The sequence below is a fragment of the Caenimonas koreensis DSM 17982 genome (assembly GCF_009646335.1).
Lineage (GTDB): Bacteria > Pseudomonadota > Gammaproteobacteria > Burkholderiales > Burkholderiaceae_C > Ramlibacter > Ramlibacter koreensis.
The window spans coordinates 1-113,236 of record NZ_WJBU01000015.1; the positions used below are offsets into that span (position 1 = coordinate 1).

The following is a 113,236-nucleotide window of genomic DNA, read 5'->3' on the forward strand; positions in this document are numbered from 1 at the left end:
TTGACGTCGGTGGGCAACTGGAGCACGCCTTCTCTTACGTGAATGCCAACGTCGATGACGTAGCGAGCGTGACCGACGGCGCAGGCCAGACCACCACATTCAGCTACGACACGCGAGGCAACCAGCAGTCGCAGCGCGATGCAGCCGGCAACACCATCGAGCGCACGTACAACGCGAACAACACGCTCAAGACAGAGACTGTCTATCACGTGGCGGCCGTCACGCAGGGTGTCGTGGCACCTGCAGCCGCGCCCGCGACCACCAACTACATCTACAACGCCAGCAAGCCCGCCGAACTGCGCTTCGTCGTCTCTGCGCAGGGGCGCGTGACTGAATACCAGACGGTGAAGATGGCGGGCGCTTTGGGCAGCGTCGGGCCGACGACGATCTTGGTTTACGACCAGTCAACCTATACGGGCGCGCTCACCGAGACGGCACTGGCCGCGTGGGCGCTGACCCAGCCCGCCGAAGGCATCATGCGCACCGACCTGAGCTATGACGCGCGTGGCCAGCTGGAGTCGAAGACGACGTATGTTGGCGTGGATGCACTCCGAGCAGGTCTGGCAGCGGGCAAGACGACCACGAGCTACACGTACACAACACAGGGGCTGGTGTGGACGACCACACAGCCGGGCGGCACTGGATTGACCGCAGGCGTCACGACCAACGTGTACGACGGCATGGGCCGCTTGTTGCAGGTGACGAATGCGCTGGGCGAAGTCACGCTCACCAGCTACGACGACGCGCTGATGCAAACCAAGGTGAAGCTGGCGAACAACCAGACGAGCATCAGCACCACAGATCGCGCAGGCAATGTGCTGAGCGTCTACAACACGAACGCAGCATTGGCGAACCTTGGTACGACGCAGTACGCGTATGACAAGGACGACCGCTTGGTGATGACCACCGATGCGACAGGCGTTCGCACCTTCAAGGTCTATGACACACAAGGTCGACTGGCTGGTGATGTAGATGCCGACGGCACGCTCGTTGAATACATGTACGACGCGGCGGACCGGCTCTCTCGTACCGTCAAGTACACGACGGCAGTGACTCTCACGAAGCTGGTCGATGCGACAGGCGTTGCGCTCGCTCCCGTCATCGACACGATCCGCCCGGTCGCATTGACGCTCACTGACCAAAGCACGTGGCGCGCGTATGACGCAGCCGGTCGCCTCAGTAAAACCGTCAGCGCCGAAGGCTCAGTGGTCGAGTACTTCTACGACGGTGCGTCGCTGCTCCTGTCAACCAAGGAATACGCCACGCGCCTGACGGCCACTCAAATGGCCGCTCTGGGCAACAAGCCCGCACCTGGGGCCATCGCGCCCACGCCGGACACAGCGAGCGACCGCGTCACGCGCAACTTCTACGACGCAGACAATTTACTCATTGGCACGCTCGACGCAGCTGGCTACGTCACGCAGATGACCTACGACGCGGCGGGCCAGCTGGTGCAGACCAAGCGCTCGTTCAACCTGACTCCCAATGCGCAGCGAGCCACAGGCACGCTCGCCGCGCTGGTCACAGGCGCGGGCGCCAGCACCCAAGACGAAACCACGACGTACTTCCGCGACGGCAAGGGCCAGCTCATCGCGCAAGTCGATGCGGCCAAGAATTACACCGAATACGGCTACGACGTCGCAGGCCGTCAAACCTCGACCACGCGCTACGCCAAGAAGGTCACCACGGCGTTCACCTGGTCATCGAAGCTGAGCGACTTCAAGCCTGCCGCCACCGCCGGCCAGGACCAGACGACGAGCCTGAGCTACGACGCGCTGGGCCGCTGTACGCAGGAACTCGATGCAAGCGGCACCAAGACCACGCACACGTACAACACGCTGGGCCTGCTCACGCAAACAAAAACCTCGGTGGGCCTGACGAATGAACGCGTCGCCGTCACGCTCGCCTACGACGACCTGGGCCGCCTCATATCGGAAACCACAGCAGACAACCGCACCCTCACCCACGCCTACGACCTCGCGGGCCGGCGCATCAGCACCACTGATGGCCCGGGCAACAAGACCCTGTTCTTCTATGACGCCGAGAGCCGTCTGGTCTACACCGTGGACGCCACCGGCGGCGTGAGCGAGACCGACTACGACACCCTGGACAACAAGCTCGCCGAGATCCGCTACACCCAAAAGAAACTCACCGCCACCACACTCAACTCGCTCACCGGCGGCCTGATCACTGCAGCCAATGCGGCAACCCTCGTCAGCAGCGTTCAGACTGCAGGGCAAGACGCCCGCATCGACTACAAGTATTTGCGCGACGGCCAGATCTCCTCGATCAAGGACGCCAACGGCAACACGACGTATTACTACTACGACGCGTTCGGTGCATCGCTGGGCTGCGTCGATGGCGCAGGCAATGTGCAGTACAGCGTGTACGACGCCAATGGGCGCGCTGTGCAGACTACGCGCCTTGCCAAAACCATCTCGGGCGTCACCGCAGCAACGACGCTCGCAGAAGTGAGCCAGCGCATCGCCGCTGTGATCGGCGACGCAGGCGACCAGACGATCTACCGCGTGTATGACATGGACGGCCGCCTCACCGCTACGGTGAACGGCCTGAATGAAGCAGAGCGCTTCTGGTACGACGGCAACGGCAACGTGATTGAGCACCGAGCCTATGTAAACCGTGTGGCTGCGGGCTGGACGCCCACCAACCTCGTCACGACTGACCACGTGGACGACCGCCGCACGCGAACGATGTACGACAGCTTCAACCGCGCTGTGTACACGGTCGATGGTGCCGGCTCAGTCACCACGTACCAGTACGACCTGGACGGCAACGTCACGCAGCAGCGCGTGTACGCCAAGCCCATCGACCCGGCGACCTTCAACGGAACAACGCAAGTCATCCCCGGCGCAGCGGCGACGACGCCAGACACGATCACCACCTACACCTACGACTCAGACAACCGCCTGATCTGGAGCGTTGACGGTGCAGGCGGCGTGACACGCCGCTACTACGACAAGGACGGCAACGTCACGCAGCTGGTGCAGTTCGCAGCGGCCGTCACACCGGGCACGAGCATCGCGCTGGCGGCAACAATCAACACGTACGCGAGCACCGGCAAAGACCGCACTACGAACTACACGTATGACGCAGCGGGCCGGCAGATCTACGCCGTCGATTCACTCGGCACCATCACCGGCACCGTGTACGACAAGGCGGGCAACATCACCGCGAGCATCCAGTACGCCAAGCTCGGGACGGCACCCGTAGCGGGCGTGCCGCTTGCGCAGGGCACACCTGTCGCAGATGCGGCCAACGACCGCATCACGCGCATGGCGTACGACGCAGCGAACCGGCTCGTGTTCACGGTGGATGCGACCGGCGCAGTGGCTGAGCGCAGCTATGACGGCGCGGGCAATGTGAAGAGCATCACCCAGTACGCGAACGTGATCGACACTGCGAAGTTCAATGCGTTGAGCAAGACGGCCACGTGCGATGACATCAACGCTGCGCTGGTGAAGGCATCAACTGCCAATCGCGTGCAGGCGCAGAGTTTTGATGCGGCGAACCGGATCGCCACGACAACGGATGGTGTGGGCCACATCACCACGTACGGCTACGACGGCCTGAGCCGCTCGACCAGCGTAACCGACAGCGGCGCAGGCATCACCGCGCGAACAACGACGTACACCTACGACGGCGCGGGCCGCACAAGCAGCGTGACCGACGCGCTCGGCCAAACCGAGCGCTACACCTATGACGGCGTGGGCAACAAACTCACGTTCCAGAATAAACGCAACGCCATCTGGACGTACGAGTACGACGCCGCAGGCCGCCTGACCGACGAGTACACGCCCAGCGTGGACGTCACCAGCGTCACCAGTGGCCTCGTGATGACCACTGCCGCACGCGTGATCCGCACCGCCAACACTTATGACGCTGCGGGCAACCTGCTCTCGCGCACAGAGGCCGTGGGCCGGCCCGAGCAACGCACGACGAGCTATGAGTACGACGCACTGGGCAGGCAGATCCGCACGCGCTTCCCGAACGTGGCCGTGTACGTGGCCGAGACTGACGCAGCGATTGCGGTGAACGGTCAGGGCAACGTAGCCACGCGAACCGACACCACTGTCGCAGGCGGCATCTACACCGAGACCACCTACGACGCATTGGGCAACGCCATCCGCAACCGCGATGTGGGTGGTGCGCTCAGCTACAAGGTGTATGACCAGCTTGGGCGAGTGACGTACGACGTTGACGCGATGCGCTACGTGACCGGTTACACGCTCGATACGTTCGGCGGCACAACGACCCTCACGCGCTATGCGAATGCGATGACGCTCACAGGCACAGAGACGTCGCTTAACACTGCGGACATGACCAGCGCCAAGCTCGTCAAAGACAGCGCCGCAGATCGCGTGCTGCTCACAACCTACGACCGCATGGGCCGCGTGGACCCGGTGACAGAGCCCACCGTCGATGTGTTCGACCCTGAAGCCACAGGCGCTGGGCAGTACTACCAGGCCGGAGCGCTCACCGACAACACCTATAACGCCTTCGGCGAGCTGATCCAGGTCGCGCGCTTCAAGGGCGCAGGCACGGCCAGCACCGCCGCCTACAACCAGTTCAACTACTACGACAACGCGGGCCGCTTGACGGCCACCGTCGATGGCGCGAACTACCTCACGACCAACACGTATGACGTGCTGGGCAACGTGACGCAGACCACCGAATACGCCAAAGCGCTGACGGGCACGATCACAGCGGCGACCAAGCCCACACCGCCGACTGCGAGCACGACGGACCGCACCACCACCTTCGAATACGACAGCCTCAACCGCAAGAAAACAGAAACGCGCCTGAACGTCGAAGTCACGGACCAGGACACGTTCGTCACCAGCAGCACGAGCGTGGTCACGCGCTACGGCTACGACGCGACGGGCAACGTCGTCACGACAGAAACCGCAGACGGCGTCACAGGCAATTACTACGACTTGCTCGGCCGCATCACGGCAGTGACCAAACCTGTGCGTGCGGGTGAAACATCGGGAACGATCACCCCGCTCACCGTCTACAAGCGCGACGTGTACGGCAACGCCGTCGTGCAGATCGACTACGCCGCAGGCACTGCAGCCTTGGGCGCTACGGCGGCGGATGCGAACGACCGCACGAGTTATTCCTTCTTCGACATCGACGGCCATGCGATTCGCACAGTCGATGCGAACGGAGCAGACCGCTACGCGTCTTACGACGTGTACGGCCGCGTCGTCAAACAGTGGCAGACGCTTGGCAGCGGCACAGCCAGCGCCACCATCTTCCACGGCTTCAAATACGACGCCCTCGGCCGCCTCACCCGCGACATCACGCCCACCAACAACAGCGCAGACAGCGCAGTCGTCAGCACAGACATCAAGTACAACGCCTTCGGCGACATCATCGCCAAGGGGGTGAACGGCAGCGCCAGCGAGTACTACGACTACGACAAGGCGGGGCGACTGTGGCGCACGAATGCCGACAATGGCGTCGCCACCATCTACCTCTACGACCGCCTGGGCAACCGCACCGCGCAGATTCAAAGCTCGGGCGCTGCGTACAACGACGCGGACCTCAAGGCCGCAGGCGTCACCGCAGCAAGCGCTGCAGCAGACACTTCACTGCGCCGCACCAACACCCGCTACGACGCGTTGGGCCGTGTCACGCAGCAGTCGCGTATTGCGCCCGGCAGCGTGAGCGCTACCGTCAACCAAACCTACGACCGCTGGGGCAACGTGCTGAGAATCAGCGATGCGCGCAACGCGCAGTGGGTGACGCGCTATGAATACAACGCTAACAACCAGCTCACGCGCCAGTACCTGCCCGATGAGACAGGCGCTGCCCAACTGTCGAGTGTTGCGTACTACGACAAGATGGGCAGGCAAGTGGGCGTGCGCGATTACATCAACGCCACGGCAAGCAACCTCAACCGCATGCGCTATGACACGCAGGGCAACCTGATCGAAGAGCGTCATGCCGATGGCGGCATCGTCGCCAACAGCTACAACGCATTCGGCGAGCGCACGACCCACATCGACGCAGAAGGCAACAAGACCACCTACACGTACAACAAGGCGGGCCTGCAGACATCGACCACGCACTGGGGCAAGTCGCTCGGTGGCGGTGCGTACTCCGGCTTCGCGATCTACACCGCAACAAACAACGCTGCCGGCGACACAGTCACGCTCACACTCACCACAGGCAACATCACCGAGTTGACGACGTGGGACGCAGCCTGCCGCATGACCAGCCAGACCAACGGCGCGGGCAACGTCACGCGCTACACCTACGACCTGCGCGGGAACGTCGCCACCGTCACACTGCCCAATGGCACGAAGCAGTCGACCTCCACTTACGACAGCCGCGACCGCAAGACCAGCGACACCGATGCGCTGGGCAGCACCGCCACCTGGAGCTACGACTACTTCGGCCACGTGCTGAACCACACGGACATTGGCGGCGCGCAATACAAATATTCGTACGACAACGCCGACCAGCTCAAAACCCAGACCAACACCCGTGGCCAGAACCTGCTCTACGGCTACGATGGCGCAGGCCAGATGACGCAGATCGTAGATACGGCCAACGGCATGCAGACGACTGACTACACGTACGACCTGTCGGGCCACAAGCTGAGCGAGCACGTGGCGCTCACGCAAAACGGCGTGCGCATCACCGTGCAAGACAACCACATGAGCTACGACAGCCTGGGCAGGTTGCGCTGGATGGCCGACGACCACATCCAGGCGCGCATGGACTACGACCTGGTGGGCAACCGCACGAGCGTCACCACACACGTCGTGAACACCGTGGGCATGACCGATGTGGTGACCGACACCGCGCGCTACTACCAGTACGACGCGATGAACCGCATGACGGTCGTCGACGGCGTGGATGCGGCGGGCAACATCGGCACGACGCAGGGCCACCAGATCACCTATGACAAGAACGGCAACCGCCTGACGGACAAGTTCGGCGGCAAGAAGGTGGACATGCTGATCGACAAGGTGCTCAGCGACGGCACCATCCTCTACAAGTACCAGGCCTCAGGCGCGAACGGCATCGTGACCGAGCAGTACACGTATGACGGGCTCAATCGCCTTACCACCATCAGCCGCGACGACGGCGAACTGCTCAACGACCCCGGAACCACCTGGCTGCTGATCGACAAACGCCAGTACGACGCCGCCAGCCGCGTCACACGCACGGGCGGGCTGGGCGACCTGCCGGTGGGCTACGTCAGGGCGCTGTATGGCATGGATGCGAACAACAACCCGCTGGCAGGCAATGGCTCGCAGCAGCGCCTGAGCTCCTACAACGCCAACGGCCAGTTGATCGTGCAGCAAGTCACTGGCTACAACAACACGCCCGGCTACAGCACCTTCAACAACGCCATCGACGCGGCGGGCAACGTGACGCACTACAAGGTCAAGTCGGCTGCGGGCACGAATGACTACGACACCACGCTCGCCAAGCTGGAGGGCTATAAGGAATCGGTGGTCAAGGCCACCAGCACCTATCTCATCAACGCCACCACCACCAACACCTACGACACGAATGGCTACCTGAAGTCACTCGATTCGACGGTGGATGTGGACGACCGCACCTTCATCAACGACGTGCGCGGCCAAGTGCTCGCCACGCAGCAAGGCACGCGCCTGCTGCGCGAGTTCATCGTCAACGGTGAAGTGCTCGCGCAGTACGGCCAGGGCGCGGACCGCGTCACGGCGCGAGACAAAGACGGTAACCCAATCTTCGACGACAACATCGCCGACTTCCAGCTGGGCTACCGGTCCATCACACCGAGCTACCCGAATGCATCGCCGGGCACATACACGGTGCAGACGGGCGACACGCTGCGAAGCATTGCGCAGAGCGCCTACGGCGACAGCAAACGCTGGTACCAGATCGCCGAGGCCAACGGTATCGCAAGCGATGCGCAGCTGCGCGTAGGCGTCTCGCTGAACCTGCCGAACCTGGTGGGCACGAGCCACAACGATGCGGGCACCTTCGCGCTGTACGACCCGAGCAAGATCGTGGGCGATACGTCGCCGTACCTTGCGTTGCCGCCGCAGCCGAGCGATAACTTCTTTGCGCAGGTGTTGATGATGGCGGTGGCGATAGTCGCAGCCATGTATCTCGGGCCAAAAGTGCTGTCTGCGGTCCAGACATTGATCGGCAAGACCGTGGCTGCAACGGTCATCGCTGGTGCTGCCACAGGCGCGGCTGCGAACGTAGCGTCGCAAGTGGTGGGCATCGCCACCGGCGTGCAGGACAAATTCAACTGGAAGAGCGTAGGCGCAAGCTTGATCTCGGGCGGTGTGGGCGCCGGGATCAACGGCATCACCGGGCTGGACGGCGGCAACGTCGGCAAGACGGTCGACCTGGGCGATTCGATCTTCAACAACGTGATCGGCAAAGCGGTGCTGGCCAGCGGCATCACGCAGGGCGTGAATGTGGTGATGGGGCTGCAAAGCTCGTTCAACTGGAAGGCAGTGGCGGGGAGCGCAGCGGGTGCAGAGGTGGGCGATTTGGTGAGTGAGTCGTTCAAGGGCAACGCTGGTACGTTTGGTGCGCGGCTAGTGAGTGGGATGGCGGCTGGCGCGACGGCGGCTGCGTTCAGGGGTGGAAGGGTGAGCGTGCAGCAGGTGGCGGTTGACGCGTTTGGGAACAGTATTGGAGCAAGCCTTGTATACGGCTCAAGCAGTGCACAACCGGAACTGACAACGGGTAACTTCGCGCGGCTGGATGGCCCGGGCTATCGCGGCATTCCCTACGACGGTGATCTAAGTGGATCAGGTCCACTTGACGATGTACTTTCGAAGAAGTCAATCCGCGAAGCGCTATATCGACCCGGCGTCAACGATGCCGCCACTGTCCAGGTGCATGAGGTGGGAGGCCACTTCAGCGCGCAGCAATACGTAGGACAAGCATTTGTGGGGGGTTACAGCCCGATACTGGGTCGCAATTTTGTTCAGGCTGACTTGAATCTCATGGTCGCCCATTCTCAGTTTCTTGATCAACTCAAGGATCTGGACGCAAAGGCAGCCGGCGTCCGCTTTGTTGCTGGCGATGCCGACAATATGGGCATGCCCGCACCTCGGCTGGTCGCCGAGGCATTGCATTCGCTTAACAATCTGGGATCCGAAGGAAACGTTGAGCGGATTTTTGATCTGATGCGACGAAACCCCGGGAATCTGGAATTGGCCGGTTCGGCCTCGCATGCATTGGTCGATTCGGACCCGCACGAGTATCGGGATACGTTCCTTGGCCACACTGTGGATAGCCTGACGCTTCGCGATCCCGACCCTCTTACCCCAGCGACAGCGGTCAAGCTCGGGACGAAACTGGTGAAGTTCTATGAGGTTGTGCTGGGCATTAGTGGCGACACCAAACTCGCGGGAGAACCAATAGCGATCCGAGAGCAGGCGAGACAAAACGTAGCCGCCGCAATCAGAAGCGCTCGGGATACTGGTGCCACTGGAGAGGCGTTCGACGAGCAGTTTGGTGCGGCTGGCCGATACTTGCTGCCTCAAGGGGCACTGCGACTGCCGACACTTCCCAGCTACGGGGTAGGAATCCGCTACAACAGCCTGCCCTTTGAGGCATTGGCAACGACGGAAGACTACCTGCAGTCCATCCAACTTCGAATGAGCCCCTACAAGTTCCTCAACAGCGCACTAGACTCCGCCGCTACGATAATGAACCACTACATGGATTACACCGGGCGACGTTCCATGCCGCCCGTGCAAGCAAACCAGCTTTTGGGGCGGACTCTGAACCTGAACGGCAAGCCCGTTACCCGGCCATGAAACTTCTTCGCCGAACTGCACCTCTCGGATTCTCAAGGGGATACCTTTCGTTGGTCCGATTGAGACGAAACTTCCTCGTGTTCGTCTTATCCATCGTCGCTTCGGCGTCTCTTGTCCATGGCGAGAATATTCCCGACACGACTAACCGGCTGGTCATGGCGAAAGATATTGAGCGGAGTTACGTCAACACACTCGGGCTCAGAGGTCAGTCAGCCGCGATGGCGGTCGAGACGATGCTGGCCGAAGGATTTCGTTGTCGTATCGAGACCGCCGAGGAGTATGTGCCCGAAGATCAGTCCATGTGGTACTGCGTCAAACGCCCTTCCGGAAATCCGCCGCCATGCGACGACCTGCGTGTCTCGCTTCGCTTCGCGCCACCGGCCGACATCGAGAAATCGCGCGATGCTTTACTCGCAAATCTGGAGACCATCAAAGTCGCGTCAGCAGGCGCTTCTTGTCCTCCGCCGCGATTTGTTGGACCGGCGTATCTGGCTGCACGAAGTACGGCTGAGAAGTCGCTTGCTTCCGCGATCGATGCACTTGAATTGAAGTCAAGCGGCGAAGCCGCATACCGCAAGCTCCTTCGAGAGGGCTTCTATTGCGGCTTCGCCATACCGGGCAAGAACGCAGGAATTCCTCAAATGGAATGCACCAAGTTGCCCTCGTCCATAGAGTTTTGCTTCGAGGCCAAAGTAACCCTCGAAATGACATGGCCAGATGGGGTTGCGAAACCGAAGCAGCTCTACAAGGCATTGCCTTCGTCACGCGTCACGTCGTTGCGCACAACCTGTGAAATTCCGGCATTGCCACCCGGACGACGACCGCCTATATAGAGTTTTCGTCTGCACGGTTCGCCATTCGGCCATGGGTCGGGGAAGCCTTTCGAATCAGTGTTCGAGCGACGAGCCGGCGTCGCGAACTGGTGACTGCCCTTGCCCACAGGCTGGTTGCTCCATCAACACAGTGACGAAGCTTTTGGAAGAGGTCGGATTCGCATGCAACGTGTACCAGTCGGAGCACATCCGCAACGTGAAGGCATCGCGGGTGCAAGTGGACGAGATTTGGGCCTTCTGCCAGTCCAAGCAAAAGAATGTTGCCCCTGGGAATCAAGGCATCCTTGGTCACGGCGACGTGTGGACGTACACGGCGATTGACGCTGATTCCAAGCTGATGATTTCTTACATGGTCGGCAAGCGTGACGCCGACTACGCATTGGCCTTCATGACCGATGTTTACTCCCGCCTGGCTAACCGCGTGCAGCTCACGACAGACGGTCACGGTGCCTACCTCAACGCAGTTCCCGATGCATTCGGCACGGACGTTGATTTCGCCATGCTGGTTAAGCACAATGGCGTGGGCACCCCGACCGAACAGCAGCGGTATAGCCCGGCGAAGCTTATAGATGCCGAGAAGCGCCCCATCACCGGCAACCCCGACAAGCGCCACATCAGCACAAGCTACGTCGAGCGCTCCAATCTCACGATGCGCATGGGCATGCGCCGCTTCACGCGCCTGACCAATGGTTTTTTAAAGAAGGTGGACAACCTTGAGCACGCTGTGTCGCTGCATTTCATGCATTACAACTACGCTCGCATTCACAAGACGCTGCGCGTGACGCCCGCTATGGAAGCGGGCCTTACTGACCACGTTTGGACGCTGGAAGAAATTGCTGCACTCGCGCAGTGACAACATGGGGGACAATTGATCGATGGCGACCACGTACAACATCTACTGCGACGAATCGTGCCATCTTGAGCACGACGGCCAAAGTGCCATGGTGCTTGGAGCAGTGTGGTGCCCTCAAGAAAAGGCGGGCGAGATTTCGGAGCGCGTCAGGGATATCGTCGCCAAGCACGGGATGGATCGTCACTTTGAAGTGAAGTGGACAAAGGTCTCAGAGTCGAAGGAGCTTCTATACCTCGATCTTGTGGACTACTTTTTTGACGACGATGACTTGCACTTTCGGGCACTGGTTGTTCCGGACAAGAGTGCGCTTGACCATGGCGCGTTCCCTGGACAAGACCACGACACGTGGTACTACAAGATGTACTTCGACATGCTCAAGGCTCTTCTAAGTCCTCGGGACCGATATCGAATCTACATCGACATCAAGGACACCAAAGGAGCGGCCAAGGTGCGAAAGCTCCACGAGGTGCTTTCCAACAACATCTATGACTTTTCTCGTGAAGTGATTGAGCGCGTGCAGCTCGTGCGCTCTCATGAGAGCTCCCTACTCCAGTTGGCCGACCTGATGATGGGGGCTGTGTCATATGTGAATCGCGGCCTGCTGGAGGGCGAGGAAGGCAACGTCGGAAAACGTCATGTAGTCGAGAGAGTTCGTAAGCGCTCGCGCTACACCTTGGATCGCTCTACGCTACTCAAAGAAGGCAAGTTCAATATCTTCCGGTGGCAAGCGCAGGGAGCGGGGCAGTGACCGACTGGCTCCCGGAGTTGATCCACTTTCACGACCACGGGAAGGACTGGGCTACTTACGAAGCTGCTTTGTACGAGGCGTTTAAGGACGACTTTGTGCATGCGAAACCGGTGTATCGCGGCACGGCCCTGTCAATGAAGCGCATTCCGATCTCGAAGGGAAAGGAAGCGACGTTTTGGCACATCATTTCGGACGGGGCAGACGAGGCGAATCGTCTGATTAACTTCCGCCGATGCGAGCGCATTCGATGGGCGCGCGCCTTGGTCGAGAACTCCGAGAAGCCAGAAGTAAAAATGTGGGTGGCGGAAAAGAGCCACGAGAACCGCATCCATCTATGGCTTGAAGAAGACGACTTTGTGGTCGTGATCGCCGACCGTGGGACATACCTGCTCTTTTGGACTGCTTATCACGTGGACCGCGACCACCAGCGCAGGAAATTGCTTCGCGAGTACACCGAATACCAGGCAAAGCAAAAAAAGCAGGCCCCCTGAAAAGGCTGAAGCCGCACGGGGCGGCTTCGTAACTCCTTCTACACATGGTAGATGAGCTGTCTGAATTATGTAGGAGAGAGTCTAAGTATTCAAGTTGTATTTGACAAAACCTTCAAAAAGGCCTTGGAATCACAAAAAAGCCCTAGATGAGTTACCTAACTCGTTGATTCATATGGACTTTAGCAGCTCAAAACATCTAAAAACTACTTATCTGAGCGCATTTTATGTGGGCAAAGAGCTGAGTTTGAACGTCTTAAATGACGGTGGTTATCCGCATTTCCACTGTTTGCGCATACAGCTTTTATGTAAATCACGAAGCCGTAGTGGTTCATTCTGGGGCTGAATTTGTAACAGGCGAACTGAGACACCACCCAGATATTGCGGATCGCCGGCATGAAATGCACCGAGAAATACGTGATGTTGCTCAAGTCCTCACCAGCGCAGGTGCACAGTCCCACCTCACGCCGACACATCCATTCCCAGATGTTCGTGCAGCGACTCCTTCAGCCGCATGAGTCCCTGCCGGTGCAACTGTGAAATCCGGCTGCGGCTCAAGCCCATCAGGTTTGCAACTTCTTCAAAACCCATCGCCTGGAAGTAGTGAGCCTGGATCACACGGCACTCACCGGCTGGCAGTGTCTGCACCAGTTCCACGATGCGTTCGCGCAGTTGCCGCAGCTCCATGCTGCAGTAGGCCGGCATCACGATTGCCTCTTGCGGTGGCTGCACCATGCCCGTGCCGTCGAGCAACCAGGCAATTGCAAAGCCAATGCCTACTTCGGCCACATAGGCCAGCGCCTGCTCGGGGGTGCGACGGCGCGTGGCAGTTTTGCGCGCACCTTGCGAGTCGTCCGCGCCGCGAAGCGACGCGCGCCGCTGTGCTAGCAGCCTGCGCCGCGCCGCAAGCTGCTCATGCTTTTCATTGGCGCGCTGCAGGCCGTCAAGAATGGCGCCGTGCATGTACCGGGCCGCATACGTCTTGAACATGACGCCGACAGCGGGGTCGAACCTCTCCAGCGCTTCGATCAGCGCAAGCGAAGCCATCTGCCGGTAGTCTTCAAACGGCACGTCGTTGTCGATGCGCTTGCCGAAGTACGCCGCCGCCACCACCTTCGCATAAGGCAGGTGCATTGCCAGCAGCGCCTCGCGTGCGGCGCTGTCGCCGTGCTCGCGAAACTGGCGCCAGAGTGCAGACTCGCTCGGCTCCACGCTGCCCGCTAGTGGAACGAGCCGACAAGCGCCTTCAGGATCAGGGCCCAGCCGTCCACCAGGATGAACATCAAAATCTTCAGCGGCAGGGCCACCGTCGTCGGCGGCATCATCATCATGCCCAGCGCCATCAGCACGCTCGACACAATCAGGTCGATCAACAGGAACGGCAGGAACACCACAAAGCCGATCTGGAATGCAGCGCGCAGCTCCGACAGCATGAACGCCGGAATGAGCTGCACGTTGCCCACGTCGGCCATGCTCTCGGGCCGCTTGGCCTTTGACAGCTCCACCATCAGCGCCAGATCCTGTTCGCGCGTTTGCCGCACCATGAATTCACGCAGCGGCGTGCTGCCCTTCTGGTACGCCGCTTCGATGCTCAGGTTGCCCGACATGAAGGGCTGCACCGTTTCGTCGTTCAGTGTCTGCAGCACGGGCGACATCGTGAACAGCGTGAGGAACAGGGCCAGGCCAATGATCACGGTGTTGGGCGGTGTCTCCGGCATGCCGATGGCGTGGCGCAGCATCGACAGCACGATCACGATGCGCATGAACGCCGTCAGGCACACGAGCAACGCGGGCAGGACGGCGAGCGCCGTGAGCCCCACCACCACTCGCACAGCCTGCGATGTTTCAGGGGTGGCCTGCGCGAAGGCAGGCGCGGCCATGAATGACATCGCGGCGATGGCCGCTGGCGCCATGAATCGAAGTGGGCGCTTCATCGCGCTGCCCTCGCTTCACCGGCCAGGGCGCCGGCTTCGCACGGCCTGCGCGCGAGCAACGTGAGCGAACCCGATGCATTGCCCACCAGCAGTTCTTCATTGCCCCACTTCAGCGTGTACACGGTGACATTGCTGGCAAGCGCGGTGCGGCCCGTGACTGCAGGCGCAGCAACGCCCGCAAGCTTGGCCGGTGTTGCATGGCGCTTGCCGCGCGCGACGATCAGCACCACGACCGCGAAGCCACCCAGCAGCACAGCAAGCCAGCCAAATGCCTGCAGCCCGCTTGTGTCTTCTGCTGTGTCGCGGCGCAGTGGCAGGCCGGGAAACTGGGGCGCGTTCGGCATCGCTGCCGAAGAAGCCGCACGCGGTGCGACTGTGCTTGTTGCTTGCGATCGCGCTGGGCCATGCGCGCATAACGCCAGGAACATCGCGCTCGCTGCGGCCGCGCGCCGCCAGTGCGGATAGGCGCTTGTCATGTCACTTCATCCCTAGCGGCGCGGGCAACTCGGTGATGCGCAGCGCAAAGCGGCCATCGACAGCGACGAGCTGGCCGCGCGCGACTACTTTGCCTTCCAGCGTCAGGTCCACCGGCTGCTCGACAGTCCGGTCGAGCACCAGCACCTGGTGTTCAGTGGCCGCGAGCAGGTCGCCCACGGTCATTTGCACTTCGCCCACGCACACCTGAAGTGTCGTGCGCACTGCAAGTAGCGGGTTGCCCTCCAGGACGAGTGGCGCGGGCGAGGCGCCGTGGCCCTCTGTGTTGCGCGCACGAGCGCCCAGGTCGCCCTGCAGTTCGCCAAGGCCGATCACTTGCGCTGTGGGTTGTGTGTAGGTGGTCATGATGTGGAGGAGTCAATGGAATGAGCGCGTTCGGACTGCAGCAGCTCGACGGCTTTGTGCCCGCTGCGCTGGCCCAGAAATGCGTCGCAAAGAATCTCGCCGTGCGCGCTCAGGCGCATCGGCGTGTCCAGGCGATGTGTGAGCGACAGGACGTCGCCTGGCGCAAGTTGCGCGAGCGTGCCCAGGTCGATCTCGCATGCGTCGAGTTCGACGCGCACGGTGATGAAGTGGTGCGCAATCGCATCACTGATGGGGGTCGTGGGCTCGACCGGCCCGGGTGCAATGGGGCGCTGCAAAGGCGCCGCGAGCCCGAGCGTGTCCTCCACGCAGCCCGCGTTCAACAAGATCGGCAGGCGCGCGTTCGCCAGCGGCAGCATGATCACCACGCAGCCAGACCACGGACGCAGGCAAGCTGCATCGACGAAAAGCGGATGGTCTGTTGGCGCGTCGAGAGCGAACTGCGAGCGCAGCCTGGCAAGCAGGTCTTCCATCGCACGTGCGGCGACGCTTTGTGCGATCGATGGCGGCGTTGCTGGCTTAACGTTTGCGTCGTAGTCGTCGAAGAGCGCACGGCCCACGCATTCGGTCGCCCGAGCGGGTGATGCGAGCCAGCCCGCGGCCTCATGCTGCGCGCCCATCGGTGTCCAGTTCCAGTCGCCCGCGTCGTCAACTTCATGCGCGAGGTGGGCCAGGGCGCGGGTGCGATGCGTGTCGCCCAGCCATTCGTCGCACCACGGCAGCCACGCAGCATCGGCGCGCGCTGCGAGGGCGTCGAGTTGCACGGCGGTCCACCACCGAAGCGGCGTTGCGGTTTGCGGCGTCGTGGTCACTTGCTGCTCATCTGGAAGAGCTGCTGCAGCATCTCGTTCGCGGTGGAAATGACTTGCGACGAAGCCTGGTAGCCGCGCTGCATGATCACCAGGTCGCTGAACTCCTGCGACAGATCAACGTTCGACAACTCGACCATGCCTGAGCGCACGGCGCCAAAGCCGTTGGTGCCGGCCGTGCCGATGTGCCAGGCCAGGTTGTTGGTGGCGTCGAACTGGTTGTTGCCGTTGGAGCTGACGGCGTCGAGGCTGTCGAAGCGGCCGAGCAACAGGCGCACGCCCTTGACGGTCTGGCCGTTCGAATAGCTCATGACCATCGTGCCCGTATCGTCGAAGCTCACGCCGGTGAGGCTGCCTGCGCCCCAGCCGTCTTGCGATGTGAAGACCAGCTGCGAGTCAGTGCCCGCACCGAACGAGTACACGTCCTTGCTGAAGTCGAGCTTGAGCGGCAGGCTCGGGTAGCCTGCCCGGCTGTAGGTCATGTTGACGGTCGCGGTACCCGGCGTCGGTGCGCCCGCGCTGAACACCAGCGTGCCCGTACCCACCGACGTGGCGCCGTCCTTGAGCTCTACCGACCAGGTGCCGGGTGTGGTCGTGCTTTGGGTGAGCACCAGCGTCATCGTGTGTTCGATGCCGAGTGTGTCCACCACCTTCACATTCTGGACTGTGTGGTCGGTATCGGTGCTCGACAGGTTGCCCGCGAAATTCAGCGTGGTCGTTGCCTTGCCGGCGATCATCTGGTGGCCCGCGATGGTGATCTCGCCCGGCGCACCCGAGGGGTCCTGCCCCATCACCTTGCTGCCGTCGACACGGCTGACCATCACGCCGTCGCTGTTGAATGTGAACTGGCCCGCGCGCGTGTAGTGCAGTGCTCCGCCCGTGTCGCGCACGGTGAACAGCCCTTGCCCGTCCACTGCGAGGTCCAGGTTGTTGCCGGTCTGGCGCAACTCGCCTTGCTCGAAGTTGAGCATGGTGCCGGCGGTGTTCAGGCCGTAGCCCACCTGCATCGTCTTCGAGCCGTTCGCGCTGTTCGAATAGAACATGTCGGCGAACTGCAGCGTCGAGCTCTTGAAGCCGGGCGTATTCAGGTTGGCGGTGTTGTTGGCGATGACGCGCAGGCCTTGCGAGAAGCCTTGCAGGCCCGTCATGCCGATGTAGATGGAGCTGAGCATGTTGTCCTCTTGCGGTGTTGTGGGTGGTTTCAGCGGACGGCGATGACCTGGCCGAGGCTGATGTTGGGCAGGACATTGCCTGCCGTGGTCGTGATCGACAGAAGCGGCGAGGCGCCACTGAGCGAAATTGCGGTGACGGCGCCGCTGAGCGTGGTGCCGCCGTCAGTTGTGATGTCGACGTTGCGCCCGAGCAGGCCGATCGACTGCAGCGATGCCTGGTTGGCGACGAGCGTCGTCATCTTGTCGTTGAGCTCCTGCGTCTGTTGCAGCGAGGTGAACTGCGCCATCTGCGCCATGAACTGCTGGTTGTCCATGGGCTTGAGCGGGTCCTGGTAGGTCAGCTGGGTGAGCAGCACCTTCAAAAAGTCTTCCATGCCCAGCGGCTTGGCCTGGGTGGAGGCGGTAGGGGAGACGGATGAAATGCTCACGAGCGAGTCCTTTGAACGGTGGGGGGAGAAGGCAGGTCAGGTGCAGGTGCGCCTGCGAGTGCGTGGCCACGCAGGTCTTTCCCATTGCAGGCGAGCGACAGCATCTTCAAGCCCTGCGCATTGACCCACCGCTGCAGTTGCGCCGCGATGGCGTCGAGGTGCGGCAGCATGTCGGCGTGCATGCCGAGCCACAGGCGAATGCCGTCGGCAGACCAGTCGGCATGCAGGCGGATTGGTGTGGGCGCGGCCCTGGTGCCTGAGGCTCGCGATGGTTCGGGCTCGGCGGCGTCGCTGGGTGCGTCGACTGATGCCTGCTGCGGCGACCGCGATAGGAGTTGTGTCTGCGCTTGCGCCTGGGGCTGTGCCTGCGGTTGGGCGGGTAGGGCAGCGGCGATGGGCTGGGCAGACGCAAGCGGTTCGGCAGCGGCAAGCGGCGCCGCAGACGATGGAGCCATCGCTTGCGGTGCAGCCGATTCGCTGACTGGCATGGCCGCCATGTTGGTTGAGGCCGCGGTCGCGCTTGTTGCGGCTACCGCGGCCGTCGTGCTTGCCAATGCCATCGATGAGTGAGTCGCAATCTCGGGCTGTGCAGGCGCGCTTGCTCGCCCGCTCGCTTGTCCGTTCTCCGAAACGAGCTGGATTGCGCCGGCCATGTCTTCGAATGAAGGACGCCCTACGCTGGCGACGACCGGCCCGAATGACCGTAGTTCATCGGCCATCTTCTGTGTACCCACGAGCGCCGCCCGAAAGTGGATGTCGCCTGTCTGTGTGATCGTTGCAGTCGGCCTTGGCGCAGGGCTTTCCTGCAACGACTGATGAGCAGGCGCTGCGAGGCCATATGCGTCATGGCGGGGCGTTGCGGATGCATGCGCTGCCGGTGCATCGGCGCGCGCAGTTGGCGTATCGCTGCGCCGCTGCGCGTGGTGAGCGGCTTGCTTCACGATCGAGCTCGGTGATGCAATGCTCGCCGGCGCTGCGCTGGCTTTGGGTGCCTCTGGCGCGGCAGTCGGCGCAAAGGGCTGGTAGCCGATCACGCCGTGCGCGAACCACAGCGCCATCTGCGCTTGCTCCATCTCGCGCTGCCAGCTCGCTGCATGGCGCTGGTCGCCGCTGGCCGCTGCTGTTGGTGCCGCTGCAGCAGGCAGGGCGGGCCGCAAGCCCGCAGCGGCTTGTGGATTGATAGGCGGGCTACTCATGGTGGCGATCTCCTGGGTGTGACTGGGTTGCGTGTGAGCCAGTCGTCATCGGCTCGCACGCTGTCCTTGCGTTGTTGTTCCTGTATGAAGTGGCCAAGGGCCTCGTCGCGGTGGCGTTGCAGTGATTCGAGCCGCGCCTGCCGCTTCACGCTTTCAGCGCGTGCCGCGCTCTCGTGTTGTTCAAGCTCGGCGATGCGCAGGCGCGCTGCGGCCTGTTCACTGTGGACGCGCGCAAGAAAGTGCAGTGCACGCGTTTGCAGCGAAGGATCGACTCGCGTGCGCCACGCGTTGCCCGCATGAGCGGCTTGTTCGCGCGCGCGCTGTTCCAGTGCCGTGAGCGTGTGGCGTGCAGCGCCCAGCTGCGTGCAAAGCCCCGCCAGCTTCGCCAGCGCTTCGTCCAGCTGCCACTGCGCGCGTTGCCGCACGGGAGCCAGCGTGTCGTTGAAGCCGCGTGGGTCTGCCATCACGCCGATCCCGTCGAGACAATGGCCGTGAGTTGCGCCAGGCCTTCACCGGCTGCTGCGCCGCCGTCGCGCTGGCGCATCCAGGCGTGGAGCGCGGGCTGCAGCGCGAGTGCCTTGTCCAGCTCGCGGTTCGAGCCCGCTTCGTAGGCGCCGATGTCCACCAGCTGGCGGTTGCGCTCGAGCAGTGCGACTGTGCGAAGCGCGCTTGCCGCCGTTTGCAGTTGCGCAGGCTGCACGATGTCCGGCATCACGCGGCTGGCGCTTTGCAGCACGTCGATGGCCGGGTAGTGCCCCGTATGTGCGAGCTGACGCGACAGCACGATGTGCCCGTCGAGGATGGCGCGCATGTTGTCGGACACGGGCTCGTTCAGGTCGTCGCCCTCAACCAGCACCGTCATCAATGCCGTGATCGAGCCGCCCGATGGCGCAGTGCCGCAGCGTTCACACAGCTGCGGCAACTCTGAAAACACCGAAGGCGTGTAGCCGCGTGCCGTGGGCGGCTCGCCGGCGGCCAGGCCCACTTCACGACGCGCCATGGCGAAGCGCGTGATCGAATCCATCGTCAGCAGCACCTGCTGGCCCTGGTCGCGAAAATATTCGGCAATGGCCAGCGCTGCATTGGCGGCGCGCAGTCGCGACAGCGCCGGCTGGTCCGATGCCGCGACCACAACAACCGAGCGCGCGAGCCCGTCGGCGCCCAGCTGCAAGTCGATGAAGTCGCGCACTTCGCGGCCACGCTCGCCGATCAACGCGATCACATTCACGTCGGCCTTCACGTGGCGCGCAATCATCCCCAGCAGCGTGCTCTTGCCGACGCCGCTGCCAGCAAAAATGCCCATGCGCTGGCCCTGGCCGAGCGTGAGCAGCGAGTCGATCACGCGCACACCCGTGTCCAGCCGCTGGTGGATGCGCGGGCGGCCCATCGGGTTGCACGGCGTGGCGCGCAGCGCGCGCCGCTGCGACAGTTGCGGTGCCGGCTGGCCGTCGAGTGGCTCGCCGAAGCCATCGATCACGCGGCCGAGCAGTCCGCCGCCGACGCCGATGTGCGTTTGCGATGGCGCAGCAAGCACTTCGTCACCCGCTGACAAGCCGTGCAGGCCGCCGTAGGGCATCAGCAGCAAGCTGGCCGCCTTCACGGCGACGACTTCCGCGAGCACCGGTGCGGCTGCGCCCTGCGCTGGCGACGACCCGGGTGCGATCGAGAACATGTCGCCAATCGAAGCGCGCAGGCCTTCCACTTCGACAGTCAGGCCGCCGAGTTGCCGCACGTGTCCAACAGGCCGCGCCAGCTGCAGGCCGCGCAGTGATTGACGGTAAGGCGCGAGCAGCGAGCTCATGTCACGCGCGCTCCTGTCGCAGGGCCAGCATCGACTCGCGCCATGCCTGCAATTGCGTGTCGAGCCGCGCGTCGAGGCTGCCTTCGCTTGAGCGCAATTGCACGCCGCCCATTGGCATGTACGAATCCGCCACGATGGTCACGCGCTCACCATCGGGCCCCGGCACACCGGTCTCACGCAGCAAGGCGGCATCGGCAGGATGCAGGTGCAGCGCCAGCGACGACTTGTGGCGGTGGTCGGCCAGCAGTTTCGCGACTTGCGCACTCACGCCTTCGCGCGTGAGCGCCGCCGCACCGATCACTTTGCAAGTGGCTTCGAAGGCCAGCGCGACCAGGTCGTCGTGTGCGGCAGCAATGGCCTGGTTGGCGGCGTTTGCCACCGATGCGAGCAATGCGTCCAGGCGAGCGAGTCGTTGCTGCGCTGCCTGCTGCGTGTGTGCGTGCGCCGTCTCCAGCGCTTTCTGCGCTTCACGTTCAGCTTGCGCGTGGCCGGCGCGCAGGCCTTCGGCGTGGCCCTGTTCGATGGCGGCGGCGCGTGCGCTTTCGACTTGTGCGAGCGCGAGTGCGCGGCCTTGCGCGATGCCGCGTTGCAGGCCTTCAGCCACGCCTTCGTCGAAGCTGCGCACAGGCGCATTTGCCACGGCGGCAGCATCGGCTTTGTGCGAGGGGCGCCGCAACACATGCGGATGCGGTTGCATCGCCAGGCCGCGCACGAGCGACGGGCCAGTGTGGCCGGGCTGCGTGGGCTCGCTCGTGGCTAGCGTCATGACAGCACCCCTGCGATGCGGCGCCAACGCGAACGCCACCGTTGCGCCAGCCGGCCTTTGTGTGAGGGTGCGCGTTCAAGCGTGGGCCGGCGCTTGTCGATTTCGTCGCGCAGCGTTGCGGCGAGTCTGGGCGGCACGCTGGCTGCGGCACTTGCGCTGCGTCTGCGCTGGGCAACCGCGTTGCGCACGGTGGGCGAAAGCCCGGCCAGCAGCTGCTCGACAAAACCGGCGTCGTGTTCGCGCGTCACCAGCGCGATCAGTGACGCTGGCTCGCCAGACACGATGGCGGCGAGCTGCTGCGGGGTGTAGTCGCGTGCTGCGGGCGCCTTTGAACTTGCCGATGTTGCCGTCGCAACGCCGGAAAGTTGCGCGTCCGGCGCAATGCCCAGCGTCTGCAATTCAGCGATCAGGCGCTGCAGCTGGCTGCGGTGCGCGGGCGCAAGCTGCGACAGAACCCAGTCACGATCCTGGGGGTTGAGTGCGTGTAGCGTCAGCGCGCACTGGCGCACGGTGCGATCAGGCGTGGTTGTGTCGAACGTGTTCATTGGCGCGCTCCTGTGTCCAGCCAGTGATGCATCTGCTGCAGTACAGCGGCGCGTTCGGCCGAAGAGAGGGTGCGTGCCGTGGGCGAAGCGCGCGTGGCGCTGGACCGAACCCTCAGCCACACGGCAAGCCCGCACAGCGCTGCAATCAGCATGCATGCGAGCGCGATGACAACGGCTTGAGGACTCGACGCCAACGCGTCCAGCGGTGGCAGTGCTGCCGTTGAAGGCGCGGTGGTTCGCGCGGCAGGGGGGTGCGCTGCAGGAGCGACTGCCAGGGCAGGTGCCGAAGCAGCTGCCGAAGCAGGCGCCGCCGCACCACCTTGCGCAGTTGCAAGTGACTCGAACGCATGCATGCTTTGCACCACCACGGTGTCTGCCCGCTCGCCGCTCGTGCCTACGGCGGCGCCCACGAGCTGGCGCATGCGCTCGATCTGCTCGTCGCTCAAGGGCTGGCGCACGAGTGCCACGACTTGCAAATGCTTGATCGCACCGGGCTGGCTGGCCACCTGTTCGGTGCGCCGGCCCACCTGGTATTCGACTTCGCGCTGGCTGTTGGCCGCGCGCGTTGCCTCGCCCTGCGGGCTGAGCGGCGGGCCAGCATCGCGTGCGTTCTCGCGTTCACGCACGATGACGCCGCTCACGCCCTGACCGCCACGAGCGCCAAGCACTTCTTCCGTGGTCACGCGGACCTGGTCCATGTTCAGCGTGACATCCACGGTGGCGACGGCCTGGCCGGGGCCGAATGCGCTCTCCAGAACTTCCATGGCCTTGCGCGCGAGCATTCGCTCGGTGTCGCGCTTGAGATCAAGGCGCGCCGAGCCGATGTCCTGTTCACCTTCGGCGACAACAGGCCGCGTCAGCGCCACACCTTGCTGATCGACGATCGTCACGTCGTGCATCGTGATGCCGGGCACGGCTGCAGCAACCAGGCGCTGGATGCCGGTGATCTGTTCGGCCTGCAGAGCCATGCCCGGCTTCAGGCTCAACGTGATCGCCGCCTTTGCCTTGGACGTGGCGCGCTTGAACAGGCCCTCTTCGGGCAGCGCGAGGTGAACGCGCGCATCGCGTACCTGCGAGAGCGAAAGAATGGTGCGCGTGATCTCGCCTTGCAGCGCGCGCTGGTAGTTGATCTTCTGCGCGAACTCGGTCATGCCGAAGTCGGCGTTGTTGAACAGCTCAAATCCGGCTGCGCCGTGCAAAGGAATGTCCTTGCCCATCAACTTCATGCGTGTGGTGTGGACGGTCGCGGCGTCAACAAGAATCGTGTTGCCGTCAGCGGCGATGCGGTAGGGCTCCTTCATCCGTTCGAGTTCGGCCGTCATGGCAGCCGCGTCCTGCGGGTTCAGGTCAGCGAACAGCACCTGGTAGTCGGTGCGAAGCAGCCACGCGGCCAGGCCGGCAGTGGCAGCGACGATCAGTACTGCGCCTGCAATCAGGCCGCCGCGCGATCGGGCATTGAGTGAATTCCAGAAGTCGGTGATCACAGCGGTCCCCAGTCATGCCGCCCGGTGGGCGGCAGATGTCTTGTCTTGTCGAATGTGGATGGAGAGGAAGATAAGCGAGAGGCGCAGGCCTCACACCTGCATCTTCATGACGTCCTGATAGGCCTCAAGCAGGCGGTTGCGCACCTGCATCATCAGCTGCAAGGAGATGCGTGACTCCTCCAGGCGGATCATCATTTGATGCAGGTTCTGCGTGTCGCCTGCAGCGAGCCGTTGCATATCGGCCTGGCTGGCCAGCAGCTTCTGGTTGACTTCGCCCAGGCCCTTGGTGATCAGCTCGCCGAAGGGCACGCCGGTGGCGCTGCCAGTTGTGTGCACTGCTGATGGTGCGACTGGCGCGACCATGTCGTTTGGCAGGACGGCGTTGACCGGCATCGCTGCAATCGCTTCGACCGGCACTGTCATGACGCACCTCCGATGTCGAGTGCTTTCAACGCCATGGTGCGAGCCATGTTCATCGCGGCAACGTTTGCTTCATAGGCACGCGTTGCGCTCATCATCGTGACCATCTCGGTGGCGGTGTCGACACCAGGATAGGTGACGAAGCCTTGCGCATCGGCTTGCGGATGGCCGGGCTCGTGCACTTTGCGCGGCGGGACTTGCGCAGGCTCGACGCGGACTGCGGGCAGTTGCGCTGCAACAGGGTTGTCGCTTTCCATCAGTGCGGCAAACGTGTCGCTTGATGCTGCTTGCGCGACGACTCGCATGGGCGTGTAGCCAGCCTGGCCCGCAGCTTGTGTGGTGTGTGCGTTGGCAAGGTTGAGCGCCGCGACTTCAACGCGCGTGCGCTCGAGCTCCATGCCGGCGGCGCTGATTGCAAAGGTGGTTTGGTGAGACATGGTGATTCCTGCAATGTGTCGGTCAGCGCTTGCCGTCGCTCGCCGCCAGCGAGAGCAGCGAGAGGTGACGGCTCAGCGCCCGGGTGAGCGCCTGGTACTGCACGGCGTTGCCCGCCATGTCGGCCATCTGCGCGTCCAGGTGCACCTTCAGGGGTGCGCCGTTGGAGTCGAGCGCCGGCGTGGTTTCGACGCGCACGCCTGCGAGCGAAAAGGCGTCGATGTAGCCTTTGCTGTCGAGCGAGCGGCGCGCTTGCTCCATCTGCGACGCGAAGTCGACTTGCTGCGTCACATACCCCTCGGTGGCGTGATTGGCGATGTTGCTGGCAATGGCCTGGTGGCGCAGGGCCGCCGCGTCGAGCGCGAGCCCGAGTGCTGTGGTGGTGATGGCTTCGAGGCCTTCAGTCATGTGTTGCTCCTGGATTCATGTGCCGCGCTACTGCACGACGAGTTCGGCATGCAGTGCGCCTGCAGCCTTGATGGCACGCAGGATCGAGATCACGTCGCGCGTGCTGGTTTTCAGCCGCGCGAGCGACTGCACAAGGTCAGCGACGGTGGTGCCCGACGCGAGGTAGCCCGGGCCGTTCGGCTCGTCCACATCGACGCGCGTGTTGCGCACGGCCGCTGTTCGCACGCCGGTGCCTGCGCCTGCGACGAAGCTGGGCTGTGAGACGGTGTTTTGCGAGGCGATGGAAATCTTCAGGTCGCCATGTGAGATCGCTACGCGCGCGATGCTCACGTCGCCACCGGCGACCACCGTGCCGGTGCGTTCGTTGATGACGACCTTGGCGCGGCGGTCTGGTTGCACCGCTACGTTTTCAATACGGGCGATGAATCCGACGACTTGCGCGCGCGAGGCCTCGGGCACGGCGATGTCGATGCCCGAAGCGTCACGTGCTTGCGCGATGTCCTGCCCGAACTGGCTGTTGATGGCCGAGGCCACACGGCTTGCCGTCGTGTAGTCAGGATCGGCCAGTACGAAGGTGATGCTTTGCTGTGGTGCTGCTTGCTGCGCGCTGGCAGGTATTTCTACGACTGCGCCTCCCGGCACTGAGCCGACCGTCGGATGGTTCTTCTGCACCACGTTGCCGTTCGAGTCGTAGCGATAGCCGCCGACGGAAAGCGGCCCTTGCGCCAGCGCATGCACGCGGCCATCCGGTCCCTTGAGCGGCGTGAGAAGCAAGCTGCCGCCGACGAGGCTGCGTGCGTCGCCGGCTGAACTCACGGTGATGTCGAGGCCGTCGCCTTCGCGCGCGAAGCTGGGCAGGGCTGCACTGACCATCACCACGGCGGTGTTGCGGCTCTGGATCTGCTCCGCAGGCACGGTGAGGTTGAACTGCGCGAACACATTCGCCAATGCCTGGCGTGTGGTGCGGTTGCCCGGCGAGTCACCCGTGCCTGCAAGGCCGGTCACGATGCCGTAGCCCACCAGCGTGTTGTCGCGCCAGCCCTGCAGCTTGCCCAGGTCTTTGACGCGGATGGGCGCCTGCTGTGCCTCTGCTGTGGCGGAACGCGCATGCGGGTGCGCGGCGATCGTGCACAGCGCGACCAGCACTGCTGCGCTGGCATGCAAGACGTGCTTCATCACAGGCCCACCCAATCGATGAGCTTGCGCCACCACGCGCGCTGCTGCCGCTGCGAGACTTCGCCTTCGCCAAGGTAGGTGATGCGCGCGTCGGCCAGGCGCGTCGAGAGCACAACGTTGCCGTCGGAGATGTCCTGTGGACGCACGCGGCCTTCGAGCGAGACCTTCTGCTGCTCGGCGTTGACGACCAGCAGCTGCTCGCCCGCGACACGCAGGTCGCCATTGGCGAGCACTTCGCGCACGGAGACGCTCAGGGTAATCAACACACGGTTGGCGCGTTGCGTGCTGCCGCCGCCGTCGAAGTCGCCACCTACGCCAAGGCCCGCATCCGCGCGGCGCGAGCCGTGCGTGAGCTCTGCATTGACGGTGTTCTTGCGGCGCGTGCCGGTATCGGTCGACGTGGAGGCGCTGGAGTTCTCGAAGACTTGAACAGTCAGCAAGTCGCCAACGCGAAAGGCTTTGTTATCGGATGCCAGGGGCCGGTAGGTGGCTTCGTCGAAGAGGCTGCCTGCCGTTGCCGCCGTTGTCGTGATGAGGGCCGCGACCACAAGGGATGCGGCGCGAACTGTCGCGCTCATAGCGTGGCCTCCACGCGGCCCGGCGCCGTGACGCGCGCTGCAACCAGCCCGTTTTCTGCGCGCACGTTGACTGTCTCGCCCACGTTGCCGTCCTGCATGGCTTGTGCGCGCCGCTCAAGTTCAACGGGGCCTGATTTCAGTTGCAGCAAAACCCATTGACCGCGTGCCACGCCTGGCACCGCTGCTTCAGGTGCGGCGGCAATCGATGGCTTCGTGCCGGCGAGCACAGCGCCGCTGGGGGAGATGCCGCGAATCACTGATTCATCCGCGCCCGTCCACAGCGTGCGTGAATGCGCAAGCCCCAGCTGCATGCGGATCCATCGTGCGACGACGTCACGCCTGACGACAGCCGTGGCGCCTGGACGCGGCGCATGGCCGACGGGTAGTGCGACGAGTTGCTGGATGGCAGCCAGGTCGCGTGTGCGCACGATCGCGAGATCGCCCAGGCGCAGAGGACCCGGCAGTGCCGATACCTGTGGCCTCAACTCGATCTGCACTTCAGCGGGGCCGGGCTCGCCCGGCTGCGCGTGCACACCGAGCGGTGCCATGGCTGCGATCAGCAGCGAGAGGGTGAGTGGCTTCATGGTCACCATCACTTGCGCAGGTTGTTCGCCATGCCAAGCATTTCGTCAGCCGCTTGCACGACCTTCACGCTCGCTTCATAGGCGCGCTGGGCCAGCATCAGGTTCACCATCTCGTCGACCATCTTCACGTTCGACATTTCGACGAAACCTTGCGCCAGCGTCCCCGCGCTGGTGTCGCCTGGTCGCGCGACGACTGCTTCGCCCGAGGCTTCTGTCGCGCGGTACAGGTTGTCGCCCTGAATCGCGAGCTGCGAAGGACTGGCAAAACGGACGAGCTCGATCTGCCCGGCATCGATGGGCGTCGCGCGGTTGGCGATGCGGATGAGTACGCGGCCGTCTGCGCCGATGCTGATCGACTCTGCGTTGTCCGGCACGGCTATTGAAGGGCGCAGCGCCTGGCCGGCCTGTGTGGCGAGCAGGCCGTCTTTGTTGACCTTGAGCGAGCCGCCACGCGTGTAGCCTGCGCCGCCATCGGGCAGCGTCACTTCGATGAAGCCCTCGCCGCGAATCGCGATATCCAGCGGCGAGTCGGTCTTCTTCAAGTCGCCCGCTTCGAACATGCGCGTCACGCTCGTGGCGGCTACGCCGGCAGCGCTGCGCTGCAGTGGAGTTGCGGCCGTGTTGTCTTCGGCAGACACACCGCGCACGCTTTCGCGCAGCATCAGATCGGAGAACCCGATGCGGCCCTTCTTGAAAGCGACGGTGTTTGCGTTGGCGAGGTTGTGGGCGATCGTCTCGATGCTGGTCTGTTGGGCCTGCATGCCGGTGGCGCCTATGGCGAGTGCTTCGAACATGGGAGTGGTGGGTTCGTGTGGGCTGGGAAATGGAGTCAGTTGTCGCCGAGCTTGCGAATGGCGTTGCCGAGCATGTCGTCCCAGCCCTGCACAACTTTTTGCATGGTTTCGAAGTGGCGCATCGAGGTGACGAGCTGCGTCATCTCGCGGGCGGAATTCACGTTCGAGTTCTCCACATAGCCCTGGCGCAACTGCACTTCGGCGTCGGCCACGGGTTTCATGCCCGTGCCGGGCGCAAAGAGCCCATCGCTCAGGCGCGTCATGGAGGTTGCGTTGTCGAACTCGACGACTTTGATGCGTGCGAGGGTGGTGGCATCAGCAGCGGTTGATGTGCGCACAGCGCCCGTCACATCGATCACCGGGCTGGCAGTGCCAGGTGTGATCTCGCCGCCTGTTCCCATCACGGCATGGCCCTTGTCCGTGACAAGGCGGCCCCGTGCGTCGACATGGAAGGTGCCGTTGCGCGTGTAGGCAGGGCCGTCACCGGTCATGACTTCGAAGAAGCCCTTGCCGGCGAGAGCGAGGTCGAACGGCTGGCCGGTGAACTTCAGTGTGCCGACGCGGCTGTCGCTCGTTGACTCGATGCGCGCGAGCGGCATCGCGATGGTGTCGGCTGCGGTTGCATCCATCGCGCCTAGCTGCGAGGCGAAGCTTGCGACCACTGGCGCTTGCGTCGTGATGCCGCGCTTGTAGCCCGGCGTCAATGTGTTGGCGAGGTTCATCGCCACCTGTTCAACACGCGCCATGTCGCCTTGCATGCTCTGCAGGCTGATGCCAAGAATCTCATTCATGTGATGGCTTTCAAATCGTGACCACGCTGTACGACTTCAGGTCGATGGTCTGGGGGATTTCGGTGAGTGAGAGCACGCGCAAGTGCGGAATCGCGCGCTCGCACAGGGCGCGGATGTGCCGGCGCAAATCGGGTGCGCACAGCACCACGGGCAGCAGGTTGTTCTTCATCATCTGCTCGGCCTGCTGCATCAGCCGGCTCATGAATTGCTCGGCCAGGCGCGGCTCCAGCGCGTAGGCGCGGTTGTCGGATTGCGCCGATTGCAGGCCTTGCAGGAGACGGCTTTCGATCATCGGATCGAGCGTCATGACTTGCAGCGATGTCGCTTCACCCAGCAGGCCCTGACAGATGGCATGGCCCAGGCGCTGGCGAACGAATTCGGTCAACAGGCTGGTGTCTTTGGTGTGGCGTCCGCAGTCGGCGAGCGTTTCCAGAATTGCATCGATGTGGCGGATCGACACCTTCTCGCGCAGCAGGTTCTGCAGCACCTTCTGAACGTCACTCACCGACAGGACCGTGGGGATGAGTTCCTCGACGAGGCCGGGCTGGCTCTGCCGCACGCGCGCGAGCAGGCGGTCGGTTTCGGCGCGCGTGAGCAGCGTCGCGGATTCGCGGCGCAGGATTTCGGTCAGGTGCGTCATGAGCACCGTGGGGCCATCGACGAGCGTGAACTTGGCGGCCGCAGCAGCAAGGCGCTGCTCTTCATCGATCCAGAGCGCGGGCAACCCGTAAGTAGGGTCGCGCGTCACCTCGCCGGGAATGCTGCGCACGTCGCCCGCGGGATGGATCGCGAGCCATTGCGCGATGCGCGCCTCGCCGCGAGCCAGGGCAGCGCCGTCGACATTGATCTCGTATTTGTCTGCCGCCAGACGGGTGGAGTGCTTGAAGCGAACACGCGGAAGCACCAGCCCGAAGTCCAGGGCGTGCTGCTTGCGAAACGCCTTGATGCGGTCCATGAACAGGCCGTCTGTCTGCGTGACCAGCGTGACCCAGTTGCTGCCGACGTGGACTTCAATGGGCTCGACCGGCAGCGTTGCGTAGGGGTCGTCGCCGGTGGCTGATTTGTCTGGATCAGAGTCGGCCTCGCTAGCGGATTCGTCGGCATTCGACTTCTGTGCGCGATGTGCAATGAACGCGACGGCCAGCACACCTGCGAGCAACGTCAGCGTTGGCAACGCCGGGATGCCGGGCAGCAGCAACAGTCCGCACAACGCCCCCGCTACAAGCAGCAAGGTCTTCGGGAATGACGTGATCTGCTTGAGCGCCTGCTTGCTCAGGTTGGCATCCGATGCCGAGCGCGTGACGATGATGCCGGTGCCCACCGCGATGACGAGTGCGGGCACTTGCGTCACGATGCCGTCGCCAATCGTGAGCAGCGTGTACGTCTGCAGCGCCTGCCCCCATGGGATGTGGTGTTGCATCACGCCGATCAGCAAGCCGCCGATGATGTTGATCAAAAGAATGACGATGCCTGCAATCGCGTCGCCCTTGACGAATTTGCTGGCGCCGTCCATCGCGCCATAGAAGCCCGCTTCTTTCTCGATGTTCTTGCGGCGGCGCTGCGCCTCGGCCTGATCGATGAAGCCCATGTTCAAGTCAGCGTCAATGCTCATCTGCTGGCCGGGCATGCTGTCGAGCGTGAAGCGCGCCGCAACTTCCGACACGCGTTGCGCACCACTGGTGACCACGACGTACTGCACCACGATGAGGATCAAAAAGACGATCAGGCCGATGACGTAGTTGCCGCCCACGACATACGCACCCACGGCGCCGATCACTTTGCCTGCGTTGCCGTCGGACAGGATCAGCCGCGTGGCCGCGACGTTGAGTGACAGGCGAAAGAGTGTTGCGATCAGCAGGAGCGACGGAAACGTGGAGAACTCCACCGGCCGCGCCATATAGAACGTCAGCAACAGGATCAGGAAGGCAAAGCAGAAATTCGCAAGGATCAGGAAGTCGAGCAGCGCGCTCGGGATCGGCGCGAAGAGCACCACGAGCACGCCGAGCACCAGCATCACCAACGCGATGTCGCTGTGCTTGCCGAAGAAGGTCTGCAGCGCTTTCACGGCGCCACCTCTGCCAGCGCGTTCCTGCCGTTCGCCATGCGCGCGTCGCGCATGGCGAAGACCCACACCAGGATTCGTGCAACCTGCGAATACAGCTGCGCGGGAACATGCTGGTCGACTTCGAGCGAGCGATAGAGCTCGCGCGCCAGCGGCGGGTTCTGCACGATCGGGATGTTGTGACGCGCGGCAATCGTGCGCATGCTCGCGGCCAGCGTGCCCGCGCCCTTGGCGACCATTTGCGGGGAATGCATTTGCCCGTGCACGTAGCGCAGTGCCACGGCAACGTGCGTCGGGTTGGTCAGCAGCACATCGGCTTGTGCGGTGTGCCGCACGGCCATGCTGCGCTTCAAGGCCTCGCGCCGCAACTCGCGCAGGCGCGCACGGATTCGCGGATCGCCTTCGCGGTGGCGGTTCTCGTCTTTCATCTCGCGCCGGCTCATGCGCATCTTCTGGCTGAATTCGCGGCGCGTGAAGGCGTAGTCGGCCGCGGCGATCAGGCACAGCATGAGCGCGAGCTTCAGCGCGGTGGCTGCGACGTCGTCCATCACGGTGTGGGCGAGCGTTGCAGCCGGCAGGGCCGAGAGGTGAAAGAACTGCGGCACCAGCGCCTTGAGCGCGTGATAGATGACCACCGACAGCAGCAGCAATTTCACGATGGCGCGTGCGCCGTCGAAAAGCGTGCGGGCTGAAAAAACTTTCTTGAAACCGTTGACCGGATTGAGGCGATCGAAATCCGGCTTGACGGGTTCTGCCGAGGCAATCGGGCCTGTCTGTACCAGTGTTGACACGATCGCAGCCAGCATCAAGGCGCCCAGGAACGGGGCAAGCATCGACATGCCCTCGCTGATGACCTTTGAAACAATCCGCCAGAGGTTCGCTGCACTCGGATCGAGACGCGCCGCCTGTGAGAGCAGCTGATGGTCGAAGCGGAATTGCGCCGCCAGGCCGTCCCATCCTTGCCAGTAAAGGTATGCCGCTGCCGTGGTGAAAACGACAGCGGAGACCACTTCGGTGCTCTTGCCGACCTGGCCCTTGTCACGCGCCTTTTGCAGCTTGTAGGGCGTGGCGGCTTCGTTGCGATCGAGGTCTTGCTCGGCCATCAGCGCACCGCCGTTGCCGCCGCAGGTGCGGCTGAAAAGATGCCGTCCCATGTGCGGTAGATCGAGCCATACACGCGGTTCAGGGCTGCGCCCATGCCACCGACCCAGAGCGAAAGCGCGACCAGGCCCACGATGATCTTCACCGGCATGCCTATGACGAACATGTTCATCTGCGGCAGGTTGCGGGCCACGACACCAAGCGCGAGCTCGACGAGCAGCAGGCACACGACGACGGGCGCGGCAAGCGCGAAGCCCAGTGAGAACAGCGCACCCGCCTGCTTGATGATCCACGGCGCGCTGGCGCTGATGGGCCACGCATGGCCGAGGGGAAAGCGTTCGAGGCTGAATGCAATGCCGCGCAGCAGTGCATGAGGTCCATCCGCCAGGAAGAAGACGACGACGCCGAGCTTGTCGAATGCGGATGTCAGCACCGGAATCTGGCGCCGTGTGAGCGGGTCGAATACCTGCGCCATGCCAAAGCCGACCTGCTGGTCGACGAGCCGGCCGGCAAAGCTGATGGCGGCGAATGCCGTGATGATTCCGAGGGCCAGGGTGGCGCCCAGTGAGAGTTCGAAGAAGCAGGCCGCGACAAGCTCGCCTGTTTGCAAAGAGAGCGCAGCCGTCATCGACTCACTCGGGACGCCGAGCGCCAGCGCAGCAGCCAGTGCAACGACGAGCAAAACGCGAACAACGCCCGGAACGCTGAACGCAGCAAGCAGCGGCGTCATTGCGAAGACGGCGGCCAGTCGCAGCGAAAGCAGGAACACCGCGAGGATGTAGCCCTGGTCAGGGATCGCGCTCCAAAGGGCCTGTTGAAGTTCGGCAAACATGTTCGCGGCCGCCTAGAACATCGACGGGATTTGCGTCCACAGGCGCGTGGTGAACTGGGACAGCGTGCGCAGCATCCACGGCCCAAAGACAACGAGGCAAATGCCTGCGGTCACCAGCTTCGGCACGAAGGTCAGGGACATTTCCTGCACCTGCGTGACGACTTGCAAGACACTGATCGCCAGACCCACCAGCATGACCAGCCCCAGCACGGGCAGGCACACGAGCAGGCCAGTCCAGAACAGGTCGGCCATCATCGAGATGGCGAGATCCGAATGCATTGAAGTCTTTCTTGGGGGATTGATGCGAACGCATCCAAAAGCAGCGCGGATTATGAAAAATGAAACCTAAACTTGTAACAAGACTTAGGTATTTGGCCAAATCATGTGACCATTTTTACTAAAAAAATGTCTGAAACTTCATATGTATTGCGTAGCCGCTTTGGCTGCGTGCCTGCCCCAACCTTTGAAAATCGTGTTCATGAATCCAGACTCCGCCACCAGCCGATTGACGCGCCTGGAGCCACTGCTCGCGCAGGATCCCCAAAACCTTCTGCTTCTGGCGGATGCGACGGACGCTGCTATGGCCGCAGGCGCTTTGGCCCGTGCCGAAGAGTTGGTTGCTTGTGGCCTTGAACTGTCCGCAGGCGGTGCGGCATGGCAATTCAGGCGGGCGACGCTTCGCATCGCGCAGCGACAGCTCGACGAAGCGCGCGCCATCCTGGCTTCATTGGCGGCCGCTGACGACGCGGGGCATCCCGCCATCGTCCATAACCTGGCCTACATCGAATTCCTGCAGGGCCACCACGCCGCGAGTGCAGCGGTTCTGCGGCCATGGGTGGATGGCCCGTCCAGCTCGACGGCTTCGGCCACAGCACCCGCGACGCAGGCGCTGTGGTTGCGTTCACTCCACCACATGGGTTCGCTCGAAGAAGCGTGGGCCTGGACGCAAAAGCAGCTGCTGGGCGCAACGCTGAGCGCAAGGGGTGCAGCCGTAGCCAGTCTCATCGCGCTGGAGCGCTCGGATGTCGATGCCGCCAACCGACTGGCGCAGCAGGCGCTTGATGGCGGCGTGCGCGAGATCGAGCCGCTGGTCGCGCGCGCTGGCGCGGCGCTGGCGGCCCGCGACACTGCGCTGGCCAAGGGCCTGTTCAACGAAGCGCTGCTGCTCAATCCTGCAGACGCTCGCAGCTGGTCCGGCCTGGGTCTGGCGGCCATGCTTGACCATGACTTTGCCGCGGCGAAGGCGGCGTTTGAAAAGGCCGTTGCCACGGGTCGGGGCGGAGCCGACTCGCTGCAGGGCCTGGCGTGGGCGCAAGAGCTCCTGCGCCGCGCCGGCCTGCCAACCGGGCCGGTCGACAGGCACTGACGCTAACCCGGCGAGGCGTAGCCGTCCGCATTCGTGGCGTCAGCTGTCTGAAGCAGAAATTTCGCCGCCTGTTGCGCGGCGAGCGCAATCTCGGCGTCGCTGTCCAGCTGATGCTCGACATGGTCGAGCATCACCGCAAAGTTCGGGTCATTGGCGATATCCGGACCAAGCTCGGCCATGACCACGGTCTCCAGAAACATGCGCAGCGCCTTGCTGGCGCGATCCGGGTCGTCGCGCCCGATGGAGCGAATGCGCACAGCCACAGCGGACGAAAGATCGCCGGATGCGTGCGCCACCTGCGGCTTGCGCCGGGTTCGCGCGCCGGACGCAACCTTGCCGCCTGCGCGCCTGGAGCGCGCGAAGCCCACCTGCGCCCGGATGAGCGCGGCGAGCTGGCTGGCTGGATCGACTGCCGTCACTTGAAGTCCTTCTCTTTCTGATCTTGCGCAGTTGATCTTAGGGGAATCGGTGCGCGGTCCGCGGGGCTAAAATTGACGCCGCCCCAGCGCCGTTGTGCTGACCGTGGCGCCCATCAATCCCTCTAGTCTGGACTTCACCATGCCTCTCGTTTCCATGCGCGAACTGCTGGACCATGCCGCCGAGAACGGCTATGGCATTCCGGCCTTCAACGTCAACAACCTCGAACAGGTCCAGGCCGTGATGGAAGCAGCGAAGGAGACCGGTGCGCCGGTCATTCTTCAGGCTTCCGCCGGTGCCCGCAAATATGCGGGCGAGCCGTTTATCAAGCACCTGATCCTGGCCGCGCTTGAGTCGTACCCGGACATTCCACTTGTCATGCACCAGGACCACGGCCAGTCACCCGCTGTATGCGAAGGCGCTATCGGCCTGGGCTTCTCGTCGGTGATGATGGACGGCAGCCTTGAAGCCGACGGCAAGACCATCGCGAGCTACGACTACAACGTGGAGGTCACGCGCAAGGTTGTTGACATGGCTCACAAGTCGGGCGTCACGGTCGAAGGCGAGCTGGGCTGCCTCGGTTCGCTGGAGACGATGAAGGGCGACAAGGAAGACGGCCACGGCACTGATTCGACGATGACCCGCGAGCAACTGCTCACCGACCCCGAGCAAGCCGCCGATTTCGTCAAGCGTACGCAACTCGACGCGCTGGCCATCGCCATCGGCACGAGCCACGGCGCCTACAAGTTCTCGCGCAAGCCCACGGGCGACATCCTTGCCATCGACCGCATCCGCGAAATCAACAAGCGCATTCCCAACACGCACCTGGTGATGCACGGCTCGTCGTCGGTGCCGCAGGAGTTGCTGGCCATGATCAACCAGTACGGCGGCAAGATGAAGGAAACGTACGGTGTGCCGGTCGAGGAAATCCAGGAAGCGATCAAGTTCGGCGTGCGCAAGATCAACATCGACACCGACATTCGCCTGGCCATGACGGGCGCGGTGCGCAAGTTCCTGGCCGAGAACCTCGACAAGTTCGATATGCGCGACTGGATGAAGCCCGCGCGTGAGGCCGCCAAGCAAGTCTGCAAGGCGCGCTACCTGCAGTTCGGCTGCGAAGGCCAGGCCGCGAAGGTCAAGACGCATTCGCTGCAAGTTGTGGCCAAGAAGTATGAGCAAGGCGAGCTCGCGCAGGTTGTTAATTGACCACTGCCGTCCATACCTCCAATATCACCTCACTTGCGTTGTTGGCGCGCGGCAAGGTGCGCGACAACTATGCGGTGGGCGATGACCGCATCCTGATGGTCGCGAGCGACCGGCTCTCGGCCTTCGACGTGATCATGGGCGAGCCGATTCCGGGCAAGGGCGAGCTGCTGACGCAAATGGCGCTGTTCTGGTTCGACAAGCTCGGCCACATCTGCCCCAACCACCTCACGGGCGATTCGCCCGAGAGCGTGGTGAAGGCTGATGAAGTGCCGCAGGTCGCCAATCGCTCGATGCTGGTCAAGCGTCTGAAGCCGATTCCTGTCGAGGCTGTAGTGCGCGGGTACCTCGCGGGCAGCGGCTGGAAGGAATACCAGGAGTCGCAGTCGGTGTGCGGTGTGAAGCTGCCCGCTGGCTTGAAGAACGCGAGCAAATTGCCTGAGCCGATTTTCACGCCGGCAGCGAAGGCCGCCATGGGCGAGCACGACGAAAACATCAGCTACGAGCAAGTCGTGGCGATTGTCGGGCCCGCGCTCGCCGCGCAGATTCGCGACCTGAGCATCCAGATCTACAAGGAAGCGGCGGCCATTGCCCTGACCAAGGGCATGATCATTGCCGACACGAAATTCGAATTCGGCCTGGATGAAAAAGGCACGCTCGTACTGATGGACGAGGTCCTCACGCCCGACTCGTCACGCTACTGGCCGGTCGAAGGTTACGAGGCCGCGTTTCGCGCCGGACAAAATCCGCCGAGCTACGACAAGCAGTTTGTGCGCGACTGGCTTGAGTCTGTGCGTATCGACGGCAAGCCCTGGGACAAGACGCCGCCCGCGCCGCGCCTGCCGCAAGAGGTCGTTGAAAAAACCGCTGCGAAGTACCGGGAGGCACTGCAACGGCTGAAGGCCTGAGCGGGTCTGGGTCGCGTCAGCTCAATACCACGCTCGACAGCCTGCGCCGGTAGGTCGCCACCACCGGATCATCCGGCGGGATCTGCCCCTCGGCGACTTTGGGTTTGGGCGGCTCGATGATGTCGAGCACGGCAATGTAGGTCTTGCGCGCGAGGTCATCGCTCCATGACTTGTCGCGCATCAGGATTTCCAGCAACTCGTCCATCGCGTCGGTCCAGTGCTGCTGTGCCATCAGCACCTGCGCGCGGGCATAGCGCGCATCGAAGTCGCGCTTGTTCGCGGCAATGCGCGCGTCGAACTCGGCAGTGTCCTTGCCGTAAGCGGCGTCCAGGGCGTTCATCCACTTTTGCAGTGAATCGAAGCCACGCACGAGGGATGTCTTGGCGATCACCGGCGCGAACGCAACCTTTGCGTCGTCAGTGCGGCCAGCCAGCAGCAGGGCTTTGACGTAGCCAAAACGCGCTTCGTCGTTCGAGGGGTCGGTGGCGACGGCATGCTGCAGCTTTTCGAGCTGCGCCTCGGGGCCGGCATCTGCCGCGTCGAGTTCGGGCTCGATCTCCTCTTCGGGCATGTCCTCAGCAGGCGGGATGTGCTTGTCGAGGAACTCGCGAATCTTGCCTTCGGGTAGTGCGCCCATGAAGCCATCGACGGGCTGGCCGTTCATCAGCAGGATGACGGTGGGAATGCTGCGGATGCCGAATGCCGAGGCCAGTTGCTGTTCGGCGTCGGAGTCAATCTTGACCAGCTTGAACCGGCCTTCGTAAGCCGTCTCCAGCTTTTCGAGGATCGGCCCGATCACTTTGCAGGGGCCGCACCAGGTGGCCCAGAAGTCCACCAGCACGGGTTGTGTCATCGAGGCCTGGATGACCTCGGCTTCAAAATTCTCAATGGTGACGTCGATCATCGGATGGAAGTTGAGTGCAAATCGTAAAATTCAACCTTTAGGGGCACCAATGAGCTCGATTCAGGTTGGCGTGGTGATGGGTTCCAGCAGCGACTGGGACACCTTGCAGCATGCAGTGGCAATTCTCCAGGAATTCGGTATCTCGCACGAGGCGCGGGTCGTTTCGGCGCATCGCATGCCGGACGACATGTTCGCCTACGCGCAAGACGCCGCCCCTCGCGGCTTGCAGGCGATCATCGCAGGTGCGGGCGGCGCGGCACATCTGCCGGGCATGCTCGCCTCCAAGACCACGGTGCCGGTCCTTGGCGTGCCGGTTGCGAGCAAGCATCTCCATGGTGTCGATTCGCTGCACAGCATCGTGCAGATGCCGCGTGGCATCCCGGTGGCCACCTTCGCGATCGGCGCGGCGGGCGCTGCCAATGCAGCACTATTCGCAGTCGCCATGCTCGCCAACCATGATGCAGCGCTGCGCGCCAGGCTCGACGCCTTCCGCTCGAAGCAGACCGAAGCCGCGCGCGCCATGACGCTGCCGCCCGCTCCATGACGCCTGACGCGATCCTGCCGGGCGCGACGCTCGGCGTGATGGGGGGCGGCCAGCTCGGCCGCATGTTCGTGCATGCAGCGCAGCGCATGGGCTATTTCACGGCCGTGCTCGATCCGGACGCGGCCAGCCCTGCGGGCCTCGTGAGCCATCACCACATCCACACTGACTATCTCGATGCGGATGGGCTCGGCCGCCTTGCCGGCATCAGCGCGGCGATCACGACCGAATTCGAGAACGTGCCTGCTGCAGCGCTGTCGACGCTGGCTTCGACGCGGCCCGTCGCGCCCGGCGCGCACGCTGTTGAAATTGCACAGGACCGCATCAGGGAGAAGGCGCACTTTGTGAGGTGCGGTGTTCCATGCGCGCCGTACGCGGCGATCGAAACCGTCGAAAACCTTGTTGATGTCCCCGCAGAGCTGTTGCCGGGCTTGCTCAAGACAGCGCGCCTGGGCTACGACGGCAAGGGCCAGGCGCGTGTGAACACCCGCGAAGAACTGGCACAGGTCTGGGAGGCCATGGGCCGCGTGCCGTGCGTGCTCGAAAAGCTGTTGCCGCTCTCGTGGGAATGCTCCGTGATCGTCGCGCGTGGGCGCGATGGCCAGATGGTTCACTTGCCTGCGCAACGCAATTTGCATCGTGAAGGCATCCTCGCTGTCACGCAGGTCATGGAAGGCGCCGTCCCTGAGCCGCAGGCGCAGCAAGCCATTGAAGCGACGAAAGCAATCGCCCAGGGCCTCGACTACGTCGGCGTGCTGTGCGTGGAGTTTTTTGCGCTCGCTGATGGCTCACTTGTGGTGAACGAGATGGCGCCGCGCCCGCACAACAGCGGGCACTACAGCATGGACGCGTGCGATGTCTCGCAGTTCGAATTGCAGGTGCGAACGCTGGCCGGATTGCCATTGACCCAGCCGCGCCTGCACAGCCCAGCCATCATGCTGAACCTGCTGGGTGACTTGTGGTTTGCGCAGGGCGAGGCCGAAGCAACGCCGCCGTGGGCGCAAGTGCTGGCGCTGCCTGGCACCAGCTTGCACCTGTACGGCAAGCACAGCGCCCGCAAGGGCCGCAAGATGGGCCACCTGAACATCACGCGGGCCACGCCGCAAGCTGTGCGCGAGACAGCGCTGCAGGCGGCGGCGCTGCTGGGCATCGAGCCTTTCTGATTCGCGGCCGATGATCCTCGACGGCAGCACTGCGTCAGCCATCGACACTGCGGCCCGGCAGCTGGCGGCAGGCGAGCTCGTCGCCTTTCCGACGGAGACGGTCTACGGGCTTGGCGCCGATGCAGCGAGCGAAGAGGCCGTGGCAAAGATCTTCGCTGCCAAGGGCCGCCCAAGCGACCACCCGCTCATCGTGCACGTGCCTGATGAGGCGGCGGTCGATGCGTTCGCGGCGAGCGTGCCGGCCTTCGCCAGGAAGCTGATGCGCGCGTTCTGGCCTGGGCCGCTCACGCTGATTTTTCCGAGGCGCGCTGGCGTGGCCAGTGCAGCGGCAGGTGGCCAGGACTCGATCGGGCTGCGCTGCCCGCAACACCCCATTGCGCACGCGCTGCTGCTGGCCTGCGCCAAAGCCCAGCCGCCCGTGCTCGGCATTGCCGGGCCCAGCGCCAACAAGTTCGGCCGCGTCAGCCCTACCACCGCGCAGCACGTGCTGGCGGAATTTGGCGAGTCGCTCACGATCCTGGACGGCGGCGCGTGCCGCGTCGGCATCGAATCCACCATCGTCGATTGCACACGCGGCGTTCCTGTGTTGTTGCGCCCCGGCATGGTGACGCCGGCGCAATTGCAGGCTGCATGCGGCGAGCGCATCCGCACGCCGCAAGAGCTGGAGGCCGGCACGCCGCGCGCTTCCGGCACGCTGGAGTCGCACTACGCGCCCAACGCCCGCGTGCGCCTGATGGATGCCAAGTCGCTGCAGACCGCGCTCGATCTGCTCGGCGCTGAAGCCGCGGGCATAGCGATCTATTCGCGGGTGATCTTGCGCACGGCCTCCGAGCGCGTCATTCGCCGCCGCATGCCCGATGACGCTGCCGAAACTGCGCGCCAGCTGTTTGCCGTGCTGCGCGACTTCGATGCCCAGGGCGTGCGGCTGATCTGGGTGGAAACGCCGCCACCCCAGCCTGAATGGGACGGCGTGCTCGACCGACTGCAGCGCGCTGCCGCCTGAGCAGCGCGCCGCTCGTTAAACTACCTGTCATTCCCTATGGAGAAATTCATGTCCTATCAATGGATGCGCCGCGCCCTCGTGGCCCTGGCGTCCGTGTCGCTGCTGGCCCTGGCCGGTTGCGGCTCCAGCACAACCGTGTCGCAGTTCAAGCCCACACGCGCCATCGGCTTCGGCGATGCCATGACCGACCAGAACCAGTCCAGCGCGCGATACACCGTCAACGACACATCGCTGAACAACTGGGCCAATTCGTTGTCGTTCGCGTATGGGCTGGCATCCAACCCGGTATCGGCTGGCGGCACCTTCTACGCCGCTGGCAATGCGCGCATCACATTGCACCCCGATGCAGCGGGCAATGCGGCCACGCCGACCATCACGGAGCAAATCACTTCGTTCATGGCCACCAGCTCGTTCACGCAGAACGACCTGATCATCGTGCAAGGCGGTTACTCGGACATCATTGCGCAGGTGGCCGCGTTCAACGCGGGCACGCAGACGCGTGACCAGACCATGGCCAATATCGGGCAGGCCGCGCGCGACCTGGGCGCGCAGGTGCGGCGCATCGTCACGGCTGGCGGCTCGCACGTAGCCATGCTTGGCGTGTATGACCTGGGCCGCTCGCCGTGGTCAACGGCCACCAATCAGGCTGCATTGCTGGGCGAGGCCAGCCAGCGCTTCAATGACGAACTGCTCGTCTCGGTCGTCGATCTCGGCAACAGCGTTCTTTATATCGATACGGCATTCCTGTTCAACCTGATGACCTCGTCGCCGGCCAGCTACGGATTCATCGATGCCATCACGCCGATCTGCACGTCGGTTGATCCAGGTCCCGGCATTGGTATTGGCGCTGGCCAGGTGAACTCGAAGCTGTGCACGCCCACGACCATCGGCACGCTGGCCACCGGCGCCACATACGACTCGTACATCTTTGCCGACAAGGTCTACTTCACGCCGGCGGCCCATCGCAAGCTGGGCGACTATGCGTATTCGCGCATGACGTCGCGTTTCTGAGACTGGCGCGGCCGCGCCAGTCTCACTGGTCCGCGGCCGTCCACTCGATCAGCGTTTCGATCATCGGCCGCAGGCTTGCCGCCTGCGGATGATTGGCGATGGCGACCAGCACATAGCGCCTGCCGCTGACTGCATGGACATAGCCCGCAACGGCCGTCACATCGCGCAGGCTGCCAGTCTTGAGGTGCGCCACGCCCACTGCCTTGCCACGCGCTCGCCGCATCGTGCCGTCCACACCCGACACTGGCAACGACGACATCAGCTCCGGCATCACCGGCGATGCCCATGCCGATTGCAGCAGCAAAGCCAGTTGTTGGGCAGTGATCCGCTCCTCGCGTGACAGGCCCGAGCCGTTGTCCAGCGAGGGTGGCTCGCCGCCGATGCGCTCGCGCCACCATTGCCGCACGATCTCCCGCGAGCCGGCAAAGCTGCCCGTGCCTCGCCGCTTGAGGCTGAGCGTGAGGAACATTTGCTGCGCCATCACGTTGTTGCTGTACTTGTTGACGTCTCGCACCAGCTCCGACAAAGCCGGCGACGTCACTTCGAACGCAGGCGCAAGCGCGGCCGGAACACGCCCGTCGCGAACGCGGCCGGTGAACGAGCCGCCGAGCTGCTGCCACATTCCGGCGACGGCCCGCGCCGCGTAGCCTGCCGGGTCAGCGGCCGCAACGGGCCACATTCTTTCGCCGCAAGTGGCCGGATAGATTCCCGCAAAACGCACGCGCGACGCATCGCTGAAGTCTGCGCGCAGGCCTGCGCGCCAGTCGCCGCAGTCGCCTTTGCCGAGCGGCACGCTAGTGGGCACTTGCACGCCGCTCAAGGGCGGCTCCACATGAACAGACACCTGTGCGTCGCGTGGCGTGAAGGTCATCATGACCGACTTGAAGTTGATCAGCAGCGCGTCGGGCGATGCGTTGTAGGGGCGCAGCGGTTCGCCGTCGAAAGCGCCAGGGTCTTGCGGCGGCACTTCGAACGCCGTGTGGTCCAGCACGATGTCGCCATTGATCGTCCGGATCCCCAGGCCCTGCACACGGCGCAGCAGCAGCCAGAGGTTTTCCACCACGAGCTTCGGGTCGCCCTGGCCCTTGATGTACAGGTCGCCTTGCAGTGTGCCGTCGCGGACGGTGCCGTCAATGAACACGGGTGTTGACCATGTGAAGGCCGGCCCGAGCAGGTCAAGTCCGGCATAGGTCGTCAACAGTTTGGCGACAGACGCCGGGTTCATTGGCTGGCCGGGACGATGGACGAGCCGCGGTGGCGATTTGCCGTCGGCATCGACGACGAGCAACGACACCGCGTCGCGCGGCAGCCGGGTTCGAACGAAGGCCGCCTCGATATCCGGCGGCAGTGTCTGGGCAGAAAGTGACAGCGCAGCAAGCGCCAAAGCAATGGAAACGGCGGCCGGGCGCAAATGCATGCGCGCGATTATCCGGCCCCTCGCGATAATCAGGGGTTGCCCGATTCGCCACGCCCACTTCCCTTGAACCTGCTCGCCTTCGACACCAGCACCGAGACGCTGTCAGTGGCCGTGCTGCGCGCGGGCGCGAGCGCGCCTTTGCAAATCGAAGCACAGGGGGGCGCCAAAGCATCGACAACGCTGATCCCGGCTGTCCATGCCCTGATGGCGCAGGCGCAGCTTCAATGGAGCGAGCTCGATGCCATTGTTTTTGGCCGCGGCCCAGGGTCGTTCACCGGGTTGCGAACCGCCTGCTCGGTTGCGCAGGGCCTGGCGTTCGGCTCGGGTGTGCCGGTGCTCGGCGTCGATACGTTGATGGCCGTGGCTGAAGACGCGCGCGAGCGTGCCGGCTGCGAGCGCGTGGTGTGCGTGCTGGATGCACGCATGGATGAGGTCTATGCAGCGGCTTATGAATTCCGGGCCGGGCGCTGGCATGCAGCCTCGCCGATCACGCTTGGCGCGCCGGAACATGTGGCGGCCGGTGATGGCTGGGCGCTTGCCGGCAATGCCCTGGTCATCCATGAGGCGCGGCTGCCCCAGGGCCATCGCCGCATTGAATCCCTGCCTCACGCGGCCGCCTTGTTGCGCGTGGCGCCAGCGCTGCTCGCCGCTGGTCTGGCGACGGACGCCGCTCATGCCATGCCACTCTATATCCGCGATAAAGTGGCGCAGACTACCGATGAGCGCGCAGCCGTGCGCGCCGCCCGCGAGTTGCCGCCATGAGTGCAGTTTTCAAAGCCGTTGAAGCCTTCTTCGAGCCCATGAGAGAAGACAGGGTGGACGAAGTCGTGGCGATTGAGCGTGTCGCGTACGAACACCCCTGGACACGCGGCAACTTTACCGACTCGCTGCGTTCGGGTTACGAAGCCCAGATCCTCGGCGCTGGCACTACGCTGCTGGGCTACTTCGTCGCCATGAAAGGCGTCGATGAGGTGCACCTGTTGAACATCACGGTGGCGCCGCAACTGCAGGGGCAAGGCTGGGGGCGCACGATGCTCGACGCGCTGGCCATGTGGTCGCGCGGGCAAGGCGCGCAATGGCTCTGGCTGGAAGTGCGCGCGAGCAATGTGCGGGCCCAGCGCATCTACGAGCGCAATGGCTACAAACGTGTCGGCGAACGCAAGGGCTACTATCCCAATACCGGCGGCCGGCGCGAAGATGCAGTCGTCATGAGCCTGAAGCTGTGAAGCCGCAACCATGACCTTGCAACTCGACGCACGCCAGCGCGCCATCCTGGCCGAGATGGGCTTGCCCGTTTTCTTCCCGCTGGCTGAGCCGGCCGGCCAGGTTGCGGCGCAGGTTGAGGCGCAGGTTGGACAGCGCCCTGCAGCAACCAGGGCCGCTGTCGCTGCACCGGTTCATGCGCCGGTTCATGCATCAGTGGCCGCTGCGCCGCGCGCACCGGCCGGCACGTTCAGCGGCACCGGCGATCCGCAGCCCGACTGGCTGTTCATCGGCGATGCGCTGGCCGATGACGCGTCGCAAAGCGAATCGTTTGCGGGTGACGCAGGCATTCTTGTCGACAACATGCTCAAGGCGCTGGGCGTGAGCCGCACCCGCAAGGCACACCTGCTTCACCTCACGCGGCAGGCCCAGGCAGACCCGGCGCTGCGCGCGCGTGTCGAACAGCTGCGGCCCCGAGTCATCGTCACGATGGGGCGCTTCGCGGCGCAGGCGGTCCTGGCCACCGAGGAGCCGAGCGGCAGGCTGCGCGGCCGCGTCCACGAATTTGCCGGTGTACCGCTGGTGGTGACGTATCCACCCGGCTATCTGCTGCGCGCGCCGCAGGACAAGGCCAAGGCCTGGGCCGACCTGTGCCTGGCGCAACAGGCGCTCGCGCAGCGCGCGCCCTGAAGGCTCAGGGCCGTGTGCGCTGCGGCCTGCGTGCGAGCTCGGAAATCGTCCGCGATACGTAGTCGATACCGCTGAAGGCTGCGAAGTCGGCCAGTGAGCGTTGCTTGCCCAGGCTGTAGATGCCCAGGTCCTTGCCCGCGAGTAAATCCGCAAGCCGCTGGCGCGACCGCTCTTCCAGCTTCCACCATTGCTGTGGGCGCTGCTCGTTTTCCTTGGCGTCCCAGTGCATCGGCCGGGGCGGGCCGCCCGAGCCAGGACTGTTGTAGAGGTGATACACGGGCAGGCCGGGCATATGGAAGATGTCCCAGCCATGCGTGTACAGCCGCATCGTGATGGCCTGCTCCTCGCCGTGGAAGTAGAACCACGGGTCGTAGGGCACCGCGTGCACCAGATGGCCCGGCGCGAAGAGACAGCCGGCTCCCAGGTGCATGCCGGGGACGGGCTCGTCGGCGTCCAGGGGGTGCGCCTCGAAGCCCAGCACGGGGTGGCCGGCTTCAAACTCGGCGTTGGGCTTGACGACATGCGCGAGTACTTTGGTGGTGGTCGGTTTGGGAACGGGCCCGCTTTCCTCGAAGATGAACGGATTGGGATAAGAAGAAATGACGATGCCTGTGCGCCCGCGCATCAGCGCTGTTGCCTCCTCGATGAGCTTCTCGTCCCAGTGCTCGTCGAAATCCATGTGCGAGTCGATCTGGAAAAACCAGTCTTCGCCGTCGTAGAGGGACATGGCGATTGCGCGCGCCCAGCAAGGCCCGCGCGCATAGACCGGGTCGATGCGCACGTAACTCATGCGCGCCAGGCCCGCTGAAGGCGCCGATGCGCCTGGGGGCGGGGCAGGGCTCTGGTCGACCACGCCGAAGTGAAGCTTGGCCGGCCACCGGGCTGTACGCACAGCACGCTGGACAGTGAAGGGCAGGACGGGATCGCTGTACGCGGCAATGCTGATGAAGACGCTCATGGGGCCATTTTTTCACGACAAGTTGCCCAGCGCGCAATGGGCGTGGCAATGGCGCTCATGCACCAGCTTTGTGACTTCTGACGCTGGCGCCCGACGCCGGGAAAGCCACAATGCGCAATAGATGTGTTCGGCGTTGCGCCGCGTGTAACGCTGTGCTACTGTGACTTGAACATAGGTGTGTTGCGTCTGTTGTACTCGACGGGAATGGCCACCAGGGCCGGCATCCCGGGAAAGAAGATCTCTCGTGAATTCATCGAACCCGTCCACTTCACATCAGCCCGAGTCCACCCGGCTGCGCAAGTCAACTCGCGTTGCGGCCAGCCCGGCCGCTGCCGGATTCAGGCCCGCCACCCTCGCACTGGCCGTAGCGGCCGCCTTCACGTCCATGGGGGCACTCGCGGGTGGCACTGGCGGTGTCGCTGTCCAGGGCAGCGCCACCATCACCCAGATCGGCGCCAACCAGATCGTTACCACGCGCAATGCGGCAGGCACCAACCAGTCGACCATCAACTGGAACAGCCTGGGTGTCGCGCCCGGCACGTACATGCAGTTCGTGCAGCCGAGCGCGGCGAGCACGTCGTTCAACCGCGTGATCGGCAACAGCCCGTCCGAGATCTACGGCACGCTGTCGTCCAACGGCCGCATCGTGCTGATGAACCAGAACGGCATCACGGTCGGTGCCGGCGCAACCGTCGATACCGCAGGCTTTACTGCTTCCACGCTCAGGATGTCCGAAGCCGACGCACTCGCCGGCAAGCAGCTGTTCGGCTCCGACGGGCTCGGCGGTGGCGCCTTGTCTGTGAATGGCCGCATCGTTGCGCGCAGCGGCGACGTCGTTCTCATTGCGCCGAATGTGTCGATGGGTTCCCAGGCGCTGGTGCAGGCACCGAACGGCGCGGCCGTGCTGGCAGCGGGCCAGAAAGTGGAAGTCACCGGCCGCGGCCTCGAAGGCATCGTGATGCAGGTGCAGGCGCCGGGCAACGCGGCCGTCAACCTGGGCACGTTGCAAGGCGATGCGGTGGGCATCTTCGCAGGCACGCTGCGTCACAGCGGCCTGGTGCAGGCAACGGGCGTTTCAGTTGATGGCGGCAGTGTCGTGCTGAAGGCAGCTGGCAGTGCCGGCGTCGATGGCACTGTGGCGGCCACCAGTGGCAGCGCAGGTGGGCAGATCCGGATCACCGGCGAGTCCGTGAGCCTGGGCTCCACGGCAGTGGTTGATGCAAGCGGCAGCCAGGGTGGCGGCAAGGCGCTCATCGGCGGCGGCTGGCAAGGCGGCGACGCGAGCATCACCAACGCAAAGTCAACCAGCATTGCAGCCGGGGCGGCCGTGCGTGCCGATGCGATCGACAGCGGCAACGGCGGCACGATCGTCGCCTGGTCCGACGGCTCGACGGCCGTGCGCGGCGCCCTGTCTGCGCGTGGCGGCGCCGCCTCCGGCGACGGCGGCAAGGTCGAGACATCCGGCAAGGTGCTCGATGTCGAAGGCATGACGGTCACGACGACCGCCGCCAACGGCAAGCGCGGCAACCTGCTGCTCGACCCGACCAACATGTACCTGGCCGACAGCCAGGCCACTGCCGCAGGCGCAGGCATGGTCGGCTCCAACCAGTCGAACACGGGTCCCAATTTCGTGGCCTCGGGTGCAGTCCAGGATTCATGGGTCAGCACCGGCGCCATCCAGACCTTCCTGGCGGGCAGCGACGTCCAGGTATCGACGGCCAACTTGAGCGGCACCGCGAACTCGGGCAATGGGAACGGCTTCATCCGTGTCGTGAGCCCGATCGCCTGGGACTCCGCCAGCCGGCTCACCCTGACAGCCAACTCCAATGTCCTGATTGACGCAGCGGTCAATGGTCCGCAGGGCGAACTGGTGATGATCGCGAGCACCGGCAGCATCCTGCAGAGCGCGCCGATCGCCGTCACCGGACTTGCCGGCACAGCGGCGGAGTCCATCGTCCTGAACAACAGCGGCAATGCCGTTGCCTCAGCATCCTTCGTGCAGGCACGGGCGACGCCGTTGACCTCCGACGGTCGCATCGAGTTCACCAACACGTCGCCCTTCATCGCCCTGTCGCTCGGCAAGGTCACGCAGGCTGCCCAGAACTCGCACATCCTGATCAAGGACACCACGAACGTCAGCGTCGAAGATCTCGTCAAGACCGCCGGAAACTCCTACATCGACCTGCGGTCCGGAGACCTGGGTGGCATCCTGCAGGGCGAGCTCGGAGCGATCCAGGCCAACGACATCCGCCTGCAGACGGGCTCGGCCGGCGCGATCGGCACGTCGGCCTCTTCACTTTTCACGACCGGTTTGTCCGCCGGCGGTACCGCGGTGATCACGATTCCGGGCACGGGCTCAACCGGGCCGACAGACGTGTATATCGGCCACGGCGGCAATGCGACGGTCAGCGCTGCCACGCTGGGTACCAACCCGAATATCTCGATCGCGGCCGACGGCGACCTGAATGTGAACGCGGCGCTGGCGGGCGGCACGCACAGCGTCGGCCTCGGCGCGACGGGCAAGCTCAACCTCAACGCGCCCTTATCGGGAACCGGCCTGTCGCTTGTCGGGCAGACCGGCATCGCCGTCAACACCAGCCTGAATTCCGGCACCGGCATCAGCGTGGTGAACGCCTCGGCGGGGGGCGACATCCTCTTTAACGGCAATACGTCGCTGCTGGGCAGCGGCGCCACGCTGACTTCGGGCACCGACAACGTTCGCGTGGCAACCGGCACGCTCACGCTCGGCACGAACATCAATTCGACGAGCGTGCTCCATGTGGATGCGGCAACGCTCAATGTGACGAACGCCGTCGCCGTGCCCAAGGTGGCGCTGCTGGCCGGCAGCACGTTGACGGGTGCCGGCGACCTGACCGTGACCAACACGTTCAGCTGGCTGGGCGGCACCGCGAATGGCACAGGCAAACTGAATATCGCCCTCGGCGCAAATGGCTCCGTCGACACGGTGAGCACATCGCGGCCGTGGGTCAATAACGGCGTGGTCAATGTCAACGGCACGATCACCGTCAACGGCTCGGCATTCACGCTGGCCAACGCCGGCACCATGAACCTTGCACCCAGCGGTGGGTTTGCGGGCCACCTGGGCGCCATCTCCAACACGGGCAGCTTCATCAAGACCGCCTCGGAGCCAGCGGGCACGAGCGTCGTCAACACGGCCTCGTTCACCAACACCGGCACGGTGCAAGTCGACGCAGGCACGATGCAGTTCGGCCCGAGCACGTTCACGAGCAACGGTGGTGTCATCCGCCTGGCGGCGAGCAGCTCGCTCGACACGGGCGGCGGAGCTTTCGCCAACGCGTCGGGCGGCACGATCACCGGCAACGGCACGCTGGCTGTGGGTAGCGGCGCCTTCACCAACAGCGGCACGATCAGCCCGGGCACCACCGGCACAGTCGGCGCGCTGACGATCTCGGCCGCGTCCACCACGCTCGACACGGGCACCAACGTCATCGCCGATCTGAATGGCACCAGCAGTTACGACGTCGTGAATGTGGTCGGCCCGGTCACGATCAACAGCGGCGTCACCGTTACACCCAACGCGCTCGCGCCCGTGGCGAACGGCGACTCGTTCGATGTGATCCGCAGCAACGCGAGCGTTGCAGGTGCAAATCCTGCTGCAACTGGCTTCGAAGTGTCGCTGGTGACCGCGCCTGCGCCGGCCGTGCGCCTGACTTCGCCCACACCGACTCCGGCCCCAACGCCGGCGCCCACACCCGCACCGACGCCTGCGCCCACACCGGCGCCGACTCCGGCTCCGACGCCTGCACCCACACCGGCTCCGACCCCGGCACCGACGCCTGCGCCCACACCGGCGCCGACCCCGGCTCCGACGCCTGCGCCCACACCGGCTCCGACTCCGGCTCCGACGCCCGCGCCCACACCGGCTCCGACTCCGGCTCCGACTCCGGCACCGACGCCTGCACCCACACCGGCGCCGACGCCTGCACCTACGCCCGCGCCCACACCGGCACCGACGCCTGCACCGACGCCCGCGCCCACACCGGCACCTACGCCTGCACCCACACCGGCTCCGACTCCGGCGCCGACTCCGGCGCCGACTTCCCCGCCGACAAGTTCGACCGAGCAGATCGAAAAAATTGTCGACGCGCCAAAGGCGGAGGTCGCCGCTTCTGTTGCCGAGCAGAACAACCAGGTCACTGCATTTGTGGCCTTGCTCGAAAAGGCAGAGGAAAAGAAGGAAGACGAAGGCGCCAAGAAGACCATCGTCGTGAGCGACGTGGCCTGCAAGAACTGAAGCGGGTTCGCGCTGCTGCTCAAGAAAGGCGCTGCGGCGCCTTTCTTCTTTTGCACTCGGCTTGCTAGAAGCGCGGCAAGTCCGGGTGCGCGATCTGGCCGCCGCGCACCAGCATCTTTCCGTATTCGGCGCAGCGGTTCAGCGTCGGGATCACCTTGCCTGGGTTGAGCAAGCCCTTGGGGTCGAACGCACGTTTGACGCCCAGCATCTGCTCGCGTTCGCCGGCGCTGAACTGCACACACATCGAGTTCAGCTTCTCGATGCCGACGCCATGCTCGCCCGTCACGGTGCCGCCCATGGCCACACTCGTCTCCAGGATGTCGGCGCCAAAAAGCTCGCAGCGATGCAGCTGGTCGGCATCGTTTGCATCGAACAGGATCAAGGGGTGCAGGTTGCCGTCGCCCGCATGGAAGACGTTGGCGCAGCGCAGGCCGTACTTCTTTTCCATCTGCTGGATTGCGAGCAGGATGTCGGCCAGGCGCTTGCGCGGAATGGTCGAGTCCATGCACATGTAGTCGGGGCTGATGCGGCCCGAGGCGGGAAAGGCGTTCTTGCGCCCGCTCCAGAACTTCAGCCGCTCGGCTTCGTCGCAGCTCACCGCAATGGCCGTGGCGCCCGCTTTGCGCAGCACTGCGCTCATGCGGCCGATTTCTTCTTCGACTTCCTCCGGCGTGCCGTCGCTCTCGCACAGCAGGATCGCTTCGGCGGTGAGGTCGTAGCCGGCGTGCACAAAACCTTCGACGGCCGCTGTCATCGGCTTGTCCATCATCTCCAGGCCCGCCGGGATGATGCCCGCCGCGATCACCGATGCAACCGCATCGCCCGCTTTGCGGATGTCGTCAAAGCTGGCCATGATGCAGCGCGCCAGCAGCGGCTTCGGCACGAGCTTGACGGTAATTTCAGTGGCAATCGCGAGCATGCCTTCGCTGCCGACCATGACGCTCATCAGGTCCAGCCCCGCGCAATCGAGCGCGTCGGCGCCGAAGGTGATGGGCTCGCCCTCGACGGTGAAGCCGCGCACTTTCACGACGTTGTGCAACGTCAGGCCGTACTTCAGGCAGTGCACACCGCCCGAGTTCTCGGCGATGTTGCCGCCGATGGTGCATGCGATCTGGCTCGACGGATCGGGTGCGTAATACAGCCCGTGCGGCGCGGCGGCTTCGCTGATGGCCAGGTTGCGCACGCCGCATTGCACAACGGCAGTGCGGCTGAACTTGTCGATCTTCAGGATGCGGTTGAACTTGGCCAGCGACAGCGTGACGCCCAACGCATGCGGCATCGCGCCGCCGGACAAGCCGGTGCCCGCGCCGCGCGCCACCACAGGCACGTCAAGCGAATGGCACGCTCGCAGCACCGCTTGCACCTGTGCTTCTGTCTCTGGCAGGGCCACAACAAGGGGGCGTTGGCGATAGGCGGTGAGCCCGTCGCATTCGAACGGCGTCGTGTCTTCGTTGTTCCACAGCAGCGCGTGCGAAGGCAGCACGGCCTGCAGCGCCCGCACGATCTGCGATTGCCGCTCGGCGCGATTGAATACCTGCTCGTCAATCTTGGCGTTCATGGGCTGCATCTTTGCACAGCGGACGTCCCGGCGCAGCGCTTTGCAGGTTGAAGTTTTTTCAGCGAACGATGAAAGCTTCAAGCCGCTTCGGGCTGCCTCAGGCCGCTACCGGCGGCTGGCTCGTCTCGCCGGGCCGCGGCTCCAGGTGCTGCACAACCTTCTTCGGGTCATCGACCAGCCGCGCAAGCGCCCAGCTCAGGCGCTGCATCAGGCGTTGCTCGTCCACCGTGCCCTCGGGCGTGAGTTCGATGGCACCGTCCGGTGCGGAGGCTGTGACGACGCGAAACCGCAGCGTCAGGTCAGCGGGCAATTGCGGCATGGGTTCCAGCCCTCGGGCCACCACGTGCTGTGCCAGCAGCCTGCGCGCGTCCACGCCTTGGGCACCTTCCGTCAGGATCACGAAGCGCGTGTCCGCAATGCGGCACACCGTGTCGACATCGCGCACGACATGTGCCAGCCGCGACGCCGCGACGACCAGCGCGCGATCGCCGGCTTCGCGCCCTGCGCGTGACTGGATCTCCGCGTGGTTCACCAGCTCGACCAGCAGCACCGAGCAGCGCTGGCCGGTGCGTTGCGCGCGGCGCAATGCATCGCGCAGCCGCAGCCGGAAAACCGGCGTGCCGGGCAGGCCCGTGAGCGGGTCGGTGCTGTCGAGCGCGCGCATGCGCGCACGGTTTTCGGAGAAGTCCTTTGCTCGCCAGTGCAGGAAGTACAGCAACAGCGGGATCTCAAGCGCCGAGCCGATCAGCACGGCATATTGCGTGGCCCAGCTGTCGGGCAGCAGGCCCGCAGCACGCAGTGCGGGAAACGGATAGCCCAGATGCACCGGCAGGAAGCCCAGGAACAGCCAGCCCGAATAAGTCTCGCCCTTGCGCCATGTCCACAGGCACAGGCCAATGCTCAATACGACCGATATGAGGCCATAGACATTGAGCACCGCGTAGGCCCATGTGCTGTTTGACCACACGTACACAACAGCGAAGACCGGGCCGAACACCACAAAACCGCGCACGGCGCGATCGAGCAGGCGGCTGTGGCGCGGCAGCGCCGTGGCCTCGCGAATGAACCAGATGCCCGAGGCCGTCATCACCAGCATGAAGACCGCAGGCGCTGCGTCGTTGAATGCGGCGGAGTGCGGCCACAACAGCAGGCCACCCATGCCCGTGAACGCAAGCTGGAACGCCAGCATGAAGGCGACATAGAGGCAGTACACATGGAAGACGCGATCGCGATACAGCCGCGCGTGCATGATGCCGACGACAACCACCAGCAGGCCAAAGCCCAGGTATCCGCCCACGAGCAGGTAAGTCCACTGCTGCTTGAACTGCAGCGTGTCCTCAGTGAGTAGCTGCACATACGGGCTCATGGGCGCCGGCTTGTTGGCCAGACGCAGCCACACGGTGTTCGCCTGCGAGGCAACGGCAAACAGCGGCGAAATGTTCGGGTGTGCCCATTGGGCCACCGGCACCTGGTCGCCCGCGCGCTGCTCTTGCCAGGTGCCATCAGGCCCGGTTGTGAACAGGCTGGCGTCGTTGGTGAACGGTGCGCCCGACAGCAGCAGGAACCAGCGGCGGCTGGCGTCGCGTTGCGGCAGCTCGAAGTGCATCCAGATCGCGCCGTCGCCGAGCGGGTAGGCGCGATGGCGGTCCACACGTTGCAGGGCGGCGCTCGCGACAACGTCCTGCACGGTCTTGCTGCCCGATTCATCGATCAGGTACTGGCCCTGCAGCGTGATGTCGCCCTCGCCATCCACCGCGGCCCATGCCGGCCCCACGGCAGCGAGCATCAGTAGCGCCAGAATCGCAAGCAAGCGCCAGCAGGCAGTCATGGGGCAGACCTCCAGGCGCCGACCGTCGTCAAACGGTCTTCAAGCCGGTTGACCCACTCCGGCGAGCGGCGGTCATGCTCCCAGGCCGCGACGGTGTCCTGCAGCGGATTGAGCAATTCGTCAGGCAGGCCCAGCGGGCGCGTCTGCGCGAGCAGCATGCGTGTGAGCAGGTGGTAGCCCACCACGCGCGTGAACATGCGTGTGAGTGAAAACGTCGGCAGCGCCACGCGCACGATTGCATCAAAGACGCGCACGGCGATGCGGGCCGCGGCAAACACCACGCGCGTGACGATGCCGACTCGTTCGTCGACACCGATGGCTTGCGCAGTCGCCGGGCCGATCAGCCACCTTGTGAGGGGCACCGGCATGTTGCGGATCACCGGCACGCGGATTGCGCTTGCCATTGCACCGATGAGCGCCCGGCCAAGCGGTGGCCGCACATCAGGCGTCGCGGGTGTCACTTGCGCCTGCGCCTGCAGGCTGTCGAACAGGACAGCCGCATCTTCCATCGTGTGCGCCATGAGGTCATCGCGAATGCCAAGCACATGCCCCGCCACGTTCCACGCGTGCAAAAACGCGCGCTCGTCCGCGTCGGACAGCTTCATTCCCAGCGTGCGCATGCCCTTGAGGAACACGTAGCCGAAGGTGAGCAGCGTGTACGCGAGTTCGAGCTGGTTGCAAGGCAGCCCCTGGCGCGGCACATCCCAGCCGTGCGTGACCAGCGCCTGGTTCAGGCTTGCGCCGGGTCCGACGGGCGCAAGGGGCATCACGCGATTGTGGGCCTCACCAGGTGCGCCGCGCAGGATCAGGTGGCGCACCGTTGCATGAATGAGCCGCACCTTCAACACTTGCGCGACACCACCGCCCGCTGGGGTACCCAGGCCGCCCTTCATCATCACGGGGAACACCATTGCAGCCGTGTGGCGGATGCGGTGCTCGGTGCGCGCTTCCAGCTGGCCCGCCACGTGCAGCACTTCCGCCAGGTGCGGCAGCACGTAGCACTGCGGCAAGCTGGCGCAAAACAGCAGCACGCATGACATGGGGCCGTATTCCATGAACACGTTTTCAGCGCGTTCGATCTGTGCGGCGTCCGCCCATGGCGGCAGCTGGCAGCCTTCGTCAAGGTAGGCGCGCAAGGCGGCAGCGACCTGCGGGTCGATGGTGGGGTCGTCAGGCGACCACGAGGCGAGGCGGCCATTCGTCGTCCAGCCGGACATCAGGCGGGTTGCTTGCGCGAGACGCGTGATGCCAGGCCCTGTTGCGCCGGCTGCATCAGCCCAAGGCCCGATGACCGCGGCCACGGCGCGATCGGCGAGCGGATCGGCGTGCATCGCCGCGTTTTGCCAGGCAGCAGGCATGGTCATGATGCGGCCGCTTTCGAAGCTTGCCATTGCGACCATGCGAAGCCTGCGATGAGCGCCGGAATGCCCATCGCAAAGAATGCGATGACGCGCAGTGCAATGGGCTGCGTCATGACGATCTGGAACACGATCATCCCCGCATAAACGAGCACCGGCATGAGCGCGGCGAGTTGCGCGCGAGCGGGCAGCGGCGTGACCAGCTGCGGCCGCGCGATGGCCTGGAAGGCGGCGGTGATCACAAAGCTCACGATCATCCAGCCTTCGAAGCCGCGCACGGTTTCGCCAAACCAGCCGCCGTCTTTCTTCGCCATGATCCAGGCCTTGAGCACGTAAACGAAGTAAGGGTCAGCGCCAAGATCGAAGGCCGTGATGATCATCGCCGTCATCAGCGCGGCCAGTGTGACCGGGATCCATCCAGAGGCGGGCGGGCAAGGACGGCGCCACAACACCAGGCTCGCCATCACGAAGCAGACATGGCACAGGCCGAACCACATGAACGGAATGACAAAGGGCACTGAGCCGATTTGCGGCCCGAGCACGTCGGTATAGGTGTAGCTGCCGAAAAACCAGCCACGTGTGGAGCCCATCTCTTCAGCAAACCAGCCGATAAGCGCCGCGATCGCCAAAAAGATGAACGCGGCCCGTTTGCCGAACAGAACGCTGCACGACCACATGCTGGTTGCGGCCAGCAGGAGCGAAGCGACGACCACCGCAAAGTTCAAGTCCCTCTCCTGTCTTTTTTTGCGGCCGGGAAAGCCGCCCTTATGTTCTCGACACGCTTTGTAACATCAACCGATGCTCTTTCGCAGCCAGTCTGCAAACGCGGCGCATTCCCAGCGGTCCATCGCGCCCGTGCGCCAGCACAGGTAGTGCGCGTGGGGGCTGGGCACGTTGCGCGGCGAGATCCGCTCCAGCGATCCGTTTTCCAGCCACGGTGCACCCAACTTGAGCCGCACGAGTGCTATGCCCAGGCCTTGCGCGGCTGCATCGCACATCAGGCCGATGTCGTTGAACGACGAGCCCTCGACGGGCTCGTTCATGTCGTGGCCATGCGCGAGAAACCAGGTGCGCCACGGCTCCAGCGGGCTCTTGATCAGCTTGGCGGCAAGCAGTTCGTCGATGGTGTCGAACGGGCCATTCGCGCGGATGTAGGCGGGTGAGGCAAGCGGCGTCACCTCATCGGTCATCAGGCACAGATGCTCGACATCGGCGTAGCGGCCGGTGCCAAAGCGAATCATCAGGTCGGCGTCTTCGGCCACCACGTCGAGCAGCGGGATCGACACTTGCAGCGTGAGGTCAATTTCCGGATACGCCTCGATGAAGCTGCGCAGCCGCGGCATGAGGATTGACCGGGAAAACGTTGGCGTGACGGCAACGCGCAGCTTGCGCTTGCCCTGGGCTGCGTCTTTGCCTGGAAAGCGCTCCAGGATAGCCAGGCCTTCGCGCACATGCGCAAGGTATTCGCTGCCTTCGGTGGTGAGCGAAAAATCGGCGCGGCCAAAGAGTTTGGTGCCGATGACTTGTTCAAGCTGGCGCACGCGATGGCTCACGGCGCTGGGCGTGACGCACAGCTCCTCGGCGGCGAGCGTCACGGAGCGCAGCCGCGCCAGTGCCTCAAACGTGAGCAGGCACTGGATGGGCGGAATGCGTGCGGTCATAGGTGGTCCAACAGTCAAGTGTTGAGTCAAGCGGGAAGTAGACGTCGCACGACGCAACTTCGCAATACCAAGATTCGCACTATTGCTCCTACACTCAAAGGATGTTTGAGACACACACGTATGACGATCCGATTGTCCTCGACACCGCAATCAGATCGCGATGGGCCTTTCTGGAAACAAGTTCGGCAGCTGCGGTTCTGCGATCTGTATGTCCTGAAGAGTGGAGTGATATCACGGCCGTTTTGCGGTCGTTTTCTTTGAACCCATCGCGATGGTTGAAAGCAGGAGGCAATCGCGGCGATATCGCCAAAGAAATTGACGAAATGTTTTGCACCAGGGGGTGGCTTGAGACCCGAGTTGATTTGGTAACGCGTGGGGTCCTTTTGTCGCGTCGAGAAGAGGTCTTGAGTGAGTTGCCGGAGATGAGGCAGGAAGGCTATCTAGTCGACAACTTCAAAGGACGTGTTGCACTTGACGTGGAATGGAACGCCAAAGATGGAAATCTCGATCGCGACTTGTCGGCATATCGCGCATGGCATGAAGCAGGCGTTATCTCAGCCGCAGTACTGATTACCCAGGATCGGCTATCACTCAAAGCACTCGCAGAGCAATTGTGGGCTGCGCATCTCACTTCGTTACCCCCCGAAGACCGAGTTGCGCGACTGCCAATCGACTTGGGTACTTCTACGACGACCAACTTGGAAAAAGCCGCGCTCCGCGTGCGGCGTGGGGTAATGGGAACTTGCCCGCTGCTGATAGTGGCCGCTACACGGGCCACATGGAATGGAGCTCCTTACTCTGCCGACTGAAAGAGTTCTACCTGAGGGAGATTTCCTGAGGCGGCGCGACCGCGAGGGCGCATCGTGGTCCCGACACCCTGTAGCAGAGCTCGAATACGCTGTATCGAATACCCAGTCTCATCCGCCAATTCCCGAACACTCTGTCCAGCGCGGTACATCGCCTTCAGTTTTCGACCTAACGCTTCGGCTCTTTGGGAGTCGACGTGCTCATTTGGGAGTAGAGGAGGCAATATTGGCCCGCCTGCATATCCTTTATGGACGGCTCCGCGAGGGACTACGTCGTCCGCTGCTTCATCTCCCCAAACTGTCCAGCCAGCACGTGGGTGGCGCGCAAACATTTCCAAATATGCGCCGGGTGAGCAAGACTCGATGAGCGCATATTGCTCGTCCGGCTTCCTTGAGTGCTCGCGCTTTCGCGTTTCAATCATGTTGACTTGAGACCTGCCCGGGGCAAGGGTGCGCATCGAACCGCGAACACCGAACAACAAGAGTTCCGTCACGTTACGGAAATAGAAGCCAACGCCGCGCCCGTCTGGACCTCCATCGATGCGCCGTTTGGCCCAAACAATGTTGCTTACATAGCGAAATCCCCATGCTGCCATGACGTCCAGCCCGTCAGGCAGGAGTGCATTTGGAACCCACAGGTAGAGGTGCGCATTCTTGGCAAGGACCTGGTTAACCGGCAACGACTTGATCGAGTCGAGTGACATGGTCGAATATCTGTCGAGCCGTCGGTGTTCCGGTGCGACCTTGCCTGTGCGATTTGCGAATCGCCACGGTGGATCAGCCAGTACTGTTGAAAAGCCTCCGACGATTCGGGGCAGTGGATCTGGCGCTTGCTCTGGCCGAAGGGATCGAGAACTCATGTGGCTAGTATAAGCAATAAAGATCTAAAGTAAGATCTATTTTCATGGCGTATATCAGCGATTTGTTGCTACTTAGAGCCAAGGCTCACAGCCTCGACCAATCTATTTGAAGATCACAGTCTTGTGGCCGTTGAGCAGCACGCGATGTTCGCTGTGCCACTTCACGGCGCGTGCGAGCACCTGGCTTTCGGTGTCGCGGCCCATGGCAGTGAGCATCTCCACCGTCTTGCTGTGGTCGGCGCGCGCGACGTCCTGCTCGATGATCGGGCCTTCGTCGAGATCCGCCGTCACGTAGTGCGCAGTGGCGCCTATCAGTTTCACGCCACGCTCGTGCGCCTGGTAGTACGGCTTGGCGCCCTTGAAGCTCGGAAGAAAACTATGGTGGATGTTGATCGCGCGGCCCGAGAGCTTGCGGCACAGGTCGTCTGACAGCACCTGCATGTAGCGCGCGAGCACCACGAGCTCGGCACCTTCGGACTGCACGATCTCGAATTGCTTCGCCTCGGCCTGTGGCTTGGTGGCTGCGGTGACGGGGATGTGATGGAACGGCACGTTGTAGCTGGCCGCGAGCTGGTAGAAGTCGCGGTGGTTCGACACGATGGCAGCAATGTCCACCGGCAGCAGGCCGCTTTTCCAGCGGAACAGCAGGTCGTTCAGGCAGTGGCCCTCCTTGCTCACGAAGATCACGGTGCGCATCGGCTGCGTGGTCGAGTGCAGCTGGCATTCCATGTTGAACGGCTGCGCAAAAAACTTCAGCTGCGCGCGTAGATCTTCATGTGTGAGCTGGTCGCACGCGAACTGCACGCGCATGAAGAACAGGCCCGTGTCGCGGTCGTTGTATTGCGCAGCCTCCTCGATGTTGCCGCCGCGCTCCAGCAGGAAGCCCGAGACGGCGTGGACGATCCCCGGGCGGTCGGGGCAGGAGAGGGTGAGAACGTAGGCGTGGTGCATGGCAGTGGCATTGTCGCAAACACGTGCGCCAATTGCGCGGCCGCATCTTGATGGGCATGATTGACTGCGAAATTTAAACTTGGAGAACAAAGCATGTTGCGACGCGAATTTTCACTTTCACTGTCTTCGGGCCTGCTGCTGCCGGCCCTGCTTGTTGCGCACCATGCGCAGGCCCAGGGCCTTGCAGCCATCACCGATGCAGAAGCCGGCAACGGGCTCAGATCCGCATTGGAGAAGGGCGCGTTGAGCGCGGTGAACCTGCTTGGCGCGCAAGGCGGCTTCCTGGACAACCCCAAGGTGCACATTCCGCTGCCCGGCTACCTGCACGATGCGGCCAAGCTGCTCAAGGCGATGGGCAAGCGCAAGGAGGTCGAAGAGCTGGAAGTGGCGATCAACCGTGCGGCCGAAAGCGCTGTGCCGCTCGCCAAGGACCTGCTCGTGAAGGCGGTGAAGAACATCAGCGTCACCGACGCGAAGCGAATCCTGCTGGGCGGCGAGACGTCAGTGACGCAGTTCTTCGCAGACAAGACGCGCGAGCCCATCGGCGTGAAGTTCCTGCCCGTGGTCAAGCAGGCAACAGCCCGCGTCGGCCTTGCGCAGAAGTACGACCGCATTGCCGGCAAAGCAGCCGGCATGGGACTTGTGAAGAAGGACGACGCGACCATCGACCACTACGTCACCCGCAAGGCGCTCGACGGCCTGTATTTCATGATCGGCGAAGAAGAAAAGAAGATCCGGCGCGACCCGGTTGGCACGGGCAGCGCGTTGCTGGGCAAGGTGTTCGGCGCGCTGCGGTAGCGGGTGCAAAATCAGGCTTCGCAGTTTCTGGAGCAGGTCATGGCCTTCAACGACTTCAACATGGACAACCACTGGTTGCCCTTCACGCCCAACCGGGGCTTTCGCAAAGACCCGCGCATCTTCGTCGCCGCCGATGGGATGACCTTCACCACACACGACGGCAAAAAAGTCGTCGATGGCATTTCGAGCCTGTGGTGCGTGGGCGCGGGCCACAACCGCAAGCCGATCAACGAGGCGATCAAGAAGCAGCTCGACACGCTTGACTACGCCACCGCGTTCCAGGCATCGAACGACAAGGCGTTCAAGGCGGCGGAGATGATCGCCGCGATGGCGCCGGGCGACTTGAACAAGGTGCTGTTCTGCAACTCCGGATCAGAAGCAGCGGACACGTCGATGAAGGTGGCGCTGGCCTATCACCGTGCGCGCGGCGAAGGGCACCGCAACATCTTCATCGGGCGCGAGAAGGGCTATCACGGCGTTGGTTTTGGCGGCATGAGCGTGGGCGGCATTCCGGCCAACCGCAGGATGTTCGGCACTTCGCTCTTGCCGCGCGTCGACCACATGCGCTTCATCCACGACCCGGTGAACAACGCGTACATCCACAACGAAGAGCCGGTGTTCCAGGAAGACCTGCTGCTCGAACTTGAAAACCGCATCCTGCCGCTGCACTCGCCCGACAACATCGCGGCGATCATCGTCGAGCCAGTCGCGGGCAGCGCGGGCTGGTATCTGCCACCGAAGGGCTACCTCAAACGCCTGCGCGAGATCTGCGACAAGCACGGCATCCTGCTGATCTTCGACGAGGTGATCACCGGCTTCGGCCGCCTGGGCACCAACTTCGGCGCGGACTACTACGGCGTTGTGCCCGACATGCTGAACTTCGCCAAGGCCGTGACCAACGGCGTAATTCCGCTGGGCGGCGTGATCTGCCGCGACAAGCTGTACGACGCGATGATGAAGACCGAGGCGCCCGAGCACGTCATCGAGTTCTTCCACGGCTACACGTATTCGGGCCACCCTGTTGCATGCGCCGCTGCCATTGCGACGCTTGGCCTGTTCCAGCAGGAGAACCTCTTCCAGCGCGCTGGCGAGATGGGCAAGGTGCTGGGCGATGCGTTCCACTCCACGTTCAAGGGCATGCCCAACGTGATCGGCATTCGCAGCCTGGGGCTTGCGGCTGCGGTCGAACTCGCTCCGATGGCGGGCCTGCCAGGCAAGCGCGCCTACGACATTTTTGTGGACTGCTTCCATAAAGGCGCGCTGGTGCGGCCCGCGGGCGACGTGCTTGTGATTGCGCCGCCCTACATCGTCGAGCGCGAGCACATCGACACGCTCGTGAACACACTGGCTGATTCGATCCGCGCGCATGCCTGACGAGCCGGCGCCGCCGACGCTGCCGCCTTCACCGGCCCTGTCGGGTTTTGCCGCGCAGGTCGCGGCGCTCAAGCGCTCGCGCGAGGAGCAGCTGCCAATGCGCGTCGGCGTAATGGTGCCGACGTTCAACCGGCCCGATCTCATTCGCGCCTGCGTGCTGCAGCTGCTGCACCAGTCCAGGCCGCCCGATGTGATCTGCGTTCACCAGAACGGCCACTCCGATTCGTACCAGTGGGCAGTAGCAGACATGCAAACCGGTGCAACGCGAGTGATCTGGCTGCACACGCCCGCCAGGATCGGGCAGCACGAGTGGTATGCCGTGCCGCTGCGGCGCCTCATCGAGGACAAGTGCACGCACTTCTTCTGGACAGACCACGACGACTTGTACCTGCACAAGCACATCGAGTCGGGGCTGGCGGAGTTGCAGACTTACGATTTTTCCGTGTCGCGCTGGTGTGGCTTGCTGTTCACCAAGCCTGCGCCGGCGGACTTCCGCTATGGCCCGCATGTGGAATTCACGTCGCACGCGCCCGGCGGCATGAGCTCGACCATGTGCTTCCGGCGCAGCTTCGCGCAGGAGCTGCTGATGGACATCGCACGGGACAAGGGCCAGACGCAGTACACCGACAACATCGTGGCGCATGTGACGATGCCGAAGTTCCGCTGCCACGTCGGCGAGCGCAACACGTGCGTGTATCACTCGCATGAAGGCTCGCTGACATCGCGTGCGTGGCTGCAGCGCGCCTTCGCCTGATTGCGGGCTGGCAGCCGGGCGCGTTCAGCGCATCGACTGCAGGGCACCCATGAGGATGAACGCGATGATGAGCCACACCGCCCATTTGCCGAACTTGCCCTGGCCGGGCTCGTGCTGGACGATGCGGTGTTCGGCCAGCGGCTGCTCGGGCACCACGGCGTTCTCGCGCTCGAGGATTGCCTCGATCTCCTCTGTGGTGAGCTGCTCGTCTTCAGGCTGTCGTGGCTTGGGCATGGTGGAGATGGGTGGGCGCGACGCGCATGCGCCCACTTTTTTATACTGCAGAAGTTGAAACGCGCAGTATAAGAATCGTCGTTGAATCTTCAGGCGCGAACGGTTTCCTGCTGCGGCGATACTCAAGTTTCGCCCGCCGCCATGAACTCCCTTGCCACGCGTGTTGTCCTGACTTTGCTGCTCGCATGGGCTGCGGCGCTGGCGTGCACGTGGCTGCACACGCCTATCCCCTGGATGATCGGGCCGCTGGTGGCAACGTCGCTCGCTTCCATCCTCGGTCTTCCCACTCGCAGCTTCGCGCCGTTTCGCAACGCCGGCCAATGGGTGATCGCCACCGTGCTCGGCCTGTACTTCACGCCGCAAGTGGTGGCGCTCGTCGCGAGCCTGTGGTGGGCGATCACGCTCGGCGTGATCTGGGCGCTCGGGCTGGGTTGGGCCTTTGGCAAATGGCTGGACCGCAGCACGGCACTGGCCACCATCACCGACGCACATGTGCGCCGCGCGACAAGCTACTTCGCAGGCTCGATCGGCGGCGCTTCGGAGATGACGCTGCTGGCCGAGCGCGAAGGCGGCCGCACGGACCTGGTGGCTGCGTCGCACAGCTTGCGGCTGCTGGTTGTCACGCTCCTGATTCCCTTTGCCTTCACCTTCGGCGGCCTGCACGGCCTGGACCCGACAGTGCCCGGCCCGCGCGTCGTCGAATGGCTGGGGCTCGTCCTGCTCATGACGCTGACGGGCGCAGGTGCATGGCTGATGCAGCGCACGGACCGCGCCAACCCGTGGTTCATTGGCGCATGGCTCGTGTCGATGGGGCTGACGATGAGCGGCCTGGAGCTGTCGGCCGTGCCGCAGTGGATGTCGAACGGCGCGCAGCTGGTGATCGGTGTCAGCCTGGGGGTGCGCTTTTCTGCCGAGTTTGTGCACACCGCGCCGCGTTGGCTTGGCCGGGTTGCCGTGGGAACGGTGGCGATGATCGTGCTGTCGGCGTTGTTCGCTGCGGCGCTGGCGTGGGCGGCAGGCTTGAGCTGGGCAACGCTCATCCTCGGTACATCACCGGGCGGCATCGCCGAGATGGCGATTACCGCGAAGGTGCTGCAACTGGGCGTGCCCGTCGTGACGGCTTTTCAGGTCGTGCGCCTGGTCACGGTACTGCTGCTCGTCGGCCCGCTTTTCAGGTGGTTGCGGTGAGCGGGCTGCGACCGGCCATTCGCGCTGCGCGTCAATGCATGACCAGCGGGTTCTGCGCAAGCTCGGCGTAGCCGTCGAGCGTTTGCTCGACCTCTTCCTGGGTCGGTGTATTGAGCTGCCAGGCCGTGATCTGCTTCTGGAAGGATTCAGCCCACGGGCCGTCGAGGTAAACCTCTTTGTTGGAACGCTTGTCCACAATCTCGAAACCATGCCGCGGGATGCGCGGTGCAGCCTCGCCGTTCAGGGGTTCGTTGGCCTGCATGTGCACAACCACGAATGATTCGGAGTCATAAAGCATTTGCATCTGGAGTTCCTTTGCCACGTATGTAGCAACGTTCGGGCCGCTTTCAAGGAGGACCCCGCTTGACTGCCAAAGGCGCCCCATGCCGTAAAGATAAGCAAAGGCGCTAACGCCTCGTGTCGGTGCCCAGCCACTGCTGATCCGTCCAATCGCCATTGGCGTTTGTCAGACGCACGCGCACGGGCACGTAAGCCATGCCGCGAGCCAGCCACAGTTCGATGCGCTGGTCGAAGTCCCGGCGCGGATGGCGTGTGAGTTTCAGGGTGGCGATGCTGACCGGTGCGCCCGCCGCAGGCAGCGTGAGCGACTCGTCGCCGTCCACGGCAAACAGCCACTCTTGCGCATCGCGCGTGGTCGCCGTGGGGATCGCTATCGTCGACCCCGGCCCGAACTTCGCAGGATCGCCGCCCACGAGCGCCGCGATCTGCATCATCACGCTGAGCCTGTCCTGCGTGCCAGCCATGAGGAGTTGCTCTGGCGCGTTGCTGCTGAACACGACGCGCCCGCCGTCGCGATCGAAGTGCGTCGCCTGCTCCCCACGCGAACGGTCAGAAAAGCGCTTGGGCGCCAGGCCATCGGCTGTGATGGCGCCGCTGCTGATTTGCGTTCGCACCGGCATCGACGGTGCGCTGACCTGCAGCATGACCTCGTACTCGTGGCCGTCATGCCGCCACAGCAGTTCGCTGCTGCCTTCGGTGGTCTTGCCTTTGGTGAAGGCCGTGACCTGGTAGGCCAGGCGAGTCGATGCAGGCACTGCAAGCGCCAGGCGGGGGCCATAGGCGTCGGCCTGGGGCGCCGGTGCCTGTTCACTGCCGCGCGCCGGCTGGGCGCGCGTTGGTGTGTCGGCAAGCGTGAGGGTGGGCGCGCCAGCGGGCGCGGGCAGGGCGGCCCTTGCAGCCGCCACCGGCTTGGCAGGCACAGGCATGCCTTGCCCAGGCGATGCTGTTGAGGCCGTTGCCGGCGAATGGGCGGCGGCGTTCTCGCTCGTGATGGTGCGCGTGACCAAAGCCTGCACTCGCCCAGCCCCGGGCATGCGAACGGCTGTTCCCGCAGGCAGTAGCAACGCGACATGGACAGCGCAGACAACAACCGTGATCGCGGCCAGCGGCCGCCAGTTCCTCGCGTACACGCTCAACCCGCGTAGCCAAGGTCGGCTGACAGTTGCTTCGCCGCGGCGCGCAGCGGCTTGTCCACGGCGCCGTTCCATTGCGAATCGAACGTGCCCGTTGGCCCGAGCGCGACCAGGCCCAGTGCGATGTGACCGTCCGAATCGAACACCGGCGCGCAAAAGCCGACGATGCCGGGCAGCAGCGTATCGACGACACGTGCGGCGCCACGCTCGCGCACTTGCGCGAGCAACGCCCGTGCATCAGCCAGCGTGGTGGGGGTGTCGGTGCGGCCCTGCTTCTGTGCGCGAGCCATCTCGTCCTTGAGCATCGGCGTGATGGCGTCTTTGCCCAGGTGAGCCGCAAAGCATTGGCCCGTGGCTGACGTGAGTAGCGGCATCACGTCGCCCAGCCGGAGATTCACCGTCACCGCTTGCGGCGACTCTTCCCAGTGGACGATCGTCGGGCCGTGGTTGCCCCAAACGGCGAGCGCGAGCGTATGGCCGATCTGCTCAGTCAGGGTGGCGATGCGAGCCCGCGCGAGCTTGACGGCATCGAGCCGCGAGAGCGACGCCAGGCCGAGCTTGAGCGCTGCCGGGCCGAGGTCATAGCGGGTGCTTGATGCATCCTGCACCACGAGTTCGAGCCGCTGGAAACTCACCAGGTAGCGGTGCGCCTTGGCAGCGCTCATGCCCGCGGCGGCTGCGAGGTCGCGCAGCATCAAGGGGCCCGCCGAGCGGGACAATACATCGAGCAGCAGGAAGCCCACTTCGACCGACTGGATGCCGGCGCGTTCTTTCACCATGGCCTCGTTCCGTTAGAATTACGATTAGGTAAATTCATTTCACAATGCGTAATGTCCAGCGGACTCTAGCGCATTCGATTGTCCGGTACAAACGATCCATGAAACTCGCCACCTACAAAGATGGTTCGCGCGACGGCCAGCTCGTCGTCGTCTCGCGCGACTTGAGCACGGCGCATTACGCGACCGGCATCGCAGACAAGCTCCAGCAAGCACTGGACGACTGGGGCTTCATCTCGCCGCAGTTGCAGGACTTGTACGAGACTTTGAACAATGGCAAGGCGCGCCACGCCTTCCCGTTTGACTCCAGGCAATGCATGGCGCCGTTGCCGCGTGCGTATCAATGGGCTGATGGCTCCGCCTACATCAATCACGTCGAGCTGGTGCGCGCCGCGCGCAAGTCTGATGTGCCGGGCACGTTCTACGCCGACCCCCTGATGTACCAGGGCGGCAGCGATGATTTTCTCGGGGCCAATGATGATGTGCCGGTGCCCAAGGAGGCGTACGGCATCGACTTCGAGGCCGAGATCGCCGTGATCACCGGTGACGTGCGCATGATGTCCACGCCCGAGCAGGCGCTCGACGGCATCCGGCTCGTCATGCTCGCCAATGACGTGAGCTTGCGCAACCTGATCCCCGATGAACTCGCCAAGGGCTTCGGTTTTTTCCAGAGCAAGCCCGCCACCGCATTCAGCCCTGTGGCCGTCACGCTCGACGAGCTCGGCGAGTCATGGGACAAGGGCCGTGTGCATCTCACGCTGCAAAGCACGTGGAATGGCCGCAAGGTCGGCATGTGCGAAGCCGGGCCCGAGATGACGTTTCACTTCGGCCAGTTGATTGCACACATCTGCAAGACGCGCAATGTGCGCGCCGGCAGCATCGTCGGCTCGGGCACGGTGAGCAACAAGGGTGTCACCGGTGCCGATGGCAAGACGACGTGGCCCAAGGGCTACAGCTGCATCGCCGAAAAGCGTGCGATTGAAACGATTCAGGACGGCAAGCCCACGACGGAATTCATGAAGTTCCATGACACGATCCGCATCGAGATGAAGGGGCTGGACGGGCAAAGCGTTTTTGGCGCGATTGACCAGGAGATTGTTGAGGCGAAGTAGCCACAAAGCGACGCCTCATTCGGGCCTACAGCCGCAACCAGGGCGTCCCGGAAACCTCGGCCTGCGTATGCGCCAGCGTTTCCAGAAAGGTGTTGCACCACCAGTGCACGTCACATCGGCGAATCGTGGCCAGCAGGGCCTGGTGCCGGGTGCGGCGCTCCTCGATCGGCATATGCAACGCCAGATTGATGGCGTTTGCTGTTGCCTCGATGTCATACGGATTCACCAGCAGCGCCTCTTTCAGCTGCTCCGCCGCCCCCGCGAAGCGTGACAGCACCAGCACACCCGGATCGGCAGGATCCTGCGCCACGACGAACTCCTTGGCGACCAGATTCATCCCGTCGCGCAGCGGCGTGACGAGCGCCACGCGACTGGCACGGTATAGCCCCGGCAGGCGTGGCCGCGCGACGTTGCGGTGCATGTAGCGCACCGGCATCCAGTCGAGCTCGCCGTAGTTGCCATTGATCGATCCGCACAGCGACTCGATCTCGTGCAGGATGTCGGTGTAAGCGTCGACCTCCTCCCGGCTCGGCGATGCAATCTGGATCAGCGTTGCAACACGGCGGTTCTCCGGGAAGTTCTGCAGCAGCGAGCGAAACGCCTGCATGCGGTGGGGCAAGCCCTTTGAGTAGTCGAGCCGGTCCACGCCCACCAGCAGCTGCCTGCGCGAATACTCGCGCGTCATGCGCTCGTACATCTCGCGGCCCTCGCTCGCCTGGCCGAGCGCCACAAACTCGTCGACGTCGATGCCGATCGGGAAAGCGCCCGCCTGCACCGTTCGGTTGAAGGCGCGCCAGCGCCCACGCCCCAAGTCCTGTGCGTGCGCCTCGGCCTGCACATAGCGGCAGAAGTGCTCGTGGTCCGCGTTGCTCTGGAAGCCCACCAGGTCGTAGGCAAACAGGGCGCGGATCAACCAGTCGTGCCCCGGAATCGCCGCAAGAATCAGCGGTGGCGGCAGCGGAATATGCAGGAAGAAGCCGATGCGCTGCGTGCAGCCCAGTGCCCGCAGTTCTGCAGCGAGCGGAATGAGGTGATAGTCGTGAATCCAGATGATGTCGTCGTCGCGCAGCAGCGGCCTGAGCTTTTGTGCAAAGAGCTGGTTCGCCTTGCGATAGCCCGTGATGTACGCCGGGTCGAAGTCCGCCAGATCGAGCCGGTAGTGAAACACCGGCCACAACACACCGTTCGAATAGCCGCCGTAGTAGGCGTCGTAGTCCTGGCGATCAAGGTCCATGGTCACCAGCTTCACGGGCCCGGCCTGATGCGTGTGCAATGGACGCTCCTGCGCATGCGGGCCAGGCTCGCCGGGCTCTATCGTCTTGCCGCTCCAGCCGAACCACATGCCGCCGGTGTTGTTCAACACTTCGGCCAGCGCGACAGCAAGCCCGCCCGCCGCCGTCTTGCGCGGGTCGGCGACACGGTTGGAAACCACCACGAGCCGCGACATCAGATCACCGTGTCCCAGGGTGCGGACAAACGCACGGCGGCGTTGATCAGCCCCACCATCGAATACGTCTGCGGGAAGTTGCCCCACATCTCGCCCGTGACGGGATGCGTGTCTTCGGACAGCAGCCCGAGCGGATTGCGGTTCTTGAGCATCACCTCGAAGATCTCGCGCGCCTGCGCCTTGCGGCCAATACGCGCCAGGGCATCGATGCGCCAGAACGTGCAGATGTTGAACGACGTTTCCGGCTTGCCGAAGTCGTCGGCCGCTTCATAGCGGCGCATGTAAGGACCGTCGCACAAGTACTTCTCGAGCGTCTCGACCGTCGAGACGAAACGCGCGTCGTTCGGGTCGATGAAGCCCACCTCGGCCATCAGCAGCACGCTCGCATCAAGATCGCGCCCGCCAAAACTCTCTGCGAAGGCCTGCCGATCTTCGTTCCACGACTCGCGCAGGATGCGCTCGCGGATGACGTCGGCGCGCTCACGCCAGTAGCGAATGCGCGGCGGCAGGTCCAGCGCAAACGCCACCTTGGCGAGCCTGTCGCACGCCGCCCAGCTCATGAGCGCGGACGAGGTGTGGATGCGTGCGCGTGTGCGCAGCTCCCACATGCCCGCGTCAGGCTGGTCGTAGACGCGAAAGGCCTGCTCGCCCACTGCTTCGAGATGATGAAATTCCTGCTGGCCCGCGCGCCGGAACAGCCGGTGATCGTGGAACGCCTGCGATGCGCCCAGCACGATGTTGCCGTACACGTCGTGCTGAAAGTGTTCCTGGGCCTGGTTGCCCACACGCACCGGCCCCTGCCCGCGATAGCCCGGCAGGTGGTTCAGGATTGCCTCGGGCAGCTGCTCTTCCTGGCCAATGCCGTACAGCGGCTGGATGTGCCCGCCGCCCGAACGCACGACGATGTTGTTCAGCCAGCGAAGGTACTCTTCCATCGTCGCGACTTCCGACAGGCTGTTGAGCGCGCGCACGACGAAAAAGGCATCGCGCAACCAGCAGTAGCGGTAGTCCCAGTTGCGGCCGCTGTCCGGTGCTTCCGGAATGCTGGTGGTCATCGCAGCCACGATGGCGCCCGTGTCTTCGAACAGGGTGAGCTTGAGCGTGATGGCAGCGCGGATCACCGCGTCCTGCCACTCGAGCGGAAGCGACAAGGCGCGCGTCCAGCTGCGCCAGTAAGTGGCAGTCTCCTGCTCGAAGCCGAGTGCCGTCTCGCCAATGCCGGTCAAGAGCGTCTCATCGGGCCCGAGGATGAAATTCATCGGCCGGTCGATCACGAAGTGCGTGCCCGAGAGCAGGTAAGCCAGCGGCGCGTCGGTGTTCAAGCGCAGGGTTGTGTCGGGGCCGATGAAGCGCAGGTGTGTGCTGCCCTGTGTGACGACCGGCTCGCGCTGTCCCCAGTCGAAGCGCGGCGCCAGCACCACGCGCACGCGCGGCGAGCCAGACAACACGCTGATGCGGCGCACGAGTGTGAGCGGGCGGAATGTGCGCCCGCGGTTGAAAAATCGCGGCGCGAAGTCGGTGATCTCAATGCCCTGGCCCTGCGTGTCGAACAGGCGAGTGCGCAGGATGGCGGTGTTCGGCTCGTAGGCCTGTTCGCTGTGCGCGAAGTTTTCCAGCTCGAACGCCCAGTGGCCGGCGCTGTCGCCCGGATCGAGCAGCGCGTTGAATACCGGGTCACCGTCGAATCGCGGAAGGCACATCCACACGATGCGGGCGCGCTCGTCAATGAGTGCGCTGTAAGCGCAATTGCCGATGATGCCGAGCTTGAGTGAGGGGTTGGCGCTCATGAGGCTGCCTTGGCGGCGAGCGCTGCGGCGGCGGCCTGGAGCTGCAGGCGGCAGTCGGCGGGGGAGGGAAGGCGCTGCCACGCGACGCTGGTGCCAGCACCGACCTTCACACCCATTCCGTGCATGCGCTGAACGGTTGCGAAGCCAACTTCATCGGTGATGTCATCGCCGATGAACACGGGTGAGCGGCCCGCGAATGGCGCTTCCTTCATGAACGCTTCGATCGCCAGGCCCTTGCTGGCACCGCCCGGCTTGGCTTCGGCCACCATCTTGCCGCGCAGCAGCGTCACGCCGGGCGACTGGGCTACAGCCGCTTCCATGGCGGCGATGCACTCGGCTTCGAGCTGCGGCGCCTGGCGGTAGTGCAACGCGATCGAGCCGCGCTTGATTTCGATTCGCAGGTCCGGATGGCGCGCTGCCAGTGCCTGCACCACCTCTTCCACCCGCTCCAGGGAATAGGTGCTGAGCAGTGTGATTTCACCACTCGCATCGCGGCGCTCGGCGCCGTGCACGCCGGCACTGGGCAGTCTCAGCGGTGCAAGGTACGCATCGACCTGCTCGATCGGCCGGCCCGAAATGATCGCGACGGCGCCGCCCAAAGAGTGCTGAAGCGACTCGAGCGCGGGAGACAGGCCGCTCGGGACGAGCACCTCGTCAGGCTGTGGCGCGATGTCCACCAGCGTGCCGTCGAAGTCCAGGAAAAGCGCGCATGAGGGAAACAGGAAATCCACCAGGTTCATGCACGCTACGCTACCAGACGTGCTGCGCTGCAACCAGATCGCCCGTGCGCTTTGCCCCGTAGGACTAGGCCTACCGGCGCACGGCAAAGAGGTGACTCAGCACGGGAGGTCCTGCATGGCCGTACAGTGCAAGCTGCGTGAGACAACGCGCCATCATTGAAGGAATACGCCCATGGACTATTCGCGCTACGAAACTCTCTCGATCACCCGTCGCGGCCCGCACGATTCAGTGCTCGACATCCAGATGCGCGCCTTGAACGGCAAACTGCCGACAGCGGGCCACGAAGGCCACCGTGAACTTGCGCAGATCTGGCGGGATGTGGGCGACGATGAGTCTGTGCGATGCGCTGTGTTGCGCGGCGAAGGGCTTGGTTTTTCCGGCGGCGGCGACCTGGCTTTGGTCGAAAACATGGCGAGCGACTTCGAGGTGCGCACACGTGTCTGGAAGGAAGCGCGCGACCTGGTCTACAACGTCATCAACTGCGACAAGCCCATCGTGAGTGCGTTGCATGGCCCGGCAGTGGGCGCTGGATTGGTGGCGGGCTTGCTGGCAGACATCTCCATCGCCGCCAGGACCGCAAAGATCGTCGATGGCCATACGCGGCTGGGCGTGGCGGCGGGCGACCATGCCGCTATCGTGTGGCCCTTGCTTTGCGGGATGGCAAAAGCGAAGTACTACCTGATGTTGTGCGAGTCCGTGACGGGTGAGGAGGCCGATCGCATTGGCCTTGTGTCGATGGCGGTGGACGCTGAGGACTTGCTCCCGAAGGCATACGAAGTTGCAGATCGCCTCGCCAATGGTTCTCAGAGCGCCATACGCTGGACGAAGTACTCGCTCAACAACTGGCTGCGCCAGGCGGGCCCGGCGTTCGACACGTCACTGGCGCTGGAGTTCATGGGCTTCGCGGGTCCCGATGTGAAGGAGGGAATTGCATCGCTGCGCGAGAGGCGCACGCCGAACTTCTGACGCTCTGGGATAATCTCGCCCACATGCAAGCCCTGCGCCGCGCCCATTTCCTCGCCCGCCTCGTGCTGGCGTGGTTCGTGTTGTCGCTCGGCGTGGCTGTCGCAGCGCCCATCGTCAATCCGGTCGGCATGCAGCTGATCTGCTCGGCCGGCGGCGTGATGAAGGTGTTGCCGGCGAGTTCCAGCGGCGAGCAGCCCAGCACGGCGCAAACGATGGACTGCCCGTTGTGCGCGTCCGTCTCGGCGCCGCCTCCGGCCACGCTCGAGTTGGTGCAGTTGCACCAGCGCGCCGTGGCCCTGGTGGCCGTCGAGCCCGAATCGCGCATTGTCCAGGCCGAAGCGGCGCCGCAACCGGCGCGCGGGCCACCCGCGGGCAAGCGCCTCCACTAGAGCCCCCGCGCCTGGTTGATCCGCGCGGGGAATTCCCCCGTTTGCAGGAAAGAACCAGCATGTTTCGCCGTTCCTTGCCGCGAGCCTGTGCGCTCGCACTTTCACCCGTAGTTGCGCCTGCGCTACTTCTTGCCACCCCCCTCGCTGCCTGGGCCGACCACCCAGGCGACTCGCAGGCGCGCTCGCTTGGCGTCGTCACCGTCATCGGTGGCCAGCCCACGTCACTGCCCACGCAGATACCGACCACGCTGGAAGTCATCACGCGTGAACAGATCGAGCAGTCGATCAATGCGACTGACAGCGAAGACGCGCTGAAGTACTTCCCCAGCCTGCTCGTTCGCAAGCGCTACATCGGCGACTACAACCACGCCATCCTGTCCAGCCGCGCATCGGGCACCGGCAACAGCGCACGCTCGGCGGTGTACGCCGACGGCATCCTGTTGTCGAACTACCTGGGCAACGGTGTCGGCGGACTGAGCTTTCCGCCGCGCTGGGGGTTGGTCACGCCCGAAGAGATCGAGCGCGTCGATGTGATGTACGGCCCGTTCTCTGCGGCCTATCCGGGCAATTCGGTCGGTGCGGTGGTGGACTACGTCACGCGCATGCCTCGCAAATTCGAGGCGCACGGCAAAGTGGGCTACGTTTCGCAGCCCTTCGCGCTTTACAACACGAATGCCACCTATCGAGCGTGGCAAACGAGCGCTTCGGCGGGGAACAAGGCCGGTGACCTGTCGTGGTTCATCAACTTCAACCACACGGAAAGCCACGGCCAGCCGCTGACCTTTGCCACGCGGCTGGTGAGTGCGGGAACCGTGGGCAGTGCAGGCACGCCCGTCACGGGCGCGGTGCTCGAGCGCAACAACGCGAACGCGCCGTGGTACGTGCTGGGCACCGGCACCGAATACGAAACGCGGCAGGATCACGTCAAGGCCAAGCTGGCTTACGACCTCGGATCAGGCTTGCGGGCGGCGTACACGCTGGGTGTGTGGCAAAACACGTCGACCGGACGCCCTGTTTCGTACTTGCGCAACGCGGCGGGGCAAGCCGTGTACAGCGGCGCGGTGAACATTGACGGCCGCTCCTTCTCGCCATTGACCGGCGGCGACTTTGCCTTGACCGATGAGCGCCTCACGCACGTGATGCACGGCTTGTCGCTCAAGACGCACACGCAGGGTGTCTTCGACTGGGAAGTCGCAGCCAGCCTCTACGACTATTCGCGCGACCAGAAGCGGCAGAACAGCGCGGCAAATACCTTGCCTGGTGCAGCAAGCGGCGGCGCGGGAACGATAGCCGACGGCGGCGGCACGGGATGGCGCACGCTGGCGCTGAAAGGCACGTGGCGGCCCGCTGGCGTGGCGGGGCCGCACATCATTGACTTTGGCGTGCAGGACGACGCGTTTGCACTGCGCTATCTCACCTCCACGATCACTGGTGACTGGACGCGCGACGGCGCAGGCGCAGTTGCCAGCAATGTCGGCGGCAGAACGCGCTTGCAGAGCTTCTACGTGCAAGACGCGTGGGCGTTTGCACCGGGCTGGAAGACAGTGCTCGGCGCGCGCGCTGAAGCGTGGTCAGCCATCAACGGGTACACGCAGATTCCCGCTGCCACGCCCGCGGTCAACACGCAGTGGCCATCGCGGCGCGAAGCCTTTGTGTCGCCCAAGGCGGCGCTGTCGTGGCAATTTCAAAGCGACACGGTGCTCAAGGCTTCTTTGGGCCGCGCGATCCGCTTCCCGACGGTGGGCGAGCTCTACGGCGCAACGTCAACGGCGAATTCGCAATACATCAACGATCCGTTGCTGCGGCCTGAGCGCTCGTGGACGGGCGAGCTCAGCGCGGAAAAGGATCTGGCCAATGCGCTGCTTCGCGTGACCTTGTTCGCCGAAGACACGCGCGACTCGCTCTATTCGCAAACCACGTTTGATCCGCTTGCCAACCGCAATGTCAGCCGTGTGCAGAACGTGGGCCGTATCTCAACGAAGGGTGTCGAGGTTGCGTATAGCGGCGTCGACGTGTTTCGCAAGGGGCTGGACGTCAACGCCAGCGTGACCTACGCAGACTCAGTGATCAAGGAAAACGCCGGTTTTGTCAGCGTGCGGGGCGACACCATCGGCAAGCAGCAACCCAACATCGCGAAGTGGCGCGCGACAGCGCTCGTCGCGTATCGTTGGAACGACCGCTGGTCAACGTCGGTTGGCGCGCGCTACAGCGGCAGGCAATACCGCACGCTGGACAACAGCGACGTCAATGGCTACACCTACCAGGGGGTGAGCAAGTTCTTCACTGTCGATGCGCGTGTGCGTGTGAAGCTGAACGAGCAACTCTCTGCCGCGTTCGGCATCGATAACCTCAATAACGACAAGTTCTGGAATTTCCATCCTTACCCGCAGCGCAGCTACAGCGCAGAATTGAAGTACGACCTATGAACAAGCACCTCTTTGCCTTTGTTGCCGCGCTCGCTCCCCTGATGGTAGGCGCCCACGCTTCGCTCGAAACGCCCATCGCCGAAACAGGCGCCGCCTATCAAGGCGTGCTGCGCATCGGGCATGGATGCGACGCCTCGCCCACCACGGCGCTCGCGATGCGCCTGCCTGCCGGCTTCGAAGGCGCGCGGGCGCTGCCCAAGCCCGGCTGGACGGTTGATACCAAGCCCGGCGTGCTGAGCTGGACGGCGGCGTCGAAAGACGCGGCGTTGCAGCCCACGCAGCGCGGCGAATTCGCTTTCGCCGTGACAGCGCCGCGCGCTGCAGGCCCTGCCTGGATCAAGGTGCTGCAAACCTGCGAGAAAGGCGCGCAAGACTGGGCTGACGTGCCAGCCGCCGGCACTTCGGTCGCCGGCATGAAGACGCCGGCCATGTTGCTCGCCGTGCTCGCGCCGCGCGAATTCGCCATGGCGAAGATGCTGCCGCGCGTCGAGGGCGGCTGGGTGCGCGGCACGGTGCCCGGCCAGTCGGGCACCGGCGCATTCATGCGGCTGACGGCCAGCGAGCCGGTGCAGCTGGTGGGGGTGACGACGCCCGCTGCCGGCACTGCGGAGGTCCATGAAATGAAAATGGAAGGGGACGTGATGCGCATGCGCGCCATGCCCAAGCTCGACCTGCCCGCCGGCCAGGTCGTCGAGCTCAAGCCGGGCGGCTATCACCTGATGCTGACGGACTTGAAGCAACCCTTGCAAAAAGACACGACCGTGCCGCTCACGCTGGTGTTTCGCAATGCCCGCGGGCTGGAGAGCCGCATGGACGTCAGCCTGCCCGTTCAGATGCTGGGCCCGGATGCAATGGGCGGCCACAAGCACTGAGGTTGGGGTAAGCTGTACGGACTGCACCAAAGCGAACCGGAGCGCGGCCATGAGCGACGATCAATCGATGGGTTTCGGCAAATTCGTGCCCGGATTCGACTTCCTGCAGAACCTCGCGAAAAGCGCTTCGCACACGCTGCCGCAGATGCCCAATCTGTCGAATTGGGTTGCGCCGACGCTCAACGTCGAAGAGCTCGACAAGCGCATCGGCGAATTGAAGGCGGTCCACTTCTGGCTGGACCAGAACTCCAAGGCGCTGGGCGCGACGATCCAGGCGCTCGAAGTGCAGAAGATGACGCTGGCCACGCTCAAAGGCATGAACTTCAACATGGGCGATGTCGCCAATGCGCTCAAGCTCAAGGCGGCTGATACGGTGATCACCGGCGTGCAGAAAGTCAGTGAAGCAGCGGCGGACTCGGCAACGGCAATCTCCAACGCAGCCGCCAAGCAGAAAACGACGACTGGCAAACGTAGGGCTGCGAGCAAGGCGGCTGCGGCACCCCATGTTGTGGACCCGATGCAATGGTGGGGCGCGCTGACCCAGCAGTTCCAGCAGATCGCGACCACGGCCATGAAAGACGCCGCCACGCAGACAGCCGTGGACACGGCCAGGAACGTGGCCACTGGCGTTGCACGTGGCGCGCTCAAGTCAGCCACAGGCATGGCGAAGGCTGCAAGGGCCGGCGCGCGCAAGGGCCGCGCCGCGAAGAAATGAAGCTGTTCCCCTTCGGCCACGCCACGCATCCGCAATGGCAGATGGCAGCGGGCCTGGTGCTCGCGCAGGTACGGGCGCAAATGGCCCTGCACGGCTATGCCAGCTCGCCGACGCTGGGCATTCTCTACATCACCGATCACTACGCCAATGACGCGCAGGACATCCTGGACCATCTGGGCGCCGAGCTGCCCGAGATCACGGACTGGTCTGGCACGGTAGGTGTGGGCATAGCATCGTCGAACGTAGAGTACTTTGACGAGCCAGCCCTTGCCGTGATGCTCTGCGAGCTGCCCACGGACCAATACCGTGTGTTCTCGGGCGTCGCCCCGCTGGGCCTGGGGTTCGAGCCCCACACGGCGCTGGTCCATGCCGACGCGAGTACGCCGGATGTGGCCGAGCTCATCGCAGAGATGGCGGGTCGTACGGCGACGGGCTACCTCTTCGGCGGTCTTTCGGCCAGTCGCACGCAGGCGGTGCAGTTTGCGGTGGGCGGCAACGGCAACATCCGCGGCCATGGAGCGGCGGGCGGGGTGTTTCGAGGCGGGCTGTCGGGCGTTGCTTTCGGCGAAGGCATCACGCTGGTGTCGCGCGTGACGCAGGGCTGCCAGCCAGTCGCGCCGCAGCGCCTGATCACGGCGGCGCAGGGCAACGTCATCACCGGGCTTGATGGCGAGCCTGCCCTCGATGTTTTACTGCGCGACACGCATATCTCGCTCGATGAGCCCGAGCAGGCCATGAGCGCACTGCGCGCGACGCTCGTCGGGCTGGTGGAGCCGGGTGCCGACGCCGTAGCGCGCACGGGCAACTTCGGCGCGGATGTGGTCGTGCGCCACATCATCGGCCTCGATCCGGGCCGGCGCGGCGTGGCCGTGGCTGACCAGGTCGAGACGGGCATGCGCATGGCCTTTTGCCAGCGCAATTCGGTGGCGGCGCGTGCTGACCTGGTTCGCATTTGCGCCGAGATTCGCGAAGAGCTGGAGCCGCAGGAGATGACGCTGCCGGTGGCTGCCGCCCTCGCTTCGAACGACGCCCAGGCGGCGCCCAGCCCCGAGCGGCGCATTGCCGGGGCGATTTACGTGAGCTGCGCCGGGCGTGGCGGGCCACACTTTGGCGGGCCGAGCGCCGAGCTGCAGATCGTGCGGCGCGCGCTCGGCGATGTGCCGCTGGTCGGCTTTTTTGCCGGCGGCGAAATTGCACGCAACCACCTGTACGGATACACCGGCGTGCTCACCGTTTTCTGCTGACTATGGCGACTCGCAAATCTCACCGCATTCCCACGCTCTGGCAAGGCTTTCGCTGGTCGCTCGGCGCCGACGCTTCAGGCGGCGGCACGACGCCGTATCGCATGGCGTGGCGCGCGCTGAACGCAACGCTGTGGCACAGCAGGGCCATGAAACGCTGGATGACGGTGGTGTACGAGCTGCACTCGCGCAAAGTCATCGAAGACATGCCGGGCGAGTATTTGCGGGCCGTGCGCCCGTATGTGCACCGCGGTGTCGGCTTCAACGAACGCGTCGTGCAGCTGATCGACCATATGGACTGGCTCGAAGGTGCCTTCCAGCGCGCAGCGTTCGAGCAGATTGTGTCGGGCCAGCCGCTGACCCTTGTCGAGCTGACGGCGCCGCGCGGCTACGACTACGTGCGGCTGCAGTTGCAGCAGGCGCCGCTGCCCAGCCCCGAAGGCGACATGCTGCTTTCGCTCAACCTGCAGCGTTCTGCCGACGTGCAGCACAAGGCAGAAAACGTGGAAGCAGCGGTGCTGGCGTTCAGCCGTTTTCGCATCGACGACAAGCCCTGCCTGGTGATCGGCGGTGTGCGCGGCCAGCGCCATCCAACGCAGCGCGTGAGCCTGACGGAGCTGAGCCAGGCACTGCAGGGCTGGAAGCCGTCCGTGTTGCTCGTGCGCGTGGCGCAGGAGCTTGCGCGCTACTGGCAGCTGCACCTCATCGGCCTGGACCCGGCTGCGCACCGGTTGCACGACTGGTCGTATCGCTGGAAGAAGAATCGCCGCGAATCGGGACAGCGGATCTTTGCTGCCTACGACGCGTTGTGGGATCACTTCGACTGCAAGCCCGGGCCGCTGGGCTGGGTCGTGGTGCCGCTCAATTCCGACGAAAAGCTTGCGGCCACTGCGCTGTCGCCCGAGAAGCGCGCGCGGCAAACCAGCCGCGCCGACTACTGGATTCGCACACGCAACGTCATGCGCGCCGAATTCAGGCGGCTGTTGCAAAAGCCTGTGCGCGAGGCGCGCCTGTCGCACCTGACGGAGACGATGGATCGCGAGAGCATGCGGGCGCGGCTGAACTACCCCGACGTGATCAAGGACGAATTCGACTTCGACGACGACAGCCAGGACAGCCAGAACAGCGAAGACATGGTGCCGTCGCGCGTGCTGGCGACGGGGCCGGGCAACCTGGTCTGAGGTGTGCTCGCTACTGTTGCTGCTCAGCGCCGCAAGGCCGCGAACGCGCCGAACTCCCAGCTGCGCATCGCCAGCAGCAGCGTGTAGCCCTCGCGCTCTTTCTCGGGCATGCGCTGGTCGGCATGGTGCTGCTGCGCAAAGTCTTGCGCGACGCGCTGCAGCCGTTCCAGAAATGACGGTGCAAGCCCGCGCGAGATCGAGCCGTGCACCAGCAGCAAGCCTTCGCCCACACCATCGAAGCTGCCCGAGAAGTAGTCGAGCACGGCGTGTTCGCGGAAGAAATCCATCACCGGCCCATGCGCGCGCCAGCGGAAAGTCTTTGCCAGTTTGAGTCGGTAGCGGTTGAGTGGCCGCAATTCGATGATGCCGATGCGATCGAGCTGCGCGAAGTACTTGATGCACTCCGCCTGCGACAGGCGATAGGAAGACGCGACTTGCTCCAGCGTCCACTGGCTCAGCACGCAGATCGCGCATAGCAGCAGCTTCTTGTCGGCGACAACGGCGCGCTCTTGCTCCAGCGTCAGCTCGGTGAGCAGCGGCTGCGCGTCGGCCACGCGCCGCGCGAGTTCACCAAAGTCGAGCTTGAGCGCGCGGCAGATGGCGTCGATGCGCGAGAGCGGCATGTCGCCTTTGGCCAGCATGCGCTTGACGCTCGATTCAGCCATGCCCAATGCAGCGGCGAGGTCGGCGTAAGTCATCTGCGCGAGCTTGAGTTCCTTCTTGAGCGCGGTGACGAGGTCGGCAGTGGTGCTCATGGCAGCGTGGTATCCCCAGGAGATACCAATGGGTCCAAAAGCCGCCAATGTATTCCTCTTTGGTGAGGCTGACATGCTTTGCAAGCAGAATGCAGGCGGAAATTGAAACGCAACCTGAAGGAACCTGCATGTCGGACGCCATCGCACAGGACACACAGTCGAAGGCCGCCGGGCGCGAGCACCCGAACCAGTTCGCACTGCTCGGCCAGCGCCGCTTCGCGCCATTCTTCTGGACGCAGTTCTCTGGGGCCGCCAACGACAACCTGTTCAAGTTCGCTTTCACGGTGATGGTGACTTACCAGCTGCAGGTGAGCTGGCTGCCGCCGGCACTGGCGGGGCTGGTGATCGGCGCGCTGTTCATCCTGCCGTTCCTGCTGTTCTCCGCGACGAGCGGGCAGCTCACGGACAAATACGACAAGACTTTCATGATCCGGCTCGTGAAGAACCTCGAAGTCGCCATCATGCTGGTGGCGGCCTATGGTTTCTGGACGGACAACGTGGTCGTGCTGCTTGCGTGCGTGTTCCTCATGGGGCTGCACTCCACGCTCTTCGGCCCTGTGAAATTCGCCTACTTGCCGCAAGTGCTCAACGAACGCGAACTCACGGGCGGCAACGGCATGGTGGAGATGGGTACGTTCGTCGCGATCTTGCTAGGCAACGTCGCCGGCGGGTTGATCGTCGCGATTCCGGAAGTGGGGCGGCAAGACGTGGCTATCGCGTGCGTGCTGCTCGCCATCGTCGGGCGTGCTGTTGCGCAAATGATTCCGTCAGCGCCGGCCACCGATCCGGGGTTGAAGGTCAACTTCAATCCGGTGAGCGAAACGTGGCGCAACCTCAAGCTCGCGCATGGCAATGTCGTTGTGTTCCGCTCGCTGCTCGGCATCAGCTGGATGTGGTTCTTTGGCGCGGTGTTTCTCAGCCAGTTCCCGAGCTTTGCGAAGGAAGTGCTTCACGGCAATGAGCAGGTGGCTTCGATGCTGCTGGTGGTGTTCTCGATTGGTATCGGTATCGGTTCGCTGCTGTGCGAAATCCTGTCGCGGCGTCACGTTGAGATCGGGCTGGTGCCGCTGGGTGCGATCGGCATGAGCGTGTTTGCAATCGACCTGTATTTCGCATCGCGCGGGCTTGGCGATCCGGGTGCATCGCTCACGCTGTCGCAGTTCATGGGTATCGCGGCGCATTGGCGCGTGCTCGCGGACCTGGCGCTGCTGTCGCTCTTCGCGGGGCTATACAGCGTGCCGATGTACGCGTTGATCCAGCTGCGCAGTGTGCCGACGCACCGCGCCCGCATCATCGCGGCGAACAACATCCTGAATGCGCTGTTCATGATCGCCAGCTCTATCCTGGCCGGTATCGCGCTGAAGATCGGCATGACGATTCCGCAGATCTTTCTTGCCGTCGGTATCGCGAATGCGCTCGTCGCGGCCTACATCTTCTTGCTGGTGCCCGAGTACCTGCTGCGATTCGTGGCGTGGGTGTCGTCGCGCTTTATCTATCGCTTCGATGTGAAGGGCGATGAAAATATTCCGACGCAAGGCGCTGCGATTCTCGTGTGCAACCACGTGAGCTTTGTGGATGCGGTGTTGCTCATGGCCGCAAGCCCACGCCCGATCCGCTTCGTGATGGACCACCGCATCTTCAAGGTGCCGGTGCTGGGCTGGCTGTTCAAGCTCGCGAAAGCGATTCCTATCGCGCCGCGCGCCGAAGACCCTGCCGCTTATGAAGCGGCGTTCGCCGCGGCGGCGCAGGTGCTGCGTGAGGGTGACTTGCTCGCCATCTTCCCCGAAGGCGCAATCACGCGTGACGGTACGTTGCAGGAATTCAAGGGCGGCATCATGAAGATCCTGGAGCAGCAACCGGTGCCCGTGATTCCGATGGCACTGACGAACCTGTGGGGCTCGTACTTCAGCCGCATTGAAAAGGGCGGCGCAATGGTGCGGCCGTTCCGGCGCGGTGCGTTCAGCCGCGTGGGGTTGAATGTCGGCACGCCGGTGCCCGCGGCGCAAGTGCAGCCCGCCTTGCTGCGGGAGCGCGTTGCGCAGTTGATGGCCTGATGCCCGCCGCTACGCCGCTACGTCCTCTGCGCTATCGAGCCACCCCACCAGCGCGAGCCGGGCTTTCAGGTCGGCGAGCAGGGCCGGGTCTATGTCGTGACTCTGTCGCACGCGCGCCCACCACTCGGCGATCGCGCGCTTGAGCTCGTTGTAGCCCTCGGCGGCGTGGCTGGCCAGCATCGCAGCCAGTCCGGCAGCGATGCGCGGGTGCACTCTTGGGTTCAGTATTCGCTGGACGCCTTGCGGCATTAGCGCCCACGGTGCGTAGCGCATGCGCAGTGCGTCCCAGTTCGCCAGCCTCAGGATTTCCGGCGGCATGGGCTCCCCAGCGCGGTCAGTCAGTTGGAGCGATCCCTCGATCGCCGGCCGCTCGAATTCTTGCGGAAGACTCGTCAAGTGGTTGCCAGACAAGCCGAGGTACCGCAGCGAATTCAGCCCACCAATTTCAGCCGGCAGATGTCTCATTTCGGTATAGCTCAAGTCGAGCGCCAGCAAGCCACTGAATCGTTCAATGGCAGAGGGTAGATACAACAGTCGCGTTTGTGCCAAATAGAGAATATTCAGGCCCGTGAGCTCCCAGAATTCATCCGGGAGATGCGTCAGTGGATTGCCATTCAGGCGCAGTTCACGCAAGGCACTCAACCGCCCTATCTGGGCCGGCAACTGCGTCAACTGGTTGTTCGTCAATTGGATGGATCGCAAGTTCACCAGCTCCCCGATTTCGGCGGGCAGTTCTGTGAGTTGGTTGTCATTCAAAACGAGGTCACGCAAGTTCGTCAGCAGCCCGATTTGCGCAGGCAATTGCACGAGGTTCATGCCGTTCAAGTTCAAAGGAGCCGTTTGGTCTGCCGCCACCCCTTGATGGGCTCGATGCCAATTCAGGACGACTCTGGTGAGTTCGCGCCGGGCGCCCGCTTCCTGCGGCGGCGCGGCATCGACCCATTGGTCCAGGCCGCTTTCGAGAGTTGGCGTACGCGCTGCAGCCGCTCCCCCTGGGAACTGGAACGGCGCGGAACGCATATGAACGGGCCGACTGGTCAGGCTCATGGTGACTTTCTTTGACTGTGGATGGACTGCGTGCGGTTTGTCACCGCTACTGTTTGGTAACCACCATCCGGTCGTGCGTTCCATTGACGGGGAAGGCGCGTCACGTCGGAAAGTCTCGCCTTGCGATACCGGCAGGCTCGAAGCCTGACTCGTTGCGCAAAGGTGGCGGCGATTGGGCATGGCCCGCGGCAGACTCTGGCGCATGTTCAACAACGTTAAAGAGTGACACATGCAGGTCTTGGGAAAAATACGTGCCGCTTCTGTCGTGGTCGCGGTTGCCATGGCTTTGTCGCTGCCCGCGCACGCACAGAGCGAAGCATCGGCGCTGTCGGCACTGCCTGTTGCATCTGTCGTTGCCACGGGTGCGAGCGCGGCGAGCGCCGTGGTGGCAGCGCCAGTCATGTTGTCGACGGCCGGCGCGGTGCTGGTGGTCAAGAGCGTGGAGTTGTCGGCGCGCGGCACGGTGTACTTGCTCGAGCGTGCTTCGGATGGCGCGCAGGTCAGTGTCGAAGTCGTGGGCCGTGGCGTGGGCGCCGCGTCAGTTGCTGCCGGCGCATCGGTTGCGACCAGCGTGATTGGTGCAGGCACGGTGCTGTCGGTGGCGGGCACGGCGATCGCCTTCATCCCGAATGCGATCGGGCGCGCGCTTCTGTACAACGAGCGGGTGTCGTCATGAAGCCGTGGTCTCGTTGGTGGATGGTGACGCTGGCTGTCTGCGCTGCAGCGCTGGCGGCGCCGGTCCATGCGGGCCGCTCGTGTGAGACCCACCAGCCGACGGTCTCGTCCATCACGCGGGGTCTTGCACTGGCCCAAAAGACGGCGCAGGCGCTGGATGCCAGCGGAGCCGATGTCGTGCTGCTCGCACGCGCGGGGCAGGACTTGTCGAAGTACGGCTTGCGCTATTCGCATCTCGGCTTTGCCTATCGTGTGCTTGCGCCCGACGGTGGTCATGTTTGGCGTGTGCTGCACAAGCTCAACCAATGCGGCACGGCTGAAGCGAGCATCTATCGCCAGGGGCTCGGCGAATTCTTCCTGGACGATCCGTGGCGCTATGAAGCGGCGTGGGTTGCGCTCGATTCGAATGCGCAAGCGCGCTTGCTGCCGCTGCTGCAGGACAACGATCACAGCACTGCGCTTCACATCAAGCCCTACAACATGGTGAGCTACGCATGGGGGCTGCGCTACCAGCAGTCCAACCAATGGGCGCTGGAGACGCTGGCCGAAGCGATCGAGCCCGGCGCTGTCTCGCGTGAACAGGCGCAGGCCTGGTTGCGGTTGAAGGACTATCGGCCGACAACACTGCAGATTGGCGCGCTCACGCGGCTGGGCGGCCGGCTCACTGCAGCCAACGTTGCCTTTGATGACCATCCACCGGAGCGGCGTTTCAGCGACAAGATCGACACGGTGACGGTTGATTCGATCTTTGCGTGGCTGCAACGCACGGGCCTGGGCGGCGCGCCATACGTGGTGCGCGAGTGAAGGCGAGCAGCTAGTCGCTACACGCCGCGCGCCCGGTCCTGCTTGAACTGCTGCGCGAATTGCGTGAACGTGCCCGCGTCGAGTGCGTCGCGCACTTCCTGCATGAGGTTCAGGTAGTAGTGCAGGTTGTGGATGGTCGCGAGCATGGGCGCGAGCATCTCGCCGCAGCGCTCGAGGTGATGCAGGTACGCGCGTGAGAAGTTCTTGCACGTGTAGCAGGTGCAGGTGGAGTCCAGCGGCTGCTCGTCAGTGCGGTGGCGTGCGTTGCGCAGCTTCAGATCGCCAAAGCGCGTGAAGAGGTGGCCGTTGCGCGCGTTGCGTGTGGGCATCACGCAGTCGAACATGTCCACGCCCTGCCTCACGCCTTCGACAAGGTCTTCAGGAGTGCCCACGCCCATCAGGTAGCGCGGCTTGTTTGCGGGCAGGCGGTGCGGTGTGTGCGCCATGATGCGCAGCATTTCTTCCTTGGGCTCGCCGACGGAAACGCCGCCGACCGCATAGCCGGGGAAGTCCATGTCGACCAACGCATCGAGCGACTCTTCACGCAGGTGCTCGAACATGCCGCCCTGCACGATGCCGAAGAGTGCATTCGGGTTCTCCAGCTTCGCGAACTCAGCCTGGCAACGCTTGGCCCAGCGCACGCTCAGCTCCATTGACACGCGCGCTTCGGCTTCTGTGGTGATGTGACCCTTCGTGTCGTACGGCGTGCATTCGTCGAACTGCATGACGATGTCGCTGTTGAGGATCGTCTGGATCTGCATCGAGATTTCGGGCGTGAGGAACAGCTTGTCGCCATTGACCGGCGATGCAAACTTCACGCCTTCTTCGCTGATCTTGCGCATCTCACCGAGGCTCCACACCTGGAAGCCGCCGGAGTCGGTGAGGATGGGCTTGGTCCAGCATTCAAAGCGGTGCAGCCCGCCAAACTGCTTGACGACATCGAGGCCCGGGCGCATCCACAAATGGAATGTGTTGCCCAGGATGATCTGCGAGCCCATCTCTTCCAGCGAGCGTGGCGTGACGCCCTTGACGGTGCCGTAGGTGCCAACGGGCATGAAGATGGGTGTTTCGACCACGCCGTGATTGAGCGTGAGGCGGCCGCGGCGCGCATGGCCATCGGTCTTGAGCAGTTCGAAGTTCAGCATGGATTTACGCGCCTGTGAGGTCCGTGCGATCGAGCAGCATCGCGTCGCCATAGCTGAAGAAGCGGTAGCGCGCTTCGATGGCGTGGCGGTACAGGCTCATGATGTGATCGTAGCCCGCGAACGCACTGACGAGCATCATCAGTGTGGATCGCGGCAGGTGGAAGTTGGTGATGAGGCGGTCGACCACGCGGAACTGGAAGCCCGGCGTGATGAAGATGCTGGTGTCCCCGCGTGCCTCACCCGTGGCAGCCCACGACTCGAGTGTGCGAACGGTCGTGGTGCCGACGGCGACGATGCGCCCGCCTTGCCCGCGTGTGCGCGCAATGGCCTGTTGGGTGGCGGGCGGAACGTCGTACCACTCGCTGTGCATGTGGTGGTCTGCGATGTTGTCGACCTTGACTGGCTGGAAGGTCCCGGCGCCGACGTGAAGCGTGACGCTGGCGCGTTGCACGTCGCGTGCTTCGAGCGCGGCGAGGACGGCTTCATCGAAGTGCAGTGCGGCCGTGGGCGCTGCAACAGCGCCTGGGTTCTTGGCAAACACGGTCTGGTAGCGGGCTGCGTCGTCGTCTGTGTCGCCGTGCTCGATGTACGGCGGCAACGGAACGTGGCCGTGCTGCTCCATCAGCAGGTAGGGATCGTCGCTGAACGCAAACCGGAAGAGGGGGCCGTCGTCGTTGGGCCAGCGGCCAGTGAGGGTGGCGGTGAAGCCGCCGGTCATTTGCAGTGCGGTGCCCGGCTGCGGCTTCTTGCTCACCTTCATGTGCGCGACGACTTCGTTGCCTTGCAGCACACGCTCGACCAGCAGTTCAAGTTTGCCGCCCGTAGGCTTTTCGCCGAAGAGGCGTGCCTTCACGACTTTGGTGTCGTTGAAGACCAGCAGGTCGCCAGCCTGCAAGAGCGAAGGCAGGTCGCGGAAAGTCCGGTCAACAGGCTGCTGGTGCGCGCCATCGAGCAGGCGGGAGCCGCTGCGTTCAGTGGCCGGATGCTGGGCGATGAGTTCGGGGGGCAAGGCGAAATCGAAATCGCCGACGGTGAAGTTGCGCATGCTGCTTGAGGGCTGTACGGACCCGTTCCAAGTGATTGAAGATGACAGTGCAGAATTGTCCCATGCCTGTGAACGCGACGATGACAGCCCCCCAGAAAGCCCTGCGCAAGCTGGGCCTGGAGCGCGACATCGATCTCGCGCTGCACTTGCCGCTGCGCTATGAGGACGAGACGCGCATCGTGAAGCTGCGCGATTCGCGCGAGGGCGATCTGGTGCAGATCGAGGCGACTGTCACTTCGTGCGACATTGCCTATCGCCCGCGCCGCCAATTGCTGGTGACGGTGGACGACGACAGCGACACATGCGTGCTGCGCTTCTTCACGTTCTATCCGTCGCTGCAGAAGGCGCTCGCTGTTGGCAACAGGGTTCGCCTGCGTGGTGAGCTCAAAGGCGGGTTTTTGGGCTGGACGATGATGCACCCGGCGATCAAGCCGGCGGGCGGTGAATTGGCCACGGCGCTCACGCCCGTTTATCCGACTGTCGCTGCCCTTCCGCAGGCGTACTTGCGCAAAGTGGTGTTGAGCGGGCTGGCGCGCGCGGACTTGTCGGATACCTTTCCGCCGGGCGTCACGCAGCAGCTGCGACCGCAGGTCTGGCCGTTGCAGGACGCGCTCAGGTTTTTGCATCAACCGACACCCGACGTTTCTCTCGGCACACTGGAAGACAAGACCCATCCTGCGTGGCAGCGGTTGAAGGCCGAGGAGCTGCTTGCGCAGCAGCTGTCGCAGCTGGAGAGCAAGCGTGAGAGGGCGGCGTTGCGCTCGCCTGCATTCGCGCTGACGGCTGGCGGCATTCACTCTCAATTGCTCGACGCGCTGCCGTTCAAGCTGACGCTCGCGCAGCAGCGGGTGTGCAAGGAGATCGCGCAGGACATCGCCCGAGAGATGCCTATGCATCGACTGCTGCAAGGCGATGTGGGTTCTGGCAAGACAGTGGTCGCCGCACTGGCAGCGGCGATTGCGATCGACGCGGGCTGGCAGTGCGCATTGATGGCGCCGACCGAAATTCTTGCTGAGCAGCACTTCCGCAAATTGATTGGCTGGCTGGAGCCGCTGTTCGTCGCACGCGGGTTGCGTGTGGCGTGGCTCACCGGCAGCCAGAAGAAGAAAGAGCGCAACGAGATGCTCGCGCTTGTCGCCAGCGGCGAAGCAGCATTGGTCGTCGGCACGCATGCGGTGATCCAGGACCATGTGGTGTTCAAGCGGCTTGGCCTGGCCGTGATCGACGAGCAGCATCGCTTCGGCGTGGCGCAGCGGCTGGCCTTGCGAGCCAAGATGAGTGAGCCCGGCCACGAGCCGCACCTGCTGATGATGTCTGCGACGCCCATACCGCGCACGCTGGCGATGAGCTACTACGCTGACCTGGATGTGTCGACGATCGACGAGTTGCCGCCGGGTCGCACACCGATCGTGACTAAAGTGATTGCGGATAGCCGGCGTGATGAAGTCGTCGAGCGCATCCGCTCGCAAGTCGCGCAGGGCAGGCAGGTCTATTGGGTGTGCCCCTTGATCGAGGAGAGTGAGGCGCTCGACCTGACCAATGCGACCGAAACACACGAAGCTCTCAGTGCGGCTTTGCCGGGTGCGATGGTCGGTTTGCTGCACTCGCGCATGCCGCCCGCAGAGAAGAAGGCGGTAATGTCGCTGTTTGTTGGCGGGCAGATGGCCGTGCTGGTGTCGACCACGGTCATCGAAGTGGGCGTTGATGTGCCGAATGCGTCGCTCATGGTGATCGAGCATGCAGAGCGATTCGGCTTGTCGCAGATGCACCAGTTGCGCGGGCGCGTGGGGCGTGGCAGTGCTGCATCTGCGTGCGTATTGCTCTATTCATTGGGCGAGTACGGCAAGCTCAGCGAGATGGGGCGTGCGCGATTGAAGGCCATGGCCGAGACAACGGATGGTTTTGAGATCGCGCGGCGCGACCTGGAGATTCGCGGGCCGGGGGAGTTCCTGGGGGCACGTCAATCGGGTGCGGCCATGCTGCGATTCGCTGACCTGGCCACTGACGTTGCGTTGCTGGAGTGGGCGCGTGCACTCGCGCCGCAGATGCTCGACCTGCACCCTGAATTGGCACGCCGGCACGCTGCGCGCTGGTTCGGTGGAAAATCGGAATTCCTCAAGGCCTGAAAACGAAACCTGAATGACGCTCACCGAGCTGAAATACATCGTCGCTGTCGCGCGCGAAAAGCACTTTGGCAAGGCGGCCGATGCCTGCTTCGTGTCGCAGCCGACGTTGTCGGTGGCCATCAAGAAGCTCGAAGAAGAGCTGGAGGTCAAGCTGTTCGAGCGCAGCGCCAATGAGGTGAGCGTCACGAACCTCGGCGAGGAAATCGTGCGCCAGGCGCAAAGCGTGCTGGAGCAGGCCGCGAACATCAAGGAGATCGCCAAACGCGGCAAGGACCCGCTGGCCGGGCCGCTGAAGCTCGGTGTGATCTACACCATCGGGCCGTATTTGCTGCCTGACTTGGTGCGCCAGTCGATAGAGCGCACGCCGCAGATGCCGTTGATGCTGCAGGAAAACTTCACTGTGAAGCTGCTTGAGATGCTGCGCATGGGTGACATCGACTGCGCGATCATGGCTGAGCCGTTTCCCGATACGGGGCTGGCCGTCGCTGCGTTGTATGACGAACCCTTCATGGCGGCGGTGCCGAGTACGCATCCGCTGGCAGCAAAGAAGACGATCACTTCGCAGGAGCTCAAGGCCGAGACCATGCTGCTGCTCGGCACCGGTCACTGCTTTCGTGATCATGTCCTGGAGGTGTGCCCGGAATTCGCGCGGTTTTCAAGCGACGCCGAAGGCATTCGCAAGAGCTTCGAAGGCTCGTCGCTGGAGACGATCAAACACATGGTGGCGGCGGGCATGGGTGTGACGCTGGTGCCGCGCTTGTCGGTACCCAAAGAAGCGCTTGGTGCCCGGCAACGGCGCCGCCACGACGACATGTCATTCATCAAGTACATCCCCTTTGACGGCGATCCGCCGACGCGCCGTGTGGTGCTGGCCTGGCGGCGCAGCTTCACACGATATGAAGCGATTGCAGCGTTGCGCAATTCGATTTACGCGTGCGAGTTGCCTGGGGTAAGGCGTCTGTCGTGACTGATTTCCGATCGAGCGAAGAAGTGACGATGGGCGAACGATTCCGGTTGTACCTCGACCTGATTCGCTGGAGCCGACCGGCCGGATGGCTTTTGCTGCTGTGGCCCACGCTGAGTGCGTTGTGGATCGCCGCGCACGGCTTTCCCGGCTGGCATCTGTTGGCGGTGTTCGTGCTGGGCACGATCCTGATGCGCAGTGCCGGGTGCTGCGTGAATGACGTGGCCGATCGTGATTTCGACAAGCACGTCAAGCGCACCGCAGCCCGGCCAGTGACATCGGGGCGCGTCTCTGTAAAAGAGGCGTTGGTGCTCGGCGCATTGCTCGCGCTTTGTGCCTTCGGCCTGGTTCTGACGACCAATGCAGTGGCCGTCACGTGGTCGTTCGCAGCGCTGGCGATCAGCCTGGTGTATCCGTACGCAAAGCGTTTTGTGTCAATGCCACAGGCCGTGCTGGGCGTGGCTTTCAGCTTCGGCATTCCAATGGCCTTTGCTGCCGTTCAGTCACGGGTGCCGCTTCTCGCATGGGTGCTGCTCGTGGGCAACCTGTTCTGGGTGCTGGCCTATGACACGGAATACGCGATGGTCGATCGCGATGATGATTTGCGCATTGGCATGAAGACGTCGGCGATCACGCTGGGTCGTGCGGATGTGGCGGTGGTAATGGGGTGCTACGCGGCATTCCTTGCAATCTGGGCGGTCGCGTTGATGGAGCGCATCCCGTTGATCGCACTTGCGACGGGCCTGCTGGCGGCAGCCGCGCAGGCGGTGTGGCATTTCACCTTGATCCGCAGCCGCTCGCGTGATGGTTGCTTCAAGGCCTTTCGCCTGAATCACTGGGTGGGTTTTGCTGTGTTCGCCGGTATCGTTGCTGGCTACGCCATCCAATAGCTTCAACGGCCGAATTCGTCGCCCAGCTCTGCCGCGCGCCGGTTTGCGGCATGCAGCGCCTTGATGAATAGTGAGTGCAGGTTGTCGCGTTCCATCGATGTGATGGCGGCGTAAGTCGTCCCGCCCTTGGATGTGACGCGCTCGCGCAAGACGGCGGGTTCGTCGCTCGATGCAGTCGCCAGTGCGGCTGCGCCGGTGAAAGTACCGAGCGAAAGGCGATACGCCTGATCGCGTGACAGACCCATTTCGACGCCTGCCCGGGTCATTGCTTCAAGGAAGAAGAAGACGTAGGCGGGGCCTGATCCTGAGAGGGCGGTGACCGCATCAAGCTGCTCTTCGCGATCAACCCACAGCCATTCGCCCGTTGTCGCGACGATCTGCTCGACTAGCGATTTGTCATCGGCTGAGACTGCATCACGGGCGAAGAGAGCCGTCATGCCCTTGCCGATCAGCGCAGGTGTATTGGGCATGGAGCGCACGATGCGCTGGGTGTCCAGCCACTGGGCAATGCTGTCGCTGCGAATGCCGGCGGCAACACTCAAGTGCAACGCATCACTTGCATGGGCGCGAACGGACAAGGCTGCATCGCGGAATGTCTGGGGCTTGACGGCCCAGACGAGCAGAGCGGCATCTGCCAATTCAGGTCCCGCGCTTTCCCTCGCGCTGACGCCGTACTCTGCAGCGAGTTTGTCGCGCGCGTGCGCGAATGGCTCGACGACCTGGATGTTCGCAGGCGGTACACCCTGGCGCAGCAGGCCCCCGATGATGGCGCTGGCCATGTTTCCGCCGCCAATGAATGCGAGGCGAAGCCCCGTAAGCGTTTCGTTCTTGTCGGTCATCGGTCGAGTCTAGCGCGGCGTCTTTCGTGGGTGACAATGCAGTCGCATGAACCGTGAACAACTGATTTCACGGCTGGCGCGACCGGCCGCGTACGACATTGCCATCATCGGTGGAGGTGCCACCGGCTTGGGCGTTGCCCTGGACGCGGCCGCGCGCGGTTTTTCTGTGGTGCTTGTGGAGTCGCACGATTTCGCAAAGGGAACGTCCTCGCGGGCAACCAAGCTGGTTCATGGTGGAGTGCGCTACCTGGCGCAGGGCAATATTGCACTGGTGCGCGAAGCACTTCATGAGCGCACTACGCTACTGAACAACGCACCGCACATCGCTCAACCATTGCCGTTCGTGATGCCCTCCTATCGCTTCTGGGAGACTCCGTTCTACGGCGCGGGCCTGAAGATGTACGACGCCTTGGCTGGATCGGCAGGCTTGGGGGCGACCGAGTTCCTCGATCGCAAGCAGACGCAGACGTGCCTGCCGACGATTCGCGCCGACGGGCTCAAGGGCGGCGTGAAGTACTGGGACGGCCAGTTCAACGATGCCCGTCTGGCACTCGCGTTGGCGCGGACAGCTGCGAGCAAGGGTGCGCTGCTCGTGAACTACTGCCCCGCAATCTCCCTGATTCATGAGCAGGGCAAGGTAGCTGGATTGACCTGCATGGATTCGGAAACCCGCATCCAATATGACTTGCACGCGCGATGTGTGATCAACGCCGCGGGTGTCTGGGTGGACGAGTTCAGGCAAAAGGATGGCGAGGCAATCGGACGGCCGGTCCGGCCTATGGTTGCGCCGAGTCAAGGCGTGCACATCGTGGTCGACCGGGAGTTTTTGCCCGGCGAACATGCGTTGATGGTTCCCAAAACCGAAGACGGGCGCGTGCTCTTTGGGGTGCCGTGGTTGGGTAAAGTCATTCTGGGCACTACGGACACGCCACGCGACGACCTGTCGAGAGAACCCAGGCCGTTCAAGGATGAGCTGGAATTCATCATGTCGGAATCTGCGCGCTACCTGGTGCGCCCGCCAGCGCGTGAACATATCAAGAGCATGTGGGTGGGCCTGCGGCCGCTGGTCAAACCACAAGGCGACGACGGCGAGGACACGAAGGCGTTGAGCAGGGAGCACACGGTGCTGGCCAGCCATAGTGGCCTGGTCACCGTGACGGGGGGCAAGTGGACCACTTATCGCGCCATGGCCGAAGATGTCCTGGAGAAGTGTTTTGAGAAGCGTTTGCTGGAGCGCTCTCCATCGGGAGTGACCGCAAACTTAAAGTTGACGGGCGCCGAGAATTTGCCCGACGAGTTGCCCCCTCTCAGTGCGCCGCCGGGGTTGCATTCCTATGGCGGCGAAGCCGCATTCGTCGGTTCGCTCGAAGGCGCAGAACGAGAGTTGGCGGGCGGCCTGACAGAGGCAATGGTGCGATTCGCAGCCCGCTATGAATATGCTCGCACGGTCGAAGACGTCTTGGCCAGGCGAAGCCGCCTCTTGTTTCTCGATGCAAAGCTTGCCGCGTCGATCTCTGCGGCGACGGGCGACATTCTCCGGCAGGAAGCAGGAATTGATCCACAGGTCGAGGCCTTTGATCAACTAGCTAGCTTGTATCTGACTTTGCCGGGATGACGCAGCAGTATCAATTAGCCATTTGACAGGCGCTTGCCGGCTTGCCATAATCGCGGGCTGCGCTTTTTGGAGCGCATATCTGCCCAATGCGGAATTGTTGTGAGTGGTTCACAGCGAGGACGACGGGCCCAAGACTGATCTGATTCGCATATGCCGGGCTTTTCCGGCGGCGTGGGTTGGATACAAGTTGGGAATATTTGAAATGATCCAGACAGAATCCCGGCTCGAAGTCGCCGATAACACCGGTGCAAAGTCCGTTCTTTGCATCAAGGTGCTCGGTGGTTCCAAGCGTCGCTACGCCAGTGTGGGCGACATCATCAAGGTGAGCATCAAGGAAGCCGCTCCGCGTGGTCGCGTCAAAAAAGGCGAGATCTACAGTGCTGTGGTTGTCCGCACCGCCAAGGGCATCCGGCGCGCTGATGGCTCGCTGGTCAAGTTCGACGGCAACGCCGCCGTGCTTCTCAACAACAAGCTGGAGCCGATCGGCACTCGCATCTTTGGGCCCGTTACGCGTGAATTGCGTACCGAGAAGTTCATGAAGATCGTGTCCCTGGCTCCTGAAGTTCTTTGAAGAGGACGAGTCCATGAACAAGATTCGCAAAGGCGACGAAGTCATCGTGCTCGCGGGCCGTGACAAGGGTAAGCGCGGCAAGGTGGTTCTGCGCAAGGATGATGACCACGTCATCGTCGAAGGCATCAACATCGTCAAGAAGCACACCAAGCCAAACCCGATGAAGGGTGCAACTGGTGGCATCGTTGAGAAGTCAATGCCGATCCACCAGTCCAATGTGGCAATTTTCAATGCCGCAACAGGCAAGGCTGATCGTGTGGGCATCAAGTCCGTAGACGGCAAGTCCGTTCGGGTCTTCAAGTCCAGCGGTGACGAAATCAAGGCGGCATGACCATGGCAAGACTTCAAAAACACTATCGCGAGAAAGTCGCTCCGGAGTTGATGGCCAAGTTTGGCTACACCTCGCCGATGCAGGTTCCGCGCCTGACCAAGATCACCCTGAACATGGGTGTGTCTGAGGCGGTGGCCGACAAGAAGGTGATGGACAACGCTGTTGGTGATCTGACCAAGATCGCGGGTCAAAAGCCTGTTGTGACCAAAGCCAAGAAGGCTATTGCTGGCTTCAAGATTCGCGAAGGCCAGGCAATTGGTGCCATGGTGACGTTGCGCGGCGTGCGGATGTACGAGTTCCTCGATCGTTTCGTCACTGTGGCTCTGCCCCGTGTTCGTGACTTCCGCGGGATTTCTGGCCGTGCGTTTGACGGCCGTGGCAACTACAACATCGGTGTGAAAGAGCAAATCATTTTCCCCGAGATCGAATACGACAAGATCGACGCGCTGCGCGGTCTCAATATCAGCATCACGACGACGGCCAAGAATGACGAGGAGTGCAAGGCTCTTCTGGCTGGCTTCCGTTTTCCCTTCAAGAACTGAGGTTCCCAGTGGCAAAGAAAGCTTTGATCGAGCGCGAGCTCAAGCGAGACAAACTGGTGGCCAAGTACGCGAAGAAACACGCGGAGCTCAAGGCTGCATCTAACGACCAGAAGAAGAGCGAAGCCGAGCGTATGGCTGCCCGCCTGGAACTCCAGAAGTTGCCGCGAAATGCCAATCCGACGCGCCAGCGCAACCGCTGCTCCATTACCGGCCGTCCGCGCGGAACGTTCCGCCAATTCGGTCTGGCCCGCAGCAAGATTCGTGAACTGGCCTTCGCAGGGGATATCCCCGGCGTGACCAAAGCCAGCTGGTAAGGCGAGGAGATTTGATATGAGCATGAGTGATCCCATCGCCGACCTGCTGACGCGCATTCGCAATGCGCAGATGGTGGCGAAGCCCACGGTTTCGGTGCCGTCTTCCAAGGTGAAGGTTGCTATTGCCCAAGTCCTGAAGGACGAGGGTTATATCGACGGTTTCCGCGTCGTGACTGACGCTGGTAAGAGCGAGCTTGAAATCAGCCTCAAGTACTACGCTGGCCGGCCCGTGATCGAGCGCATCGAGCGTGTGAGCCGCCCTGGCCTGCGCGTCTACAAAGGCCGCGATGCCATCCCCCAAGTGCAGAACGGACTTGGTGTGGCTATCGTCACGACGCCGCAAGGTGTGATGACTGATCGCAAAGCGCGCGCTACCGGCATCGGTGGCGAAGTGCTCTGCTACGTCGCCTAAGGCAAGGAACAGCAAAATGTCCCGAATCGGAAAAATGCCCGTCGCCGTGCCGCAAGGCGTCGATGTGGCCATCAAGGAAGACCAGATTAGCGTCAAGGGGTCTGGTGGCAATCTGTCGCTGATCCTGAATGCTCTGGTCAAAATCACGATGGAAGATGGCAAGCTGAGCTTTGTGCCTGCCAACGAGTCGCGTGAAGCGAACGCAATGAGTGGCACGTTCCGCCAGTTGGTCAACAACATGGTGAACGGCGTGACCAAGGGCTTCGAGAAGAAGTTGAGCTTGGTCGGCGTGGGCTACAAGGCTGCAGCACAAAACAACAAGCTGAACCTGACGGTTGGTTATTCGCATCCCGTCAATATTGAAATGCCTGCTGGCATCACGGTGACGACGCCTACACCGACGGAAATCGTCGTGAAGGGCGCCGACCGCCAACGCGTCGGTCAAATCGCCGCAGAGATTCGTGCCGTTCGTCCGCCGGAGCCTTACAAGGGTAAGGGCATCCGTTATTCGGACGAGAAGATCACGATCAAAGAAACCAAGAAGAAGTAAGGAGCAGGCACATGTTGACCAAAAAAGAGCAACGTCTGCGCCGCTCGCGCCAGACCCGCATCCGGATTGCGACGCAAGGAGTTGCGCGCCTGACGGTGAATCGCACCAACCTTCATATCTATGCAACCGTCATTTCAGAAGACGGCAGCAAGGTGATCGCCACCGCGTCGACTGCACAGGCAGATCTGCGCAAGGCGCTCGGCGGTTCCGGCAAAGGCGGCAACACTGCAGCTGCAGCGCAGGTCGGTAAGTTGATCGCTGAAAAGGCGAAAGCTGCCGGCGTCGAAGCCGTCGCGTTCGATCGCGCTGGTTTCCAGTATCACGGCCGTGTCAAGGCGCTGGCCGAAGCCGCTCGCGAAGCGGGCCTGCAGTTCTAACGGACACGAAAGACCATCATGGCAAGAGTTCAGGCAAAACCCCAAGGTGACGGTCCCGAAGACGGGATGCGCGAAAAGATGATCGCGGTCAACCGCGTGACCAAAGTTGTGAAGGGTGGCCGTATTCTCGGTTTCGCCGCATTGACTGTGGTTGGCGACGGTGACGGCAAGGTCGGCATGGGCAAGGGCAAATCCAAGGAAGTGCCGGCCGCTGTGCAGAAGGCGATGGAAGAAGCCCGTCGCAACATGACCAAGGTTTCCCTCAAGAACGGTTCGCTCCACCACACGGTATTCGGCCAGTGGGGTGCTGCCCGCGTCATGATGTCGCCCGCCCCGCGCGGTACCGGCATCATTGCAGGCGGCCCGATGCGCGCCGTGTTCGAGGTGATGGGCATTACCGACATCGTGGCGAAGAGCCACGGTTCGACCAATCCCTACAACATGGTTCGCGCCACGTTCGACGCACTTCGCAATTCCACGACCCCTTCGGCAGTGGCTGCCAAGCGCGGCAAGTCGGTCGAAGACATCTTCGCCGCCTGATTCGGAGAAACGACATGGCTACTCAAAAGAAGACCGTGAAGATCAAGCTGGTTCGCAGCCCGATCGGCACGAAGGCTGACCACCGCGCCACCGTGCGCGGTCTGGGTCTGCGTAAATTGAACAGTGTCAGCGAGCTGGAGGATACCCCTGCAGTGCGCGGCATGATCGACAAGATCGATTACCTCGTGGCAGTAATCTGAGGCACGATATGGAACTCAATACCATCAAGCCGGCTGACGGCGCCAAGCACTACAAGCGCCGTGTCGGTCGCGGCATCGGTTCCGGCCTGGGCAAAACTGCCGGCCGTGGCCACAAGGGCCAAAAGTCGCGTGCTGGCGGCTACCACAAGGTTGGCTTTGAAGGCGGCCAGATGCCGCTGCAACGGCGTTTGCCCAAGCGCGGCTTCAAGTCGCAATCGGCAAAGTACAACGCGGAGATCAGCTTGGCTGCGCTCGAGCGTCTGGGTGCTGCCGAGGTCGACATGCTCTCGCTGAAACAAGCGGGCCTGGTCGGTGAAATGATCAAGAACGTCAAGGTCATCAAGGCTGGCGAACTGACGAAGGCTGTCAAGCTGACTGGCATCAATGCCACGGCTGGTGCCAAGGCTGCTATTGAAGCCGCCGGCGGCAGCCTCAGCTGAGCTGGATGGCTCTGATCAACAGGAAACCCAGTGGCAACTAGCGCAGCACAAATAGCGAAGACCGGCAAGTACGGCGACTTGCGTCGCCGGCTGGTGTTCTTGTTGCTCGCGCTCGTGGTGTACCGCGTCGGCGCGCATATTCCAGTGCCAGGCATTAACCCTGATCAGCTCGCGCAGTTGTTCAAGGGGCAGCAGGGCGGCATTTTAAGTTTGTTCAACATGTTCTCCGGTGGAGCGCTTTCGCGTTTCACGGTGTTCGCGTTGGGCATCATGCCGTACATCTCTGCTTCGATCATCATGCAGTTGCTCACGTACGTCGTGCCGACGTTCGAGCAGCTGAAGAAGGAAGGCGAAGCGGGCCGCCGCAAGATCACGCAGTACACCCGCTACGGAACGTTGGGTCTGGCTCTCTTCCAATCGCTCGGCATTGCGATGGCTCTTGAGGGTTCGGCAGGCCTCGTGATGAATCCTGGGTTCGGGTTCCGCATCAGTGCGGTCGTGAGCCTGACCGCAGGCACCATGTTCCTCATGTGGTTGGGCGAGCAAATTACAGAGCGCGGGCTCGGTAACGGTATTTCCATACTGATCTTCGCCGGCATTGCGGCGGGCTTGCCGAACGCGATTGGCGGTTTACTCGAGTTGGTTCGCACGGGTGCGATGAGCATCCTGGTTGCGATCTTCATTGTGGCGGTCGTTGGCTTGATCACGTACTTCGTGGTTTTTGTCGAGCGCGGCCAACGCAAGATTCTCGTGAATTACGCGCGGCGCCAAGTTGGCAACAAGGTGTATGGCGGGCAGTCGTCACACTTGCCGCTCAAGTTGAACATGGCTGGTGTGATCCCGCCGATTTTCGCTTCGTCCATCATTTTGTTGCCTGCCACGATCGTTAGCTGGTTCTCGTCCGGTGAAAGCATGCGTTGGCTCAAAGACATCGCGGGCGAGCTGGCGCCCGGTCGGCCGATTTACGTCATGCTGTATGCCGGTGCGATTGTGTTCTTCTGCTTCTTTTACACAGCGCTGGTGTTCAATAGTCGTGAAACGGCCGACAACCTTAAGAAGAGTGGCGCGTTCATTCCAGGCATTCGGCCTGGTGAGCAGACCGCTCGCTACATCGACAAGATTCTGGTTCGCTTGACGCTTGCTGGTGCTGTTTACATCACCTTTGTCTGTCTGCTGCCTGAGTTTCTGATTCTGAAGTACAACGTGCCGTTCTATTTTGGGGGCACTTCCTTGCTGATCATCGTTGTTGTGACGATGGACTTCATGGCCCAGGTTCAGAATTACCTGATGTCCCAGCAATATGAATCGTTGTTAAAGAAGGCCAATTTCAAGACATCGCTGGGTGGTTGATTTGGGATGCGGGCTGTTGCGTTCGGACACCTGCAGTGGCAAGTTTTTGAATAGTTGACGCGCTGCAACTTGGCAGTGATTCAGAGTCGTGTTTCGCGCCAGGTAGTTGGCAGAAAGTTTTAGGAGAAAGTCATGAGAGTTTCGGCTTCGGTCAAGAAAATTTGCCGCAACTGCAAGATCATTCGCCGCAAGGGCGTTGTCCGCGTGATCTGTACAGATCCGCGCCACAAGCAGCGCCAAGGCTGATTGCAAGAGATTTAGAGGAAAAAGCATGGCACGTATCGCTGGCATCAATATTCCGCCGCACCAACACGCCGAGATCGGCCTGACGGCGATTTTCGGCATTGGCCGCACCCGCGCGCGCAAGATCTGCGAAGCGACCGGTATTCCGTACGCGAAGAAGGTAAAAGACCTGACCGACGGCGACCTGGAGAAGATTCGCGACGCGATCGGCCAGTTCACCATTGAGGGTGACCTTCGCCGCGAGACGACGATGAACATCAAGCGTTTGATGGACATTGGTTGCTATCGCGGGTTCCGTCATCGCCGTGGCTTGCCGATGCGTGGTCAGCGCACGCGCACAAACGCCCGTACCCGCAAGGGTCCGCGCAAGGCCGCTCAGGCCCTTAAGAAATAATCGGGAAAGAGATAAGTCATGGCAAAAGCTCCCGCCAATAACGCTGCGCAGCGAGTGCGCAAGAAGGTTCGCAAGAACGTGTCCGACGGCGTCTGTCACGTTCATGCATCCTTCAACAACACGATCATCACGATCACCGATCGCCAGGGCAACGCCCTGAGCTGGGCGTCGTCAGGTGGCCAAGGCTTCAAGGGTTCGCGCAAGTCGACACCTTTCGCAGCTCAGGTCGCTTCTGAAGTCGCTGGTCGCGCCGCGATCGAACAAGGCATCAAGAACCTCGACGTCGAAATCAAGGGCCCCGGGCCTGGTCGCGAGTCGTCAGTTCGGGCTTTGGCCGCGCTCGGCATCCGGATCACGTCGATCGCTGACGTGACCCCGGTCCCGCACAACGGTTGCCGCCCTCAAAAGCGTCGTCGTATCTGAAGATTTATTAACCAAGCCCACCGCCGGCAGCGCACGCGCTGTCGGCTCCCGCAGCGACATCGATGATGGACGCCTGCGGCAGATGAAGCAAAGGAAAGCAAAGTGGCACGTTACCTCGGCCCCAAGGCCAAACTCTCCCGCCGTGAAGGCACAGACCTGTTCCTCAAGAGCGCACGCCGCTCTATCAGCGACAAGTCGAAGTTCGATTCCAAGCCGGGCCAGCATGGCCGCACCTCTGGCCAGCGCACGTCCGATTTCGGTCTGCAACTGCGCGAAAAGCAGAAGGTCAAGCGCATGTACGGCATTCTTGAGCGCCAGTTCCGCAAGTATTTTGAAGAAGCTGATCGTCGCAAGGGCAACACCGGTGCAAACCTGTTGTTCATTCTTGAGTCGCGTCTGGACAACGTGGTGTACCGCATGGGTTTTGGCTCTACGCGCGCCGAAGCACGCCAGCTCGTGTCGCACAAGGCCATCACTGTCAATGGCGGTGCCGTCAACATCCCGTCGTACATGGTCAAGACGGGCGATGTCGTAGCCGTCCGCGAAAAGTCGAAGAAGCAAAACCGGGTTGTTGAGGCTCTGCAACTTGCACAGCAGGTCGGCATCCCTGCTTGGGTCGAAGTGAACGCTGACAAAGCCGAAGGCGTCTTCAAGAAGGTGCCGGATCGCGATGAGTTCGCCGCCGACATCAAGGAAGCGCTGATCGTCGAGTTGTATTCGCGTTAACGCTTCACCACGGTGAAGACGAGGCAGCCACGCTGTTTTCGTCCCAGTTTTTTTGTTCCCTCCGCGTGGGGCACCGCGCGCAGGGCACTTCACCAGCCTTACCGGTGTAACGAGCCGGGGGTATTGAGAGGAAGTCCTGAATGCAAACCAACCTGCTGAAACCCAAAGCGATTAACGTCGAACAGCTTGGCACCAACCGTGCCAAGGTCACTCTGGAGCCGTTCGAGCGTGGCTACGGCCATACGCTCGGTAACGCGCTGCGCCGGGTGCTGCTGTCTTCGATGGTCGGCTACGCCGCCACTGAAGTGACTATCGCCGGCGTCCTGCATGAATACTCGTCGATTGATGGTGTGCAGGAAGATGTCGTTTCGATCCTGCTGAATCTGAAGGGTGTGGTCTTCAAGCTCCACAACCGCGATGAAGTCACCTTGTCGTTGCGCAAGGATGGCGAAGGTGTCGTGACGGCTGCCGATATTCAAACGCCCCACGACGTCGAGATCATCAACCCTGACCATGTCATTGCCCACCTTTCCCAAGGTGGCAAGATCGACATGCAAATCAAGGTCGAGAAGGGCCGCGGCTATGTGCCAGGCACGATGCGTCGTTATGCAGACGAGCCCACGAAGTCGATTGGCCGCATTGTGCTCGACGCTTCATTCTCGCCAGTCAAGCGCGTGAGCTACACGGTGGAAAGCGCCCGCGTCGAACAGCGTACCGACCTGGACAAGTTGGTCGTTGAAATCGAAACGAACGGCGCGATCACCGCGGAAGACGCAGTGCGTGCCTCCGCGAAGATCCTCGTGGAGCAGCTCGCTGTGTTCGCGCAACTTGAGGGCAGTGAACTGGCCGCCTTCGACGCGCCGGTTCAGCGCAGCTCGCAACAGTTCGATCCGATCTTGCTGCGTCCTGTGGACGAGCTTGAACTCACGGTCCGCTCGGCGAACTGCCTCAAGGCAGAAAACATCTATTACATCGGCGACCTGATCCAGCGTACAGAAAACGAGTTGCTCAAGACTCCGAATCTGGGTCGCAAGTCGCTCAATGAAATCAAGGAAGTACTTGCCTCGCGTGGCCTCACGCTCGGCATGAAGCTCGAGTCCTGGCCGCCGGCCGGCCTCGACAAGCGTTAATTTTTAAATGAGTGCACCGCGCAGTACCTGATCCGGCTGCGCGTTCATATAAGGAAAGGAAAGCACCATGCGTCACGGCCACGGCCTTCGTAAACTCAATCGCACCAGCGAGCACCGCCTTGCGATGCTGCGCAACATGATGAACTCGCTGCTCCAGCACGAGGCCATCAAAACCACGGTGCCCAAAGCCAAGGAACTGCGTCGCGTCGTCGAGCCGATGATCACGCTCGCCAAGGAGCCGACGCTTTCCAACAAGCGCCTGGCCTTTAACCGCCTGCGCGACCGCGATATCGTGACAAAGCTTTTTGCCGAACTGGGCCCGCGCTACAAGGCGCGCCCTGGTGGTTACACCCGCATCCTCAAGATGGGCTTCCGTGTTGGCGACAACGCACCGATGGCACTCGTTGAATTGGTCGATCGTCCCGCGCCTGTCGATGCTGCTGATGCCCCTACGGCTGAATAAGTAGGCAGGCGCAGTCTATAATCAACACATACCGCGCGATGGAGCAGCCTGGTAGCTCGTTGGGCTCATAACCCAAAGGTCGCAAGTTCAAATCTTGCTCGCGCAACCAAATTCAACGCCCACCTTTCTGGTGGGCGTTTTTTTTCGTCTCGTCAGATGGAGAGCCGCAGATCAAACGACCTATTCGTGATGGGCCAATGCGCTTCTGCACAAGTTCAGAGCTGCCCGAACGTCAATTGGATATGACGTACTGATCAGTCTATGGCACTGACATTTCCTTTTTCCGCGATAGTCGGTCAGGACGAGATGAAGCTGGCAATCCTGGCGACAGTTGTCGATTCCCGCTTCGGGGACGTTCTCGTTATCGGCGATAGGGGCACAGGCAAGTCCACCGTAGCCCGCGTATTTGCCGCCTTGCTCCCGCCCATGCGGACCATCGCGGGATGCCGCTATGGCGGCAAGCCTGATGCGCCAGCCCCCGCATGCCAAGACTGCGACGTGATGCGCTCGGCCTCCAAGGTTGCGCCACGGATTGCACGCGAGCCGGTACCCGTTGTCGATCTCCCCCTAGGCGTCACCGAAGACCGCGTCGTCGGGGCACTGGAGCTGGAGCGCGCTCTGGCGCAGGGCGTGAAGGCATTCGAGCCTGGCCTGCAAGTACGTGCCAACCGGGGCTTTCTCTACATCGACGAGGTCAACCTGCTGGAAGACTACATCGTGGACGTGTTGATCGATGTCGCCGCGTCGGGTGAAAACGTTGTGGAGCGCGAGGGACTCAGCGTGCGGCATCCGGCGCGGTTTGTCCTGGTTGGCAGCGGCAACCCAGAAGAGGGCGAACTGAGACCTCAACTGCTGGATCGATTTGGCCTGTCGGTCGAAGTCAAGACGCCGCACGAACTGGAGGAGCGAATCTAAGTCTTTCGCCTGCGCGACTGCTTCGAACGCGATCCGCAGGCTTTCACGGATCACTGGAAGAAGGAAGTTGAGCGCACCCGCCGCCGGATCGTCGCCGGACGGGGGCGACTCGAGGCAGTCGAAGTGCCGGACTCAGCGCGTGTGAGAGCTACTCAGCTCTGCACCGAACTGGGCACCGATGGCCTGCGTGGTGACCTCACGCTGATTCGCGCTGCGCGGGCACTAGCGGCACTGTAAGGCGACGCCGCAGTGGGTGATGCGCACATTCGGCGCATGGCCGCACCACCCCTGCGCCATCGCCTGCGACACAATCCGTCGATGATGCCGGCTCGACCGTGCGTGTGGAACGCGCCGTGGCGCAGTTGATGGGGCGTTAATGCCTGGAATCCCGTCCGATGCGCTGGGCCCTGACTCGGTCTGGGCGGCTGCGCGCTTGGCGGCGGATCCCGTTGGGCTCGGTGGTGCGGCCTTGCGCACACGTGCCGACTCGGCTCACGCTGCATGGGCCTCGCGATTGCGAGCCTGGCTTCCCGAAACAACGCCTTGGCGCGGCGTGCCTCACTACACCAGTGATGCCGCCCTGCTCGGTGGACTCGACCTCGGCGCCACCCTTCAGGCGGGCAGGCCTGTGGCACAAGCGGGGCTACTTGCATTGACGGACGGCGGAGTCATTGTGCTGCCTACAGCAGAGCGCATGACGGCGAGCCGGGTGGTGCTGCTGGCATCCGTGCTGGCCTGGCGCTTGGAGTCGACTCGTTGCAGGCGCCACTGCAGGCGCAGCGCGTGCGGCCGAAGCGCTCGATGCAAAGACCGAAGTCCAGCAGAAGCATGCAGCTCTCGCGGCGCGGCTTGTGTTGGGTCCGCGTGCTACCCAGGTCCCTGTGCCACCAGATCAGACTGAGTTGCCCGACACACAGCCGAGGCCGCCGAGGCGCCTTCGCCCCAGCAGGAACCGGCGCCGCAAAAACCCGCGGAGCGCGACGACGACAACGCCGTAGGCGATGAACAGGCGCCCAGCGCTGACGCTATCGACGACATGGTGCTAGAGGCCATTCCGGCCGGACTGTTGGCCAGCTTGAAGCTCGACGGTAGCCGCAAAAGCTGCGTGGTTGCCGGCCGCTCAGGTGCCGCGCATCCTCGTCCTACGCGAAGGAAGATGTGGAACCGCTTCTCGCTGACTGCCACGTGCGGCGCAGCCGCGCGGCCGTCATGGCCTTTCGTGGCGCCGGTGCGGAGCTGTTGTTGCCACCGACGCGCTCACTCGCGCGCGCCAAGCGCAGTCTCGCCGATCTGGTGATTGCAACGTCCGTGCTGGACGGGCTGGCGCTGGATTACCGCGGCACTGTGCGCGCAATTCCACCGGGCGACTACTCGCTCAAGCTGCTCCCTGGCCTTTGCCGGATGCTGGCCGTGCGCAACCAGCTCGCTGGCGAGAACCTGCTGTCGCTTGTGGCCTGGTTGCTAGCCGCAGGTGTTGCGCACTCAGCCCTTCTTGACCCAGGAGCTGCAACAGCCGTCGCGTCTGCTTCTTCGACCGTGGCAGCATTGCCTGCGCCATGGCCTTCGTTCCCGCCAGCAGCGAGGTGCCTGCGGCCAGTTGCATGAAGACCACTCTGCGCTTGCTGCCGCTCATGGGCGACTCTCCCGAAAATGAAAAACGGGTGCCGCCGAAACGGCGCCGCAAATGCAGGGGCGTCATCAGGTTGCGTCATTTGTCGCTGGGGCTTGTGCCGTCAGCGCGGCTGTGCTCCTTGATCAGACGCTAACCTACTGCCCGTTGACACTTTTCCGGGCCTGCATAGCACGACGCACGACTGCGGTCAGTTGATCGGGTGCATCGATGAAATAGGCGTCTGTGGGCGGTTCGCCATGCCCGTAACCCCAGCTGACCCAGGCCGCGTGGGCGCCCGCCGCCCGGGCCGCCCCCATGTCGGCGATCGAGTCGCCGACCATCAACAACTCGCCGGGCGCGCGGCCAAGATCGTGCGCGGCCCTGGCAAGCAGCGCCGGCCCGGGCTTGCGGTCTTCGCGGCGATCTGCGCCGTAAACGGCCGTGAGGTACGGCGACAGGTTTGCTGCAGCAATCACTGCACGCGCCAATGCGGTGGGCTTGTTCGTCACGACCACCAGGGGGCACCATGCTGCCAGTTCACGAAGCGCGGCTTCCATGCCCGCATAGACGGTGCCCAACCCAAGTGGCGCGGCAAGCGTCGCGGCGTCGAAGCCTCTGCGCAAGGCAGCGGGATCAGCATGTGCCGTGACATCGCCGCGCGCCCGCATGAAAGCGATGGCCCGGGCGATCAGCGCATCGGGTCCGTCACCGACCCAGCCGCGCACGGCGGCCACGTCGAACGAATCCATCCCACCGAGAAGCCGGGCCTCTCGCAACGCATGGTTCAGTGCATGGGCGATGTCGGGCGCGCTGTCCACCAGCGTGCCATCGAGGTCAAGCGCAACCGCCTTGACGGGGAGCTTCGAGCCGGTCAATCAGGTCTTGCCAGTTACCGGAAGCAGTGCGCCTGTGATGGCGCCCGCAGCATCCGACAGCAGGAATGCAATCGTCTTTGCGATGTCTTCGCCCTTGACCCATCGGCTGTGGTCGGCATCGGGCATGTCGGCGCGGTTTTGGGGTGTGTCGATGGTGCTGGGGAGCACTGCATTGACGGTGATGCCTTGCAGCTTGACCTCATCAGCCAGCGACTCGGTGAACCGCATGACGCCTGACTTCGACGCCGCATAGGGCCCCATGCCGTTTGCACCCTTGAGCGCGCCCATCGCGCCGATATTCACGATGCGCCCGGTGCCTGCGCGCTGCAAGTGCGGCAGCACAGCCTTGGACGCATTCACGCACGTCATCAGGTTGATCGCGAACTGCTGCTGCCACTCCTGCAAGGCGTCGCTGGAGGCGACCGTCTGCCAGCGAAACCCGCCCGCGATATTGACGAGGGCGTCGATGCGGCCGAATCGAATGGCAACTTCATTCATGACACGCGCCACATCGGGCAGCGATGACAGATCGACCTGCCATGCGACCGCGCCCGCAGGAGCTTCGCGCGTCACGACATCCAGCAGTGCGCACTGCGCGCCTTGATGCAGTGCCTCTTGCGTCATCGCACGGCCGAGCTGGCCGAATGCGCCGGTGATGACAACGACTTTGCCAGTGAGTTCCATGTGGAGGGTTGTAGCAGAAGCGGCATTCGAAACACAACCCGGCGCAGGTGCACCTGAGCCTTTGCTGCGAGCTAACTGCTACGTAAGAAGCCGCTAAGGAGCGGCTAATCGCCGCTGCCTACATTCACTTCATCAACAACGCAACGCAAAGGAAACTCATCATGAACCGCAACATCGCTTCCATCCTCGTCGTCACCGCCGCCGCATTCGCTGGCCAGGCCTTCGCCGAAACACCGACGATCGATACGACCAACTTTGTCCCGGTCCAAAGCCGTGCGCAAGTGCAAGCCGACCTCGCCGCCTACAAGCAAGCTGGCGTCAATCCGTGGTCAACGCAGTACAACCCGGTCAAGACATTCCGCAGCACGCAAACACGCGCGCAAGTGACGGCGCAATACATGGCCGATCGTGATGAAGTCGCCGCGACGACTGGTGAAGACAGTGGCTCCGCGTACCTCGCCCAAGGCACGACGAACCATCTTCCTGCCAGCGCCACGCTGGCAGGGGACTTCGTCAAGGTGAACTGAGCGCAGCAAGCGCAAAAGACAAAGCCCGGGTGACCGAGCTTTTTTTTTTTGGGATTTGCCAATGGCAATCCTGGTGCGGCTGGCGGGGATCGAACCCACGACCCTTGGCTTCGGAGGCCAATACTCTATCCACTGAGCTACAGCCGCATTGCGTGATGCGAGCGTGCATTATCCCTGATGCGGGGCGAGCCCCCGAATGCGTGCGACACCCTCAGGGTTTGACCGGGGTGCGCTGGCTATAATCGAAGGTTGATTGCAACAGCCCGCCCAACTCGAGGATGTCATGAGCGATAGCCCGCACGAAGAAGCCCACACCGGCCCGGTCAAGAACCCCAAGCAGCTGCTGATCGCGGTGTTTTTCTCGTTCGTCATTCCGGTGTTCGCGATCATCGGTCTGGTGTACTACGTTGTTTCTGCAAGCAAGCCTGCTGGCCAGGCTACCGCTGATGGCAGGCCGCTGGCAGGCGTCACCACTGACGACCTTGAACGAGCCATCGCAGCGCGCATCCGCAAAGTGGGCTCCGTCGAAATCCGCGACGCGAATCGCCCGCTCAAGCCGGGCGAAGAAGTCTTCAAGGCCCAGTGCACGAGCTGCCATACCGCAGGCGTGGCAGGTGCCCCGAAATTCGCCGACGCCGCCGCATGGGCTCCCCGCATCAAGACAGGCTACGACGCACTGCTGGCTTCGGCCTTGAAGGGCAAGGGCAATATGCCTGCCCAGGCGGGCGGCGATTTCGACGACATCGAAATTGGACGTGCAGTGGCGTACATGGCCAATGCCGCCGGTGCCAAGTTCGCTGAGCCCGACCGGCCCGCTGCAGCCGCCGCCGCATCGGCCTCGGCGCCAGCCGCTGCAGCTGCCGCAGCCCCGGCGGCCACCGCGGCGCCCGCTGCTGCCACCGTTGCCGCAGCTGCCCCTGCGGCAGCCGCCGCCCCTGTCGTCGCTGCCGCAGGCGGCGGCGCTGGCGAAGCGCTCTACAAGCAGGCTTGTGTTGCGTGCCACGGTGCCGGCCTGGCTGGCTCGCCCAAATTTGGTGACAAAGCCGCTTGGGCACCTCGCATCGCTCAGGGCATTCCGGTGCTGGTGACGAACGCGATCAAGGGCAAGAACGCCATGCCCCCCAAGGGCGGCAGCACCGCCTCTGACGCAGACATCAAGGCGGCAGTCGAATACATGGTCAGCGCAGCGAAGTAGTTTCGCTGACTCCAAAAAAAGCCGGTCACTGACCGGCTTTTTTCATGGTGTTGGCGTGGCGTGCCGCTGGGCTCAGGACAAAGCCGAACCTGCAGGCAAGTTCCGTCGAGCGGATCGGCCGCGGTGCCCACTGCCCTGATTCGACGGCGTCTGAAGCTGTCTCCATGTCGAGCGCGTGGACGATGCCGAATCCGATGTCGGTATCGAGAAACAGGCGACCCAGATCATCGAGTACGACGCGCTGCACCCGAGCAGGGCGGCCCGTGTGCGACGTCACCATCCGTTCGTCACCAAGCCGAAACACCAGGGGTGCTGCTTCCAGCTCAACATAAACGCGCTGCGGGCCGTTCTGGAAGAACCACTGACCCTCGCCGTCGCATTCGTAGTTGCGCTGGATGAAGTCAATGAGCTTCTCGTGCGTGAGCAGCGAGCCTTTGCTGGCGGGGAACGGGCCTGCGTGCTGCGTGCGGTCGTCGCGCATGTACCAGTTGCCGCGTGCGTCAAGGCCGAGCCAGCCGAAGCAGTGCGGCACATTCGGCCATTTCGCAATTGCCTGTCGAACAATGTCGTCCATCAGTTCATTATCCCGCCGCACCATAAAAAAACGCCGCATGCGCGGCGTCCTGGAGGGGCATCTCGTGGGATGCCTGCAATGATTCTGATGTTCTGGAGGTTGTCTCCTCGGTCCCTCGTCCGTGACTGACATTCAAGCCCGTCTGCGAGTGCGCAAACTTTAATTGCCGCACTCCTGTAGTGCATCAGGACTTTCCCGCCCCGTGCAGCTTGTGCCTCAACGCGGCAAAAGGGTGCGGCCGCTTGCAAGCGCGCCTGTGGCGTGTCGTTGTGCTGAGCTGCGATGGCGCAGGCCCCGCGCAGGCGTTCATCTGGCATGCAATATGCGACGGCGTGAGCGTTGGGAAACAAACAAGGGGTCGCTTGATGCGCACAGTAGTCACTCGAATCGCGCTGTCCGCTGGTGTGTTGCTCAGCCTGCACTCGGCAGCCTTCAGCCAGCAACCGGCTGCCCCCGCCGCTGCCGCACCCGCCGCCATCGTCGCTGCACCTGCACCCGATCCAACCGCACCGGCTGCTGCCAGCCAGGCAGCGTCTGCACCTGCCGCTGCGCCCGCAGTGGCTCCGGCACCGGCTGCCGCTGCGCCTGCCTCTGCACCGCCGCCGCTCACACGCCCCTCGCTGGTTGCCAACGAAACCATCAACGGCGCAGACACGGCATGGATGATGACCTCCACCGCGCTCGTCCTGATGATGACGTTGCCAGGCATTGCGCTCTTTTATGCCGGCATGGTCCGCAAGAAAAGTGTCATCAACACCATGGCATGCGTCGTCGCCATTACCGGCCTGGTGTCGCTGCTGTGGTTCATTGCCGGCTATTCGTGGGCGTTCACGCCGGGCAATGGCTTCATTGGCAACAGCAGCAGGATGTGGTTCGAAGGTCTCAACTACCTCAAGGATCCTGGCAAGGTGATGGTGAGCCACATCGCGCCGAACATTCCCGAGTCGGTCTATTCGATGTTCCAGCTGACGTTCGCCATCATCACGGCTGCGCTCGTCGTCGGCTCCTTTGTGGAGCGCATGAAGTTCTCCGCGATGCTCTGGTTCGTGGGCCTGTGGTCGCTCCTGGTGTACGCGCCTGTTGCGCACTGGGTGTGGGAGCCGGGTGGCTGGCTCGCCCAGATGGGCGCACTCGACTTTGCAGGCGGCTCTGTCGTCCACATCAACGCCGGCGTGTCGGGCCTGGTCTGCGCGTACTTCCTCGGGCCGCGTCGCGGCTATGGGCGCGAAGCCTTCGAGCCATTTAACCTTGGCCTCACGATGGCCGGTGCCGGGCTGCTCTGGGTTGGCTGGTTCGGCTTCAACGCAGGCTCTGCGGTGGCGTCGGACGGCCGCGCCGGTCTTGCGATGGCCGTCACGCATATCGCTGCGGCTGCAGGTGCCATGTCCTGGATGTTCGGCGAATGGGTGATTCGCGGCAGGCCCTCACTGCTTGGCCTGTGCTCCGGTCTCGTCGCGGGCCTGGTGGCCATCACGCCTGCGTCGGGCTTCGTCACGCCGTCGTCCGCGCTCATCATTGGCACGGTGGCGGGCCTTGCCTGCTACTGGGGTGCAACAGCGCTCAAGCGGCTGCTGCGTGCCGACGATTCGCTCGACGTGTTCGGCGTGCATGGCATTGGCGGCATTGTTGGCTGCATCTTGACCGGCGTGCTGAGCAACAAGGCGATTTCTGGCGTTGAAGGCAGTGTGGTGGTGCAGTTGATCGATGCGGGCGCGGTGCTGCTCTACAGCGGCGTCATGACAGCCATCCTGCTGGTCTTCGTGAGGTTCCTCGTGGGCTTGCGCGTCGATGAGCAGACCGAGCTCACGGGCCTGGACATCGGCCAGCACCGCGAGCGGCTCGCGAACTAGCGCCGCCCCAAGGAGTAAGCCATGCTGGTCAGCCAGAAACTCGCGATTGCCGCCCACTTGCACGTGATGCTGCGCCGCAAGACAGGCCGCGTGACCGATACCGAATGGATGGCCGAAAACCAGGAATACGCGCTGGAGATCGTGAGGTTCGCGCGTGTGAAGGCGGCCGAAGACGGCCACCCGGAATTGCTGGAGTGGGCCGACAAGCTCGAGCGCGCTGCGCTTGAGCCCTCGCCCGTCAAACGGCCCCTGGCGCAGACCGCTGTGCAGCTGCTCAAGGAGCGCAACATCCGGGAAGTGCTGTCGGGCGCGCTGCCGCCGGCGCCAGCACCGGCCGCGGCCCCGGCACCTAATACCGGCTTCAGTCACTCCACCTACAACGACGCTGGCACGGCATCAGGCTTTTCGGAGTCAACCTTGGGCGAAGGCAAGCCCAAGCCGCAAGACCCGGCAGCGCCGAGCTACGTCGGCCGGCTGCGCTGAGCCGTTCGCGCCCCTAGGTTCCTCGCGCGTCGGCGCGGATCCACTCAGCTGCCTTCTCGGCCATCATCAGCGTCGGTGAATTGGTGTTGCCGCTGGTGATGGTGGGCATCGCGCCGGCATCCACCACGCGCAGGCCGGCAATGCCGCGAACGCGGAAGTTCGAATCCAGCACCGCCATCGGGTCCTCGTCGCGACCCATCTTCGTGGTGCCGATCGGATGGAAGATGGTGGTGGCGATATCGCCCGCCAGCCGCGCCAGGTCGTCGTCGGTTTCGTACTGCGCGCCGGGCTTCCACTCGACCGGTTTGTACTTCGCCATCGCAGGCTGGGCGGCAATCCGCCGAGTGACGCGCAGTGAATCAGCGGCGACCTTGCGGTCCGCCTCCGTGCTCAGGTAGTTCGGCGCAATCAGTGGCGCATCTTCGAAGCGGTTGCTGCGGATTTGCACGGTGCCGCGGCTCGTCGGGTTGAGGTTGCACACGCTGGCCGTGAACGCATCGAAGCTGTGCAGCGGCTCGCCAAAGGCATCGAGGCTGAGTGGCTGCACGTGATATTCGAGGTTGGCGTAGGGCATGTCCGGCGAGCTGCGCGTGAATGCGCCAAGCTGGGACGGCGCCATGCTCATCGGCCCTTTGCGCGTGAAGGCGTACTGCAGCCCGATACGGGCCTTGCCCATCCACGAATTTGCGATGGTGTTGAGTGTGGGCACACCGTCGACCTTGAAGACCGCGCGGATCTGCAAGTGGTCCTGCAAGTTGGCGCCGACACCGGGCGAATCGTGAACGACGCTGATGCCGTGCTGGCGCAGCACCTGCGCAGGCCCGATGCCCGAGAGCTGCAGCAGTTGCGGCGAGCCGATGCTGCCCGCGCACGAAATCACTTCCTGCGCGGCGGTGACGGTGATCATCTCGCTGCCTGTCCACACCCGCACGCCGGTGCATCGCTGCGTGCCGTCGGGCTGCTTCTCGATGACCAGGTTGACCGCCTGCGCCGTCGTCCAGAGCTCGAAGTTCGGGCGGCCGTAGCAGGTCGGGCGCAGGAAAGCCTTGGCCGTATTCCAGCGCCAGCCGTCCTTCTGGTTGACCTGGAAGTAGCCGACGCCTTCGTTGTCGCCGCGATTGAAGTCTTCGCTGTGCGGAATGCCCGCCTGCTGCGCGGCTTGCGCGAATGCGTCGAGCACATCCCATCGAACGCGCGCCCGCTCCACACGCCACTCGCCGCCTGCGCCGTGCATCTCGTCGGCGCCCTTGTAGTAGTCCTCGTGCTTCTTGAAGTACGGCAGGCAGTTGTCCCACGTCCAGCGCGCGTCACCGGTGGCGCTGGCCCAGCCGTCGTAGTCGCGCCGCTGGCCGCGCATGTAGATCATTCCGTTGATCGACGAGCAGCCGCCCAGTGTCTTGCCGCGCGGATAGCGCAGCGCACGACCGTTGAGCCCCGCGTCGGCTTCAGTGTTGTAGAGCCAGTCGGTGCGCGGATTGCCGATGCAATACAGGTAGCCCACCGGAATGTGGATCCAGTGGTAGTCATCACGCCGGCCTGCTTCGAGCAGCAGCACACGCGTTTGCGAATCGGACGTCAGGCGATTGGCGATCAGGCAACCCGCCGTGCCGCCGCCGATGACGATGTAGTCGAAGGAGGTGTCGCTCACAGCGAATCAGCCGGTGCGGTCACTCCAGCCGCCGACGGGCCGCCCCTAGGCGGCTGAGCCCCCTCGGGGGGCAGCGCATTACACGAAGTGAAAAGCGTGGGGGCCATTATTTAGCTGTGGGCATGACGAATTCAGCGCCTTTGCCGATGCTCTCGGGCCAGCGCTGCATGATCGACTTTTGCTTTGTATAGAAGCGAACGCCTTCCTCGCCATAGGCATGCATGTCGCCAAACAGGCTCTTTTTCCAGCCGCCGAATCCGTGCCACGCCATCGGCACCGGAATCGGCACGTTGATGCCGACCATGCCGACTTGCACCTGACGCGAGAACTCGCGCGCCACATTGCCGTCGCGCGTGAAGCATGAAACACCGTTGCCGTACTCGTGCGAGTTGATCAGCTCCAGCGCAGCAGCCATGTCTTTGACGCGAACGCACCCCAGCACCGGGCCAAAGATCTCTTCCTTGTAGATCTTCATCTCGGGCGTGACGTTGTCGAACAGCGTGCCACCGATCCAGAAGCCGTTGTCGCAACCGGCACCGGCCTTCGCGCCCTGGAACGCGCGGCCATCAACAACGAGCTTCGCGCCTTCATCGGCGCCAATGCCGATATAGCCCGTGATGCGGCTCGCAGCCGCGCTGCTGATGATCGGGCCCATCTCCGCGTCGAGCTCGACGCCGTTCTTGATCTTCAGCTGCTTCGTGCGGGCTTCCAGCATCGGCATGATGCGGTCGGCTGCATCGCCCACCAGCACGGCGAGCGAGATCGCCATGCAACGCTCACCGGCAGAGCCGAAAGCCGAGCCGATCAACGCATCGACGGCCTGGTCCATGTCGGCGTCAGGCATCACGACCATGTGATTCTTTGCGCCGCCCAGCGCCTGCACACGCTTGCCGTGACGTGCGCCGGTTTCATAAATCTTCTGCGCGATCGCGGTGGAGCCGACGAACGACACGGCCTTCACATCCGGGTGTTCGAGCAGTGCATCGACAGCATCCTTGTCGCCCTGCACGACGTTGAATACGCCGTCGGGCAGGCCCGCTTTTTTCAGCAGCTCGGCCATCATGATCGAGGCCGACGGGTCGAGCGGGCTGGGCTTGAGCACGAAGCAATTGCCCGCCGCAATCGCAACCGGGTACATCCACATCGGCACCATCACCGGAAAGTTGAACGGCGTGATGCCCGCAACGACGCCGAGCGGCTGGCGCATCGTCCAGTTGTCGATGCCGGTCGATACCTGGTCGGTGTAGTCGCCCTTGAGCAGCTGCGGAATGCCGCAGGCAAATTCGACGATGTCGATGCCGCGCGTGACCTCGCCCTGTGCGTCGGTGAAAACCTTGCCGTGTTCGGCAGTGATCGCATGCGCCAGCTTGTCGCGCTCCTGGTTCAGCAACTCAAGGAACTTGAACATGACTCGCGCGCGGCGGATCGGTGGCGTGTCGGCCCAAGCGGGAAACGCGGCTTGCGCAGCGGCAACAGCAGCATCGACTTCA

The 113,236-nt window shown here is 63.4% G+C and carries 113 protein-coding genes and 2 tRNA genes (1 of these 115 cut by a window edge); 61 read left to right on the plus strand and 54 right to left on the minus strand.

What is annotated here, in order from left to right; genetic code table 11:
• Positions 1-38 precede the first annotated feature (38 nt).
• From GHT07_RS15365 to GHT07_RS15385, 5 genes are all read left to right on the plus strand, one after another.
• Positions 39-9,806: a LysM peptidoglycan-binding domain-containing protein gene (locus GHT07_RS15365; protein WP_323740962.1), complete on the plus strand. Its 9,768-nt coding sequence runs from the start codon at positions 39-41 to the stop codon at positions 9,804-9,806.
• A 77-nt stretch (positions 9,807-9,883) separates the two neighbouring features.
• Positions 9,884-10,639 (plus strand): hypothetical protein, encoded by a 756-nt coding sequence (locus GHT07_RS15370; RefSeq protein WP_153585997.1) that lies wholly within the window; start codon positions 9,884-9,886, stop codon positions 10,637-10,639.
• 169 nt (positions 10,640-10,808) lie between these two features.
• Positions 10,809-11,492: a DDE-type integrase/transposase/recombinase gene (locus GHT07_RS15375; protein ID WP_194792958.1), complete on the plus strand. Its 684-nt coding sequence runs from the start codon at positions 10,809-10,811 to the stop codon at positions 11,490-11,492.
• Between the two features lie 22 nt (positions 11,493-11,514).
• The gene (locus tag GHT07_RS15380; RefSeq protein ID WP_153585999.1) at positions 11,515-12,240 is read left to right on the plus strand and encodes a DUF3800 domain-containing protein; all 726 of its coding nucleotides are present in this window, start codon (positions 11,515-11,517) and stop codon (positions 12,238-12,240) included.
• Positions 12,237-12,731: a hypothetical protein gene (locus tag GHT07_RS15385; RefSeq protein ID WP_153586000.1), complete on the plus strand. Its 495-nt coding sequence runs from the start codon at positions 12,237-12,239 to the stop codon at positions 12,729-12,731. Before GHT07_RS15380 ends, GHT07_RS15385 begins: the two co-directional genes overlap by 4 nt.
• 459 nt (positions 12,732-13,190) lie before the next feature.
• Here the strand turns inward: GHT07_RS15385 and GHT07_RS15390 are convergent, their stop codons facing one another.
• The 25 genes from GHT07_RS15390 to GHT07_RS15510 form a co-directional block, all read right to left on the minus strand.
• Positions 13,191-13,940, minus strand: a complete 750-nt coding sequence (locus GHT07_RS15390) for a sigma-70 family RNA polymerase sigma factor (protein ID WP_153586001.1) — start codon at positions 13,938-13,940, stop codon at positions 13,191-13,193.
• Positions 13,941-13,948: 8 nt separating this feature from the next.
• Positions 13,949-14,662 (minus strand): flagellar type III secretion system pore protein FliP, encoded by a 714-nt coding sequence (gene fliP / locus GHT07_RS15395; RefSeq protein WP_228488374.1) that lies wholly within the window; start codon positions 14,660-14,662, stop codon positions 13,949-13,951.
• Positions 14,659-15,006, minus strand: coding sequence for a hypothetical protein (locus GHT07_RS15400; RefSeq protein ID WP_153586002.1), 348 nt, complete (start codon positions 15,004-15,006; stop codon positions 14,659-14,661). Before GHT07_RS15400 ends, fliP begins: the two co-directional genes overlap by 4 nt.
• A 133-nt stretch (positions 15,007-15,139) precedes the next feature.
• Positions 15,140-15,502, minus strand: coding sequence for a FliM/FliN family flagellar motor switch protein (locus GHT07_RS15405; RefSeq protein ID WP_153586003.1), 363 nt, complete (start codon positions 15,500-15,502; stop codon positions 15,140-15,142).
• Entirely contained in the window at positions 15,499-16,332 is an 834-nt protein-coding gene (locus GHT07_RS21755; protein WP_153586004.1) for a FliM/FliN family flagellar motor switch protein, read from the minus strand. The genes GHT07_RS15405 and GHT07_RS21755 overlap by 4 nt, the downstream gene beginning before the upstream one ends.
• Complete coding sequence (gene flgF / locus GHT07_RS15415; protein ID WP_153586005.1) at positions 16,329-17,501, minus strand: flagellar basal-body rod protein FlgF; 1,173 nt, start codon at positions 17,499-17,501, stop codon at positions 16,329-16,331. The genes GHT07_RS21755 and flgF overlap by 4 nt, the downstream gene beginning before the upstream one ends.
• Positions 17,502-17,530: 29 nt before the next feature.
• The gene (locus GHT07_RS15420; protein WP_323740963.1) at positions 17,531-17,929 is read right to left on the minus strand and encodes a flagellar hook capping FlgD N-terminal domain-containing protein; all 399 of its coding nucleotides are present in this window, start codon (positions 17,927-17,929) and stop codon (positions 17,531-17,533) included.
• Positions 17,926-19,125, minus strand: a complete 1,200-nt coding sequence (locus tag GHT07_RS15425; protein ID WP_153586006.1) for a hypothetical protein — start codon at positions 19,123-19,125, stop codon at positions 17,926-17,928. The genes GHT07_RS15420 and GHT07_RS15425 overlap by 4 nt, the downstream gene beginning before the upstream one ends.
• The gene (locus tag GHT07_RS15430; protein ID WP_153586007.1) at positions 19,122-19,589 is read right to left on the minus strand and encodes a flagellar export protein FliJ; all 468 of its coding nucleotides are present in this window, start codon (positions 19,587-19,589) and stop codon (positions 19,122-19,124) included. Before GHT07_RS15430 ends, GHT07_RS15425 begins: the two co-directional genes overlap by 4 nt.
• Positions 19,589-20,926 (minus strand): FliI/YscN family ATPase, encoded by a 1,338-nt coding sequence (locus GHT07_RS15435; protein WP_153586008.1) that lies wholly within the window; start codon positions 20,924-20,926, stop codon positions 19,589-19,591. The genes GHT07_RS15430 and GHT07_RS15435 overlap by 1 nt, the downstream gene beginning before the upstream one ends.
• 1 nt (position 20,927) lies before the next feature.
• Entirely contained in the window at positions 20,928-21,692 is a 765-nt protein-coding gene (locus GHT07_RS15440; RefSeq protein WP_153586009.1) for a FliH/SctL family protein, read from the minus strand.
• Positions 21,689-22,237 (minus strand): hypothetical protein, encoded by a 549-nt coding sequence (locus GHT07_RS15445; RefSeq protein ID WP_153586010.1) that lies wholly within the window; start codon positions 22,235-22,237, stop codon positions 21,689-21,691. The genes GHT07_RS15440 and GHT07_RS15445 overlap by 4 nt, the downstream gene beginning before the upstream one ends.
• On the minus strand, positions 22,234-23,721 hold the full coding sequence (gene fliF / locus GHT07_RS15450) for a flagellar basal-body MS-ring/collar protein FliF (protein ID WP_323740964.1): 1,488 nt from the start codon (positions 23,719-23,721) through the stop codon (positions 22,234-22,236). The genes GHT07_RS15445 and fliF overlap by 4 nt, the downstream gene beginning before the upstream one ends.
• A gap of 90 nt (positions 23,722-23,811) precedes the next feature.
• Positions 23,812-24,144, minus strand: a complete 333-nt coding sequence (gene fliE, locus GHT07_RS15455) for a flagellar hook-basal body complex protein FliE (RefSeq protein ID WP_153586012.1) — start codon at positions 24,142-24,144, stop codon at positions 23,812-23,814.
• Entirely contained in the window at positions 24,141-24,578 is a 438-nt protein-coding gene (flgC, locus tag GHT07_RS15460; RefSeq protein WP_153586013.1) for a flagellar basal body rod protein FlgC, read from the minus strand. Before flgC ends, fliE begins: the two co-directional genes overlap by 4 nt.
• Before the next feature lie 22 nt (positions 24,579-24,600).
• Complete coding sequence (locus tag GHT07_RS15465) at positions 24,601-24,984, minus strand: flagellar basal body rod protein FlgB (RefSeq protein WP_153586014.1); 384 nt, start codon at positions 24,982-24,984, stop codon at positions 24,601-24,603.
• 27 nt (positions 24,985-25,011) lie between these two features.
• On the minus strand, positions 25,012-26,160 hold the full coding sequence (locus tag GHT07_RS15470) for a flagellar basal body P-ring protein FlgI (RefSeq protein ID WP_153586015.1): 1,149 nt from the start codon (positions 26,158-26,160) through the stop codon (positions 25,012-25,014).
• Entirely contained in the window at positions 26,160-26,738 is a 579-nt protein-coding gene (locus GHT07_RS15475; RefSeq protein WP_153586016.1) for a flagellar basal body L-ring protein FlgH, read from the minus strand. Before GHT07_RS15475 ends, GHT07_RS15470 begins: the two co-directional genes overlap by 1 nt.
• Positions 26,735-27,322 (minus strand): flagella basal body P-ring formation protein FlgA, encoded by a 588-nt coding sequence (locus tag GHT07_RS15480; RefSeq protein WP_194792959.1) that lies wholly within the window; start codon positions 27,320-27,322, stop codon positions 26,735-26,737. Before GHT07_RS15480 ends, GHT07_RS15475 begins: the two co-directional genes overlap by 4 nt.
• A gap of 8 nt (positions 27,323-27,330) precedes the next feature.
• Positions 27,331-28,116 carry a flagellar basal-body rod protein FlgG gene (gene flgG, locus GHT07_RS15485; RefSeq protein ID WP_153586018.1) on the minus strand — a complete coding sequence of 262 codons (786 nt, stop codon included), beginning with the start codon at positions 28,114-28,116 and terminating at the stop codon, positions 27,331-27,333.
• Positions 28,117-28,151: 35 nt separating this feature from the next.
• Positions 28,152-28,907, minus strand: a complete 756-nt coding sequence (locus GHT07_RS15490) for a flagellar hook-basal body protein (RefSeq protein ID WP_153586019.1) — start codon at positions 28,905-28,907, stop codon at positions 28,152-28,154.
• A 10-nt stretch (positions 28,908-28,917) separates the two neighbouring features.
• The gene (locus tag GHT07_RS15495) at positions 28,918-30,921 is read right to left on the minus strand and encodes a flagellar biosynthesis protein FlhA (protein ID WP_153586112.1); all 2,004 of its coding nucleotides are present in this window, start codon (positions 30,919-30,921) and stop codon (positions 28,918-28,920) included.
• 47 nt (positions 30,922-30,968) lie between these two features.
• A complete protein-coding gene (locus GHT07_RS15500; RefSeq protein ID WP_228488375.1) occupies positions 30,969-32,123 on the minus strand; it encodes an EscU/YscU/HrcU family type III secretion system export apparatus switch protein in 1,155 nt (384 codons plus the stop codon).
• Positions 32,072-32,902, minus strand: a complete 831-nt coding sequence (gene fliR / locus GHT07_RS15505; RefSeq protein ID WP_153586020.1) for a flagellar biosynthetic protein FliR — start codon at positions 32,900-32,902, stop codon at positions 32,072-32,074. Before fliR ends, GHT07_RS15500 begins: the two co-directional genes overlap by 52 nt.
• Positions 32,903-32,914: 12 nt before the next feature.
• Positions 32,915-33,181 (minus strand): flagellar biosynthetic protein FliQ, encoded by a 267-nt coding sequence (locus GHT07_RS15510; protein WP_153586021.1) that lies wholly within the window; start codon positions 33,179-33,181, stop codon positions 32,915-32,917.
• 199 nt (positions 33,182-33,380) lie between these two features.
• Between GHT07_RS15510 and GHT07_RS15515 the strand changes: the two genes are divergently transcribed.
• A complete protein-coding gene (locus tag GHT07_RS15515; protein WP_153586022.1) occupies positions 33,381-34,268 on the plus strand; it encodes a hypothetical protein in 888 nt (295 codons plus the stop codon).
• A 2-nt stretch (positions 34,269-34,270) separates the two neighbouring features.
• On the opposite strand, the gene GHT07_RS15520 is transcribed toward GHT07_RS15515, so the two are convergent.
• Positions 34,271-34,687: a hypothetical protein gene (locus GHT07_RS15520; protein WP_153586023.1), complete on the minus strand. Its 417-nt coding sequence runs from the start codon at positions 34,685-34,687 to the stop codon at positions 34,271-34,273.
• A gap of 139 nt (positions 34,688-34,826) precedes the next feature.
• Between GHT07_RS15520 and fba the strand changes: the two genes are divergently transcribed.
• Together fba and GHT07_RS15530 are read left to right on the plus strand one after the other, a co-directional pair.
• Positions 34,827-35,891 (plus strand): class II fructose-bisphosphate aldolase, encoded by a 1,065-nt coding sequence (fba, locus tag GHT07_RS15525; RefSeq protein ID WP_153586024.1) that lies wholly within the window; start codon positions 34,827-34,829, stop codon positions 35,889-35,891.
• Complete coding sequence (locus tag GHT07_RS15530) at positions 35,888-36,796, plus strand: phosphoribosylaminoimidazolesuccinocarboxamide synthase (RefSeq protein WP_153586025.1); 909 nt, start codon at positions 35,888-35,890, stop codon at positions 36,794-36,796. The genes fba and GHT07_RS15530 overlap by 4 nt, the downstream gene beginning before the upstream one ends.
• A gap of 16 nt (positions 36,797-36,812) precedes the next feature.
• Here GHT07_RS15530 and trxA read toward each other — a convergent pair whose 3' ends face one another.
• The gene (gene trxA, locus GHT07_RS15535; protein WP_153586026.1) at positions 36,813-37,700 is read right to left on the minus strand and encodes a thioredoxin; all 888 of its coding nucleotides are present in this window, start codon (positions 37,698-37,700) and stop codon (positions 36,813-36,815) included.
• A 49-nt stretch (positions 37,701-37,749) separates the two neighbouring features.
• On the opposite strand from trxA, the gene purE reads away from it, so the two are divergent.
• Genes purE through GHT07_RS15555 form a run of 4 tightly spaced genes read left to right on the plus strand, consistent with a single transcriptional unit; the run spans position 37,750 to position 41,418 of the window.
• The gene (gene purE, locus GHT07_RS15540; RefSeq protein ID WP_153586027.1) at positions 37,750-38,244 is read left to right on the plus strand and encodes a 5-(carboxyamino)imidazole ribonucleotide mutase; all 495 of its coding nucleotides are present in this window, start codon (positions 37,750-37,752) and stop codon (positions 38,242-38,244) included.
• Positions 38,241-39,404 (plus strand): 5-(carboxyamino)imidazole ribonucleotide synthase, encoded by a 1,164-nt coding sequence (locus GHT07_RS15545; protein WP_153586028.1) that lies wholly within the window; start codon positions 38,241-38,243, stop codon positions 39,402-39,404. Before purE ends, GHT07_RS15545 begins: the two co-directional genes overlap by 4 nt.
• Positions 39,405-39,414: 10 nt before the next feature.
• Positions 39,415-40,407, plus strand: coding sequence for an L-threonylcarbamoyladenylate synthase (locus tag GHT07_RS15550; protein WP_153586029.1), 993 nt, complete (start codon positions 39,415-39,417; stop codon positions 40,405-40,407).
• 48 nt (positions 40,408-40,455) lie between these two features.
• Positions 40,456-41,418 carry an SGNH/GDSL hydrolase family protein gene (locus GHT07_RS15555; RefSeq protein WP_153586030.1) on the plus strand — a complete coding sequence of 321 codons (963 nt, stop codon included), beginning with the start codon at positions 40,456-40,458 and terminating at the stop codon, positions 41,416-41,418.
• A 22-nt stretch (positions 41,419-41,440) separates the two neighbouring features.
• Here GHT07_RS15555 and dacB read toward each other — a convergent pair whose 3' ends face one another.
• Positions 41,441-42,835, minus strand: a complete 1,395-nt coding sequence (dacB, locus tag GHT07_RS15560; RefSeq protein WP_153586031.1) for a D-alanyl-D-alanine carboxypeptidase/D-alanyl-D-alanine endopeptidase — start codon at positions 42,833-42,835, stop codon at positions 41,441-41,443.
• A 63-nt stretch (positions 42,836-42,898) separates the two neighbouring features.
• Here dacB and tsaB point away from each other — a divergent pair, with 63 nt between their 5' ends.
• Genes tsaB through GHT07_RS15575 form a run of 3 tightly spaced genes read left to right on the plus strand, consistent with a single transcriptional unit; the run spans position 42,899 to position 44,728 of the window.
• Positions 42,899-43,597 (plus strand): tRNA (adenosine(37)-N6)-threonylcarbamoyltransferase complex dimerization subunit type 1 TsaB, encoded by a 699-nt coding sequence (gene tsaB / locus GHT07_RS15565; RefSeq protein WP_153586032.1) that lies wholly within the window; start codon positions 42,899-42,901, stop codon positions 43,595-43,597.
• Positions 43,594-44,061 carry a ribosomal protein S18-alanine N-acetyltransferase gene (gene rimI / locus GHT07_RS15570; protein ID WP_153586033.1) on the plus strand — a complete coding sequence of 156 codons (468 nt, stop codon included), beginning with the start codon at positions 43,594-43,596 and terminating at the stop codon, positions 44,059-44,061. The genes tsaB and rimI overlap by 4 nt, the downstream gene beginning before the upstream one ends.
• A 10-nt stretch (positions 44,062-44,071) precedes the next feature.
• Positions 44,072-44,728, plus strand: a complete 657-nt coding sequence (locus GHT07_RS15575; RefSeq protein WP_153586034.1) for a uracil-DNA glycosylase — start codon at positions 44,072-44,074, stop codon at positions 44,726-44,728.
• 4 nt (positions 44,729-44,732) lie between these two features.
• Here the strand turns inward: GHT07_RS15575 and GHT07_RS15580 are convergent, their stop codons facing one another.
• Positions 44,733-45,686 carry a GlcNAc-transferase family protein gene (locus GHT07_RS15580; protein ID WP_153586035.1) on the minus strand — a complete coding sequence of 318 codons (954 nt, stop codon included), beginning with the start codon at positions 45,684-45,686 and terminating at the stop codon, positions 44,733-44,735.
• Positions 45,687-45,930: 244 nt separating this feature from the next.
• Between GHT07_RS15580 and GHT07_RS15585 the strand changes: the two genes are divergently transcribed.
• Positions 45,931-49,962: a beta strand repeat-containing protein gene (locus tag GHT07_RS15585; protein WP_153586036.1), complete on the plus strand. Its 4,032-nt coding sequence runs from the start codon at positions 45,931-45,933 to the stop codon at positions 49,960-49,962.
• A gap of 64 nt (positions 49,963-50,026) precedes the next feature.
• Here GHT07_RS15585 and GHT07_RS15590 read toward each other — a convergent pair whose 3' ends face one another.
• From GHT07_RS15590 to GHT07_RS15610, 5 genes are all read right to left on the minus strand, one after another.
• On the minus strand, positions 50,027-51,520 hold the full coding sequence (locus tag GHT07_RS15590; RefSeq protein ID WP_153586037.1) for an FAD-linked oxidase C-terminal domain-containing protein: 1,494 nt from the start codon (positions 51,518-51,520) through the stop codon (positions 50,027-50,029).
• Positions 51,521-51,617: 97 nt separating this feature from the next.
• Positions 51,618-53,348, minus strand: a complete 1,731-nt coding sequence (locus GHT07_RS15595; protein ID WP_153586038.1) for a sensor domain-containing diguanylate cyclase — start codon at positions 53,346-53,348, stop codon at positions 51,618-51,620.
• Positions 53,345-54,739, minus strand: coding sequence for an oxygenase MpaB family protein (locus GHT07_RS15600; protein ID WP_228488376.1), 1,395 nt, complete (start codon positions 54,737-54,739; stop codon positions 53,345-53,347). Before GHT07_RS15600 ends, GHT07_RS15595 begins: the two co-directional genes overlap by 4 nt.
• Positions 54,709-55,431: a carotenoid biosynthesis protein gene (locus GHT07_RS15605; RefSeq protein ID WP_153586039.1), complete on the minus strand. Its 723-nt coding sequence runs from the start codon at positions 55,429-55,431 to the stop codon at positions 54,709-54,711. Before GHT07_RS15605 ends, GHT07_RS15600 begins: the two co-directional genes overlap by 31 nt.
• Before the next feature lie 66 nt (positions 55,432-55,497).
• Positions 55,498-56,367: a LysR substrate-binding domain-containing protein gene (locus GHT07_RS15610; RefSeq protein WP_153586040.1), complete on the minus strand. Its 870-nt coding sequence runs from the start codon at positions 56,365-56,367 to the stop codon at positions 55,498-55,500.
• A gap of 101 nt (positions 56,368-56,468) precedes the next feature.
• Between GHT07_RS15610 and GHT07_RS15615 the strand changes: the two genes are divergently transcribed.
• Positions 56,469-57,176, plus strand: coding sequence for a BglII/BstYI family type II restriction endonuclease (locus tag GHT07_RS15615; protein WP_153586041.1), 708 nt, complete (start codon positions 56,469-56,471; stop codon positions 57,174-57,176).
• On the opposite strand, the gene GHT07_RS15620 is transcribed toward GHT07_RS15615, so the two are convergent.
• Both GHT07_RS15620 and purU read right to left on the minus strand, forming a co-directional pair.
• Complete coding sequence (locus tag GHT07_RS15620) at positions 57,161-58,033, minus strand: MT-A70 family methyltransferase (RefSeq protein WP_153586042.1); 873 nt, start codon at positions 58,031-58,033, stop codon at positions 57,161-57,163. The genes GHT07_RS15615 and GHT07_RS15620 overlap by 16 nt on opposite strands.
• A 102-nt stretch (positions 58,034-58,135) precedes the next feature.
• Positions 58,136-58,984 (minus strand): formyltetrahydrofolate deformylase, encoded by an 849-nt coding sequence (purU, locus tag GHT07_RS15625; RefSeq protein ID WP_153586043.1) that lies wholly within the window; start codon positions 58,982-58,984, stop codon positions 58,136-58,138.
• A 93-nt stretch (positions 58,985-59,077) separates the two neighbouring features.
• On the opposite strand from purU, the gene GHT07_RS15630 reads away from it, so the two are divergent.
• Genes GHT07_RS15630 through GHT07_RS15640 form a run of 3 tightly spaced genes read left to right on the plus strand, consistent with a single transcriptional unit; the run spans position 59,078 to position 61,910 of the window.
• Entirely contained in the window at positions 59,078-59,782 is a 705-nt protein-coding gene (locus GHT07_RS15630) for a DUF4197 domain-containing protein (protein ID WP_153586044.1), read from the plus strand.
• Between the two features lie 39 nt (positions 59,783-59,821).
• Entirely contained in the window at positions 59,822-61,156 is a 1,335-nt protein-coding gene (locus GHT07_RS15635) for an aminotransferase class III-fold pyridoxal phosphate-dependent enzyme (RefSeq protein WP_153586045.1), read from the plus strand.
• Positions 61,149-61,910, plus strand: a complete 762-nt coding sequence (locus GHT07_RS15640) for a glycosyltransferase family 2 protein (RefSeq protein ID WP_153586046.1) — start codon at positions 61,149-61,151, stop codon at positions 61,908-61,910. The genes GHT07_RS15635 and GHT07_RS15640 overlap by 8 nt, the downstream gene beginning before the upstream one ends.
• A gap of 24 nt (positions 61,911-61,934) precedes the next feature.
• On the opposite strand, the gene GHT07_RS15645 is transcribed toward GHT07_RS15640, so the two are convergent.
• Entirely contained in the window at positions 61,935-62,144 is a 210-nt protein-coding gene (locus GHT07_RS15645; RefSeq protein ID WP_153586047.1) for a hypothetical protein, read from the minus strand.
• Positions 62,145-62,285: 141 nt separating this feature from the next.
• Between GHT07_RS15645 and GHT07_RS15650 the strand changes: the two genes are divergently transcribed.
• Positions 62,286-63,332 (plus strand): AbrB family transcriptional regulator, encoded by a 1,047-nt coding sequence (locus GHT07_RS15650; RefSeq protein WP_153586048.1) that lies wholly within the window; start codon positions 62,286-62,288, stop codon positions 63,330-63,332.
• A gap of 31 nt (positions 63,333-63,363) precedes the next feature.
• On the opposite strand, the gene GHT07_RS15655 is transcribed toward GHT07_RS15650, so the two are convergent.
• From GHT07_RS15655 to GHT07_RS15665, 3 genes are all read right to left on the minus strand, one after another.
• Complete coding sequence (locus GHT07_RS15655; RefSeq protein ID WP_153586049.1) at positions 63,364-63,636, minus strand: BTH_I0359 family protein; 273 nt, start codon at positions 63,634-63,636, stop codon at positions 63,364-63,366.
• Between the two features lie 103 nt (positions 63,637-63,739).
• Positions 63,740-64,558, minus strand: coding sequence for a DUF3108 domain-containing protein (locus GHT07_RS15660; protein WP_194792960.1), 819 nt, complete (start codon positions 64,556-64,558; stop codon positions 63,740-63,742).
• Between the two features lie 206 nt (positions 64,559-64,764).
• Entirely contained in the window at positions 64,765-65,544 is a 780-nt protein-coding gene (locus tag GHT07_RS15665) for an IclR family transcriptional regulator (protein ID WP_153586051.1), read from the minus strand.
• A gap of 98 nt (positions 65,545-65,642) precedes the next feature.
• On the opposite strand from GHT07_RS15665, the gene GHT07_RS15670 reads away from it, so the two are divergent.
• Positions 65,643-66,653 carry a fumarylacetoacetate hydrolase family protein gene (locus tag GHT07_RS15670; protein WP_153586052.1) on the plus strand — a complete coding sequence of 337 codons (1,011 nt, stop codon included), beginning with the start codon at positions 65,643-65,645 and terminating at the stop codon, positions 66,651-66,653.
• Between the two features lie 25 nt (positions 66,654-66,678).
• On the opposite strand, the gene otsA is transcribed toward GHT07_RS15670, so the two are convergent.
• The 3 genes from otsA to otsB are packed head-to-tail and all read right to left on the minus strand — an operon-like array spanning position 66,679 to position 70,627.
• On the minus strand, positions 66,679-68,100 hold the full coding sequence (otsA, locus tag GHT07_RS15675; protein WP_153586053.1) for an alpha,alpha-trehalose-phosphate synthase (UDP-forming): 1,422 nt from the start codon (positions 68,098-68,100) through the stop codon (positions 66,679-66,681).
• On the minus strand, positions 68,100-69,968 hold the full coding sequence (locus GHT07_RS15680; protein ID WP_407646644.1) for a glycoside hydrolase family 15 protein: 1,869 nt from the start codon (positions 69,966-69,968) through the stop codon (positions 68,100-68,102). Before GHT07_RS15680 ends, otsA begins: the two co-directional genes overlap by 1 nt.
• Positions 69,884-70,627, minus strand: coding sequence for a trehalose-phosphatase (gene otsB / locus GHT07_RS15685; protein ID WP_153586055.1), 744 nt, complete (start codon positions 70,625-70,627; stop codon positions 69,884-69,886). The genes GHT07_RS15680 and otsB overlap by 85 nt, the downstream gene beginning before the upstream one ends.
• A 172-nt stretch (positions 70,628-70,799) precedes the next feature.
• Between otsB and GHT07_RS15690 the strand changes: the two genes are divergently transcribed.
• The 7 genes from GHT07_RS15690 to GHT07_RS15720 are packed head-to-tail and all read left to right on the plus strand — an operon-like array spanning position 70,800 to position 78,418.
• Positions 70,800-71,594, plus strand: coding sequence for an enoyl-CoA hydratase/isomerase family protein (locus GHT07_RS15690; RefSeq protein ID WP_153586056.1), 795 nt, complete (start codon positions 70,800-70,802; stop codon positions 71,592-71,594).
• Between the two features lie 23 nt (positions 71,595-71,617).
• Positions 71,618-71,983: a DUF2946 family protein gene (locus GHT07_RS15695; RefSeq protein ID WP_153586057.1), complete on the plus strand. Its 366-nt coding sequence runs from the start codon at positions 71,618-71,620 to the stop codon at positions 71,981-71,983.
• A 59-nt stretch (positions 71,984-72,042) separates the two neighbouring features.
• Complete coding sequence (locus GHT07_RS15700) at positions 72,043-74,409, plus strand: TonB-dependent receptor (protein ID WP_153586058.1); 2,367 nt, start codon at positions 72,043-72,045, stop codon at positions 74,407-74,409.
• Entirely contained in the window at positions 74,406-75,281 is an 876-nt protein-coding gene (locus GHT07_RS15705) for a copper chaperone PCu(A)C (RefSeq protein WP_153586059.1), read from the plus strand. The genes GHT07_RS15700 and GHT07_RS15705 overlap by 4 nt, the downstream gene beginning before the upstream one ends.
• A 49-nt stretch (positions 75,282-75,330) precedes the next feature.
• Positions 75,331-75,996, plus strand: coding sequence for a PhaM family polyhydroxyalkanoate granule multifunctional regulatory protein (locus GHT07_RS15710; RefSeq protein WP_153586060.1), 666 nt, complete (start codon positions 75,331-75,333; stop codon positions 75,994-75,996).
• Positions 75,993-77,240: an FIST signal transduction protein gene (locus GHT07_RS15715; RefSeq protein WP_153586061.1), complete on the plus strand. Its 1,248-nt coding sequence runs from the start codon at positions 75,993-75,995 to the stop codon at positions 77,238-77,240. The genes GHT07_RS15710 and GHT07_RS15715 overlap by 4 nt, the downstream gene beginning before the upstream one ends.
• Positions 77,241-77,242: 2 nt before the next feature.
• The gene (locus GHT07_RS15720; RefSeq protein ID WP_153586062.1) at positions 77,243-78,418 is read left to right on the plus strand and encodes a DUF535 family protein; all 1,176 of its coding nucleotides are present in this window, start codon (positions 77,243-77,245) and stop codon (positions 78,416-78,418) included.
• Positions 78,419-78,441: 23 nt separating this feature from the next.
• Here GHT07_RS15720 and GHT07_RS15725 read toward each other — a convergent pair whose 3' ends face one another.
• Entirely contained in the window at positions 78,442-79,173 is a 732-nt protein-coding gene (locus GHT07_RS15725; RefSeq protein WP_153586063.1) for a helix-turn-helix domain-containing protein, read from the minus strand.
• A 128-nt stretch (positions 79,174-79,301) separates the two neighbouring features.
• Here GHT07_RS15725 and GHT07_RS15730 point away from each other — a divergent pair, with 128 nt between their 5' ends.
• The gene (locus GHT07_RS15730; RefSeq protein WP_153586064.1) at positions 79,302-81,227 is read left to right on the plus strand and encodes an MFS transporter; all 1,926 of its coding nucleotides are present in this window, start codon (positions 79,302-79,304) and stop codon (positions 81,225-81,227) included.
• 9 nt (positions 81,228-81,236) lie between these two features.
• On the opposite strand, the gene GHT07_RS15735 is transcribed toward GHT07_RS15730, so the two are convergent.
• On the minus strand, positions 81,237-82,274 hold the full coding sequence (locus GHT07_RS15735) for a leucine-rich repeat domain-containing protein (protein ID WP_194792961.1): 1,038 nt from the start codon (positions 82,272-82,274) through the stop codon (positions 81,237-81,239).
• Between the two features lie 229 nt (positions 82,275-82,503).
• Between GHT07_RS15735 and GHT07_RS15740 the strand changes: the two genes are divergently transcribed.
• A complete protein-coding gene (locus GHT07_RS15740) occupies positions 82,504-82,950 on the plus strand; it encodes a hypothetical protein (RefSeq protein WP_153586066.1) in 447 nt (148 codons plus the stop codon).
• A complete protein-coding gene (locus GHT07_RS15745; protein WP_407646645.1) occupies positions 82,947-83,753 on the plus strand; it encodes a DUF2145 domain-containing protein in 807 nt (268 codons plus the stop codon). The genes GHT07_RS15740 and GHT07_RS15745 overlap by 4 nt, the downstream gene beginning before the upstream one ends.
• Positions 83,754-83,770: 17 nt before the next feature.
• Here the strand turns inward: GHT07_RS15745 and tgt are convergent, their stop codons facing one another.
• Together tgt and queA are read right to left on the minus strand one after the other, a co-directional pair.
• Entirely contained in the window at positions 83,771-84,898 is a 1,128-nt protein-coding gene (gene tgt, locus GHT07_RS15750) for a tRNA guanosine(34) transglycosylase Tgt (RefSeq protein WP_153586067.1), read from the minus strand.
• 4 nt (positions 84,899-84,902) lie between these two features.
• Positions 84,903-85,943: a tRNA preQ1(34) S-adenosylmethionine ribosyltransferase-isomerase QueA gene (gene queA / locus GHT07_RS15755; protein WP_153586068.1), complete on the minus strand. Its 1,041-nt coding sequence runs from the start codon at positions 85,941-85,943 to the stop codon at positions 84,903-84,905.
• Positions 85,944-86,005: 62 nt separating this feature from the next.
• Here queA and recG point away from each other — a divergent pair, with 62 nt between their 5' ends.
• The 3 genes from recG to ubiA are packed head-to-tail and all read left to right on the plus strand — an operon-like array spanning position 86,006 to position 89,923.
• Positions 86,006-88,069, plus strand: a complete 2,064-nt coding sequence (gene recG, locus GHT07_RS15760; protein ID WP_153586069.1) for an ATP-dependent DNA helicase RecG — start codon at positions 86,006-86,008, stop codon at positions 88,067-88,069.
• A gap of 13 nt (positions 88,070-88,082) precedes the next feature.
• A complete protein-coding gene (locus GHT07_RS15765) occupies positions 88,083-89,036 on the plus strand; it encodes a LysR substrate-binding domain-containing protein (RefSeq protein WP_153586070.1) in 954 nt (317 codons plus the stop codon).
• A gap of 29 nt (positions 89,037-89,065) precedes the next feature.
• Positions 89,066-89,923, plus strand: a complete 858-nt coding sequence (gene ubiA, locus GHT07_RS15770) for a 4-hydroxybenzoate octaprenyltransferase (RefSeq protein WP_153586116.1) — start codon at positions 89,066-89,068, stop codon at positions 89,921-89,923.
• 2 nt (positions 89,924-89,925) lie between these two features.
• On the opposite strand, the gene proC is transcribed toward ubiA, so the two are convergent.
• The gene (gene proC / locus GHT07_RS15775) at positions 89,926-90,762 is read right to left on the minus strand and encodes a pyrroline-5-carboxylate reductase (protein ID WP_153586071.1); all 837 of its coding nucleotides are present in this window, start codon (positions 90,760-90,762) and stop codon (positions 89,926-89,928) included.
• 46 nt (positions 90,763-90,808) lie between these two features.
• Between proC and GHT07_RS15780 the strand changes: the two genes are divergently transcribed.
• From GHT07_RS15780 to GHT07_RS15880, 22 genes are all read left to right on the plus strand, one after another.
• A complete protein-coding gene (locus GHT07_RS15780) occupies positions 90,809-92,377 on the plus strand; it encodes a glycerol-3-phosphate dehydrogenase/oxidase (protein WP_153586072.1) in 1,569 nt (522 codons plus the stop codon).
• Between the two features lie 202 nt (positions 92,378-92,579).
• Complete coding sequence (gene rplN, locus GHT07_RS15785; protein ID WP_153586117.1) at positions 92,580-92,948, plus strand: 50S ribosomal protein L14; 369 nt, start codon at positions 92,580-92,582, stop codon at positions 92,946-92,948.
• A gap of 13 nt (positions 92,949-92,961) precedes the next feature.
• Positions 92,962-93,279, plus strand: a complete 318-nt coding sequence (rplX, locus tag GHT07_RS15790) for a 50S ribosomal protein L24 (protein ID WP_153586073.1) — start codon at positions 92,962-92,964, stop codon at positions 93,277-93,279.
• A 2-nt stretch (positions 93,280-93,281) separates the two neighbouring features.
• Positions 93,282-93,821, plus strand: a complete 540-nt coding sequence (gene rplE / locus GHT07_RS15795) for a 50S ribosomal protein L5 (RefSeq protein WP_153586074.1) — start codon at positions 93,282-93,284, stop codon at positions 93,819-93,821.
• 8 nt (positions 93,822-93,829) lie between these two features.
• Positions 93,830-94,135 (plus strand): 30S ribosomal protein S14, encoded by a 306-nt coding sequence (gene rpsN, locus GHT07_RS15800; protein ID WP_323740966.1) that lies wholly within the window; start codon positions 93,830-93,832, stop codon positions 94,133-94,135.
• A 16-nt stretch (positions 94,136-94,151) separates the two neighbouring features.
• Positions 94,152-94,547 carry a 30S ribosomal protein S8 gene (rpsH, locus tag GHT07_RS15805; RefSeq protein WP_153586075.1) on the plus strand — a complete coding sequence of 132 codons (396 nt, stop codon included), beginning with the start codon at positions 94,152-94,154 and terminating at the stop codon, positions 94,545-94,547.
• A gap of 16 nt (positions 94,548-94,563) precedes the next feature.
• Positions 94,564-95,097 carry a 50S ribosomal protein L6 gene (rplF, locus tag GHT07_RS15810; RefSeq protein WP_153586076.1) on the plus strand — a complete coding sequence of 178 codons (534 nt, stop codon included), beginning with the start codon at positions 94,564-94,566 and terminating at the stop codon, positions 95,095-95,097.
• Positions 95,098-95,108: 11 nt separating this feature from the next.
• Complete coding sequence (gene rplR / locus GHT07_RS15815; RefSeq protein WP_153586077.1) at positions 95,109-95,474, plus strand: 50S ribosomal protein L18; 366 nt, start codon at positions 95,109-95,111, stop codon at positions 95,472-95,474.
• Positions 95,475-95,492: 18 nt separating this feature from the next.
• The gene (gene rpsE, locus GHT07_RS15820) at positions 95,493-96,014 is read left to right on the plus strand and encodes a 30S ribosomal protein S5 (RefSeq protein WP_153586078.1); all 522 of its coding nucleotides are present in this window, start codon (positions 95,493-95,495) and stop codon (positions 96,012-96,014) included.
• A gap of 14 nt (positions 96,015-96,028) precedes the next feature.
• Complete coding sequence (gene rpmD / locus GHT07_RS15825) at positions 96,029-96,214, plus strand: 50S ribosomal protein L30 (protein ID WP_153586079.1); 186 nt, start codon at positions 96,029-96,031, stop codon at positions 96,212-96,214.
• Between the two features lie 8 nt (positions 96,215-96,222).
• On the plus strand, positions 96,223-96,654 hold the full coding sequence (gene rplO / locus GHT07_RS15830; RefSeq protein WP_153586080.1) for a 50S ribosomal protein L15: 432 nt from the start codon (positions 96,223-96,225) through the stop codon (positions 96,652-96,654).
• 30 nt (positions 96,655-96,684) lie between these two features.
• Positions 96,685-98,004, plus strand: coding sequence for a preprotein translocase subunit SecY (gene secY, locus GHT07_RS15835; protein WP_323740967.1), 1,320 nt, complete (start codon positions 96,685-96,687; stop codon positions 98,002-98,004).
• 132 nt (positions 98,005-98,136) lie between these two features.
• The gene (gene rpmJ, locus GHT07_RS15840) at positions 98,137-98,250 is read left to right on the plus strand and encodes a 50S ribosomal protein L36 (protein ID WP_011481465.1); all 114 of its coding nucleotides are present in this window, start codon (positions 98,137-98,139) and stop codon (positions 98,248-98,250) included.
• Positions 98,251-98,275: 25 nt separating this feature from the next.
• Positions 98,276-98,641, plus strand: coding sequence for a 30S ribosomal protein S13 (gene rpsM, locus GHT07_RS15845; RefSeq protein ID WP_153586081.1), 366 nt, complete (start codon positions 98,276-98,278; stop codon positions 98,639-98,641).
• 18 nt (positions 98,642-98,659) lie between these two features.
• A complete protein-coding gene (gene rpsK, locus GHT07_RS15850) occupies positions 98,660-99,064 on the plus strand; it encodes a 30S ribosomal protein S11 (protein WP_013902952.1) in 405 nt (134 codons plus the stop codon).
• Positions 99,065-99,166: 102 nt separating this feature from the next.
• Entirely contained in the window at positions 99,167-99,790 is a 624-nt protein-coding gene (gene rpsD / locus GHT07_RS15855; RefSeq protein ID WP_323740969.1) for a 30S ribosomal protein S4, read from the plus strand.
• A gap of 140 nt (positions 99,791-99,930) precedes the next feature.
• A complete protein-coding gene (locus tag GHT07_RS15860) occupies positions 99,931-100,920 on the plus strand; it encodes a DNA-directed RNA polymerase subunit alpha (RefSeq protein WP_013902950.1) in 990 nt (329 codons plus the stop codon).
• Positions 100,921-100,987: 67 nt separating this feature from the next.
• Positions 100,988-101,383, plus strand: a complete 396-nt coding sequence (gene rplQ, locus GHT07_RS15865; protein WP_153586082.1) for a 50S ribosomal protein L17 — start codon at positions 100,988-100,990, stop codon at positions 101,381-101,383.
• Positions 101,384-101,415: 32 nt separating this feature from the next.
• Positions 101,416-101,492, plus strand: a tRNA-Met gene (locus GHT07_RS15870).
• 197 nt (positions 101,493-101,689) lie between these two features.
• Positions 101,690-102,298, plus strand: coding sequence for an ATP-binding protein (locus GHT07_RS21540; protein WP_228488377.1), 609 nt, complete (start codon positions 101,690-101,692; stop codon positions 102,296-102,298).
• Between the two features lie 141 nt (positions 102,299-102,439).
• Positions 102,440-102,535 carry a hypothetical protein gene (locus GHT07_RS21760; protein WP_323740970.1) on the plus strand — a complete coding sequence of 32 codons (96 nt, stop codon included), beginning with the start codon at positions 102,440-102,442 and terminating at the stop codon, positions 102,533-102,535.
• A 921-nt stretch (positions 102,536-103,456) separates the two neighbouring features.
• Positions 103,457-103,903, plus strand: coding sequence for a hypothetical protein (locus tag GHT07_RS15880; protein WP_153586083.1), 447 nt, complete (start codon positions 103,457-103,459; stop codon positions 103,901-103,903).
• Between the two features lie 162 nt (positions 103,904-104,065).
• Here GHT07_RS15880 and GHT07_RS15885 read toward each other — a convergent pair whose 3' ends face one another.
• Both GHT07_RS15885 and GHT07_RS15890 read right to left on the minus strand, forming a co-directional pair.
• Positions 104,066-104,785, minus strand: a complete 720-nt coding sequence (locus GHT07_RS15885) for an HAD-IA family hydrolase (RefSeq protein ID WP_153586084.1) — start codon at positions 104,783-104,785, stop codon at positions 104,066-104,068.
• Positions 104,786-105,469 carry an SDR family NAD(P)-dependent oxidoreductase gene (locus GHT07_RS15890; RefSeq protein ID WP_153586085.1) on the minus strand — a complete coding sequence of 228 codons (684 nt, stop codon included), beginning with the start codon at positions 105,467-105,469 and terminating at the stop codon, positions 104,786-104,788.
• A gap of 161 nt (positions 105,470-105,630) precedes the next feature.
• Here GHT07_RS15890 and GHT07_RS15895 point away from each other — a divergent pair, with 161 nt between their 5' ends.
• Positions 105,631-105,996 carry a DUF4148 domain-containing protein gene (locus tag GHT07_RS15895; protein WP_153586086.1) on the plus strand — a complete coding sequence of 122 codons (366 nt, stop codon included), beginning with the start codon at positions 105,631-105,633 and terminating at the stop codon, positions 105,994-105,996.
• Between the two features lie 71 nt (positions 105,997-106,067).
• Here GHT07_RS15895 and GHT07_RS15900 read toward each other — a convergent pair.
• Positions 106,068-106,143: transfer RNA gene (locus GHT07_RS15900), tRNA-Arg, on the minus strand.
• Positions 106,144-106,279: 136 nt separating this feature from the next.
• On the opposite strand from GHT07_RS15900, the gene GHT07_RS15905 reads away from it, so the two are divergent.
• A complete protein-coding gene (locus tag GHT07_RS15905; protein WP_153586087.1) occupies positions 106,280-107,191 on the plus strand; it encodes a c-type cytochrome in 912 nt (303 codons plus the stop codon).
• 25 nt (positions 107,192-107,216) lie between these two features.
• Here GHT07_RS15905 and GHT07_RS15910 read toward each other — a convergent pair whose 3' ends face one another.
• Positions 107,217-107,765 carry a DUF2946 family protein gene (locus tag GHT07_RS15910; protein ID WP_153586088.1) on the minus strand — a complete coding sequence of 183 codons (549 nt, stop codon included), beginning with the start codon at positions 107,763-107,765 and terminating at the stop codon, positions 107,217-107,219.
• 365 nt (positions 107,766-108,130) lie between these two features.
• Between GHT07_RS15910 and GHT07_RS15915 the strand changes: the two genes are divergently transcribed.
• Complete coding sequence (locus tag GHT07_RS15915) at positions 108,131-109,615, plus strand: ammonium transporter (protein ID WP_153586089.1); 1,485 nt, start codon at positions 108,131-108,133, stop codon at positions 109,613-109,615.
• Between the two features lie 21 nt (positions 109,616-109,636).
• Complete coding sequence (locus GHT07_RS21550) at positions 109,637-110,098, plus strand: hypothetical protein (RefSeq protein ID WP_228488378.1); 462 nt, start codon at positions 109,637-109,639, stop codon at positions 110,096-110,098.
• 13 nt (positions 110,099-110,111) lie between these two features.
• Here the strand turns inward: GHT07_RS21550 and GHT07_RS15925 are convergent, their stop codons facing one another.
• Both GHT07_RS15925 and GHT07_RS15930 read right to left on the minus strand, forming a co-directional pair.
• A complete protein-coding gene (locus GHT07_RS15925) occupies positions 110,112-111,746 on the minus strand; it encodes a GMC family oxidoreductase (RefSeq protein WP_323740971.1) in 1,635 nt (544 codons plus the stop codon).
• A 106-nt stretch (positions 111,747-111,852) separates the two neighbouring features.
• Positions 111,853-113,236, minus strand: the 3' portion of a protein-coding gene (locus GHT07_RS15930; RefSeq protein ID WP_153586090.1) for a CoA-acylating methylmalonate-semialdehyde dehydrogenase. It continues 158 nt past the right edge of the window; the window shows 1,384 of its 1,542 coding nt (coding positions 159-1,542); its start codon lies off the right edge, out of view; the stop codon is at positions 111,853-111,855.

Coding starts and splice junctions, on each gene's coding strand:
- GHT07_RS15380 (WP_153585999.1), top strand. CDS start 11,515: ATGGCGACCACGTACAACATCTACTGCGACGAATCGTGCCATCTTGAG.
- fliP (WP_228488374.1), bottom strand. CDS start 14,662: ATGAAGCGCCCACTTCGATTCATGGCGCCAGCGGCCATCGCCGCGATG.
- GHT07_RS15400 (WP_153586002.1), bottom strand. CDS start 15,006: ATGCCGAACGCGCCCCAGTTTCCCGGCCTGCCACTGCGCCGCGACACA.
- GHT07_RS15405 (WP_153586003.1), bottom strand. CDS start 15,502: ATGACCACCTACACACAACCCACAGCGCAAGTGATCGGCCTTGGCGAA.
- flgF (WP_153586005.1), bottom strand. CDS start 17,501: ATGCTCAGCTCCATCTACATCGGCATGACGGGCCTGCAAGGCTTCTCG.
- GHT07_RS15425 (WP_153586006.1), bottom strand. CDS start 19,125: ATGAGTAGCCCGCCTATCAATCCACAAGCCGCTGCGGGCTTGCGGCCC.
- GHT07_RS15430 (WP_153586007.1), bottom strand. CDS start 19,589: ATGGCAGACCCACGCGGCTTCAACGACACGCTGGCTCCCGTGCGGCAA.
- GHT07_RS15435 (WP_153586008.1), bottom strand. CDS start 20,926: ATGAGCTCGCTGCTCGCGCCTTACCGTCAATCACTGCGCGGCCTGCAG.
- GHT07_RS15440 (WP_153586009.1), bottom strand. CDS start 21,692: ATGACGCTAGCCACGAGCGAGCCCACGCAGCCCGGCCACACTGGCCCG.
- GHT07_RS15445 (WP_153586010.1), bottom strand. CDS start 22,237: ATGAACACGTTCGACACAACCACGCCTGATCGCACCGTGCGCCAGTGC.
- fliE (WP_153586012.1), bottom strand. CDS start 24,144: ATGACAGTGCCGGTCGAAGCGATTGCAGCGATGCCGGTCAACGCCGTC.
- flgC (WP_153586013.1), bottom strand. CDS start 24,578: ATGTCTCACCAAACCACCTTTGCAATCAGCGCCGCCGGCATGGAGCTC.
- GHT07_RS15465 (WP_153586014.1), bottom strand. CDS start 24,984: ATGACTGAAGGCCTCGAAGCCATCACCACCACAGCACTCGGGCTCGCG.
- GHT07_RS15470 (WP_153586015.1), bottom strand. CDS start 26,160: ATGAAGCACGTCTTGCATGCCAGCGCAGCAGTGCTGGTCGCGCTGTGC.
- GHT07_RS15475 (WP_153586016.1), bottom strand. CDS start 26,738: ATGAGCGCGACAGTTCGCGCCGCATCCCTTGTGGTCGCGGCCCTCATC.
- GHT07_RS15480 (WP_194792959.1), bottom strand. CDS start 27,322: ATGAAGCCACTCACCCTCTCGCTGCTGATCGCAGCCATGGCACCGCTC.
- flgG (WP_153586018.1), bottom strand. CDS start 28,116: ATGTTCGAAGCACTCGCCATAGGCGCCACCGGCATGCAGGCCCAACAG.
- GHT07_RS15490 (WP_153586019.1), bottom strand. CDS start 28,907: ATGAATGAGATTCTTGGCATCAGCCTGCAGAGCATGCAAGGCGACATG.
- GHT07_RS15495 (WP_153586112.1), bottom strand. CDS start 30,921: ATGCTGGTGCTCGGCGTGCTCGTGGTGCTCTTCGCGCCGATCCCGAGC.
- GHT07_RS15500 (WP_228488375.1), bottom strand. CDS start 32,123: ATGGGACGGCATCTTTTCAGCCGCACCTGCGGCGGCAACGGCGGTGCG.
- fliR (WP_153586020.1), bottom strand. CDS start 32,902: ATGTTTGCCGAACTTCAACAGGCCCTTTGGAGCGCGATCCCTGACCAG.
- GHT07_RS15510 (WP_153586021.1), bottom strand. CDS start 33,181: ATGCATTCGGATCTCGCCATCTCGATGATGGCCGACCTGTTCTGGACT.
- GHT07_RS15515 (WP_153586022.1), top strand. CDS start 33,381: ATGAATCCAGACTCCGCCACCAGCCGATTGACGCGCCTGGAGCCACTG.
- fba (WP_153586024.1), top strand. CDS start 34,827: ATGCCTCTCGTTTCCATGCGCGAACTGCTGGACCATGCCGCCGAGAAC.
- trxA (WP_153586026.1), bottom strand. CDS start 37,700: ATGATCGACGTCACCATTGAGAATTTTGAAGCCGAGGTCATCCAGGCC.
- purE (WP_153586027.1), top strand. CDS start 37,750: ATGAGCTCGATTCAGGTTGGCGTGGTGATGGGTTCCAGCAGCGACTGG.
- GHT07_RS15545 (WP_153586028.1), top strand. CDS start 38,241: ATGACGCCTGACGCGATCCTGCCGGGCGCGACGCTCGGCGTGATGGGG.
- GHT07_RS15550 (WP_153586029.1), top strand. CDS start 39,415: ATGATCCTCGACGGCAGCACTGCGTCAGCCATCGACACTGCGGCCCGG.
- GHT07_RS15555 (WP_153586030.1), top strand. CDS start 40,456: ATGTCCTATCAATGGATGCGCCGCGCCCTCGTGGCCCTGGCGTCCGTG.
- dacB (WP_153586031.1), bottom strand. CDS start 42,835: ATGCATTTGCGCCCGGCCGCCGTTTCCATTGCTTTGGCGCTTGCTGCG.
- rimI (WP_153586033.1), top strand. CDS start 43,594: ATGAGTGCAGTTTTCAAAGCCGTTGAAGCCTTCTTCGAGCCCATGAGA.
- GHT07_RS15575 (WP_153586034.1), top strand. CDS start 44,072: ATGACCTTGCAACTCGACGCACGCCAGCGCGCCATCCTGGCCGAGATG.
- GHT07_RS15580 (WP_153586035.1), bottom strand. CDS start 45,686: ATGAGCGTCTTCATCAGCATTGCCGCGTACAGCGATCCCGTCCTGCCC.
- GHT07_RS15590 (WP_153586037.1), bottom strand. CDS start 51,520: ATGAACGCCAAGATTGACGAGCAGGTATTCAATCGCGCCGAGCGGCAA.
- GHT07_RS15595 (WP_153586038.1), bottom strand. CDS start 53,348: ATGACTGCCTGCTGGCGCTTGCTTGCGATTCTGGCGCTACTGATGCTC.
- GHT07_RS15600 (WP_228488376.1), bottom strand. CDS start 54,739: ATGGCAAGCTTCGAAAGCGGCCGCATCATGACCATGCCTGCTGCCTGG.
- GHT07_RS15610 (WP_153586040.1), bottom strand. CDS start 56,367: ATGACCGCACGCATTCCGCCCATCCAGTGCCTGCTCACGTTTGAGGCA.
- GHT07_RS15615 (WP_153586041.1), top strand. CDS start 56,469: ATGTTTGAGACACACACGTATGACGATCCGATTGTCCTCGACACCGCA.
- GHT07_RS15620 (WP_153586042.1), bottom strand. CDS start 58,033: ATGAGTTCTCGATCCCTTCGGCCAGAGCAAGCGCCAGATCCACTGCCC.
- purU (WP_153586043.1), bottom strand. CDS start 58,984: ATGCACCACGCCTACGTTCTCACCCTCTCCTGCCCCGACCGCCCGGGG.
- GHT07_RS15630 (WP_153586044.1), top strand. CDS start 59,078: ATGTTGCGACGCGAATTTTCACTTTCACTGTCTTCGGGCCTGCTGCTG.
- GHT07_RS15635 (WP_153586045.1), top strand. CDS start 59,822: ATGGCCTTCAACGACTTCAACATGGACAACCACTGGTTGCCCTTCACG.
- GHT07_RS15640 (WP_153586046.1), top strand. CDS start 61,149: ATGCCTGACGAGCCGGCGCCGCCGACGCTGCCGCCTTCACCGGCCCTG.
- GHT07_RS15645 (WP_153586047.1), bottom strand. CDS start 62,144: ATGCCCAAGCCACGACAGCCTGAAGACGAGCAGCTCACCACAGAGGAG.
- GHT07_RS15650 (WP_153586048.1), top strand. CDS start 62,286: ATGAACTCCCTTGCCACGCGTGTTGTCCTGACTTTGCTGCTCGCATGG.
- GHT07_RS15655 (WP_153586049.1), bottom strand. CDS start 63,636: ATGCAAATGCTTTATGACTCCGAATCATTCGTGGTTGTGCACATGCAG.
- GHT07_RS15660 (WP_194792960.1), bottom strand. CDS start 64,558: ATGCCTGTGCCTGCCAAGCCGGTGGCGGCTGCAAGGGCCGCCCTGCCC.
- GHT07_RS15665 (WP_153586051.1), bottom strand. CDS start 65,544: ATGGTGAAAGAACGCGCCGGCATCCAGTCGGTCGAAGTGGGCTTCCTG.
- GHT07_RS15670 (WP_153586052.1), top strand. CDS start 65,643: ATGAAACTCGCCACCTACAAAGATGGTTCGCGCGACGGCCAGCTCGTC.
- otsA (WP_153586053.1), bottom strand. CDS start 68,100: ATGTCGCGGCTCGTGGTGGTTTCCAACCGTGTCGCCGACCCGCGCAAG.
- otsB (WP_153586055.1), bottom strand. CDS start 70,627: ATGAACCTGGTGGATTTCCTGTTTCCCTCATGCGCGCTTTTCCTGGAC.
- GHT07_RS15690 (WP_153586056.1), top strand. CDS start 70,800: ATGGACTATTCGCGCTACGAAACTCTCTCGATCACCCGTCGCGGCCCG.
- GHT07_RS15695 (WP_153586057.1), top strand. CDS start 71,618: ATGCAAGCCCTGCGCCGCGCCCATTTCCTCGCCCGCCTCGTGCTGGCG.
- GHT07_RS15700 (WP_153586058.1), top strand. CDS start 72,043: ATGTTTCGCCGTTCCTTGCCGCGAGCCTGTGCGCTCGCACTTTCACCC.
- GHT07_RS15705 (WP_153586059.1), top strand. CDS start 74,406: ATGAACAAGCACCTCTTTGCCTTTGTTGCCGCGCTCGCTCCCCTGATG.
- GHT07_RS15710 (WP_153586060.1), top strand. CDS start 75,331: ATGAGCGACGATCAATCGATGGGTTTCGGCAAATTCGTGCCCGGATTC.
- GHT07_RS15715 (WP_153586061.1), top strand. CDS start 75,993: ATGAAGCTGTTCCCCTTCGGCCACGCCACGCATCCGCAATGGCAGATG.
- GHT07_RS15720 (WP_153586062.1), top strand. CDS start 77,243: ATGGCGACTCGCAAATCTCACCGCATTCCCACGCTCTGGCAAGGCTTT.
- GHT07_RS15725 (WP_153586063.1), bottom strand. CDS start 79,173: ATGAGCACCACTGCCGACCTCGTCACCGCGCTCAAGAAGGAACTCAAG.
- GHT07_RS15730 (WP_153586064.1), top strand. CDS start 79,302: ATGTCGGACGCCATCGCACAGGACACACAGTCGAAGGCCGCCGGGCGC.
- GHT07_RS15735 (WP_194792961.1), bottom strand. CDS start 82,274: ATGAGCCTGACCAGTCGGCCCGTTCATATGCGTTCCGCGCCGTTCCAG.
- GHT07_RS15740 (WP_153586066.1), top strand. CDS start 82,504: ATGCAGGTCTTGGGAAAAATACGTGCCGCTTCTGTCGTGGTCGCGGTT.
- GHT07_RS15745 (WP_407646645.1), top strand. CDS start 82,947: ATGAAGCCGTGGTCTCGTTGGTGGATGGTGACGCTGGCTGTCTGCGCT.
- tgt (WP_153586067.1), bottom strand. CDS start 84,898: ATGCTGAACTTCGAACTGCTCAAGACCGATGGCCATGCGCGCCGCGGC.
- queA (WP_153586068.1), bottom strand. CDS start 85,943: ATGCGCAACTTCACCGTCGGCGATTTCGATTTCGCCTTGCCCCCCGAA.
- recG (WP_153586069.1), top strand. CDS start 86,006: ATGCCTGTGAACGCGACGATGACAGCCCCCCAGAAAGCCCTGCGCAAG.
- GHT07_RS15765 (WP_153586070.1), top strand. CDS start 88,083: ATGACGCTCACCGAGCTGAAATACATCGTCGCTGTCGCGCGCGAAAAG.
- ubiA (WP_153586116.1), top strand. CDS start 89,066: ATGGGCGAACGATTCCGGTTGTACCTCGACCTGATTCGCTGGAGCCGA.
- proC (WP_153586071.1), bottom strand. CDS start 90,762: ATGACCGACAAGAACGAAACGCTTACGGGGCTTCGCCTCGCATTCATT.
- GHT07_RS15780 (WP_153586072.1), top strand. CDS start 90,809: ATGAACCGTGAACAACTGATTTCACGGCTGGCGCGACCGGCCGCGTAC.
- rplN (WP_153586117.1), top strand. CDS start 92,580: ATGATCCAGACAGAATCCCGGCTCGAAGTCGCCGATAACACCGGTGCA.
- rplX (WP_153586073.1), top strand. CDS start 92,962: ATGAACAAGATTCGCAAAGGCGACGAAGTCATCGTGCTCGCGGGCCGT.
- rplE (WP_153586074.1), top strand. CDS start 93,282: ATGGCAAGACTTCAAAAACACTATCGCGAGAAAGTCGCTCCGGAGTTG.
- rpsH (WP_153586075.1), top strand. CDS start 94,152: ATGAGCATGAGTGATCCCATCGCCGACCTGCTGACGCGCATTCGCAAT.
- rplF (WP_153586076.1), top strand. CDS start 94,564: ATGTCCCGAATCGGAAAAATGCCCGTCGCCGTGCCGCAAGGCGTCGAT.
- rplR (WP_153586077.1), top strand. CDS start 95,109: ATGTTGACCAAAAAAGAGCAACGTCTGCGCCGCTCGCGCCAGACCCGC.
- rpsE (WP_153586078.1), top strand. CDS start 95,493: ATGGCAAGAGTTCAGGCAAAACCCCAAGGTGACGGTCCCGAAGACGGG.
- rpmD (WP_153586079.1), top strand. CDS start 96,029: ATGGCTACTCAAAAGAAGACCGTGAAGATCAAGCTGGTTCGCAGCCCG.
- rplO (WP_153586080.1), top strand. CDS start 96,223: ATGGAACTCAATACCATCAAGCCGGCTGACGGCGCCAAGCACTACAAG.
- rpmJ (WP_011481465.1), top strand. CDS start 98,137: ATGAGAGTTTCGGCTTCGGTCAAGAAAATTTGCCGCAACTGCAAGATC.
- rpsM (WP_153586081.1), top strand. CDS start 98,276: ATGGCACGTATCGCTGGCATCAATATTCCGCCGCACCAACACGCCGAG.
- rpsK (WP_013902952.1), top strand. CDS start 98,660: ATGGCAAAAGCTCCCGCCAATAACGCTGCGCAGCGAGTGCGCAAGAAG.
- GHT07_RS15860 (WP_013902950.1), top strand. CDS start 99,931: ATGCAAACCAACCTGCTGAAACCCAAAGCGATTAACGTCGAACAGCTT.
- rplQ (WP_153586082.1), top strand. CDS start 100,988: ATGCGTCACGGCCACGGCCTTCGTAAACTCAATCGCACCAGCGAGCAC.
- GHT07_RS21540 (WP_228488377.1), top strand. CDS start 101,690: ATGAAGCTGGCAATCCTGGCGACAGTTGTCGATTCCCGCTTCGGGGAC.
- GHT07_RS15890 (WP_153586085.1), bottom strand. CDS start 105,469: ATGGAACTCACTGGCAAAGTCGTTGTCATCACCGGCGCATTCGGCCAG.
- GHT07_RS15895 (WP_153586086.1), top strand. CDS start 105,631: ATGAACCGCAACATCGCTTCCATCCTCGTCGTCACCGCCGCCGCATTC.
- GHT07_RS15905 (WP_153586087.1), top strand. CDS start 106,280: ATGAGCGATAGCCCGCACGAAGAAGCCCACACCGGCCCGGTCAAGAAC.
- GHT07_RS15910 (WP_153586088.1), bottom strand. CDS start 107,765: ATGGACGACATTGTTCGACAGGCAATTGCGAAATGGCCGAATGTGCCG.
- GHT07_RS15915 (WP_153586089.1), top strand. CDS start 108,131: ATGCGCACAGTAGTCACTCGAATCGCGCTGTCCGCTGGTGTGTTGCTC.
- GHT07_RS21550 (WP_228488378.1), top strand. CDS start 109,637: ATGCTGGTCAGCCAGAAACTCGCGATTGCCGCCCACTTGCACGTGATG.